The organism is Metabacillus sp. YM-086 (assembly GCF_048059995.1).
Classification (GTDB): Bacteria; Bacillota; Bacilli; order Bacillales; family Bacillaceae; genus Metabacillus; species Metabacillus litoralis_B.
The window spans coordinates 1-115343 of sequence record NZ_JBLUOI010000007.1; the positions used below are offsets into that span (position 1 = coordinate 1).

Here is a 115343-nt window from a genome sequence, read left to right on the forward strand (position 1 = left end):
GCAAAAGCAATCGAAAAGGCTGTTGATAATGTTTTAAATTCAGGTACTCGTACAGCAGATCTTGCAAATGGTGAAAAAGCTGTGTCAACAAAACAAATGGGTGAAGAAATCAAAAATGCTCTTGCAGATGACCATGCCATTTTAAACATAATGGAAGCTTATTCTTAATTAGCCATAATAACTTTTTATTCACTATATAGAGACCGATACAATGGGTATCGGATTGAGGGGTATGACACAATGGTTGATGTCAGCCCCTCATTTTCCATCTATTAAGGGAGGATTACGACCGTGAAGCCAAAAACGATTATTGAGAAGATATATGATGAACATGTGGTTCAACAAGAACAAGGGAAGCCAGATCTTCTATATATCGATTTACACTTAGTACATGAAGTAACATCGCCACAGGCTTTTGAGGGACTTCGAGAGAAAGATCGTAAAGTAAGAAGACCAGACAGAACGTTTGCTACGATGGATCACAATGTTCCAACAGTCAATCGTTTTGTGATCAGTGATGAAGTTGCCAAAAATCAAATCAGTGCACTTGAAAGAAACTGTAAAGAATTTGGTATTCGTTTAGCTGATCTTCAAAGTGAAGACCAAGGTATTGTACACGTAATTGGACCTGAGCTAGGATTAACTCTTCCAGGAAAAACAATTGTATGTGGAGATAGCCATACGTCAACACATGGAGCATTTGGTGCGATTGCATTTGGAATTGGGACGAGTGAAGTAGAACATGTTTTAGCTACACAAACACTATGGAGACAGCGTCCGAAGACGTTAAATATCCATGTATCTGGTAAGCTGCAAAAAGGTGTAACATCTAAAGATGTTATTTTAGCCGTCATCGGTAAATATGGAGTGCGCTTTGGTACTGGCTATATACTTGAATTTACAGGTGAAGTAATCGAAAGCTTATCAATGGATGAGCGTATGACGATTTGTAATATGTCTATTGAAGCAGGAGCTCGAGCAGGCCTTATAGCACCAGATGAAACAACTTTCTCTTATATTAAGGGGAGAAAATACGCACCAAAAGGGGAAGAGTTTGATCGTGCTGTTGAGTACTGGAAAACGTTAAAAACGGATGAAGGAGCAGAGTACGATAAAGTTATCACATTGAATGGTGACGAAATTGCTCCGATGGTAACATGGGGAACAAATCCAGGTATGTCTGTAGGTGTTGATGATAAAACACCTGATTTAAATGATTTTCATAATGAAGAAGCAGTTGATGAAGCTAAGCGTGCGTATAGCTATATGGGTTTACAGCCTAATACTAGAATTGAAGATATTACGATTGAACATGTTTTTATTGGATCTTGTACAAATTCCCGTTTAACAGACTTAAGACAGGCAGCTGAAGTTATAAGAAGCTTAAAAGGCAAGAAGGTTCCATCAGATGTACGTGCTATCGTTGTGCCCGGTTCTCAAAAGGTTAAAAAAGTAGCAGAAGAAGAAGGTCTAGATGTGATCTTTAAAGAAGCTGGATTTGAGTGGAGAGAATCAGGTTGCAGTATGTGTTTAAGTATGAATAGTGACGTTGTACCAGAAGGAGAGCGCTGTGCATCTACTTCAAACCGTAACTTTGAAGGAAGACAAGGTAAAGGTGCTAGAACACACTTGGTAAGTCCAGCTATGGCAGCAGCAGCGGCTTTACATGGACGATTTGTAGATGTTCGTCATATTCAAGAAAACGCAATGTCATTTTAATCTATAATCTATGGGATGGGAACTGTTTAGTTGTGAAAGTGTCGTTACATCCTTAGAAAAAGTATTCATATTAGGAGGGACATCATGCAGCCATTTACTACACATAAAGGAAAAGTTGCTGTATTAAACAGAACAAATGTTGACACAGACCAAATTATTCCAAAGCAATTTTTAAAGAGAATTGAAAAAACAGGATATGGACGATTTGCATTCTTTGATTGGAGATATCTTCCTGATGGATCTGAAAATCCAGATTTTGAATTAAATCAAGAAAAAAGTAAAGGTGCGACAATTTTACTTGCAGGTGAAAACTTTGGCTGTGGATCTTCTCGTGAGCATGCTCCATGGGCGCTTTCAGATTATGGTTTTAAAGCTATTTTAGCACCTTCTTATGCAGATATTTTTCACCAAAACTGTCTGAAAAATGGCTTATTACCAATTACACTTGAGCAAACGGTTTTAGACCTTATCCGTGAAAAGTCAAATGCGGAAGGCTTTGAATTAACCGTTAATCTTGAAAAGCAAGAAATCACAGATCATAATGGTTTAGTGCAAACCTTTGATGTTGATCCATATTGGAAAGATATGCTTTTACACGGAAAAGATGAAATTGATCTAACATTACATTATGATAATCAAATTAAACATTACGAAGAAACTAGAAGAGCATCATTTTTATAATGATTGCTCTTTTTTTTATGTCCCAACCTAGCACTGCTTAAGCCTAGCTAAAATAGTTATTTAATACACTTTGAACTGAAGAATTCTACAAAAATCAGAAGTGCACAAGGCTTCGTACGACATCATTCAACAAAATTCAGGGAGTGCCAGACATCACCCCCCACTTGTTTTCCAAGACTTGGATTGATAAACTGTATGCAAAGTAAGGTTGCTGGAGTTGACCAACATATGAAATCGAAAAAATCAAATGTTGTTCCCTTTCCTAATTTGAAGGAGCGGTACTTAGATAAGGGAATGCTGTTATTAAAAGAAAAGAAGTATCACGAAGCACTTGATATGTTTGCTGAAGCAAAGAAGCTTAAGGAAGATCAAGCTGAAATATATCTCGGTATGGCAATTTGCCTTATGGAGCTTGGTGACTTAACAGAGGCTAAAGATATTTGCAAAAAAATGCTCTTAGAAGATATAGGTCATTATTTTACTGTATTACAGATTTATTTAACGATATTAATTCAACTACGTGAATATCAAGAAGTACAAACAACAATCGAAGCAGTATTAGAGGAAAATCAGCTGCCTGCTGAAAGTGCTGAACACTTTTATAAATTGTTGGAATTTAGTCGGAAAATGAATCAAAACGAAGTTGATATTCTTGATGATGTAGAAGACCAGGAAGAAGAACAACCATTATATTTAGAAGACCTTTTGCAAGATACAAATAAACAAATGGCCTACGTTCAGTCACTGCATGACAGTAACATTAGTAAACATTTTGCATCACTTAAAATTTTGTTAGAGAATGAACAAATTCATCCTACAATCAAATCAATGATTTTGCATTTAATGATTGAGCATGAAGTTGAAAAGGAAATGAAAGTAACGAAGTTCGGCGAAAGTCTTACGGTTGTACCTGCTAATCTGGAAGATCCTGCAGAATTTCCTTTTACTAAAAAAGTGTTAACTATATTAGATGATACGCTTGGTAATGAAAATCCTACATTATATGAAGCTGTTAAAGAATTATGGATAAGGCATCTGTATGTGTTATATCCTTTCTTACCACAGCCAACAGAAGCTAAGCTGTGGGCAGCTGCTTTGCATCTTGTTGGTTATTCGATGCATGGGATTTCAATTGAGCAAGAAGAAATAGAAGAGATCTATGATCAACCATTGCCAGATTTACAAGAAGCATGCAATAAAATCTATCAAATAGAAGAAATTTCTTATTTACAAATATGAGCTATATGTTGAAAGGAATTTATTCTGTGTTATAATAAAATGGTTGCAAAATAGTGATCATCGTATATAGGTCTTTTTTATTTTGGACAAAATGGACCTTATTTTTTATACTATTAGAAATGTTGATGGTATGGGAAAAACTTAAAGCTTTGCCATTTGTCTTGAAGAAAAGCCAAGTTTTTCTAATGCGAAATCCTATGCATGTTTAGTACTAGGTTACTTTTTACCGTACATAAAAACAGGTATATGTTCGTGGGGGATTGCCTAAAATGGGACAAGCGCCACAAATTACCTATCACTTATTCGCACAAATCATTATAGATCTTTGGAGGGACAACACATGTCAGTAAAATGGGAAAAATTAGAAGGGAACGATGGCGTTCTAACGGTTGAGGTTTCAGCAGAAGAGTTCACAACAGCTCTTGACGAAGCATTTAAAAAGGTTGTAAAACAAGTTTCTATTCCTGGATTCCGTAAAGGGAAAATTCCACGTGGAATGTTTGAACAACGTTTTGGTGTAGAATCACTATATCAAGACGCTTTAGACATCATCCTACCAACTGCATATCCTAATGCGGTTGATGAAGCTGGAATCGAACCTGTAGATCGTCCTGAAATCGATGTTGAACAAATCGAAAAAGGAAAAAGCTTAATCTTCACTGCTAAAGTTACAGTAAAGCCTGAAGTAAAATTAGGTGAATATAAAGGTCTAGAAGTTGAAAAATTAGACGATACTGTATCTGATGAAGATGTTGATAACGAATTAAAACAATTACAAGAGCGTCATGCTGAGCTAGTAGTAAAAGAAGAAGGCGCGATTGAAAACGGTGATACTGCAGTTATCGATTTTGATGGATATGTTGATGGAGAAGCATTCGAAGGTGGAGCTGCTGAAAACTATTCATTAGAAATTGGTTCTGGATCTTTCATTCCAGGATTTGAAGAACAATTAGTTGGTTTAGAAGCGGGTGCAGAGAAGGATGTAGAAGTAACATTCCCAGAAGAATACCACGCTGAAAACCTTGCGGGTAAACCAGCAGTATTCAAAGTGAAAATTCACGAAATCAAAACAAAAGAACTTCCAGCTCTTGATGATGAGTTTGCAAAAGATGTTAACGAAGAAGTTGAAACTCTTGATGAGTTAAAAGCTCAAACAAGAACTCGCCTTGAAGAAGCGAAAAAATCTGAAGCAGAAAACCAACTACGTGATTCACTAGTTGATAAAGCTGCTGAAGGTGCAGAAGTTGATATTCCAAATGCATTAATTGAAAATGAAATTTCACGTATGATGCAGGAATTTGAGCAACGTCTACAAATGCAAGGTATGAATCTTGATTTATACTTCCAATTCTCAGGTCAAGATGAAGAAGCGTTAAAAGCTCAAATGAAAGACGATGCTGAAAAACGCGTTAAATATAACTTAACACTTGAAGCAATTGCTAAAGCTGAGAACATTGAAGTTTCTGACGAAGATGTTGAAGCAGAATTAGCGAAAATGGCTGAAATGTACAACATGCCTATTGAAAACATTAAACAAGCACTTGGTGGAAACGCTGAAGGCTTAAAAGAAGATTTAAAAGTTCGCAAAGCGATCGATTTTCTTGTAGAAAATAGCAAAGTTGTTGCATAATATAATAAAAGGAACAAGGCGCGAGCACATCGTGCCTTGTTTTATACAATCATGTTTTATTTATATTCCTTTGGGAATGATATAAGAAAGCTAATACATACATAAACATTAAGTAAGAGAATATTAAGATCATCAACATTTTTGGGAAGAGCCCTCAGGTTGGGAGCTTTTTCAATGCCGAGTGGTTTCATTTCCTGTCAATGCTTCTCTTATGGTAAAATGCAGTACATACCGTTTTTATTTGTTTTAATTAGGGACATCTACCTGCTGACCTGAATAGTTGAAAGAATTAGTAGGGGTAAGGTGGAAATGTTTTGATTTAGATAAAGATACAAGGGGTGAAACAATGTTTAAATTTAACGACGAAAAAGGACAATTAAAATGTTCATTTTGCGGAAAAACACAAGATCAGGTACGTAAGCTAGTAGCTGGACCTGGAGTATATATATGTGATGAATGTATTGAACTTTGTACAGAGATTGTTGAGGAAGAGCTTGGTACAGAAGAAGAAGTTGAATTTAAAGATGTTCCAAAACCTAAAGAAATTCATGAAATATTAGATGAATATGTTATTGGCCAGGATAATGCCAAAAAATCATTAGCTGTTGCCGTTTATAATCATTACAAACGTATTAATTCAAACAGCAAGATTGATGATGTTGAGTTATCAAAAAGTAATATTTCTATGATTGGGCCTACAGGTAGTGGTAAAACGTTATTAGCCCAAACATTAGCAAGAATTTTAAATGTCCCTTTTGCTATTGCTGATGCTACTTCTTTAACAGAAGCTGGATACGTAGGTGAAGACGTTGAGAATATCTTACTAAAGTTAATTCAAGCTGCTGATTATGATGTAGAAAAAGCTGAAAAAGGTATTATTTATATCGATGAAATTGATAAAGTGGCACGTAAATCAGAAAACCCGTCAATCACTCGTGACGTTTCTGGTGAAGGTGTACAGCAAGCATTACTTAAAATTCTTGAAGGAACTGTGGCTAGTGTTCCTCCTCAAGGTGGAAGAAAGCATCCTCATCAAGAATTTATTCAAATTGATACAACAAACATTCTCTTCATTTGTGGAGGAGCATTTGATGGAATCGAACAAATTATTAAACGTCGTCTAGGACGAAAAGTAATTGGATTTGGTTCAGATAATAAAAATGCTGATCTTGATAAAAAAGCTCTTCTTTCACAGGTTTTACCTGAAGATTTATTGAAGTTTGGATTGATTCCAGAGTTTATCGGTCGTTTGCCTGTCATTGCAAGCTTAGAGCCGTTAGATGAAGAAGCATTAGTTGAGATCTTAACAAAACCTAAAAATGCTCTTGTTAAACAATATCAAAAAATGCTTGATTTAGATGGTGTTGAACTTGAGTTTGAAGATGGAGCTCTTCTTGAAATTGCTAAAAAAGCAATTGAAAGAAAAACTGGTGCACGTGGTCTTCGTTCCATAATCGAGGGCATCATGCTTGATATGATGTTCGATTTACCATCTCGTGAGGACATCGTTAAAGCCATTATTACTGCTGAAACAGTTTTAGGGGAAACACCACCTAAACTTGTACTTAGCGATGGTACAGTTATTCAAGAGGATAAAAAAACATCTGCATAACATAATCTTTTAAAAGGAAGTTGGTTTAACCAGCTTCCTTTTTTTGATGCCTTTTCCAATCCACCTCCTGTAAATACTTGTATTGAAATCATGTTTATTCCTGCTAAAGCTAGGAGATACTAGCTATAAATAACCGCTTCTTTAAGGTTTATCCATTTTAATTTTGCCTTTCCTAGGCAAAAACGAAAGTCGCCTTTTGTCCCTTTAGATTAACGAACATTTCATACATAGATGTGGAAATCTTTTTATGGGGCAAAACAAGCTTTTACTAACCTCTCGAAGAGTTACTTTTAACAAAGTATTATGCTTCGTTTACTTTTCACCGTAGCGGTAACAAGACATCTTTGCAGGAGGGACGCCAATGAGTTGGACGAGTATCGCGCTGTTTATTCAGCTGTTTTTTGGGATTATTATTGGAATGTATTTTTGGAATTTATTAAAGAGTCAACGTACTCAAAAGATATCAATTGACAGAGAATCAAAGAAAGAAATGGAACAATTAAGAAAAATGAGAGCTATTCGGTTAACCGAACCTCTTGCAGAAAAGGTACGCCCAAAAAGTTTTAATGATATAGTAGGACAAGAGGATGGTATTCGTTCGTTACGTGCTGCGCTATGCGGTTCAAACCCTCAACATGTCATTGTATATGGACCACCAGGTGTAGGGAAGACAGCGGCTGCTAGACTCGTTTTAGAAGAAGCTAAGAGAAATAAAAGATCACCATTTAAAGAAAATGCTGTATTTGTAGAATTAGATGCTACAACAGCAAGATTTGATGAAAGAGGGATTGCTGATCCTCTCATTGGATCTGTTCATGATCCAATTTATCAAGGTGCTGGAGCAATGGGGCAAGCTGGAATTCCTCAGCCTAAGCAAGGAGCTGTATCTCATGCTCATGGGGGCGTTTTATTTATCGATGAAATCGGTGAACTTCACCCTATTCAGATGAATAAGTTATTAAAAGTACTTGAAGATCGTAAAGTATTTTTAGAAAGCGCTTATTATAATGAAGAAAATACACAAATACCAACACATATCCATGATATTTTTAAAAATGGTCTACCAGCTGATTTTAGGTTAATAGGAGCTACAACAAGAACACCTAATGAAATACCACCAGCCATTCGTTCTAGATGTCTTGAAGTATTTTTTAGAGATTTGGAACAGGAAGAACTGGCAGTTGTGGCGAAAAAAGCAGCAGATAAAGTAGAAATGGAAGTAAGCGACAAGGGAATTGATATCTTAACTTCCTATGTTAGAAATGGCCGTGAAGTTGTAAATCTTATGCAAATTGCTACAGGTATGGCAATGTCAGAAGACAGGAAAGAAATTACTGTTGAAGATATCGAATGGGTTATTAATTCAAGTCAGTTAAGCCCAAGATTTGAAAAGAAAATTGAAGATAACTCAAGAGTCGGTTTAGTAAATGGGCTTGCCGTTCATGGTCCTAATACAGGGGCATTGTTAGAAATTGAAGTCACCGTCATTCCTTCTCAAAAAGATAAGGGCACCATTAATATAACAGGAATTGTGGAAGAGGAAAGTATTGGTGATCGATCTAAATCCATTCGTAGAAAAAGTATGGCAAAAGGCTCGATTGAGAATGTTATTACTGTTCTACGTTCTATGGGCATACAAGCAGATGATTATGATATTCATGTGAATTTTCCAGGTGGTACACCAATTGATGGCCCATCAGCAGGAATTGCAATGGCCACAGGAATTTTCTCAGCTATTCATAAGATTGCCATTAGCAATAAAGTGGCCATGACTGGAGAAATTAGCATTCATGGAAATGTAAAGCCTATAGGCGGAGTTATTCCGAAAATAAAGGCGGCAAAAAAGGCTGGTGCAGATATAGTCATTATTCCAAAAGAAAACATGCAATCCATTCTAAAAGAAATTGATGGGATAACGATTATACCGGTAACAAATCTTCAAGAAGTCTTTGATATAGCACTTGTTGATCCACCAACTGAAAAGCCATTGCAACACGAAGATTCACCTTCATTTCCACATCAAGAATCTGTATAAAAGAGTTAATCTTAAAGAGATCTCCTTTACAATAAAGAAGATCTCTTTCCTTTTTTAAGCTTCGGTCAACTCTAGTCATTTCCAATTTTATCTTAATGAGAATTCCGGAATTTCCTTTTTCAACTTATCGTATTGGGGTATACTACCTATTGACTAAAGTAGTTTAATTAGACACTTGAAAAAGAATAAGATAGAATTGAACAAGAATGAATTATCATGTCATGGAGGTGTAAACGCATGGCGAAATCAAATAATCAAATTGTCCCCCTCCTACCACTAAGAGGCTTGTTAGTATATCCAACAATGGTACTGCACCTTGATGTAGGAAGAGAAAAATCTGTTCAGGCGTTAGAAAAGGCTATGATGGAAGATCATATTATCTTTTTAACGACACAAAAAGAGATTTCGATAGATGAGCCAAACAAAGAAGATATTTATGAAATAGGAACATTGACTAAAATTAAACAAATGTTGAAATTACCAAACGGTACAATCCGCGTACTCGTTGAAGGAATAGAGCGAGGTAAGATTCAACGTTTTGTTGATGAGGATGAATACTATTCTGTTGAAGTTTCTATTTATAAAGACCCTGAAGAGAAAAGTGTAGAAGAAGAAGCTTTAATGCGAACAATGTTAGAATATTTTGAGCAATACATAAAGCTTTCTAAAAAAGTGTCTGCTGAAACATATGCAACCGTTTCTGACATTAATGAGCCAGGACGAATGGCTGATATTATTGCTTCGCATCTTCCTTTAAAATTAAAGGAAAAACAAGAGATATTGGAAACCCTTGATGTGACAGAACGATTGAACAAAGTGATTTCCATTATCCACAATGAAAAAGAAGTACTTCAGCTGGAGAAAAAGATTGGCCAACGAGTTAAAAAGTCCATGGAGCGTACGCAAAAAGAATATTATTTACGCGAACAGATGAAAGCCATCCAAAAAGAGCTTGGTGAAAAAGAAGGCAAGCTTGGAGAGGTTTCAACGATGAAGGAACGAATTGAAGAAGTGGGAATGCCAGAACATATAAAAGCAGTGGCTTTAAAAGAACTGGACCGCTATGAAAAAGTTCCTTCAAGTTCAGCCGAGAGTGGCGTTATTCGAAATTACATTGAGTGGCTCCTGTCTCTACCATGGTCAAAAGCAACTGACGATCGTTTAGATGTGAATGTTGCTGAGGAAATCTTAGACGAAGAACACTATGGCCTTGAAAAGGTTAAAGAGCGTGTAATTGAGTATTTAGCGGTACAACAATTGACCAATTCATTAAAAGGGCCAATTTTATGCCTTGCAGGACCTCCGGGAGTTGGGAAAACATCATTAGCTCGTTCAGTAGCTAAATCGTTAAATCGAAATTTCGTTAGAATATCACTTGGTGGAGTAAGAGACGAATCCGAAATTCGTGGACATCGACGTACATATGTTGGTGCAATGCCTGGAAGAATTATTCAAGGTATGAAGAAGGCCGGAACAATTAATCCTGTGTTCCTTTTAGATGAAATCGATAAAATGTCCAGTGATTTTAGAGGAGATCCTTCTGCAGCTTTACTGGAAGTGTTAGATCCTGAGCAAAATCATAACTTTAGTGATCACTATATTGAAGAAACATATGATTTATCGAAAGTTATGTTTATTGCAACAGCTAATAACCTTGCTACAATTCCAGGACCATTGCGCGATCGTATGGAAATTATTAATATAGCTGGTTACACGGAACTGGAGAAAATTCATATTGCTAAAGATCATCTACTACCAAAGCAATTACAAGAACATGGACTTAAAAAATCACATCTGCAAATCCGTGAAGATGGAATTCAAAGCATCATTCGCTATTATACAAGAGAAGCCGGGGTTCGTGGGCTAGAGCGCCAGTTAGCAGGAGTGTGTCGTAAAGCTGCTAAAATGATTGTAAAAGAAGAGCGGAAGAAGATCATTATTACGGACAAAAATATTGAAGAATTTCTTGGGAAAAAACGCTTTAGATATGGACAAGCGGAACTTGAGGATCAGATTGGTGTTGCAACTGGTTTAGCTTATACAACAGTTGGCGGCGATACCCTATCGATTGAAGTATCAGTAACGCCTGGTAAAGGAAAGCTGATTTTAACCGGGAAGCTTGGCGATGTTATGAAAGAATCTGCTCAGGCGGCATTTAGCTATATTCGCTCGCGTGCTGAAGAGCTGAACATTGAACGTGATTTTCATGAAAAGAATGATATTCATATCCATGTTCCTGAAGGTGCTGTACCTAAAGATGGTCCATCAGCAGGTATAACAATGGCTACAGCGTTAATTTCAGCATTAACAGGTAGAGCCGTAAGAAAAGAAGTTGGAATGACAGGAGAAATCACTTTACGTGGTAGAGTACTTCCAATTGGTGGCTTGAAAGAGAAAACATTGAGTGCTCATCGTGCTGGTTTGACTAAGATTATTGCACCAAAAGACAATGAAAAGGATTTGGATGATATTCCAGATAGTGTTCGAAATGAACTTACCTTTGTCTTAGTTTCACATTTAGATGAAGTGTTAAAACATGCGTTAACAGAGGAGAAATAATGAAAGTAACAAGTTCAGAAATCGTTATAAGCGCAGTTAAGCCTGCTCAATATCCAGAAGGAGATTTACCGGAAGTAGCATTAGCAGGTCGTTCTAATGTTGGTAAATCATCCTTTATTAATAAATTGCTAGGTAGAAAAGGATTAGCCCGAATTTCATCAAAACCAGGGAAAACACAAACATTAAATTTTTATATCATTAATGAAATGCTACACTTTGTTGATGTGCCTGGATATGGATATGCCAAGGTTAGTAAAAAGGAGCGTGAAGCATGGGGGAAAATGATTGAAACCTATATCACTTCTCGTGAACAGTTGCGTGCTGTTATCCTTTTAATTGATCTTAGACATCCTCCAACAAGTGATGATGTGCTGATGTATAACTTCCTAAAGCATTATGACATTCCAACAATCGTTGTGACGACCAAAGCAGATAAAATTCCTAAGGGTAAGTGGCAAAAGCATGCTAAGGTGATAAAAGATGCCCTAGAAATTGATAAAACCGATCCATTAGTTATTTTTTCATCAGAAACCGGCTTAGGTAAAGATGAAGCTTGGAAAACGATCCTTCATTATACGTCATAAAGTTTGGTTTAAAGCAATTTACAAGTAAATCAGCAAAGAAAAATGCTTGGAGGCATATTATGCTCCAAGCATTTTTCATATCACCCATTATCTTCAAGAATTGGCAGCAATTAAGCGGAGAAATTCCTTTTAATGAGGAAATAGCACGCGAAATAGATTAAATAAACGGAAAGTTTCCGTCTAATTAATCAAAAAAGCTGGAAATGGGCCATTTTACTATACTTAACCGGAAAAACTCCGTGTATTTAAATGATCTGTTACTCAATTAATGGTAGTTAAAGATCATTTATAGCACAACAATTGGAATAACAATGAGCTTGCGAATTTTCATGTTCACACAAATTATGTCACCATGTTAAAAGGGTTTGGAAATTCAGGGCGTATTTACCGTTCATTCCATTTCATTAAACTTCATATATATCAACAAAAAAGAAGCAGTCTTATTCAGTTGCGAATAAGACTGCGAATTGGTGCGCTATTTTAGTTATTGTATGCCAAAACCGAACCGGTTATGGAAAAATACCAGAGTCTTTTGGTGTTATCAACATCGACATATTTCAACAAAATGTGGGAAGTGACAGGCACCCTATCTCCTTCTCCGCAGCACTAACAATAAAGCACCAATAACAATAAAAAGTAGTGGCCAGTAAGTTTCAATAAAGTCTACACCGTTTTCGATGATCGTTAGGGATTGAATAATTTTATGGAAAAAGTGTAGAAATAAGCCTATAGCTAATATAATAAGACCTTGCTGATAACCGGTTTTAGTTTTTGTAGCAGTTAAAATCATCCCAAGAGACAAGATGAATAAAAAAGCAGCAGGATAATCAGGCCAAGAAGCAATCTTGCTAGCAAAGTGAAAATGGATACCAAGGCCTGCTAAAATGATTCCTGGTAAAATGGCTGACGCATCTTGTTCAAAATGACCACTAACTAAAAACGTAAGTCCAAGTAATATTAATAAAAAAGGCCAACTGTTTTGTCCTTCAAATAAATGAATATTTAATTTTTGGATAGAATAAAAAATGCCAATTCCTAATAGTAGCATTGTTGGTAATAATGTAATTTTTTTCATTGTCCACCTCTTGCATGAATAGTATATAAGGAAAACCTGTCCGTTGTGGTCGGAGAATTTAATTGATATGTTTCCTTGTCCAAATCAATAGCTTGATTAACTTCGTGATTTTTGTTATTGTACAGAGTGAATAGTATGAGAATGATGTCAGAGAATGTAGAATTTCTTATAGAAAAAACAGTGTTTTTTGTGAACAAATACACACGACCATTAATAAGTTGAAAATGGTGTGAATCAGTGAAATAATAAACATATTTTATCATAACATATAGTTTCAAAGACTGTTCACATTTTTTAGAAGAGAAAAAAATCAATCGTGATATACTAGAAGTAGAGATCCTTGTACATGGGGGTGTATAAGAAAATGCATATACTTGTTGTCGGCTTAAATTATAAAACAGCCCCTGTTGAAATTCGCGAAAAGCTCTCGTTTCAACCTCAAGAGCTAACAGATGCGATGAAACAGTTAAAAGAACAAAAAAGCATACTTGAAAATGTCATTGTATCTACCTGCAACCGTACAGAAATATATGCTGTAGTAGATCAACTTCATACCGGACGTTATTATATTAAAGCATTCTTGGCAGATTGGTTCGGACTAGAGAAAGAAGAGATTTCACCGTATTTAACTATTTTTGAACAAGATGGTGCATTAGAGCATTTATGTAGAGTAGCATGCGGATTGGATTCTATGATTTTGGGTGAAACTCAAATTCTGGGACAGGTTCGTACTAGCTTTTTACATGCTCAGGAAAACAACACAACAGGAACAGTATTCAATCAGCTGTTTAAGCAAGTAATCTCATTGGCTAAACGTTCACATTCAGAAACTGATATTGGAGCAAATGCTGTTTCAGTTAGTTATGCAGCAGTTGAACTTGCTAAGAAAATCTTTGGTGACCTTCGTTCTAAGCACGTACTCATTTTAGGTGCGGGTAAGATGGGGGAATTAGCTGTGCAAAATCTGCATGGCAGTGGTGTAGGTAAAGTTACTGTTATGAATAGAACGTTGCAGAAGGCTGAAGAGCTTGCTAATCGTTTTAATGGAAAGGCAAAAGGAATAAACGAACTTCAGTGTGGATTAGTGGAAGCGGATATTCTTATTAGTTCAACTGGTGCTAAAGATTTTGTTATTACTAAAGAAATGATGACACATGTGGAAAAAATGAGAAAAGGTCGCCCATTATTTATGGTCGATATTGCTGTGCCACGTGATTTAGATCCTAAGCTTGCGGATTTAGATAGTGTATTTCTTTATGATATTGATGATTTACAAGGGATTGTTGAAGCAAACTTACAAGAGCGTAAAGTTGCAGCGGAAAAGATTGAACTGATGATCGAAGCGGAGATTGTTCAATTTAAACAATGGATTAATACGCTTGGGGTTGTACCTGTTATTTCAGCACTTCGTCAAAAAGCTTTAAATATTCAAGCTGAAACGATGGAAAGTATCGAGCGAAAAATGCCTAACTTAACTGAACGTGAAAGAAAAGTTTTAAGTAAGCATACAAAAAGCATTATTAATCAATTGCTTAAAGATCCAATTGTAAAGGTAAAAGAGCTATCTGCAGAGGCTAATGCACAGGAATCATTGGATTTATTTATGAAAATCTTTAATATCGAAGAAGCTGTTGAAGAGCAAATGAAAATGGATAAATCAGATAAACAAACTGTTCATGCAAACGATCCGATTTATCGTGCTTCACTTCAATCGTAAGTGAAAGGACCTTTCATTATGGAGATGAGCTTAAGCAGAATTAATGAATTAACCATAATACTTTATGCTATTTGTGTACTCTTATATTTTATAGATTTTCTTAATAATAACCGGAAGGCGAATCGAGCTGCCTTCTGGTTACTTTCTATTGTTTGGCTATTACAAACAATTTTTTTATTTGTTCGTATGTTTGAAACAGGTAGATTTCCTGTTTTAAATGTGTTTGAAGGGCTTTATTTTTATACATGGGTGTTAGTCACATTGTCACTTGTTTTAAACCGTTTTCTTAAAGCGGAATTTATTATCTTTTTCACAAACGTAATAGGCTTTATCATGATGGCCATACATACTTTTGCCCCAGCTCAATACGAGTCGGCTGCTGTATCAAGTCAGCTTGTCTCGGAACTGCTATTAATTCATATTACGATGGCCATACTTTCTTATGGGGCGTTTTCACTATCGTTTGTGTTTTCGATCCTTTATACCATTCAATATAATTTACTCAAAAAGAAAAAGTGGGGAAAGCGCCTTCTTCGGTTAGAAGATCTTTCAAAACTCGACCATATGTCATATGTATTAAATGTTATCGGCGTACCTATGCTGTTATTAAGTTTAATTTTAGGGGTTATTTGGGCCTATATTAAAGTTGCTCATTTTCAATGGTATGATGCGAAGGTGCTAGGGTCATTTATGGTGTTAGTGACGTATGGGATCTATCTTTATATAAGAATTGTGAAAGAATTACAGGGCAGGTCTGTTGCTCTTTTAAACATAGCATCGTTTTTAGTTTTATTAATTAACTTTTTCTTGTTTGGTAGTCTATCAAGGTTTCATTTTTGGGATTCATGATTGGTTGCTTTTAGACATAGTAGGAGGAGCATATGCGAAAAATAGTTGTTGGATCTAGACGTAGTAAATTAGCATTAACACAAACAAATTGGGTAATTAATCAGTTAAAATCTTTTGGTTTACCGTTTGAATTTGAAATCAAGGAAATTGTGACAAAAGGTGATCAAATTTTAGATGTAACTTTATCAAAAGTTGGAGGAAAAGGCTTGTTCGTAAAGGAAATTGAGCAAGCAATGATGAACGGTGAAATTGATATGGCTGTTCATAGTATGAAGGATATGCCTGGGATTTTACCGGAGGGTTTAACGATAGGATGCATTCCAAACCGTGAGGATCACCGAGATGTTCTTATCTCTAAAGACCATAAAAAGCTTTCAGATTTACCAAGTGGAGCAATTGTCGGAACAAGCAGCTTGAGACGAAGTGCGCAGCTTTTAATTGAAAGACCTGACCTCGAAATTAAATGGATTAGAGGAAACATAGATACTCGCTTAGAGAAGCTGAAAACAGAAGATTATGATGCAATTATTCTAGCTGCAGCAGGCTTGGCACGCATGGGCTGGAGTCAAGACGTTGTTACTGAATTCTTAGAGCCGGAAATTTGCCTACCAGCAGTAGGGCAAGGTGCTTTAGCAATTGAATGTCGCGCGGATGATCTAGAATTGTTAGATCTTTTTGCAAAATTCACTGATTTGTCTACGAAATTAGCCGTTACTGCTGAGAGGACCTTCCTTACTAAAATGGAGGGTGGATGCCAAGTACCTATTGCTGGATTTGCAACAGTAAATGAAAAGGAAGAAATTGAATTTACAGGTCTTATTGCCTCACCTGACGGGAAAGAAGTGTATAAACAAACGGTTATAGGAACCGATCCAGTAGCATTAGGGAGTAAAGTCGCAGAAACATTAACAAATCAAGGAGCTAAAGCCCTAATCGACCGGGTAAAAGAGGAGTTAGATCAATAATGGGGGAGATCCGTCCTTTACAAGGGAAACGGGTTTTAATTACTAGAGCAAAGTCTCAAGTAGAAGAATTTATTCAAAAAATTGAAGAAGAAGGCGGAGTCGGGATATCCGCTCCGCTTCTAGAAATAAGACCTAAAAAATCAAATGAATCTATTATTCAACAAACGCTTACAAGATTACATGAATTTGATTGCATTGTGTTTACGAGTGCAAATGGTGTTATTTACTTTAAAGAGTTCTTAGATCGATTTGGAATTCCTTATGAAGCATTACAGCATATGATTGCCGCTTCTGTTGGAAGAAAAACGAGTAAGCAAATGGAGAAACTAAATCTCAATGTTTCTGTTATACCTGAAGAATTTGTGGCTGAAAAGCTGGCAGAAAGCATAGGGGAAAACCTTTCTAAATCTTCAAAAATCCTTGTGATTAGAGGAAATCTATCAAGACCAGTTTTGATAACAGAATTAAAAAAACAAGGTTTTAACACAGAAGATTTAATTGTCTATGAAACAATACATAATAAAAGAGAAGCTGCTAAGCTTATTTCATATCTCAAAGAAGATCAGCTAGATTACATAACCTTTACAAGCTCATCTACTGTTGACAGCTTTATGAAAGTACTACATAGATCAGGACTCATGGAGCATTTGAGTAAAGTTACCTTCATATGTATCGGCCCAATTACGAATAAAACGTTAAAAGAATATGGATTTATAGGTGTTATGCCTGTTTCCTATACAATTGATGACATGGTGAAGTTAATGGTTGAATTAGAACAAAACCGGGAGGATAATCAATGAATATTCAATTTACAAGACACCGCCGTTTACGTAACAGCAATAACCTAAGAGCAATGGTGAGGGAGACACATCTTCGCCCAGAGGACTTTATTTATCCAATTTTCGTTGTAGAAGGGGATAATAAGAAAAACGAAGTTCCATCAATGCCAGGTGTTTATCACTTGTCTTTAGATCTTTTGAATCAAGAAATTGAAGAGGTTGTTTCGTTAGGGGTTAAGTCTGTTATCTTATTTGGTGTTCCTGATGAAAAGGACGATGTAGGAACTCAAGCTTATCATGATAATGGAATTGTTCAACGTGCAACTAGACAGGTAAAAGAATCCTTCCCTGAATTAGTTGTTGTTGCGGATACATGTCTATGTCAATATACAGATCATGGACATTGTGGAATTGTTGAAAATGGACAAGTATTAAACGACCCTACCCTTGATTTGCTTGCACGTACCGCTATCAGTCAAGCAAAAGCAGGTGCCGATATTATCGCTCCTTCAAACATGATGGATGGCTTTGTAGCTGCAATCAGACATGGGTTAGATGAAGCTGGCTTTGAACATATTCCGGTTATGTCTTATGCAGTTAAATATGCAAGTGCTTTTTACGGGCCGTTCCGTGATGCTGCACACAGCACACCACAATTTGGTGATCGAAAAACATATCAAATGGATCCTGCTAATCGTGATGAAGCATTAAGAGAAGCTCAGTCCGATTTAGAAGAGGGTGCAGACTTTTTAATTGTAAAACCGGCATTATCTTATTTAGATATTATCCGTGATGTGAAAAATCAATTCAACGTTCCTATTGTTGCTTATAATGTTAGCGGTGAGTATTCTATGATTAAAGCAGCTGCACAAAATGGATGGGTTGATGAAAAAGCATTGGTGATGGAAATGTTAGTCGGAATGAAACGTGCAGGTGTTGATTTAATTATTACATACTTTGCAAAAGACGCAGCACGGTGGATAAGGGAAGATCAATAAGGGAAAGCCTTTTACTTTACAAGAGGAAGGAAGAGGAATGAAAATGAATAGCTATCAAAAAAGCGAAAGTGCATTTCAAGAAGCTCAATCATTAATGCCCGGTGGTGTTAATAGTCCTGTAAGAGCATTTAAATCTGTTGGAATGAATCCTATATTCATGGAACGAGGAAAAGGCTCAAAAATCTATGATATCGATGGAAATGAATATATTGACTATGTTCTTTCTTGGGGACCGCTTATTCATGGTCATTCGAACGATACTGTAGTTGAAGCCATTAAAAAAGTTGTTGAGTCAGGTACAAGCTTTGGTGCTCCTACCCTGATTGAAAACGAACTTGCAAAGCTTGTAATAGATCGTGTACCTTCGATTGAAATCGTCCGTATGGTAAGCTCAGGGACAGAAGCAACGATGAGTGCATTACGATTAGCAAGGGGCTATACTGGACGAAATAAAATCATTAAGTTTGAGGGCTGCTACCATGGTCATGGTGATTCTTTATTAATTAAAGCAGGATCAGGAGTTGCAACGTTAGGATTACCAGATAGTCCTGGTGTACCTGAAGGAATTGCGAAAAATACGATTACTGTTCCATACAATGATTTAGAAAGCATTCAATATGCATTTGAACAATTTGGAGAAGACATTGCAGGGATCATTGTAGAACCTGTAGCAGGGAACATGGGAGTTGTTCCACCTCAACCAGGTTTCCTTGAGGGGTTACGAGCAATGACAGAACAATATGGTGCCTTATTAATCTTTGATGAGGTTATGACCGGGTTCCGTGTAGATTATGGCTGTGCTCAAGACTATTACGGTGTTACACCTGATTTAACATGCCTTGGCAAGGTAATTGGTGGAGGTTTACCTGTAGGAGCTTATGGTGGTAAAGCGGAAATTATGAAGCAAATTGCTCCAAGTGGACCAATTTATCAAGCAGGAACTTTATCAGGAAACCCACTCGCGATGACAGCGGGATATGAAACATTAAAACAGTTAACAAGAGATTCTTATGAGGAATTTAAGCGTAAAGCAGATCGTCTTGAGGAAGGTCTGTCAGCTGCTGCTAATGAGTATGAAATTCCGCATACAATCAATCGTGCCGGCTCTATGATTGGCTTCTTCTTCACTAATGAAAATGTAACAAATTACGAAAAAGCGAAAACGTCAAATCTTGATTTCTTTGCAAGCTACTATCGAAGCATGGCAAATCAAGGAGTATTCCTTCCTCCATCACAATTTGAAGGCTTATTCCTATCAACAGCACACACAGACGCGGACATTGATCATACAATAGATGCTGCAAAGAAGGCATTTGCAGATTTGAAAAAATAATTTTGATTAAATTAAATCCATCACAAGTTGTGGTGGATTTTTTATGTTTTTTAAAATATCATCATAATTTCCTTCTTTCGCACATACATCTGTAATGTCATAGTTATTTTGCTAGGCTATTTGAAAGGAGGAAATATTTTTGTCACAACAACAACTACGTTTCTCAGTAGAAGAATCTGTTTGGTTTCAAAAAGGACAGGAAGTATCTGAACTTTTATCTATTTCTTTAGATCCGGATATTGCAATTCATGAACATGATCAGTACATTTCCATTCGTGGTGCCCTGCAGCTTACTGGGGAATATAAAATAGAAACGGAAAGTTCTGAAGAGGAAACGTTCGAATACGCAAATGTACGTTATGTAAATGAGGTCGATACACGTGAAGATGGTGTGAGCGTCTTAAATCATCGTTTTCCTGTTGATATTACGATTCCTAGAAATCGAATTCAACAGCTAGACGAGGTGTATGTTTCGATCGAATCCTTTGATTATGATTTACCTGAACATGCTTGCTTAAAATTAATAGCTGATTTATCTATAAGCGGAATTTCGAATGGAGAGACAGTGGAAGAAGAAGAGAGACCTACAGAAGAACCAGCAGAAGAACCTCAGGAAGAAGTATTTGAAGCTCTTTTCCGTGAAGAACAAAACACTTCTGAACAGAATAATTCTGAGCCTGTATCAAGCTTAGAGCCTACACCTTCACCTTTTTCTTCTTTCTATGAGGAAAGAAAGTTAGATGAAGAAGACGTGGACAAATTATCACCTTCCTTCTCTGTCACGAAAGAACAGGAAGTAGTTGAAGAGCGTGAGGAGGAAGTAGAAGAAGAAGTGGTTGAAGCGTCTCCTGTTGAATATGAAAAAGAAATTGTAGAGCCTGAACCGGCTGTTGATGAAGAAGTTAATGTTGAGCAGCAAGGACAAACTGAAGAAGAGGTTTACGATCCATTTGTTGTGGAAGTAAGAAGAGAAGAACCAACTCCTGAACCTCAAGAAGTACAATACTCCTTTTTCTCTAAAACCGAAGAAGAGCCGACAAATGTAGATGAAGATTTACAAAAGAAAGATGAAGTTGGTCGTGAAGAGGGAGAAACAAAGGATGCCCATTACTTAACAAGTTTATTTGCAAGAGACGAAGAAGAAGATTTCTCCAGAGTGAAAATGTGTATTGTTCAACAAGGAGATACACTTGAACTAATTAGTGAGAAATATGAAATTTCCATTCAACAAATTTTACGTGTAAATGAGTTTCATGCAGATCAAGATGTATATGAAGGACAAATTCTTTATATCCCTGCATACTCAACAAGTAAATAAAATCTATTATTTATTTGAAAGACAAAGAACAGCATGGGGCATCTTTTTCCTCGGCTGTTTTTTTCAATTTTCTTTCTAAGGAGTAGAGGTGATAGGATCTATGTCGATGCAGCTAAGCGAACTAAGGCTTTTGCTACAAAATTACGATTTATACCCTGAATATACAGAGGAAATCACCAAGAAAACAATTAAGGTATATTCAGATACCGGTCCTTATGTATTAAAGAAATTATCAAGTGAATTTAATCCATATTTTGTTGATTCTATTCGAATTTTAAATGAACAAAAATATTCGAATTATGTTCCACTTTTAAGAAATAAACAGCAGCAGCTTATTTCTCAATATAATGGGGAGTACTATTACTTAATGCCATGGCTTGTGAATGAACAAGAAGAAGAACGTGATGCTCGTCATCAACTTCTATTTAAAGAGGTAGCAAACCTTCACAAACGAACAGAAAAGAAAATATCTCTTGATGGTCAAGAGGCAACAAATCATTATGAAAAACTAACGAATAAATTGGATGAAGAAAAAGCACGTATTGAAACCTTTGTTGAAGAATGTGAGAAAAAGATTTATTTATCTCCATTTGAGTTGCAAGCCGTTACTTACTATACTGAGGTGTCAAGAGCTATTGAATTTTCTCGTAAAAAGCTTGATGAGTGGTATGAGATAATGACAGATCAAAAGTCTTCAAGAGTAGTGTTAACGCATGGAAAAGTATCTGCGCGCCACTTCTTATATGATGATGATGGAAATGGTTATTTATCAAACTTTGAGAAATCGTCATATTCAAGTCCTATTGATGATTTTTTATTATTTTTGAATCGAACGGCGAAAACGTATCCAATTCAAAGTGATGATGTTGTGAATTGGTTTTATTCCTATCAAAAAGACTACCCATTTACAGAAGAGGAAATGCTTTTATTTATTGGTTATTTGGCTTATCCAGAGCGACTATGTCGTTTCATTAAAAACTATTCAAAAAAGGGGAAAAAGAGCTCTGAGTTAGAAGTAAATAAACAGCTTGTAAGAGCTTATTGGCAATTTAAAAATATTGAGTACTTTGTCATGAAGGTTTCCGAAATAGAAAACAGAAAGAAAATGGAAGCAGAAGCAGCAGAGGCACAAACTGAATCTTAGAAAATGAAAAGGAATCGGACAATTCCGATTCCTTTTTTACTGTTAAATCCAATCATATCGGAGTGCAATAGCTAAGCCAATTAAAATACCGAGCAAAAGAACATCAAATGTTGTAGGAAAGAAAACAGTTCGAATGCCCTGGAAGATGGTTAAAGGAATGATAATCTGTACGCCGACCGCCCGAATTTGTCTAAGCCATGGCGGGAGTGTGTAAGGGCTATACCGCCTCTTCATATGACAACTCCTCCTCGTTTAAGCTTTTCAATAAAACTACTCACAATTTCAGAAATAGCTCATATTATGTGTTTAAAAATAAAGAATTGTTCGTGCAAAGGACCACTTAATGTAAAATATGCCAAGATTCTGTGATAGGTGCCTGTATGAAAGGGAAGAAATATGGGGAAAATATTGACGAAAAAAAGGATTGTTTAGTAATATAGAATAAGTTGTTAAAGAAAAAGTACATAATGATGAAACGTTGAATGGGAAGAGTACAATCGTCATCACTTTACAGAGAGAGAAATCATTGCTGGAAGATTTCTTAAGTAGAGGCATTGGAAGGTCGCCCAGGAGTTGCTTCTTTGAACAGATCTAGTAGGAGAAGCCGGTTGAAAGCCGTTAAATTGATGAGTGTGTAGACTGTTTAGTAAATATTTTTATACTGTCTATAAAAAAAGGTGGTACCGCGAAATATTCTCCTTTCGTCCTTTTATGGATGGAAGGAGTTTTTTATTTTTTAAACTGGAAAATATGTGAAATGGTACCAAGTAATCTTTCACATGTACATAAAAAATGTAAAAAGAACTTAGGAGGAAATCTAATGGAAAACAATGAACAACAAGTTTCATTACCAACAAAATATGATCCAAATGCAATTGAAAAAAACCGCTATTCTTTTTGGCTTGAAGGAAAGTACTTTGAGGCAACTGGTGACGAAAACAAACAACCTTATACAATTGTAATCCCACCGCCTAACGTAACAGGAAAACTGCACCTAGGTCATGCTTGGGATACAACATTACAAGACATTGTTACACGTATGAAAAGAATGCAAGGCTTTGATGTATTATGGCTTCCAGGTATGGACCATGCTGGGATTGCTACACAAGCAAAGGTAGAAGCAAAGTTAAAAGAAGAAGGAAAGTCCAGATATGATTTAGGAAGAGAAAAGTTCATTGAAGAAACTTGGAAATGGAAAGAAGAATATGCTGGTCATATTCGTGAGCAGTGGGCAAAAGTAGGTCTTGGTCTTGATTACAGTCGTGAGCGATTTACTCTTGATGAAGGACTCTCAAAAGCAGTTCGTGAAGTATTCGTTACTCTATATAATAAAGGCTTAATTTATCGTGGAGAATATATTATTAACTGGGATCCACAAACAAAAACAGCATTATCTGATATTGAAGTTATTTATAAAGATGTTCAAGGTGCCTTCTACCATATGCGTTATCCATTAGCAGACGGTTCAGGCTCTATTGAAATCGCAACAACTCGTCCGGAAACAATGCTAGGAGATACAGCCGTTGCTGTTCATCCGGAAGATGAGAGATATAAACATTTAATCGGCAAAAATGTTGTACTACCAATCGTAGGACGTGAAATTCCAATCGTTGGCGATGATTATGTTGATATGGAATTCGGTTCTGGTGCAGTAAAAATTACACCAGCACATGATCCTAATGATTTTGAAATCGGAAATCGTCATAACCTTGAACGTATTTTAGTTATGAATGAAGATGGCACAATGAATGACAAGGCAGGCGCTTATAAAGGCTTAGACCGTTTTGCATGCAGAAAGAAAATTGTAAAAGATCTACAAGATTCAGGTGTACTTTTCAAAATTGAAGAGCATATGCATTCAGTTGGTCATAGTGAGCGAAGTGGTGCGGTTGTCGAGCCTTACCTTTCTACTCAATGGTTTGTTAAAATGCAGCCACTTGCTGATGAAGCAATTAAGCTTCAAGAAGATGATGAAAAGGTAAACTTTGTTCCAGATCGTTTTGAGAAAACGTACTTACGTTGGATGGAAAATATTCGTGATTGGTGTATCTCTCGTCAGCTTTGGTGGGGACATAGAATACCTGCTTGGTACCATAAAGAAACTGGAGAGGTTTATGTAAACCAGGAGCCACCAGTTGATATTGAAAACTGGGAGCAAGACAATGATGTTCTTGATACATGGTTTAGCTCAGCGCTATGGCCGTTCTCAACAATGGGTTGGCCGGATACCGAGTCAGCTGACTTTAAACGTTACTATCCAACTGATGTACTTGTAACAGGTTATGACATTATCTTCTTCTGGGTATCTCGTATGATTTTCCAAGGCCTTGAATTTACAGGTAAACGTCCATTCAAGGATGTGTTAATCCATGGTCTTGTGCGTGATGAGCAGGGACGTAAAATGAGTAAATCACTTGGTAATGGTGTTGATCCGATGGAAGTTATTGATCAATACGGTGCTGATTCATTACGTTTCTTCTTATCAACAGGAAGTTCACCGGGTCAGGATTTACGTTTTAGCTATGAAAAAGTTGAATCTACTTGGAATTTTGCCAATAAAATTTGGAACGCATCACGATTTGCGTTGATGAATATGGACGGCTTAACATATGAAGAAATTGATCTAACTGGTGAAAAATCTGTTGCTGATAAATGGATTTTAACTCGTTTAAATGAAACGATTGAAAATGTAACAAAGCTTGCTGATAAATATGAATTTGGTGAAGTTGGACGTCTTCTTTACAATTTCATTTGGGATGATTTCTGTGATTGGTATATTGAAATGGCGAAGCTTCCTCTATACGGAGAAGACGAAGCAGCGAAGAAAACAACTCGTTCTATTCTTGCGTATGTACTTGATCACACAATGAGATTGTTGCATCCATTTATGCCATTTATTACAGAAGAAATATGGCAATCACTTCCTCATAAAGGTGAATCCATTACAGTTGCAGCTTGGCCGACTGTTAATGAACAATTAACAGACCGCGCGGCAGCAACAGAAATGAAGTTATTAGTTGAAGTGATACGTGCTGTTCGTAACATTCGTGCAGAAGTTAACACACCAATGAGCAAGCAAATACCAATGAGAATAAAAGCAAAAGATCAAGATGTATTAAAACAACTTGAAAACAACCGTGCTTATATTGAAAGATTCTGTAACACTAGTTCTCTCAATATCTCAACAGAAGTTGATTCCACTGAAAAATCAATGAGTGCTGTTGTAACAGGTGCTGAAATCATATTACCAATTGAAGGGTTAATTAATATTGAGGAGGAAATCAAACGCCTTGAAAAAGAACGTGAAAAGCTTGATAAAGAAGTAGAACGCGTTCAAAAGAAATTAGGCAATGAAGGCTTCTTAAAGAAGGCACCTGAAAAAGTCATTGAAGAGGAAAAAGCAAAAGAAAAAGATTATCGTGAAAAACGTGATATAGTATTAGCCAGAATTCAAGAACTAAAGGGCTAAGAGATAACTCGGGTGGTGCTAATTTTAGTTCCCCCGAGTTTTTAAATGGTTTTAAAGGGAGGATACCAATGTTTAACCGTTATGAGGATGCAGTGGATTGGATACATGGTCGATTAAAATTTGGAGTTAAACCTGGATTAAAAAGGATGGAATGGCTTTTAAAAGAACTAGGACATCCTGAAAAGAACATTCCTACCATTCATGTTGCCGGTACAAATGGGAAGGGATCAACAATCTCTTATATGCTACACATGCTAAAGGAAGCGAATTATAATGTGGGTACTTTTACATCACCTTATATTGAAACTTTTAATGAGCGGATTAGTGTAAATGGAGAGCCAATATCTGATGAAGATATGTTAAATCTCGTGAATGAAATAAAACCATACGTTGAGAAAATTGAACAAACAGAGCTCGGTGGACCAACTGAATTTGAAATTATTACAACGATGATGTTCCTATACTTCGGCAAGGTGAATCAACCTGATATTCTGCTACTGGAAACAGGCTTAGGAGGCCGATTGGACTCGACCAATATTATTAACCCGTTATTATCCATTATAACGAATGTAGGCTATGATCACATGAATATATTGGGTGATACGATTACTGAGATTGCTGCTGAAAAAGCAGGAATTATTAAACAAAATGTGCCAATCTTAACAGCAGTAGAAAAAGATGAAGCACTTCAGGTAATAAAGAATAGAGCAAAGCAATTAAATGCTGAGGTGTTAAGTGTTGGTTCTGAAATTAACATTCTCGAACATTCCGCCTATGAGCGAGGTGAAATGTTTACAGTTGAAACAGAAGGCTATTCATTGGAAAACCTTAAAATTCAGATGAGGGGACAGCATCAAACAAAAAACGCAGCATTAGCTGTTTCAGCCCTACATTATTTACGGGAACGTAACAAACTAACAGTATCAGACGATCAAATTTATAAAGGGCTTTTAAAAGCGATGTGGAAGGGAAGGTTTGAACAGGTTAATAATAATCCCGTTATTATTGTTGATGGGGCTCATAATAATGAAGGAATTGAGAGTCTAATTGAAACGGTAACTAGACATTACCACGATAAACAGGTTCATATTTTATTTAGTGCATTAAAAGATAAAGAGTATAAAGAGATGATTGATCGTCTAAGCAGCATTGCTGCTACCATGCATTTTACGACTTTTGATTTTCCGAGAGCTGAAGCATCGGAGAAACTTTACTCAGTGTGTAAACATCAGAAGAAGAGTTATTCGGAATCTTGGCAGGAAATATTGGAAAAATTGCTCCAATTATACCAAGGGAAAAAGGATGATATCATTATCATAACGGGTTCATTATATTTTATTTCAGAGGTTCGTAACTATTTGGTTAGATAAACTTGTATGTTAAAGGTCTATAATTATTAAAGTAAAGGTAATTTTTTTTGGGAATATTCTATAAATTTAGTATAATATAGGAAGATATACTTATTTTGTAAAGGAGGCGAGAGGATGAATAGGAAGGGACAACTCTTATTATGGGTTATATGGATTATTACTTTTCCTTTTTTATTATGGATTTCCTATCAAATGTCGCCTCCGACCATAACAGGTCTGGAATTCGATCTTATTTCTTTCCTCTTATTAATGTGTCTGGTTGCTTTCTGGCCGATCATTATTAATGATACACCAGTGTTCTATATTCAAGGTGTTTCATTAGCAGTTTTTCTTTATTTTGGATTGTTTGTTGAGATTATTTTTACTCAAGTTGCTTTGATTGCACTTTTAAGTAAGCTGCGAATAAGTAGAAAAGATCTGTACCGAATACCTCTTAACTCCTTACTCTTTATTTCTATATCAATAATAGGTGCGATCGTATTCAATTTAGTTGGCGGAACTCATGGAGGAACTGAATACAGTGCTCATTTTCTATCAGCAATTATTGCTTACGAAGCAGCGATCTTTCTTTCAAACCAATTATTATTAAATGCAATTAAATCACTTCTGTTTAAAGAAAGGTTTGAAATTCTTACAAGAAGTTTTTTATGGGAATTCCTTACTTCCATCATCGTGTTTCCAATTGGAGTAGCTTTATATTTTCTTTATTTAGAAGTCGGAATTGCATCGATTCTTTTTATAGGTATACCACTTTTAACATTATCTATTATTCTGACTCTTTACTATAAAAGCAATCAAATCAATCATTACTTGCAGCAAGCTAGTGAAATTGGTCATCAGCTAACTGAAAGGTTAGAGAAAATGAAAGTACTTGATATCTTCATTGAGAAAATTACGAAAATGATTCCTGTTGAAGCAGCTTATATTATCGATGTGTACGATCAAGATAAGCTGAAAATTGTGAGAGAATTTGAAAATGGCATGATACATCTAAAACCAGGAACCAATAAATCATCAAAAAAAGGAATATCTGGATATGTGTATGGTATTAGAGAAAGTGTTCTTTTTCATTCACGAAAGCAATGGAAGAATATTGAGTATTCACAGCTTCCGGAGTCTGTTGAAAGTGTTATAGGAGTACCTGTAAAGAGAAATCAAGATTTGGTTGGAATCGTTATTTTAGCAAGCAACAAAAAGAGGGCATTTGATCGAACTCAGCTAATGTTAATTGACTTACTTTCAACATATCTCGGTGTTGCTATAGAAAATGCTAGAAATTATGAGATTACAAAAAAACAAAGTGAGCACTGCCCTCTTACTGGGTTATATAATTATCGATTTATAGAAAATGAACTTCAGAAAGAATTCGAATTAATTAGCAGTCAGGAAGATAAGTCCCTTTCTATTATTTTATTAGACCTAGATCATTTTAAATCAGTAAATGATACATATGGACATCATGCGGGTAATGAAGTCTTAATAGAATTGGCAAATAGAATTGTGAAGACTGTTGGGGGAAGAGGAACAGTTGCTAGGTATGGTGGCGAGGAATTTGTTGTTCTGCTTCCGAGTTATAAAAATGAAGACACCTTGCTATTAGCAGAAGAGCTAAGACAAAATATAGCTGATACACCATTTACTATTGAAACCACACTACAAAATGTAAATCAAACATATTCTCTTCTGGTAACAGCAAGCTTTGGAGTAGCTACAGCTCCAAATGATGCAGATGACCCATTATCTTTAATACGTCATGCAGACCGTGCTATGTATATAGGTGCAAAACGAGCTGGACGAAATAGAGTGGCAGGTTATGTTAGCTAGACCTGATTACTCACTAAAAAACGAGGGAATATTTCCTGCGCAATAAAAGTCTAATTTTGTAGTATTATTGTAAAATTTATATGAGACTATTATATTCGACTAACTCTCTGGTATAATTGAACTATATGCCTATTCCAATACTTTAGGATTAGAAAATGTCGTGGGAGGTTTAGTACGCATGTACAAGAATTTTACAGCCATATTTATAGTGCTCCTGTTAGTTATTCAATCATTTGTATCTATTAATCAAGCGTCGGCTGCAGAAGGCCTCTCAATTAACGCGACAGTAGGTGGACAGCAATTACTGGAAATTGAAAATGGTCATTCAGTAACATCGAATGTTATCTTTGATTTATTACCTAGGGGAACAGCATCGTTAAATGAGCGGAATTCCATGGATGTTGTTATTGTTTTTGATAAATCGGGTTCAATGGCTGATCCTGTAAGCAGGAATAATACTAAACTATCACTAGCACAGGATGCTGTTGAAGAAGGTGTTGAAATCTTTTTTGATTCGAAAAAAGACTTTGATGATCGTTATGGCATAGTGGCTTTCGATACATATGTAAATAATGTCTCTACGATTAATGGACTTCATTCAAATCCTAATATAGTAGCTAACAAAGCAAGACAAACATCTGCTGAAGGTGGAACAAACTATACAGATGCATTGAAAGCAGCTAAAGATATGTTAATTCATGCAAAAGATAATGGGAAATACAGTGGTCAAAGGGATCAATATATCATTTTTATGACCGATGGAAAACCAACGAACTCTTCTAAATATGGAAATGTTCATGGGTATTATCATCAATTAATACAGCATAATGATTACGAAAGAATATATGGTTATAGTAAATACAAAGATAAAATGTTAGACGGAAAGTTTGTATTTTATAATGATGACTGGTATGTTATCTCTGACAATAGGAACTTTTTAAGTGGAAACTATAACTTGCTTTATGATTCAAATTCTAAGATAAACAGTATCGTTATTGATTCTCAATACGGACCGTATCTATATTCTCATAATAACCCGAGTGTCCCGGATAAGATTAAAGAACATGGTCGTGAACAAGCTCGGATTCTTGCAGATAATGAGATTACGATGCTATCAATTGGGTTCGGTGATCAGAATCAATTAGATATGAGTTATTTATCTGAGCTCTCAGCTATGTCAAATGGAAAAGCAGTAAGAGCCTCTTCCAATGATATTATTGAAATATTCAAAGATATTTCTGCGAGTATTTCAGCAGAATATCCATCGCTGTCTAATGGATTTATAAGATTTAATTTGCCAGAAGGTGTAACTGTTCAAGAAAATGATTCAGTAAGCGTAACTGATAATGAAGTTATCATGAGTTTAAGAGATATACTCTATAATCCAAATCCTCCTAGTGAGGGAGATTCTTCTCTACATTATGAACTACCGCTTACATTTCGTTCAGCTGGTATTTATAACTTCTCGTTTGATGTTCTTTATAACTCTGGAAAAGTAGCTAAGACCGGTATACCTTATCAAGTGGAAGTTAGGATCCCTCTAAAAAGTATTGAATTTTCTCCTAAGGAGAAAACAATATATATTGGTGAAAGATTTAAAGTGGAAGATTATCTTCGTTTTAATCCATCAGATGCAACTAATAAGTTAATTAAGAATGTTTCAACTAATAATAATGCCCCAATTGTCATTACTAAAGTAGGTAATGAGTGGTATGTGACAGCAAGAGATATTGGGTATGCAACAATTGAAGCAACTGCTGATGAGGATTCTACTATTAAGGATTCTATGAGAGTTATAGTTTCTACAAGGAATACCGATTCTAATAACGGTGGAGATAATGGAGATGACGACCAAGACCAAGATGATGGTTCAGATGATGATACTGACACTGGTGGCGGCGGTAATGATGATTCAGAACTTAAATGGTAATATTAAAAGGGAGATTCTCTATGAATCTCCCTTTTAATATTTAGAATTTAGTTATTTACATTCCCATTCTTCACAATAACTTGGTCATATAATAATTGATATCGATCAACTCTTGGCAATGAATTTAATCGATCTGGGTCCAATAATACAGACCTGTCGTGCTCAACGTAAAATCTGGAGTCATTGTTTCTTTGTGCTATTACAGGCTCAATAACGCTCTTTATATCATCGGTTCTAATTGAAAATGAATTTTGTCTTATAGCATTTACTGTTAACTTCTTATTAGCAAATAAACCACCATTAATCTCAAAAAGTGACGCAACCCCATATAATTCAGCCTCTGTGTCGGTATAAAAGAAAGCGTCCAAAGGCTCAATGTTTTTACTGCTGCTAAATTCATTGATACGATTAATAGATAGTTTACCTTTCGTTAACAAAATGAGTTTTGAACTAGGATTACTATTTAGTCGTTTAATATTTGTATTCGTTATACTTGTTTTTCCCATAACATAGATGGTGGAATTAAAGTAAATGTTGTCATCTTCTTCAGTTTCTGTCTCATTATTAGAAAGGCTATTATCAAATTCATTTCCTTGTATAATTAAATCTCCTGTTACAATGACATTGCCTGGTATTTCAGTGTCTCTTGGAATTTGAAGGTCCCCATTTATAATAAACCAGCTATTTTTAAGAAAAGGATTACAGTTATCCCCTTGTATAATATTTGAGTTATAGATATATGCTTTAGCAGTTTGCGCTCCTATTGGTGAGGTTTCTTCACAGTAATCAATTTCTTCAACAGATGAATCTTGTGAAAGTTCATCTACTACATTTGAGATGGCGGACTTTGAAGTGAAGTCACTGCCTACAAAATTGTTACTACCAGTAATTTCATTAAATATTTGAGCCAGAGTATTTTCGAAATTTACGTTAATAAAATCCGCTGTATCTTTTATAACTGCTGGTTTTGGCTCATCAAAAAAGTTTTCTGCGTCCTCTGAAATGGTTAATGAATTTTCCTGCTCATTTCGGTAGAATACATTACCTCCAATATTATTGGAAGACGGTATAATACGTGGCAGTAGTGTCTCGTTATTTCTTCGTCCATAAAAATCAGTAAACCATGCCTTATCAGCCGTATAGATTGTTCCACCAAATAAATCTCCAACAATTTCAGCAGACCCATTAAGGTAAACTTCACCCTCAGGTCCTGAACCAATCGCATATTTTAAGAAGCTAGGAGTCGGTGCTAGGTAAACAACTCTGGATACGGTTTTAGTAATGTCTGCTCCATCCGTATTTTGGTTCGTGTAAGAAAAGCGAAAAATACGTGTAAGATATTTTGTTTTATCAATCGATCCATAATCTTCTGTCGCGGTAATATCTTCAATAAGAAGATTTGTGGAATATTTGTCCTCAAGCTCAGCTTTTATTGTAGCTAAAAGTATATTGTCTAAATCACCGTTCAGTAAATTTGGTTCAGATAAATCGATGTCGTTATAAACTTTACTACTGAATATGGCAATGGCTTCATTAAGTGTGCGTGTTGCTTCTGTAGTTAACTCTATATCATCTATTCGGACGCCTGTTCTCTGGTTACTATTAATAGAGGCTGCGACGATCGTTAACCCTAACACCGTAAAAATTAAGGAAACAAGAAGGACCGTAATAAGAGCTTGTCCTTTTTCATTATTCAAAGTTTTAACACCTCCTGCGGTTAAAAACCGAATTTACTTTCAAGCTTAATTGGGTCGGCAGAGATGAGGTCATCCTCTGTGAAATTTTTGTCTTGAAGATGAAGATAAATTTCAATAAGTCCTTTTTCACATGTTGTATCATTGTTATCTTCATCAATACAATCAATAATCGCTATTCGTGATCGTTCTTTTTCATCCACTTCATTCCCAAGAAGGAGTTCATATTTTTCATTTAGCAGGTTGGTAGTAGTTTGATTGGATGTCCCAACACGTGCAGTTAAATGCACTTCGTTTTCTTCTAAGGTAATATCAATTTCTTCAGCAGCATCTAGTCTTGTTTCATCAATAACTGAAGGAAATTGTTCGTTTGCTTTTAATTTTTTATCATGACTAATGGTTATACAATTTTCAATACCATCACAAGGTTTGACCGAGTCGATCGGTGTTTCATACAATTCTTTAAGAATAGAAGCAACAATATGATCTGCTTCGTCTCGTAGCTGCATCTCGACTCCTACTTTTTCGTAAGTTTTGATTCCCATAATAAATACGTTATAAACCACAATCAAAATAATCGACGAAATTAAGAGGGTGGCTATAACCTCTAATAGGGACACACCTTTTTCTTCCTTAAAGGCTTTAACGAAGTTTTTCATTTGTGATAAACCCCTCTAAGCTTGATTCGTTCCCTTCATCCCACTCAACTAAAATCTCCATAGGAATTAATGAGGTTTGTAGTGAAGAATCGGAATGTTTTTTTAGTTCTACACTTACATTTAATTGGCGATTATTTAAATTGGGATTGAACGTAATTAAACACCTTTCTCTTCTCTGATTTAGTTCATCGCTATTACCATTAAACCATATAGGGCAAACTTCATCTGTGAGGATAACTGTAGACCCCTCACCGACGTCTGTTAAATCATCAACATAATCTCTTTTTATTTCCTCAAAGCTCTGTTGTTCCATAAAGTTCAACATATTCCTTGCTGCGTATACTCCTAAAGTATCATTTTCACTTTTTTGAGTGTAGGTCATGGCCTGTGAAAAAAGTGCTAGCATACCTAGAGTTAAAATACTAAAAATAACAATAGATAATAGTACTTCAATTAATGTAAACCCTTTGTTATAGGTGAAAAGTTTTACCAATTTGAATTTCATTCCAATCCCTTCTTTCAAATAGGTCGACTTTATTATACAATAAGTTATAGTCGATTTTTGTCTTTTTTTAGTTAAATACATGGATAAATGATAGAAATATAGGAAAAATTACTTAATCACTAAATGGGGTGATATTTTGAAGATATTTTTAATGTTAGTTATTGGTTTTATCCTTTTGGTGCCAATTCTGTTTTTTATTCCGTTCGGGTTACATAAAGCCGGTAAGATGGTATTAGCAGGTGTAGCTTTACTATGTGCTGCGCTTTTTTCCTTCACCATTCAATTAATGCCCATATGGCAAGCAGCCCCAGCTATCTTAGTTCTTCTAATGGCAGTAGGTTATTTATTGAATAAAAGGGATGCTCTTTTTCAATTGGAACAGGGGGAAAACATAGATGAATTTAGTCATGATGATTCATTTGATTCTAGGGAAGAAAAGGTAGATCTTCCAGTAGAAAGTGATGAATCCCCACCTAAGAGCATAACTGAGGAGGAGATAGAAGCTCCACCTTCTGATAGTGAATTAGAACCAAACAATGAGCTTGTAGAATTTGAACCGGAAACATCAGAAAATGAAAGTGAACAAGATTTTCTAGAGGAATTTTTTGATCAATTAGATGCTAGTCAAAACGATGAACAACCTGAATCTAAGACACTAGAAGAGGTTGCTGTTTCTAAAGAAAATGATAAGCAAGAAGAACCTTCTAAAGATAAGGTGAAAACTGATTTAGGGGATGACTTTTTACTTGAGCTTTTTGAGGGTCGAGATGTGGTCGATCTAGAAAATGATGACGATAAAATCAGTGGAATTCAACATGACGACAACAAAGAAACGGAAGATGAGCAGAAGGACACAGAGCCATACTCCGAAATGAACGAGTTGTTTGAAACGTTAATGAATGATGAAGAGAGAGTATCGGCTTCAGAAATGAAAGAAGAAGATGGGCTTTATACTGAGGACCAGGAAATGATTGAAGACACCGAAGGGTTAGAAAAAGAAGATTCTGCTGCGCAGCATGATGTTGAAGAAGAGAATGTGATAGATGACATCTTTGAACAAGATCATCTGCCTGAAGAAGAAGCTGATGATCAGGAACTTCCTTCTGAAGTAGAGAAACCGGAGAACCTCCACCAATTATCAAATAACATTTTAAATATGTTGCTAGAACAGCTTCATTACTATAAGAACAATCTTTCTAATCTTGAATATGAAGCGGTTCTTCAAAAAGCTGTTTCTGAGGCATCAAGTGAAAAAGATTATTTCTTATTTGCCAAAGAGCTTTTACAGCATTATTTCGAAGTAAATAAAGAAACTGAATATCATGTATTACTTGAAGATATGAAGCAAAAATTATACCAATACCCTGTTCTACTTGAACAGTTAACCTGGATAAGTTCTTTAAATAAATAGTAAAAATAGAGAATAGGTGTGTGACACAGATGAAAAAAAGTAGTGAAATTGTAGGTTTACCAATTATTAGTATTACAGCTGGGTTAGAGCTAGGAAATGTAAAATCACTTGTGGTGAATCCTGAAAAAGGGACGGTTGATTTTTTAACAGTTGAACACGATGACTGGCAGGTTAGTGTTAAGGCTATTCCATTTAGAAAAGTGATTGGAATTGGTGAGTTTGCCGTTACAATCGATTCAGATAATGCCATTATTGACTTAAATGAAATCCCAATCGCTAATCAGCTTGTTAATAAACGAATTAAAATTACCGATACTCGTGTGATTACTCGAAAAGGTCAATTACTTGGAGAAGCGAAAGAATATTACCTAAATGAAGAAACAGGTGTTATTATCGGCCTTCACTTGTTTGTAAACAATAAGGATGTATATGTAAAGTCAGAGCATGTACTAACATTTGGAAAAGATATATTAGTTGTAAGTGAAGATGCTGCCGCAGCATTACTGGAGTCTGCAAAACAGCTTGTTGAAGAGGACGTTTCAACAGAAAACCAAAGCAATACGGTAGAAGAATTATTAGAAGATCTATCACCAGTACAAAAGGAAGATCAATTTGAGGATCTTGACAATGAACAGATTGATGTAATTAAGGAAAAACAAATACAGTTATTAGAAGGAAAAAGAGTCATTAAAGATATTTATGGATCTGATCAGCAATTACTTATTGAAAAAGGTACTGTCTTGTCAAATGATGATATAAAAAAGGCCCAAAATGATGGACCAAGTACTTTTGTTGAACTGTCTATGAATACTGAAATGTAAAAAGGAGCAACCAATTTTGAACTTAAACAGAGGGTTGAAAATATATCTAGTATTGCTTATTTCCACTGTTTATTTGGTTAGTTTTTCACAAATGGGTGTGAAGGCTTATGATGCATTTCTGTCAAAAGGAACTTTTGAGCCAGGAACACTAATTGGTTCTGTCAATATAGAAAATATGACAAAAGAGCAGGCTATAAATGAGTTGAATCAAGAAGTAGCAGCATGGTTTAAAGGTCAATATTTGCAGCTGTCAATTAATGAAGACAATACAGTAATCGGACAGGACTTTTTTACCTTTGATTTTTCAGCAACAGTTGACTCGATCACCAGTGGAGCGAGTAATGAGTTGATAGTATCAGTTAATCAAACTGTTTATGAAGAACAACTAAAAACCCTGCTTAATGAGCGGTACGATACGATTGATCATGAGCAACTTCAAGCTGTAATTGAAGATGCTGTGAAAAAGATGGTTCCTGAAAATCAATTTTTCTCAATTGGAGCATATGTAAAAAGCGACTTAAATACAGTAGCAGCAGAAAATTTTGTTTCAACATCATTTGATTATAACTTGGTTCAAAGGGTGGTTGACTCAATTGGCACAATCACCGTACCAGCTCAATCACAAGTTTCTATGCTAGAACTTATAGAGAAATCAGACAATCTTCCACAGGAAGGGTTAAATGTTGTTTCATCAGCCCTTTATAAAACATTTCTAACAACTAATTTTGTCATTGTTGAACGCCATACAGGTCATGAGTTGCCAGAAACAATTGAACTTGGATATGAGGCAAATATTATAAAGGATAAGTCTGATTTAAAATGGTATAACCCGAATCAATCGGAATATACGATTTCTTTAAAGTTAACGAATGCTGGGCTACTTGTAAGAATAAATGGGGCACCTTTTTTATACAGCTATAAGGTAAATTTAGAGGAAAAAACATCTTTTAAACCAAAATCAATTATTCGATATACTAGTTTACTAGAAGAGGGTCAAGAAAAGGTCATTCAGAAAGGTAAGGATGGTTTATCTGTTAAGATCACTCGTGAGGTATTTGATTTAGAGGGAGCCTTTGTTGAGTCCGAGGAAATTGCCGAAGATTTTTATCCTCCTACTCATAAAATAATTGAAACTGATTTCATTAATAGATTGCTAAATAATCAATCTACTAACGACATCAGTGAAGAGACTGAAAGTACGAAGCAGGAAACAATAGAAAACGACGAATCATCTGAAGAAGACAACAAAGATAGCAATACATCTGGGAATGAAGAGAAATCTAACAGTGAAGATATTTGGGAAACTCCTTCAAAAAATGCAATTGAAAAATAACCTTAATTAAAGAAGGGATTATGGATGAACGATACTAGAAAAAGATTGGGAGACTTATTACTAGATTCAGGACTTATAACAGCAGAACAACTACAATCGGCTCTAGCAGAAAAACAAAAGGGGCAGCGATTAGGGGATGCCTTACTTGAAAGAGGGTTTATTACAGAGCAGCAATTAATTGAGGTTCTAGAATTTCAGTTAGGAATTCCACATGTAAGCTTGTATCGTTTTCCGTTTGATCAAAAATTAATTAAGCTTGTTTCAAAAGAAATGGCTAAGCGTAATTTATTAATTCCAATCAAAATTGAGGGAGACAAGCTTTTTGTTGCGATGGCAGACCCGATGGATTTCTATGCCATTGATGATCTCCGTCTAGCAACAGGGTTTCAAATTGAAACAGCCATTGCCTCAAAAGATGATATTTTAAGAGCCATTAATAAGTACTATGAAATTGATGACAGCATGTCAGATATTATGAACCAATTAACGGTTCAAGATGAGGTTCAGGAAGAGAAAATCACAAGTGATGACTCACCTGTTGTTAGACTTGTTAATCAAATACTTCAAAACGCTGTTCAACAAAAAGCCAGTGATATTCATATTGATCCTCAGGAAACAAAAGTGTTAATTCGCTTTCGTGTTGACGGTGTCCTAAAAAATGAACGAACATTTCCAAAGCATATGCAAAGCGTTTTAGTTGCCCGTCTGAAAATCATGGCAAATTTAGATATTACCGAACACCGAGTTCCGCAGGATGGTCGAATTAAAATGCATATCGAATTTCATCCAATTGATCTTCGTGTTTCAACACTTCCGACGATCTACGGTGAGAAGATTGTTATGCGTATTTTGGATCTGGGCAGTACATTAAATGATTTAAACAAGCTTGGTTTTAATAGCTTAAATTTAAAAAGATTCAAAACATTAATAGAAAATCCTACAGGAATTATGTTGATTACAGGTCCAACAGGATCAGGGAAATCTTCCACTTTGTATGCAGCGTTAAACCACTTAAATTCAGAGGAAGTAAATATTATTACGATTGAAGATCCAGTTGAATATCAGCTTGAAGGAATCAATCAAATTCAAGTCAATGCAAATGTTGGAATGACATTTGCAAAAGGGCTGCGATCCATTCTTCGTCAAGATCCTAATATTATTATGGTCGGGGAAATTCGTGACCGTGAAACAGCTGATGTTGCAGTACGTGCATCGTTAACAGGACATTTAGTGTTAAGCACGCTTCATACAAATGATTCATTGGGTACCATTACACGTTTGGTTGATATGGGGGTAGAACCGTTTTTAGTGGCCTCTTCTTTAACTGGTGTTGTGGCTCAACGACTTGTTCGGAAAGTATGCCGTGATTGTGCTTCAGAACAAGCCCCTACACAACGAGAAATAGAGATTTTTGCTAAAAGAGGGTTGTCGATTGATAAAGTTGTAAGAGGCAGAGGCTGTGGAACATGTAATATGACAGGCTATAAAGGAAGATTAGCCATCCATGAGCTTCTCATGTTGAGTGACGAAATGAAACGAGTGATCATGAATAATGAACCATTTTCAAGGCTTCGTGATCTGGCGATAAAAAATAAAACAATCTTTTTAATTGATGATGGTCTACTAAAGGTAAAGCAAGGGTTAACAACAACAGAAGAAATTTTACGTGTGACTGTAGCGGAGTAGGTGAAAACATTGAAAGCAAAAATTGACTCTATATTAAAGCTTGCTTATGAAAAGCAAGCTTCAGACATTCATTTGTCAGTTGGTGTGCCTCCCGTTATGCGAATTAACGGCGAGTTAGTTCGAATTGGCGAAAACATGTTAATGCCTGCTGATACAGAAGAAATGGCAAAGGGAATGATTTCTTCAGCAAAATGGTCATTGTTTGAAGAAAAAGGAGAGCTTGATTTTTCTTACGGAATTCCAGGTGTATCTCGCTTTCGTGTTAATGCATTTCGCCAGCGTTCTTGTATCTCTCTAGCTGTACGAATTGTTCCAAGAAATATTCCATCAATTGACGATTTGCAGTTGCCATCGATTTTAAAATCAATTGTGGAAAAGCCCCATGGACTTATCTTAGTAACTGGACCAACCGGCAGTGGAAAATCAACAACACTTGCGTCGATGATTTCCTTTATGAATCAAACGATGAAGCGCCATGTTATTACACTTGAGGATCCGATTGAATATTTGCATAAACATCAAAAATGTATTGTTGATCAACGTGAAGTTGGTTTTGATACAGGTAGCTTTGCATCAGGTTTAAAAGCAGCACTAAGACAGGATCCAGATGTGATTTTAGTTGGAGAGCTTCGCGATTTAGAAACAATTCACACAGCAATAACTGCAGCAGAAACAGGGCACCTTGTTCTTGGTACACTTCACACGTCATCAGCTGCATCAACAGTTGATCGGATTATCGATGTGTTTCCGGCTAATCAGCAGCCACAAATCCGACTTCAGCTTGCTTCCGTGTTAGTAGGGGTTATATCACAAAGGCTTTTCCCGACAGTTGATAAATCAGGGCGCCGTGCTGTAACTGAAATTTTATTAAATAACTCGGCAGTTGCCAGCTTAATACGAAATGAAAAAACATACCAAATTCCGAGCGTGATTCAAACAAGTCGAGCACAAGGAATGCAAACCTTTGAAAGCTCTCTTTCAGAGTATGTAAGAGCAGGCATTATTTCTTCTGAAGCAGCCTTACCATACAAACAAGGGACGACTGACTAATGGCAAAATTTAAATATGAAGGTCGTGACCGTACAGGTAAAAAGTCAGGGAAAGTAACTGCCAATTCAAGGCGTGAAGCGGTGTTAAAACTAAGTGAACTCGGAATACGAATTACAAATATTGAAGAAATACCAGAAACACTGTTAACAAAGGATATAGCAATTGGTAATCCTGTAAAGCTTCAGGAATTTGTTATTTATCTTAGGCAATTTTCCACGTTGTTACGAGCAGGTGTGACAATAGTAGATGCAACAAATATCTTAGCTAAGCAAACTAGCAGTAAACCGCTACGAAAAGCATTAGAGCAAATGGAGGATGATTTAAAATCCGGACAAGCCCTATCTGTTGCAGCAGCAAAGCATAAACGGATCTTTTCATCGATGTTTGTGAATATGATTAAAGCTGGTGAAGCAAGCGGTAGTATGGAAGAAACACTGGACAGGCTCGCTGTTCAATATGAAAAACAGCATCGGACTAAGCAAAAGATTCAATCTGCGTTGGCTTATCCTATGGCTGTTGCGATTGTCGCTGTTGTTGTTGTTATCTTCTTACTAGTTTCTGTTGTTCCTACCTTCGTTTCCATGTTTGAAGGATTTGGAGCACAATTACCAGCTATTACACTGTTTGTCTTAAACTCTAGTATTTTTATGCAAGAGTATTGGTATATTGTTATCCTGTTTTTTGTTGCTGTTTTTTCTACCTTTTACGGGTTACGGAAAAATAAGCAGACAAAGTATTATTTAGATGTTGTTGCCCTTCGTATGCCGATCTTTGGAAGCATGATTCAAAAAGCTGTATTAGCAAGAATGACAAGAACACTCAGTTCATTGTTTTCAAGCTCTGTGCCGATTCTTCAGTCTTTATTAATTGTTGAGAAAATCGTTGAAAATGAAGTCGTAGCAAAGGTGATAGCCAATTCTCGTGTTTCCTTGGAAAATGGTTTGTCATTAACTGAACCGATGAAAAAGCATTGGGCATTCCCTCCACTTGTTACTCAAATGATCGCCATTGGGGAAGAAACGGGTTCGTTAGATGAAATGCTTGGAAAAGTCGCGGACTTTTATGAAGAAGAAGTAGAAAACAGCACAGACCGACTAAAGTCACTAATTGAGCCATTAATGATCGTTCTATTAGCAGGTATAGTTGGTACGATTGTCATAGCCATTATCGTTCCAATGTTCGATATATTCAACCACGTTCAGATGTGAATTTACAATATTTTTATATTCACTACCTAAACTATTGATGTATAATTAACATAGATTTAGGGAATTAGAACTAAGCTTTTAGGAGGAAAAGAAATGTTGAAAAAACTTATGAAAAATGAGCGCGGATTAACGTTAATCGAGCTTTTAGCGGTTGTTGTAATCCTTGGGATTATTGCTGCGATTGCGATTCCGGCGATTGGGGCTCTAATTCAGAACTCTCGTACTGATGCACATATTGCAAATGCTAAACAGATCGCAAATGCAGCTAGATTAGTTGTTTCTACAAACGATCAAACTATAATTGCCGGTGGAATTACTTTACAAGAATTACAAGATGCTGACTATCTAGAAGATATCAATGACCCTAACGGTGATGGTGAATATCACCCAACAAGTACTGTGGTAACAATCACTGAAACAAATGGAAACTTTTCTTACCAAGTACAATTGGCTGATGAGGATAATAATGCATATATCTTAGCAACACCATTACCTGAAGTTGATGATTTAACAAGAGAGAGTTTTGAGGCACCAACCCCAGCACCTTAAAAAAACTAAAAATGTAACTTAAGATAGATAGTTCTATAAGGAACTATCTATCTTAATATAATCTATAGGAGTAAAGTGAATATATGCAAACAACAACAATATACCTACAAACCTACATCTTCATACTAGGCGCAACACTCGGCTCCTTTTTCAATGTCGTCGGACTCCGTGTCCCACTAAAAAAATCCATTGCATACCCAAGCTCAGCATGCCCAGTATGTGACAAAAAACTATCACCAAGCGAACTAATTCCAATACTGTCATACGTACTCCAAATGGGCAAATGCAAAAACTGCAAAACGTCTATTTCACCATTATATCCATCAATGGAACTACTAACAGCGATTCTTTTTACGATTTCACCGCTTTTGGTGGGATGGTCAAAAGAATTGATTATAGCATGGTCACTTATTTCTCTTTGCATGATTGTTACCGTATCAGATTTGAAATATATGATTATTCCTGATAAGGTGAATTTGTTTTTTCTCGTATTATTTTTTATTGAAAGAATGTTCATTCGTACTGATCCATGGTGGGATCCAATTGCGGGTCTAATTGTGGGGACTCTTGTACCTCTCGTTATTATTTTAGTCAGTCGAGGAGGTATGGGGGGCGGAGATATGAAGCTTTTAGCTGTTTTTGGTGTTGTGCTTGGCTGGAAACTTGTGCTCCTAACCTTTTTTATCGCCACATTAGTTGGTACGATAGTAGGAGTAGCTGGAATGCTGACAGGTAGTGTGAAAAAGGGCAAACCTTTCCCTTTTGGTCCGTTTCTAGTGATCGGTGCTTTGGTGGCATATTTCTTTGGTTCTGAACTTATTTCGCTATACATGACTACATTCTTTTCTTACTTATATTAAGAAGGGGTTTTTATAATGGCTCTTCCTTTATTTAGACAAACTAAACATTCTATTAACTTATATATATCAAATTACTCCATTCAATTGCTTGAGCTTAAAAGCACAGATCCCCTTGTAGTGAACCATTTTGTTGAAACGTATTTACCTGAAGGAATTGTTGTTGATGGGCAGATTAAGGATGCTGATAAGCTTGCGATGATTTTGGATCAGTGTATGAGCGACTGGGGGATCAAGCGTAAACAGGTACGATTTATAACTCCAGATGCATTCGTCAGTGTTCGGAAAGTGAAGGTACCAGCAGATTTAAAAGATGATGAAATAAAAGGCTATCTTTATTTAGAGCTTGGAAACAATATTCATCTTCCTTTTGAAGAGCCTGTATTTGATTTTGTGCCTCTGCAAGAAACAGAGACTGAAAAGGAAATTCTTCTGTTTGCAGCACCAGAGGCTATGATTGAGCAATACACAGAGCTACTTGATGATTTGAAGCTAGAGGCAACTGCTGCAGATTTATCGGCACTTTCTAATTACAGATTGCTTTATAACAAACAGCATGTGAAAAGCCAAGATAACACATTGTTAGTGGAAGTAAAGCTTGACTCAGTCAATTTTAGTATATTTGAAGATTGTAAGCCGATTTTTACACGTCATTTACCGTTAGAAGGAATGTTGAAAAAATGGTCGTACAAACTTGAACCGGAAACACAATTATACTATCAATATGAATGTAAAGAGCCTGAAGAGCTTTCTCTTCAATTTCGGGATGTTGTGAAAGAAATCGAAAAAATCATCAATTTCTATCGATTTAGTCTTCATCAAGGAGATCATCAAATAACACATATTGAATTATTAGGTGATAATCCGTATATACATGAATTACAGAAAGACTTAAAAGAGCTGGGAACATCCATTACTATTTCTCTTTTCAAAGATCGTGTATACACACATAAAAACATAGCTGTTCCCGCTAAGTTTCATACTGTGCTTGGATTAGCATTAAAAGAGGTGTAAATCATCATGTTAGCGGAAATTAATTTACTCCCACAAAAACAGCAAAGAAATTACACCAATATTCTCGTTATCTTAATTGCGGCCGTCATGCTACTCTGTGCAACGCTGACTATTTTTTCATTACTGAACAAGAAAAATGGACAAATAGCTCAATTAGAACAAGAATATAATACAGCTCAGCAGCAGACGACCGTTCTGCAGCAGCAAGCGAGTCAAAGTACTGATTCCGATGCTGTATCAAATTTGGAAAAGGCTATTCAATGGTCTGAAGAATATCCAGTAGATTTTGTTCCTTTATTAAATGAACTAACAAAACAGCTGCCTGAAAAAGGGTATTTCTATCAAATGGATTACTTGGATAGCTCTTCACTGGAATTGATTGTACAGTTTGAGTCATCTAGTGAAACAGCCTATTATTTAAAAAGACTCAAAGAATCTAACTTATTAGAAGAAGTGAAATTACTAACAGTAGAAACGGTACCAATTGATGTAGCAAAAGAAGATTCTGTTCCGCGATATCTTGCTGGATATAAACTGCTTATTGACAGAGCTGCCCTTAAGGCTTTTGGAGAGGAGGACAGTGAAGAATGATTGAATGGAGAAAAAAACATACAATAATCATCGTCCTTACACTTGTTCTATCTTCTCTTGTTGTTTATTTTTCTTATTTACTTTTCATTAAGCCAAAAGCTCAACAAATAGACAGCTTGCAAAGTCAAATTGAAACGGAAAATACACTTATTCAAACTTTGCAAAAGTCTAGTGCTGGATCAACTAGTAATGAAGCGATGCTTTCTGCAGTAGAATTACAAAAAATTCTGCCAGTTAGTCCTTTTGAAGAACAATTTCTTCTAGACTTAGAAAAAGCGGAGACAATATCTAATAGTATGATTACGTCATTAACTTTTCAAGAAAGTGAAGAGGTCACTGCTGAAGAAGAGGGTGACGAGCTTGTCGAAGCATACGAAGAGAAATTAGATCCTGATGCAGAAAAAGACAATGCTGCAGAAACATCCCAAGAAGTAAAAACAGAGCCAATGCCGGAAGGGTTGGAAAAATTAACGGTTGAATTAACCGTAACATCTCCGAGCTATTATGAATTAGAAGATTTTATCCGAATTTTGGAAAACTCTAAAAGAATAACACAAATTGAATCTGTTTCAGTAGAAGGAAATCCTGAATTCGTTCATCTCCTTGAAGATAGTGAGGAAACAGATTATGAATACAATGTTGTTGTTTCGACATTTTATTTACCTAGCTTGGAAGAGTTACGAGAACAGCTACCACCAATTTTTACGCCTGAGCCAAGTGATAAACAAAATCCATTTACAAATGCGATTGAAGAAGAGGACGAAGACCAATCATAGCATGTTAAAAAAAATGACGAAAAAAATTAAGGATGAGACGACAAATGTCTTGTTCTTTTTTTTTATCCTTCTGTTAGCATTAGATCATTATGAATGGTCGTGTTTTCAAAGAAGGGTGGTAGGCATATGGACAAGCAGACCTCAGACACAGTAAAAATTAAAATAAATGGTAAAGATCGTCCTGTGTCAGATAAAGAACCAAAAACAGAGGAATATCAAATATCGTCATGGGAGGAGAAGCTACAGGCTGAAAAAGAAATAGCTTCTGCTAAAAAAGAAGAAGAAGATTTTCCTTGGCTTTTGCCTGAGGATGATGACACTATTTTTGAAGATGATCCTAAGGTAGTGACTCCTAAGAAGAAGAAAATTTTATCAAATTCAACAGTCACACCTTTTGTTTATTCGAAAAAAACAAAAAGCAAAAGTAATTTTGTCACATTTCCTTTAAAACAAATGTTCACAGTGATTCTTATGGCCATTTTTCTAGGAGTTGGATTTGGTTATATTGCATTAAACTTTTTATCTAATAAAGATATGCCAGATGCGTCTGTTCCTACGGTTGTCACAAATGACACACCTGATACAGCTTCAACCGAGGGTGGCGATACAGAGGAGCCAGCAGCAGCTTCAACCTCTACAGAAACTCTTCAGCTTTACGCTGTACAAGGTGGGATCTTTTCAACGAAAGAAGGAGCAGATACAGTTTCGTCTAATATAAAAAATAAAGGATTCGCTTCTACAGTGATTGAGGCGGATGGATCTTTCACAGTTTTAGCTGGTATTGGGAAAGAGAAAGCCGAAACAGAAGCCTTAAACAATCTGTATAAACAAAACTCGTTTAATGATTTTTGGGGAGGAAAACAATTATCCCTTTCCATCGCAACTACTAAGAGCGCCGATCAGTGGGTAAGCTCAATTGTTACTTTATCTTCACTAGCTTCTCAAGCAACAAATGGGCAAAGTGTGAATCAAGAAGACGTAGTGGCTGTTGAGTCACAAATAAAAGAAATTGAAACTGCGAACGAGACAGAAAAGTCTTTACTTAGCAAGCTCTCAGAAGCTGCTGCAAATGTTAAAGGTAATAAAGGGTGGGAAGCTCAGCAAGCTATTTTAGAAGTTGTTGCAAGCTTACAATCTTAGAATAAGAGACTGATAAAAGATATTTTTACTCTTTTATCAGTCTTTTTTTATACAAATTGGCATTTGAGCAATCACTAAAATTCGACACTTTAAAATTTAATATTACAAAATTGTCCTAAAAAAAATCCTTTGGTAAGATATAGAAGTATCTTCTAATCTGAAACGAAGAAAGGATGTTTTCACATGAAAAAAAACCTCATTTTAGCTTCAGCTTCTCCCCGTAGAAAAGAACTTCTAGAGCTTCTCCAACTTCCTTTTGAAGTGATCGCCAGTGAGGTGGAGGAGGTTGTTGACGAGACGCTCAGTCCTGCCGAGATTGTTCAATCATTGGCTGAGCAAAAAGCCACAAGTGTAGCCGAAAACGTTTCAAATGCTTTTGTTATTGGATCAGACACGCTTGTTGTTTATGAAGGGAAAATGCTAGGTAAGCCTAAGGACTTCTCTGAAGCCGTCCAAATGCTTAAAATGCTATCAGGAAAAACACATGAGGTGTATACAGGAGTATGTCTTATAAACAACGATGATGTGCGTTCCTTTTATGAAAAAACGAGCGTAACGTTTTATTCTTTAACAGATAAGGAAATTGATGAATATGTTCAAACAGGTGAGCCGATGGACAAAGCAGGTGCATACGGAATTCAAGGGTATGGATCATTGCTTGTAAAGGAAATTCATGGTGATTATTATTCAGTAGTTGGTCTGCCGATTGCTAGAACAAAAAGAGAACTTGTTACAGCAGGGTTTACATGGTAAGAGGAAAAATGTAAATCATTTTGTGGCATAAAAAGGTAACAAAGGAAACATTCTATTACACATAGAGAAAAGAATGAACAGAGCAGAAAGGGAAATGAAGGAGGATAAATGGAAACATCAACTTTTAAAATCCGGGATTTCCCTCAAGATGAACGACCGAGAGAACGCTTGTTAAACGAAGGTTCTGATAAGCTTTCTAATCAGGAACTATTAGCCATTTTGTTACGAACAGGCACAAAGAAAGAATCTGTACTAGATTTGTCACAAAAACTGTTAAAGCATTTTGAAGGCCTAAGAATGTTAAAAGACGCATCTGTTGAGGAGATTACGACAATTTCAGGGATTGGAACCGCTAAGGCAGTCCAAATATTAGCTGCTCTTGAGCTTGGGCGCAGAATCAACCGTTTAACGTATGAAGATCGGTATGTTATTCGTTCTCCGCAGGATGGTGCGAATTATGTTATGGAAGAAATGCGTTTTTTAAGTCAGGAACACTTTGTTTGTCTCTACTTGAATACAAAAAATCAAGTACTTCATAAACAAACCGTGTTTATTGGCAGTCTTAACGCATCTATAGTACATCCAAGGGAGGTTTTTAAGGAAGCGTTAAAAAGATCTGCGGCTTCTTTAATCTGTGTCCATAATCATCCCTCGGGCGACCCGTCACCGAGTAGAGAAGACATTGAGGTAACAAAACGGTTATCAGAATGTGGAAAGGTGTTAGGTATAGAACTTTTGGACCATCTTATCATTGGTGAACAAAAATTTGTTAGTCTGAAAGAAAAAGGCTACATGTAATACTTTTTTTTTTGAGTAATTACGATATAATAAGTCTTATGGGTTTTTTAGGGTCACCAGAAAAACTCATGTTTTTATGGAAGATGAAGAAAAGTTGCGAAAAAGAACTCACTTGTTAGTAACGGGCAAGCTAACCTCCAAAAGAAGAAAGTTGCATTCTGTCAATTTTCATAAAAATAAGCAAAAGTATATTTCGTTTCAGAAAGGAAGATACACCCTATGTTCGGTATTGGTACAAGAGACCTTGGAATAGATTTGGGGACTGCAAACACACTTGTGTTTGTTAAAGGAAGAGGAATTGTTGTTCGGGAGCCATCTGTAGTTGCTCTGCAAACAGACACAAAGCAAATTGTTGCCGTTGGTAATGATGCAAAAAACATGATCGGACGTACGCCTGGAAATGTCGTTGCCCTTCGACCAATGAAGGATGGTGTTATTGCAGATTATGAAACAACAGCAACAATGATGAAGTATTATATTAAGCAAGCAACGAAAACAAAAGGTGTTTTCTCAAGAAAGCCTTATGTTATGGTTTGTGTTCCTTCAGGTATAACAGCGGTAGAGGAAAGAGCTGTCATTGATGCAACAAGACAAGCAGGTGCCCGTGATGCTTACACAATAGAAGAGCCATTCGCTGCTGCTATCGGTGCAAATCTACCTGTATGGGAACCAACAGGAAGTATGGTTGTTGATATTGGTGGTGGAACGACGGAAGTAGCCATTATATCACTAGGTGGAATTGTAACTAGTCAATCAATTCGTGTTGCCGGTGATGAAATGGATGAGGCTATTACTACATACATTCGCAAAACATATAACTTAATGATCGGTGATCGTACTGCTGAAGCGATCAAAGTAGAAATTGGTTCAGCAGGTTCTCCTGATGGCGTGGAAAACATGGATATTCGTGGACGTGACTTATTAACAGGATTGCCGAAAACAATTGAGATTACCGCTGAGGAAATTGCTGAAGCCCTGAAAGACACGGTTTATATGATTGTTGATTCAGTGAAAAATACATTGGAAAAAACTCCGCCAGAGCTTGCCGCGGATATTATGGACCGTGGAATTGTGTTAACAGGAGGGGGAGCCCTTCTTCGCAACCTTGATAAGGTGATTGGTGAAGAAACGAATATGCCGGTATTAATCGCAGAAGATCCGTTAGATTGTGTAGCAATCGGAACAGGTAAAGCTTTAGAGCATATTCATTTGTTTAAAAATAGAGCTAGAGATAGTCGTTAACTTTAGTAAAGAGCATTTGTTTTATAAATCAGGCTGGTACTGACTCGCAGTGCTGGCTCTGTTTTATGTTAGTAAGAAGAATAAGATTTTTTGAAATGATAGGATAAGAAAGACAACGGTTTTCGTCATTCTACTTGGCGCTAAGCCGAGTGTTTCTACTAAATTAGAAATAAGAGGGTGTTCATCATGCCACAGTTTTTTCTAAATAAACGCCTTATCTTGTTACTAGTAAGTGTGATCGTTTTAGTGGCATTGATTGGTTTTTCTTTAAAAGATAATCGAGAGCTATCTTGGCCGGAACAATTTTTGCAAGACACCGTAAGTGTTTTTCAATCAATTTTTCATAAGCCTGCAACATATGTATCAAACTTTTTTGAAAATGTGAACGATTTAAAAAATACGTATGAAGAAAATGAGCTACTAAAAAGTAGACTTGATGAATATATGCAGCTTGAAGCTGATCTACAAGAGTACAAAATTGAAAATGAAAAACTAAAGGCTGAGCTTGGAAAGGTTGCCGATTTAAGGGATTATGATCCAATATTTTCAGCTGTTATAGGTCGAAATCCAGATAAATGGTATGACTATGTTTCCATTGATAAAGGAGAACAAGACGGTGTTGAGCCGAACATGGCTGTTGTCACAGCACAAGGACTGGTTGGAAAAGTAAAATCAGCCTCTCAATTCACATCGACTGTACAACTTTTAAGTGCAACAGATTTGAAAAATCGAATATCAGCTGAAGTACAACCACTGCCAGTAGCCGATGGTGATGAAAAGGAAAACGACACAACTAAAAATAATGAGAAAATTACAGGGTTAATTGAAGGTTATGACGAAGAAAGAGGAGCCCTTCTGCTTCGTCGTATTAAATCAAATGTTAAGCTTATAGAAGGTCAAAAAGTCATAACAGCAGGCATAGGAGGAGTTTTCCCTGGAGGAATTCTTATTGGGGAGATTACCGAAGTAGAGCCTGATTCATATGGGTTGGAACAAATGGCCTATGTAAAGCCTGCAGCTAATTTTTACGATATTGACCGGGTATGGGTAGCGAAACGAAACGCAGCATCAGAAGATCCGGTGGAAGCATTGGCTGAAGAGGAGGAGGAGGAATCTTGAGACGTTTCATTCTTCCTTTTCTTGTCTTTTTTTCGTTTATAAGTGAAAGTACCTTTGCACATTTAGTTTCACTTTCATTTATATCCGAAGATTATATATTTGTTCCGAGGTTTATTTTAATTTTTGTCATTTTCATTACTGTATACTTAAATCGTACCCAAGGTATGTTATTTGGCTTTATATTTGGACTTTTACACGATATTATTTATATTGAAGTCATGGGAATTTATCTTTTTGCTTACGGATTTTTGGCCTATCTCATATCTAAGGCAATGAAGGTACTACATGGACACGTATTAATCGTCTTATTTCTTACGCTTATAGCTATATCTGTGCTTGAGTACTATGTTTATGGAATTAATTATTTAATTGATGCAACAAACATGTCTCTCTATGATTTTACAACGTTAAGGTTACTTCCAACCTTAGCATTAAATATTGTTGTTGCTAGTTTATGTATTTATCCATTAAAAACATTTTTAACGAAATTAAAGTTGGCAGAGTCAGAGGATTAAGATTAACGGGCAAATGAGATTCCTATAACATTCAATATAGAATGAATGATATGATTACAATAGAAAAACTCGGCTTATTTTCAAGTTCTATGGCAAAAGTCTTAGTTTTTCATATACTATCTTTCCTAAAATCTTATATTATTTGATAGTATAAAAAAGGATTTAGAGCATTTCTGTCGAATAGTAAAATCGTTGAGGTGAACGTCATGAAGGTCCAAAAACAGCAATATGTTACGATAAAAGGCACTAAAGATGGCTTAACGTTACATCTCGATGATTCATGTTCTTTTGACCAATTGCTCCAGGAGCTTGAGGAAATGCTGTCTTTAAAGCAATATGTTCAACAAGGCGGTCCGGTTATTGGAGTTAATGTAAAGGTTGGAAATCGTTTCATAGATAAGAATCAGCGAGAAAAACTAGAATCGGTTATTAAGCAGAAGCGGAATCTTCTGGTAGAGTCAATTGATAGTAATGTTATGACGAAGGATGAGGCACTAAGATTAAAAAGAGAGACGGAAATCGTTTCTATTACGAAAATTGTGCGCTCTGGTCAAGTTCTTAAGGTGAATGGAGATCTACTGCTAATAGGTGATGTGAATCCAGGTGGAACAGTAAGTGCCGCTGGGAATATTTTTGTTCTAGGAGCGTTAAGAGGTATTGCGCATGCTGGTGTAAATGGAAATCAACAAGCTGTAATTGCTGCTTCAATAATGAAGCCAACACAGCTGCGCATCGGTGAGGTTATTAATCGGGCTCCAGATCATATACCAAACGAGGGTAATGAGATGGAATGTGCTTATATTAATGAAGACGAAGAAATGGTAATTGAGAGATTACAGCAACTTACTCATCTACGACCGAATTTAACGAGGTTTGAAGGGGGAATCTAACAATGGGTGAAGCAATTGTCATTACCTCAGGTAAAGGTGGCGTTGGTAAAACAACGACATCGGCAAATATTGGGACAGCTTTAGCTATATTAGGCAAACGAGTTTGTCTAGTAGATACAGACATCGGTCTTCGAAACCTGGATGTTGTAATGGGGCTTGAGAACCGAATTATTTATGATTTAGTAGATGTGGTTGAAGGTCGTTGTAAAATGCATCAGGCGCTTGTAAAGGACAAGCGTTTTGAAGATTTACTATATTTATTACCTGCTGCGCAAACAAGTGATAAAACGGCTGTTAAACCGGAACAAATGAAAAAGCTAATTAATGAATTAAAACAAGATTATGATTATATTGTTATAGATTGTCCTGCTGGCATCGAACAAGGATATAAAAATGCGGTGGCCGGTGCGGATAAAGCAATTGTTGTTACAACACCTGAAATTTCAGCTGTTCGTGATGCAGACCGAATTATTGGGTTACTAGAGCAAGAAGAGATTGAACCACCTAAACTTATTGTTAATCGTATTCGCAACCATTTAGTGAAAAATGGAGATATGCTTGATGTAGATGAAATTGTGACACATTTATCGATTGATTTAATCGGCATTGTCGCTGATGATGATGATGTTATTAAGGCATCTAACAATGGAGAGCCGATTGCGATGAATCCGGATAACCGTGCAGCAATTGCCTACAGAAATATTGCTCGTCGAATTCTTGGAGAATCTGTCCCATTACAATCTTTAGAAGATCAAAATAAAGGGATGTTTGTTAAACTAAAAAAATTCTTCGGTGTGCGAGTTTAAATACTAGATTTATAGATTAAATGACTGGTGTCTAATTCTAACCATTTTACAATGGTGATTTTAGATACCGGTCATTTTTTGTTCATATCCTGGCAGGACAAGGCATACACTTGTACAAACTTGCTAAAAGGATGGATGGGGATGAGTCATCGAGCGGATGAAGTAAGAAAAAGAATTGCAAAGCGGAAACGTGAAAAAGGTTTATCAAATGGAAATAGTCATGAACCAAGTCGTACCTCATTATTTATAAGTGATGAAGAGCGATATGGCGGTATTTATTCTCCTCCTACATATGAGGGGGGACCTGGTAAGTCAAACGGAGGACACCCACTCTTTCGAACAGAAGTATTCATGTTTAAGATTTTGTTTTCAGCCATATTGGTTCTGGTCACTGCTATTGTCTTTAAAAATGGAGCACCGATGTTTGATCAAGCTAAATCGGTAATCAATTATTCACTTGAAGAAGAGTTTCAATTTGCAGCTGTATCTAAATGGTATCAAGATCAATTTGGAGAACCACTAGCTTTATTTCAACCAAAGGACGAAAATAAAACAGAGACAGAGAACGATACTCAAATGGTACAACTTGCTGTACCGGCCTCAGGTAAGGTGTTAGAGTCTTTTAAAGACAATGGACAAGGGATAATGGTAGAAACGAATCGACCGTCTGTTGAAGCGATGAATGAAGGGATTATCATCGAAGCTGGCGAAAAGGGTCAAACAGGGCTAACGATTGTTCTTCAGCATGCTGATGGCACAAAGTCATGGTATGGAAACTTAGATAAAGTTGATGTTGCGCTATATGATTATGTTGAAAAAGGTAAGGAGTTAGGTAAAATAAAACTTTCTGAAAATCAAAAAGGAACGTATTATTTTGCGATAAAAAAGGGCGATGCATTTATAGACCCAATTCAGGTGATCCAATTTGAGTAAATATCTTTCACTTCTACAAAAAATTCATATACATCCTTTGTTATGGGTCATGATTGCCATTAGTATCGTCACTGCAAATTTCAAACCTCTCTTCTTTTTAATGATTATTATTTTTGTACATGAAATGGGCCATGCAATAAGTGCTCATTTTTTTTCTTGGAGGATAAAAAATATTATGCTTCTCCCATTTGGAGGGGTTGCCGAGGTTGATGAACATGGTAATCGCTCATTAAAAGAAGAGTTTATTGTGGTCCTTGCAGGTCCTATCCAGCATCTTTGGCTTCAAGGTGCAGCTTTTCTTTTGTTTTTTTTCGGGTTTGTAAACCCGGATGATTATCAACTGTTTTCGTTTTATAATATGACCATTCTCCTTTTTAATTTGTTACCAATCTGGCCCCTTGATGGCGGAAAGCTGTTATTTATTTTATTCTCAAATTTTTGGTCATATCAAAAAGCCCACTTTCATATGATGATTTCTTCTCTTATTTTTTTAGGATTATACGTGAGTAGTACGATTTTGTTTTCACCTACACATCTTAATATGTGGATCATTACTACTTTCCTTATTTATAGTTTGTATCATGAACATAAAAACAGGATGTATAGCTGTCTACGATTTTTAATGGAAAGATATTATGGAAAACAGGCATCAATCAATCATATTAAGCCAATTGTTGTAGAAGAAAATGAGTTCATTTATGATGTGCTTCTTCAATTTCAAAGAGGCTGTAAGCACTTAATAATCGTTGAAAGAGATGGCGTGAAGATTTCTCAAATGGACGAAAATGAGTTACTGCATGCTTATTTTGCTGATAAATTAACAGATTCAAAAATTGGTGATCTTGTGTATGCCTATTAATTCTCTTGTCCATGTTATGGTATAGTAAAATCAACATTCGAATTTAGTTAGAGAAAGAGAGTTCATAACTGTGAGAAGGATAATCATAAATGAAAAAACAAAAGAAACAAGATGTGCTGTTCTTGAGGAAGAGCAACTTGTTGAAATTCATCAATCATATTCCTCAGAAGATGAAATTATAGGAAATATTTTTGCAGGTCGAGTTAAAAAGGTTTTGCCAGGTATGCAGGCTGCGTTTGTTGATATCGGATTACCTCATAATGGCTATTTGCATCGTAATGATTTGGTGAGCTTTCAACTTGCGGAAGCTTCTACAAACTCATCCATCTCACATTATGTTAGAGAAGGTGAGCTACTGCTTGTACAAGTCGTTAAAAGCGGAACAGATCAAAAAGGACCTAAACTAACAACAAATATTGAATTTGGTGGCAGCCATTTAGTGTATATGCCCTATGGCAATTATAAAGCTGTGTCTAAAAAAATCGCAGATGAAGCAGAGAGAAATCGCCTTTTGGCTCTTACAGAGGAATTTTGTAAGAATCAAGAGGGGATTCTTTTGCGTACGGCAAGTAAAGGGAAATCCAAGAAAGATCTAGAGGAAGAGTATAATAGTCTGAAGAAAAAGTTTGAACAAGTGAAAAAGACAGCTATTTCGAAGCCACAATGTGTATATGAAGCAAGGAGTTTTGTTGATCGTCTTTTGAATGAAATGTCTATTAAAAAGGAAGACACGTTAATCAGTGATCAACTTGAACGTGTGCAAAGCCTTAAAACAGAATATCCCGAGTCATCAATCCTTTATCATGATAAAAAGGAAGGAATATTCTCATTTTATAAAATTGAGCAGGAAATAGAGAAATTATTGAAACAAATTGTTTGGTTAAAGAACGGTGCATACATCATTATTGAACAAACAGAGGCCATGACGATAATTGACGTAAATACCGGAAAATTTTCCGGGAAATTATCGATGCGTGACACCGTTTTGAAAACAAACGAATTGGCCGCAATTGAGGCGGCAAAACAAATTCGCCTTCGTAATCATAGTGGGATTATTTTAATTGACTTTATTGATATGAAGCAAAAGGAAGATCGACAGTATATTGAAGAAACATTAAAGAAACAAATGAAACAAGACCGTGTGCAGCATAAGGTTTTAGGATTTACCGAGTTAAATATTTTACAAATCACAAGGAAAAAGGTTCGACAACCTGTCGATATTTCGATAACCGAACCATGTAGGCTTTGCAAAGGTACAGGGCGAGTACCATCAGCAGAAGCTATAGCTTTTAAGCTTGAAAGGGAACTATGGGAATATCAATTTATGGATGAGGAAGCTGTGTGGATTGAAGCAACTAATGATGTTATACACTTGTTAGCCGGTGAGAATAATGAACATCTTATTAAACTTGAGGGAATATTAAAATTTAACATTATATGTTCTGAGTATCATACCTCGAACCCAAGCTACCGGATAAAACAGTTTGGAGATTATCATTCAATAATGGAAAGGGTTCGTTCATATTCAAAGGAAAATAAAGTTTAAAGAAAAATCTATTGCATAATCTTTAGGTTTTTGATAATATGTTTAATGTTATGACTTGTAGCGCACCGTGCTACAACCGCTCAAAATAAGGTTGTAAGTAATGCTATGCATTCACCTGATTTTGGCGAGTCTTAGTCTATAGGAGGTGCAGAGAATGTACGCAATTATCGAAACTGGTGGTAAACAAATCAAGGTTGAAGAAGGTCAAGCTATCTACGTTGAAAAACTAGCTGCTGACCAAGGTGAGACTGTTACGTTTGACAAAGTTTTATTTGTAGGTGGAGACAACGTTCAAGTTGGTAGCCCAACTGTAAGTGGTGCTTCTGTAACGGCTAAAGTTGAAAAACAAGGTCGTCAAAAGAAAATCACTGTTTTCAAATACAAAGCTAAGAAAAACTACCGTAAAAAGCAAGGTCACCGTCAGCCTTACACAAAAGTTGTTATTGAAAAAATCAACGCGTAAGGCGATTTGAAATGATAAATGCCAAAATTTATCGTTCAAATGAGGGACTAATTACAGCGTTCATCTTATCTGGACATGCTGAATTCGATGAATACGGCAAGGACATTGTTTGCGCTGGAGCATCTGCTGTTACCTTCGGAGCTGTTAATGCAGTTCTCTCTTTAACAAATATTGAACCACAAATTGATCAAGGAGGAGAAGGTGGATATCTCAAAGTAGAAATCCCTGAAAATCTCGATGCATCAACAAGTGATAAAGTTCAATTGTTATTAGAAGGTATGGTTGTTTCATTACAAACAATTGAAAGAGAGTATGGACAATATATTTCGGTAACTCATCATTAAGCAGGAGGTGAAACTTCATGTTAAGATTAGATCTTCAGTTCTTCGCATCTAAGAAAGGGGTAGGTTCGACTAAAAACGGTCGTGACTCTATCTCAAAACGTCTTGGTGCTAAGCGTGCAGATGGTCAATTCGTTTCTGGTGGTTCAATTCTTTACCGTCAACGCGGTACAAAAATTTACCCAGGTGAAAACGTTGGCCGTGGCGGTGATGATACACTATTCGCAAAAGTTGATGGTGTTGTTAAGTTCGAACGTTTCGGACGTGACCGTAAAAAAGTTAGCGTATATCCAGTAGCTCAAGAAGCTTAATTTTACGAAAAACTCTAACCGGCTAGGTTAGAGTTTTTTAATTAAATGGTTATGTTCATGTTGAATATACCCTTGAATCTACAGTGATTTAGAACAACAATTAGAACTGTACATAAGCTCTCTATTTTTATACACTCTACTAACACGTCACAAATTTTCACCTTCATTTTATACAATTCTTCTTAAATTAGAAATTACTCCTTAAGTTCTAATACAATGTTTGTTATAATTTTTAATACAGCCTAAAAATAAGTATAACTCCTTTATGAAAATGATTTTAATTAAATAGTAGGAGAAATTGTATGAAAAACAATCAAAATGATATGAATATTATTGATCTTTTAAGTCATTCCAGACATGATTGGATGAATAAATTGCAGTTAATTAAGGGGAATATGTCACTACAAAAATATGATCGTGTTCAGGATATTATTGAAGAGATTGTCATTGAAGCACAGCAAGAATCAAAGTTGTGTAATCTAAATATGCCTCTATTTGCAAGTTACCTCATGACGTTTAATTGGTTTAGTCATCATTTTACATTAGAATATGAAGTTTTAGGTGATATAAAAAGCATTTCACACTATGATGAACCAATTGCAAAATGGAGTAAGGAATTTTTGGATATACTAGATAACAGCGTTGATTATTCTGGTGAAAATCATGTAAGTATTACTTTGAATACAGGTCATTCAAATGAAGAAGGAATTCGTTTCTTTTTTGATTTTGAAGGCATACTAAAAGATAAAGAGCAAATAATGAATTGGTTTGAAAGATCAGGGAATCATTCTATTCAGGTAGATGAACTGGAAATTAGTACATACCAGATAACGGTAGCGTTATCACTCAGGTGATTCAAATTACTCATTTTCTTAAATAGTAAGCTGAATATAGCTTACTTTATGTATAGGTATGTAGAACGGAGGAAGACAAATGTTTGTCGATCAGGTCAAGGTTTATGTAAAAGGTGGCGACGGTGGAAACGGAATGGTTGCCTTTCGTCGCGAGAAGTATGTACCAAAGGGAGGTCCTGCTGGTGGTGATGGCGGCAACGGAGCTGACGTTGTTTTTGAAGTAGAAGAAGGTCTACGTACGTTAATGGACTTTAGATACAAACGTCACTTTAAGGCACCTCGTGGAGAACATGGCATGTCAAAAAATCAACATGGGAAAAATTCTTCACCAATGATTGTAAAAGTTCCACCAGGGACTGTTGTGACAGATGAAGAAACAGGACAAGTTATTGCTGATTTAACTGAACATGGACAACAAGCGGTTATTGCAAAAGGTGGCCGTGGCGGTAGAGGGAATAGTCGATTTGCAACTCCTGCAAACCCCGCTCCAGAGCTTTCAGAAAATGGTGAACCAGGTATTGAGCGAAATGTTATTTTAGAATTAAAGGTATTAGCTGATGTTGGATTAGTAGGCTTTCCAAGTGTAGGTAAATCTACATTATTATCCGTTGTATCATCTGCAAAACCTAAAATTGCTGAATATCACTTTACAACACTCGTTCCAAATTTAGGAATGGTCGAAACTGAAGATGGAAGAAGCTTCGTTATGGCCGATCTTCCCGGATTAATTGAAGGAGCTCATGAGGGTGTTGGTTTAGGTCATCAGTTCCTTAGACATATTGAAAGAACGCGTGTGATTGTTCATGTGATTGATATGTCCGGGTTAGAGGGAAGAGATCCTTATGAAGACTATTTAACAATTAATGCGGAGTTAAAGGAATATAACTTACGTTTAACAGAAAGACCGCAAATTATTGTAGCCAATAAAATGGACATGCCTGATTCTGAGGAAAATCTTCAATCATTTAAAGAAAAATTAGAAGAAGATCTACAAATTTTCCCTATTTCGGCAATCACTAGAGAAGGTGTCCGAGAATTATTATATGCAGTTGCAGATGCGATTGAACAAGCTCCAGAATTTCCACTTTACGAAGAAGAAGAGACAGAAAATCGTGTTGTGTATGAGTTTAAGAAAGAAGAGCCGAATTTTGCCATTTCTCGTGACAGTGAAGGGGCATATGTTCTAACAGGAGAGAAAATTGAAAAACTCTTCAAAATGACAGATTTCTCTCGAGAAGAGTCTGTGAGACGATTTGCACGACAGCTTCGTGGCTTGGGCGTTGATGAAGCATTACGTGAACGTGGAGCAGAAGATGGAGACATTGTGAAATTACTGGATTATGAATTTGAATTCGTTGAATAGCGGATTAAACTAAGCTAGTAGGGAGCTGAACGTTAGCTCTCTTTTTTTATGTCTTAATTAAGATCTATACATATATTTGGTCAATTTATAAGGAAATTTCGTTTTTCTTCTGAAAAAGGAAGAAATTTAGCCAATATTGTGATAAATTATCTACATTGAGAAAAAAGTGGGAGGGAAATCATGAAGGACGATACCTTTTATTTGGTGCGTGAGGATATATTACCTGAAGCGATGAAAAAAACACTTGAGGTAAAGAAGTTAATAGAAAGAGGGAAGGTAGACTCTGTAGCCGAAGCTGTGCAGCGTGTTGATATGAGCCGTAGCGCTTTTTATAAATATCGAGATGCCGTGTTTCCATTTCACACAATGGTTAAAGAAAAACTGATTACCCTTTTTTTTCACTTAGAAGATCGCAGTGGTACACTTTCTCATTTGCTATCTGTTGTCGCAAATGCTGGTTGTAATGTGTTAACGATACATCAAACGATTCCAATTCAAGGTCGTGCTAATGTGACGCTATCACTTAATACAAATGGGATGACAGAAGAGATTAATCAGCTTATGTCCAAGCTAAGAAGATTAGAGTTTGTTGAAAAGGTTGAAATTTTAGGGCAAGGAGCATAAGGAGTTGAATGGAAGTTGGCAATAAAGGTAGGTTTTTTAGGTCCGAAAGCAACATTTACCCACTTAGCTGTTCAATCATATTTTGGAGATGACATTGAGCAAGTAGCTTACTCCACAATACCGCAATGTATTGATGCAGTGGCTGGTGGGGAGATTGATTTTGCCGTCGTACCTACCGAAAATGCACTTGAAGGATCAGTAAATTTAACGATAGACTATTTAATCCATGAGCAACCATTATATATAGTAGGGGAAATTGTTTCACCAATTGAGCAACACTTTATGGTTCATCCTGCTAATAAAGAGAAATGGGAGCAAGTAACTCGTGTTTATTCACATTCCCATGCTATAGCTCAATGTCATAAATTTTTGCATAACACGTTTAAAGGCATTACATATGACTATGCTACCTCAACAGGAGCTGCAGCTTACTATGTGAGTCAGCATCCCGAAGAACTTGTTGCAGCAATTGCAAACAGGCTAGCAGCTGAGGAATATGGTTTAGAAATTGTTAAGCCTAATATTCATGATTATCACTATAATCATACTCGTTTTGCCATTGTTCATCCGTCACTTGATGGGAAGTATCCAAGTTCGAAATTGGTGTCGGAAAAGGAAAAAACAACTTTGATGGTTACCTTACCATCTGATCAGTCTGGTGCATTGCATCAAGTGTTATCCGCGTTTACTTGGCGCAAGCTAAATCTTTCGAAAATTGAATCGAGACCAATGAAAACTGGTTTAGGAAACTACTTTTTTATCATTGATATTGATATGAAAGTAGATGAAGTCTTAATACCAGGAGCTATCTCAGAATTAGAAGCTCTTGGCTGCGGCGTAAAGCTGTTAGGTACTTATGATGCTTATATGATTAAGCAGGGTGCAGAGAAAGAGGCAAAATAAGAAAGGTTTTGTGTAACGGGTTCGGTTTAATTGAATAACCGATGGTTCAAATAAACGGAGTTTTTCCGGTTAGATTGAAGAATGGAACGTGGTTTGGGGGATATAAGCGGAGTTTATCCGATTAAGCAAAGTAAAATGGTCCATTTTCATCTTTTTCGATTAAATAGGCGGAATCTTTCCGTCTATTTAATCTATTTTTCATGCTAGTTCCTCAATAAGAGAAATTTCTCCGCTTATTTAGTAGCTTACTTCCTGTTGATTCTTGAAGATTTTAGAAATCACTTAATCTGGCTTATCTTGGTATAAAAAATGCTTGGAGCATATATGTCTCCAAGCATTTTGCTTTACTGATTTACTTGCCAAATTGTTTTTAAGGCTAGCACGAATTACTATACGAAATGCAATGTTAATTCGTATATTGTACTTCAAAACAGAACCCGTGACCTTTTGGGTCATCTTTTTATGATTCTTTTATTAAAAATCCAGCCTTATTTAACTCTTCACAAGCTAAATCTAGTTTTTCGCTTGTATCGGCCTGCAATGTATGAAGGTGTAGACCTTCTGTTAATTGTGATAAATAAGCTGCATTATGCTGATTGATTTTTTTCATAAACTCTTTTACATCATTTCGGTTTCCAACCATAATAGATGCTGTTAAGTCACCGTAAACAGGATGTTCAACAATAACATCTTTGATGAAAACACCGTGGTCCACAAGTATGGTTAGTTCCTCTTCTGTTCGTTCAGGATTATGACTACATGCAATAATACGTTCATGCAGCTTTTGTTCACTAGTTTCTTTATTTAAATAAACATAGCCTTGACTTGTTGCAATAATTGGATGGTTTTTGGCTTTTAATAGCGAAATATCCTGTACAATAACTTGTCTGCTTACATTCGCTAAGGTTGCTAGCTCTCCACCTGTGAGGGGCTCCTCGGCATTTATTAGTCTATCTAATAATAGGTTTCTTCGCTCTTCTCCTAAAATTTTATCTTTCATTTTCATTCCTCCAGAGTACACTCTATACACTAGTAAACCATTGCTCTTTATATTCGATCAAGTTTTTTAGAAATTTTCTACAATTCTTATTAAAACATCAGTAAAACGTCTAATATGTTCTTCAGTTGTATCCTTTCCGAAAGATGCCCTAATAAATTGCTTTGCTTCTTGGTCGCTATATCCTAATGCAACAACAGATTTCGGGGGAGCCTGCATTCCGACTTGACATGCACTTCCTGTTGATACAGCAAAGCCAAACCGATTACATTCGAGCATGACGTATTGTCCCTCGATTCCCTTCACCATAATAGGCAGTATGTTTGGCAGAGAGTGAAACTTGTCGTCCCAGTTTAATACAGTTATTTTTTCGTTATAAGGTTGAAGTAAGTCAAAAAACAAATTTTTCAACCTTTGATAGTGATTGTAGAAGTCTTTTCTGTTAGTCATTATATCATTAGTAGCTGTTGCAAATGCTGCAACGGCCGGGACATCGACTGTTCCAGGACGAAACCCGGATTCATGTGTTGTACCTTCTATGACTGGGTGCCAATGAATAGATGGATTTATATATGCTGCCCCAATTCCTTTAGGTCCATAAATTTTATGACCTGAAATCGATATTGCATCAATATTGGTGACATTCAGAGGTATTTTTCCAAATGTTTGAACACAATCACTATGAAAAATAATTCCCATTTCTTTTAAAAATAGTCCAATTTCTTCAATAGGCTGTATGCTTCCAATCTCTGAATTACCGTGTTGAATGGAGACAAGTCCTGTATCACTCTTTATTGCCTTTTTTACTGAAGATAATGAAATGTTCCCATATTGATCAGGAGATAAGAAAGTTACTTCAAACCCTTCAGATTCTAATCTTTTGAAAAAAGTAAAAAGAGAAGAATGCTCCATTACAGTGGTAATCAAATGTTTTTTGTTAGAATCTAAGCCATTTAATAAAGATTGAATTGCAATTATATTTGCTTCACTACCTCCGCTTGTAAAATAAACGCCTTTTTCACTTCCCCCAATAGAATCTCCAATGATTTTTCTAGAGGCATGTAGTGTTTTTGCTGAAATTTCCCCAATATCATGTAAGCTGCTGCTGTTTCCAAAAGCATTTTTTGCGGCTTTAGTATATATGTGAAGAGCATTGTCACTCATTGGTGTTGTTGCTGCATAGTCAAGGTAAATCACGGTATCCCTCCTATTACTCTAATAATCTTACAAAGATCGAAATAAAAACTCTTGTCATTATTTTAAATTTATGTAAATATAGGTGTCAAGACAGGTGTAAATTACAGGAGGGGTGTTATGCCTCAAACAGATGTTATTATTATCGGTAGTGGACTTGCGGCACTTTCTGCTGCGTATCATCTTCGTTACCTGAATGTCACAATCATTACAAAGTCTTCATGGTCAGCAAGTAATTCAATGCTTGCACAAGGTGGAGTCGCTGCTGCTGTAGATTCAAAAGATACTTGGAAGCTTCATTATGAAGATACTTTGGCTGCTGGCTGTGATCATAATCATGTGCAGAATGTTGAGTACCTTGTACAAGATGGTCCTTCTGAAATCCAGGAATTAATTCAAAATGGAATGAATTTTGATACTAATTCATACGGACAATTATTGCTTGGTAAAGAAGGGGCTCATAGTAGGAATCGAATTATTCATGCTGGTGGAGATGCAACTGGAAAAGAGTTGACTACTTTCTTGTATCAGAAGACGAAGAAATATGTTTCTATGATTGAAAATGAAATGGCGATCGAGCTAGTGATTGACAATGGAAAATGTGTTGGTGTTTATACAAAGAACGACAAAGGGGAATGTCAGCAATACCTAGCAAGTAAAACAATTATTGCAAGTGGTGGCTGTGGAGCTGTTTATGGCCATACCTCAAATGCTGATGTAATCACAGGTGATGGAATTGCAATGGCATATAGAGCAGGAGCAAACATCGCTGATATGGAATTTATTCAATTTCACCCTACGATGCTTCATATAAATGGAAAGTGTGTTGGTCTTATTTCTGAGGCTGTTCGAGGAGAAGGAGCCATTTTAATTAATCAAAATGACGAAGCATTTATGAGGAAATTGCATCCTCAAGCTGACTTGGCCTCAAGAGATATTGTTTCAAGAGCCATTTTCTATGAAATGAGAAAAGGAAATCGTGTTTTTCTAGATATCTCTATGATCGAGAACTTTTCTTTAAGATTTCCCACGATTTCTGCACTTTGCAGACAATATGGAGTAAAACTTGAATCTGGAAAAATCCCCGTAGCGCCTGGCATGCATTTTTTGATGGGTGGTATCGTTACAAATGATAAAGGGGAGACAAGTATTAAGAATTTATATGCTATTGGAGAAGCGGCATGTACAGGTGTACACGGTGCCAACCGGTTAGCGAGCAACTCCTTATTAGAAGGGCTTGTATTCGGTCAAAGATTGGCAACTTATCTTTTATCACAGCCTTTTGAACATCAAAGTACAACGAATTTCAGTCTTCACTCAAATGAAATAAGTCATTATGACAACAAAAAACTTCCGACTAAACACGAAATACAAGAAATCATGACAAAATATGTTGGAATTCAAAGAACAGAGGAAGAGCTTCTTATCGCTAAGCAATGGTTTGAATCTTATCAGGATCAGGTCTCTTTTTGGGATATTAATGTGAAGGATTTCACAATAGATGAAATAGAAAGAACAAATATGCTGACAGTTGGTTGGTTGATTACTACTTCTTCTCTTAGCAGGACTGAGAGTAGAGGCGGTCATTATCGTTTAGATTATCCAAATCAAGTAGAAAAATGGCATCGAAAACAAGTTTTTCAATCAAAGAATGAAATGGTTGTGGGGGTATAAAAATGAATGTCATAAAACTAAAGAAAAAGTTGGAAGAGTTTTTCTTAGAAGACCTAGGTGAATTAGATATATCAAGTCAGACCATCTTCGGTGAGAAGTCTAGAGGAGAGGCCGTTATTCTTGCAAAGGAAGAAGGAGTATTTGCAGGTGCTAACGTGATTGAAATTGGCTATTCTTTATTTCAATCAGATATAAAAGTAAATCTTAAAAAACAAGATGGTGATCTTCTTCAAAAAGGAGACATTATTGCAGAAATTGAAGGACCGGTTGCCGTTATTTTAAGCGGAGAACGTGTCATCTTAAATCTGCTTCAACGCATGAGTGGAATTGCAACATTAACAAATAAAGCTGTTCACTTACTTGGATCAAATACGACAAGAATTTGTGATACGAGAAAAACATCGCCTGGTTTAAGAATGTTTGAAAAATACGCTGTTCGTTGTGGTGGCGGATTTAATCATCGTTTTGGATTGTATGATGGAGTGATGATTAAAGATAATCATATCGCCTTTTCTGGCTCCATTACAAATGCTGTAAATAAAGTAAGAGAAAGTACGGGTCATATGGTAAAGGTTGAAGTGGAAATTGAAACAGAGGAGCAGTTACTAGAAGCAATTGATTCAGGTGCGGATGTTATTATGTTTGATAACCGTTCACCAGAAGAGGTGGCAAGGTTTGCAGAAATAACACCAAAGCATATTATCACCGAAGCTTCTGGTGGAATTGGCTTACACAATTTAGCGGATTATCGTCATACGAATGTTGACTATATTTCCTTAGGAATGCTCACACACTCATACAAATCATTAGATATAAGCTTAAATGTAAAATAGGGGGGAACATCAATGGAACTGTTAGATATCCTTGAACATGAAAAGAAAGAAATGATGCCGGAATCCTACAAAAATTTAACAACGGCAGAAATGGAAAGAAGAGTAAAGGAAATTAAAGAGAAATTCGGTTCAAAGCTCTATATACCTGGACATCATTATCAGAAAGATGAAGTTGTTCAATTCTCTGATGTTACTGGTGATTCTCTGCAATTAGCGCAAGCAGCAGCATTAAATAAAGAGGCTGAGTATATTGTCTTTTGCGGTGTTCATTTTATGGCTGAAACAGCAGATATGTTAACATCAGAAAATCAAAAAGTGATCCTACCGGATATGAGAGCCGGGTGTTCAATGGCTGATATGGCAGATATCGATCAAACGGATCGTGCGTGGGAAAAGCTACAAATTGTTTTTGGAGATACAATTCTTCCACTAACTTATGTTAACTCGACTGCTGCTATTAAAGCATTTGTTGGTAAAAATGGTGGAGCAACGGTAACATCATCCAATGCAAAAAAAATGCTAGAATGGGCATTTACTCAAAAACAACGGATATTATTTTTACCGGATCAGCATTTAGGAAGAAATACAGCTTATGACTTAGGGGTGCCTTTAGACAAAATGGCAATCTGGAATCCGATTACGAATGAGCTGGAGTATGAAGGTAATAATGTAGAAGAAATTGTTGTCATTCTTTGGAAGGGGCATTGTTCCGTTCATGAGAATTTTACAGTAAAGAATATTGAACATATCCGAAAAACGGAACCTGATATGAATATCATTGTTCACCCTGAATGCAGTCGTGAGGTTGTCGGCTTATCTGATTACGCCGGTTCTACTAAATATATTATTGATATGATCGAGGCAGCTGAACCAGGAACAAAGTGGGCAATTGGAACAGAAATGAACCTTGTAAATCGACTCATCCAAAATCATTCTGATAAAAAGATTGTTTCATTAAATCCGTTTATGTGCCCGTGTTTAACAATGAACCGAATTGACTTGCCTCATCTTCTCTGGTCCTTAGAAGGACTTGAAAAAGAAGAAATCTCTAACCAAATTGTTGTACCAGAACACATTACAAAAGATGCTGTATTAGCATTAGACCGTATGCTTGCAAATGTATAAAATATACCTAAAAGGAATCGACTTGGTCGGTTCTTTTTTTATTTTAATGGGATAACTTAATACTCTTTAAAAAAATTCTAATAATTTTCAAAACCGAATCATAGTATTGTAACAAGGTCTGTTTCCATAGGTTTATCCACTTTTATTATCATTTTATTCATATTCGCCATTTCTTACTCATAAATTGTTATGAAGATTAATGGCATTATCTGAATTCTTTATAACTTGCTCAAGCAACATAATGATTTCTTTATTTTATCGAACATCATTATGTTCATTCATTCATCGAAGAAGTTGACTTAGAGTTACTTTTAGGCTTAGGAGGGAAAGCATTGAAAATTCATATTGTACAAAAAGGCGACACTCTTTGGAAAATTGCAAAAAAATACGGAGTTGATTTTGAAGAGTTAAAAGGAATGAATACACAATTAAGTAATCCAGATCTTATCATGCCTGGGATGAAGATCAAAGTACCTTCTGGTAATGTGGCTGTAAAAAAGGAAGCACCAATTAAGAAGGAAGCACCTATACAGCAAACAGCGCCAATAAAAAAAGAGGCTCCTATACAGCAAACTGCACCAATTCAAGAGGAGTCACCTATCCAGAAGCAAATGCCTAAGGCTGAGCACCCATTTGCAAAAGAAAAGCCTAAGGCAGTTGTAGATGTTGAAGACACTATGCCAAAAGAGCCTTTATCAGAAAAACCATCAAAACCTTATATACCGCCTGTACCAAATGCACAACATCCGGTATATACTGGCATGGATGTGAATAATTATTATACGGTGAATATGGCAATGATGCCAAACATGGCAAATCCACAACTTCCACCAAAACCGGCAAATGTCTTACCTGATATGACAAAAGTAGACGCAGAAGAAAAACTAGAGCCATTTTACTTACCAGAAGAAACAGAAGATAAGGAGGATTTAAAAGATATGGCCAATATGCCGAATGTTCCAAACATGCCGAATTTAGCTAATATGGCAAATGTCCCGAATGTCCCTAATATGCCACAAATGCAGATGCCTGCTTATAACCAGCCGGCAATGTATCAGCCGCAATATGTTTCACCACAGTATATGGTACCAGTTTCACCAGTCTTACCAGGATCAGGGCTTTGTCCACCTGCTCCATACTATCCAATGCAAATGCCATATGGATATGGACCGGGAATGATGCCAAACCAACCTTATCCAACAGCAGTAAGTCCTGAGGAATATGATGAAGATGATGATTATGATTATGAAAATCAAGGACATATGCCAAATATGCCATACCCGCAAGCAGCACCTGCACAATATGCACCTAACTTTCCGGTGAATCCATATGCAGGGGTACCAGTTTCACCGGTTATGCCTGGACCTGGCTTTACAGGATATCCTAATCAGGTTATGGGTGCTTATGATGAAATGCCAGATGATTATGATTATGAAAACCAACCACAAATGCCAAATATGCCATATCCACAGGCAGTAGCACCAGCATATGACCAAAATGATTGTGGTTGCGGTGGTCCGACGCCATACGCGAATCCATATCAATATGGCGGGTACCCTATGGCCCAACCATATGGCGGTTTTCCAGCTCAGCAGCCGTATCAACAGCCATATCAACAGCCATATCAACAGCCATATCAACAGCCATTTATGGCCCAACCAGGTTATGCCCCATATGGTGCAGGTCCTTATGGATACAATCCAGCGCAACCAGCTCCAGGTGGTCAAATGTTTGGAATGCCTAATTATGATGAACGTGATGAAGAGGAAGAAGATTAATTTGCTTAAAAGCAAGGGTGAAAGCACCCTTGCTTTTTTCTTTCAATAAGTACAAGTTATTTTCTAAAGTCAGCACCATATTTTTAATTTGTTACCTTTAACTAACAGACTTATTTTCCCTTGCTTGTACAAGATAATACATGAGCGATCATCATGCTCAGATAGTATCTTGGGGAGGTTATTGATTTGACAAAAGGTAAAAAAGCTACTGCTTTAACAGCAATTGCACTGTTAACAACGGGTTTAACAGCTTGTAATGGAGATCAAGGTGCCTTAGAAAACAATAACAATAATCAAGCTCAGCCTATGGGATACTATACAAATGAAGGTAACGGTGCAGATAACGAAGGTCCTGTTACTGAAATGATGGATGGAATGAATGGCGAAAATAATCGTAATTATTTTCAACGAGTTAACAATCGGTATGATAACCGTAATATGAGCAATCCAACTGTCCCGCTAGGTAATAATGATAACGGTCTTGTTCGTGACAACCGCTATAGTCATGGAGATGCGAATTATCACCGCCATTTAAATGAAGTGGGATATTATAACCGTGGTGATGGTGAAATTGCTCAAAAAGTGAAAAACTCCGTTGAAAAAATGGACAACGTTGAGGATGCGCGAGTCATTGTTACAGATGACAATGTGCTTGTTGCGATTGATACGAATGATCGAAATGACAAAGATATGAAGCAAAAGGTAACAAAAGAGCTTCAAAAAATGTCAGAGGGACGCAATATTCAAGTTTACACAGATGACGGAACGTTTACACGCATTCGAAATATTGATAACGATATTCAAAATGCTGTAGACAGAGATGTCATTGATACAGATGTTAATGAATTATTGAATGACCTAGGAGATGCGGTTCAACGCCCTTTTAATAATAACCGTTAAACAAGGAGCTTTGCTCCTTGTTTTTTAAATTTTTTCGGGGGTGAAAATTTTTTGGTTAAAACTTCTATAAATGGTCACAATATAAAATGATTTAATAATCATTAGCGAGGTGAGATAGGTGAGAATGTTTCATCGAAGCCGCATCCTTACCATTTGTAGTTTTGTAGGAGTTATGTTGTTTATCAGTCTTTTAAATGTAAATCAACAGCCTATTCACGCTGAAGAACATAGTGTACAGGAGCCTTTAACAGTAAAGGTTATATTGAAAAGAAAATACTTAGATGGAGAAATCAGTGAGGAAGTTACAAAGGAAACCATCTTATCAATGAAAGATTTTTGGGCCGAGTATAAGGATTGGCAATTGCTAAATCAAGAAGAGGATAGAGTTGTCTTTCAAAAAAATATTGATGATATCTCTCCGTTATTAAAGACAAATGGCTATTTTGGTATTGCTGGTGATGGCACATTAACGATCTTTAATGGAAAGCCAAAAACAAATGAAGTCATTCAATCATTTTTTCAGTTAGATGTTGAGAAATTAGAGAGTCGAAAACATGATGAACTTAAAGAGGGAATTCGTATTCAATCTAAAGATCAATATCTAGAAGTCTTACAAAACCTTCAGTATTATTCAAAAACCGAAAAACAATGAAAATTAGAGCTAATCTAAAGAGTTTCTCTTAGGTTAGCTCTTTTTCTAATAAGGAAAAAAGTAAAACTTTTCTTAAAATAAGAAATACGTACAAACATCTTATAATAAATGATAAGATAGAATGATGAGAACAATTGTACCCCTTTTGAGAGATTGAGTGAAAATGACTTCTGAATAGAAACGTTTTTTGATACAATGAGGTACAGTCATAATGAGGTGAAGAAATGATTGAGTTTATTAAAGGGTTTGTTGATGATATAACCCCTGAGCACATTGTTATTGATCATCATGGATTAGGATATCAAATTCATGCCCCGAATCCTTACAGCTATACGAAAAGCCGTAAAGAGGAAGTTGTTGTTTATACATATCAACATGTGAGAGAAGATATATTAGCTTTATACGGATTTCCATCAAGGGAAGAAAAGGCGTTATTTATGAAGCTCTTAAATGTGACGGGAATTGGGCCAAAAGGTGCTTTAGCGATACTTGCATCAGGTAATCCTTCACAGGTAATAGAAGCGATTGAAAATGAAAATGATACATTTTTAGTGAAATTCCCAGGTGTTGGGAAGAAAACTGCACGTCAAATAATCTTGGATTTAAAAGGTAAATTAGGAGATGTAGCAGCTCTGTATGCACCAGATCTGTTCAACCATGAAGAGGTAGAGCAAACTGAAACAGCAAATCATGCCTTAAATGAAGCTATTGAGGCATTAAAAGTCTTAGGGTATGCAGAACGGGAAATTAAAAAGATTACCCCTTCTCTACAAGAAGAAAATCTATCAACTGATCAGTATGTAAAAAAAGCTTTGCAAAAGCTATTAAAGTAAGGTGATAACATGGACGAACGTCTTGTTTCAAGTGAAGCAGACTTACAAGAATCATCTCTTGAACAGAGTTTAAGACCTCAAACACTGAGTCAATATATCGGACAGGATAAGGTAAAAGAAAACCTAAAAGTATTTATAGAAGCTGCTAAAATGCGAAGCGAAACTCTTGATCATGTTTTGTTATATGGACCTCCTGGATTAGGAAAAACCACATTGGCAACAATTATTGCCAATGAAATGGGTGTTAATATTCGTACCACATCAGGTCCAGCGATAGAAAGACCTGGAGATTTAGCAGCTATTTTAACGGCTTTGGAACCTGGAGATGTTCTATTTATCGATGAAATTCATCGTTTACATCGATCAATCGAAGAAGTGTTGTATCCTGCAATGGAGGACTTTTGCCTAGATATTGTGATTGGAAAAGGATCGACTGCTCGATCAGTACGATTAGATCTTCCTCCGTTTACTCTCATTGGAGCAACAACAAGGGTTGGTTTATTAACAGCACCTCTTCGCGACCGATTTGGTGTATTAAGTCGACTAGAATATTATAATGAAAAACAGCTTGCCCACATCATTGAGAGAACAGCGGAAATACTAGAAATAGGGTTAGATTACGATGCTGCAGTTGAAATGGCAAGAAGATCAAGAGGAACGCCGAGGATTGCAAATCGTTTGTTAAGAAGGGTTCGAGACTTTGCTCAAGTAACAGGAGTAGAAACGATTACGAATGAATTGGCTACAGACGCTCTTGAGAGATTGCAAGTTGATAAATTAGGTCTTGATCATATTGATCACAAGCTTTTGCTTGGTATTATTGAAAAATTTCGTGGTGGTCCGGTTGGTATTGATACAATTTCGGCAACAATAGGAGAAGAATCACATACAATCGAGGATGTTTATGAACCATACTTATTACAAATAGGGTTTCTTCAACGAACACCAAGAGGAAGAATTGTAACCGACCTTGTTTACCAACATTTTAAAATGGAGGCTCCTCATCATGATTGATTTTCCTAAAGTTATAATGATCATAGGTGGAATCCTTCTTATAGTCGGATTTTTTATGCAGTTTATAGGAAAACTACCAGGAGATATTGTGTTTAAAAAAGGAAATACAACCGTATTTTTCCCGATTGTAACCTGTATTGTTATCAGTATTGTCCTTTCCTTAGTTTTTTCGTTTCTTGGACGATTTAAGTAATAAGTAGATTTAAAATATGTAAGAAGATCGATTAGAAATTAGGTGAATGTATTGAAAGTAGAGTTATTTGATTTTTATCTTCCTGAAGAATTAATTGCACAAGTACCATTAAAAGAAAGAGATGCGTCAAGATTAATGGTTCTTCAAAAAGAGACCGGAGACATTCAACATGAAACATTTAAGTCTATTGTTGATTATATTAATCCAGGTGATTGTCTTGTTCTTAACAACACAAGAGTCATGCCAGCCCGACTTTTTGGAGTTAAGGAGGATACAGGAGCAAGTATCGAAATTCTGTTGTTAAAGCAACAAGAAGATGATGTATGGGAAACGCTAGTAAAGCCTGCAAAAAGAGTGAAAGAAGGAACAGTTATCACATTTGGAGCAGGAAATTTAAAAGCAACCTGTGTTGGATCAAGTGAACATGGTGGTCGTTTGCTACGATTTGACTATGAAGGAATTTTTTACGAAGTTCTAGATGCGCTTGGCGAAATGCCATTACCACCATATATTAAAGAGCAACTCGATGACCGTGAAAGATATCAAACTGTTTTTTCACGAGAAATCGGCTCTGCAGCTGCTCCAACAGCAGGCTTGCATTTTACTGAGGAGATTCTTGATGAGCTCAAAAATAAAGGTGTGCATATTGCGTTTATCACTTTGCATGTAGGGTTAGGAACTTTCCGTCCCGTTAGTGCTGAAACAGTAGAAGAGCATGAAATGCATGCTGAATTTTATCAAGTAACAGATGGAACGGCTGCTCTTTTAAATGAAGTTCGCTCAAATGGCGGAAGAATTATCTCTGTTGGTACGACTTCAACTAGAACACTTGAGACCATCGCTTCTAAACACAATGGCAAGTTTGCTAGTGAAAATGGTTGGACAAATATATTTATTTATCCTGGCTACGAGTTTAAAGGGATTGATGGCATGATTACAAATTTCCACCTGCCGAAATCTTCATTAATTATGCTTGTTAGTGCGTTAGCAACACGAGACCATGTTATGCATGCATATGAGACTGCTGTAAAGGAAAAATATCGATTTTTCAGCTTTGGAGATGCTATGCTGATTATCTAATATTGTCCCTTTACTCAAAGGACAAACAGAGCGTTACATTTAAGGAGGAAATAGGGTGTCAACTTCACCAATTCGTTACGAACTTATTAAAACATGTAAACAAACAGGAGCAAGATTAGGAAAGGTACACACCCCGCACGGCAGCTTTGAAACACCGGTGTTTATGCCAGTAGGAACACTTGCGACTGTCAAAACAATGTCTCCTGAAGAATTAAAGGAAATGGGAGCAGGAATTATCTTAAGTAATACATATCATTTGTGGCTCCGTCCAGGAAACGAGATTGTAAAAGAAGCTGGAGGGCTTCATAAATTTATGAATTGGGATCGCGCCATCTTAACAGATTCAGGTGGATTCCAAGTATTCAGTTTAAGTGAATTCCGTAAAATTGAAGAAGAGGGTGTACACTTCAGAAATCATTTGAACGGTGACAAGCTGTTTTTATCTCCTGAAAAAGCGATGCACATTCAAAATGATTTAGGTTCTGATATAATGATGGCATTTGATGAATGTCCACCGTATCCAGCTGAATATGATTATATGAAAAAGTCAGTTGAACGAACAACTCGTTGGGCTGAACGCTGCCTTAAAGCTCACAATAGACCAAATGATCAAGGATTGTTTGGAATCATTCAAGGTGGGGAATATGAGGAATTACGAAAGCTAAGTGCAAAAGATTTAGTTTCTATGGATTTTCCGGGCTATGCGGTTGGTGGATTATCTGTTGGAGAGCCTAAAGATGTGATGAATCGGGTACTAGAATTTACAACGCCATTAATGCCTTCAAACAAGCCTCGTTATTTAATGGGTGTAGGATCTCCTGACTCATTAATTGATGGAGCGATCCGCGGTATTGATATGTTTGACTGTGTTTTACCAACTCGAATTGCGCGAAACGGTACATTGATGACGAGTGAAGGTCGATTAGTCGTGAAAAATGCAAAATTTGCAAAAGACTTTGGTCCACTGGATGAAAACTGTGACTGTTACACATGTCGTAATTTTTCTCGTGCATACATTCGACATCTTATTAAAAGTGATGAAACGTTCGGCTTAAGATTAACATCTTATCATAATCTTTATTTTCTGGTAAACTTAATGGAGAAAGTTAGACAAGCAATCCGTGAAGATCGTTTAGGCGATTTCCGCGATGAATTCTTTGAAACATATGGTTTTAATAAACCAAATGCTAAAAACTTTTAATACAGGCTTGAAAGGGGTGAAATAAATGGAAATGTTAGGAACAGTTTTACCGTTAGTATTGATGTTCGCGATTTTTTACTTCTTGCTAATTCGTCCGCAGCAAAAGCAACAAAAAGCTGTACGTGAAATGCAAAACAGTCTACAAAAGGGTGACAAAATTGTGACGATCGGAGGATTACATGGTATCCTTGATTCAGTTGACGAAAACAAAATCGTCCTAAAAGTAGGAGATGGCACTCGTTTAACATTCGATCGTAAATCAGTACGTGAAGTTATCAAAGACTAAATAGTACATAATAAAAAAAACAGGGTATAAATATAACCCTGTTTTTTATTTTGCTGCTCTTGATGAAGACACGTTAACCCCAAAGATTCCACCAAGCATCGCTACTAATAAAAATCCCCCATGATACATAAGTTCTTCCATTGTAAAAATTTCCCCATAGCCCAGAAATTTAAACAATAAAATAATGAGTGAGAAAAGCAGGGCGGTAATCCCTCCGATTAGCCAGCCTTTTTCCTTGCCATTTCCTCCGGCAACAAAGCCACCAATAAATAAGGCTAAAATCGACAAACCTAAAAGCACCCATGTAATTGATGATTCTGTTAAATCGGTAAACTTTAATAATAAAGAAAATACTAGGCTTGTGGCTAACGCCATAACAAAGATGGTGATAAGACCATAAAGGATTGCTTTACCCCATTGTTTTGTTTCCACAAAGCATCCCCCTTTCCCTCTAGACAAGTCCCGAGCTTGTTGTGAGCTCGTCTTATTAAAGAATATTCATAGAATAAAAAAATAGACTATAAATATTTTAGTGGACTTGCATCATATGATGGTAAAGAGGACTTGCATATAGATTTAAAAAATCCTTTTACTTATTATTGAGTACTATTCATTCGATAGATAACACCATATTATCCGGCTGCTTTTGAGTGGTGTTTACTATCAAGGAGGATAAATAATGCTTACCACTTTAACAGTTATCATCTTTCTCATTACTTATTTTGTTATTATGACGGAAAAAATTGATCGTGCTTTAGCGGCTGGTTTGGGTGGAGTCGCTATGCTTATTGTTGGAATTTACGATATAAACAAGGCATTTCTTACGTACATAGATTGGAATACAATTTCGCTGTTATTCGCGATGATGCTGATTGTCATTATTACAAGTCAAACAGGTGTATTTGAGTTTGTAGCTATTATCATGGCTAAATTTGTAAAAGGGAGGCCTATTCCACTTCTTATTGTTATCTCTACGTTAACAGCTGTTGGATCAGCTTTTCTTGCTAATGTGACGATGGTGCTTCTACTTGTTCCAATCATCCTTACAATCGTGCGTATGTTAGATATACCAGCCATTCCTTATTTAATTACAATCATTATTGCTTCAAATATTGGTGGAACAGCCACACTAATTGGAGATCCTCCGAATATCATGATTGGTCAAGCAGTTGAGCATTTAACGTTCAATGCTTTTATTACTCATTTAAGTCCCATCGTGCTGATTATTTATGCAGTGGTTCTAATTTACTTAATCGCAATTTATTGGCCAAAGCTTCAGGTTGATACGATTGATCAAAAAAAGCTAGCGTCGATTAAGGCGAGTAACTATTTAAAACTAACACCAGCGTTACCAAAGTCCATTTTTGTTTTACTTTTAACTATTGCTGGCTTTGTCTTAAATCCCATTTTACACATTGATCTGACGAGTATTGCGTTAGCAGGGGCATTATTGTTATTGTTGCTTACCCACGATGAATACAAGCCTGATGAGGTTTTTAAACAAGTGGAATGGGGAACATTGTTTTTCTTCGTCGGATTATTTATGTTAATTGGCGGGCTCGAAGAAGTAGGGGTTATTGATGAGCTTGCACGGGGAATGGTGTTTTACACAGAAGGTGATTTACCTAAAACATCAATGCTTATTTTATGGATGACAGGTATTTTATCCGGTTTTGTTGATAATATTCCTTTTGTCGCGGCAATGATTCCGATGATTATCGAGTTTAAAGATTACGGAATGACCAATTTAGATCCTTTATGGTGGTCATTGGCTTTAGGAGCTTGTTTAGGAGGAAACGGGACATTATTAGGTGCAAGCTCTAATTTAGTTGTTGCAGGACTTGCAGCAAAGGAAAAAGAGCATATCAATTTTATCGAATTTCTTAAAGTTGGTTTTCCAATCGTTATTATCTCACTTGGTATCTCCTCTGTTTACGTTTATTTTCGATATCTTCTAAACTTTACGATGTAGATGAAATGTTTACATAAAAGTTACGTTATCGTTCAAAATAAGTGTTAAGCAATTAGATAAAAGGAGGCCATGAAAAGTGGAATATTACATCACGATCTTGGCTCGTACTTTATTTCTATACTTTCTCATTGTTCTTATTTTTAGATTAATGGGCAAGAGAGAAATTGGTGAGTTGAGCATATTGGACTTAGTGGTCTTTATCATGATTGCAGAAATGGCAGTTACAGCAATTGAGGACCCGAGTGATCCACTGATACATACAGCTATTCCTATGCTTATTTTGATGACGCTGCAGATTTCATTGGCATATCTATCACTTAAAAATCAAAAGATTAGGCATATTTTAGATGGAAAGCCAACCATTATTATTAATCGTGGAAAAGTAGATGAACACGCCATGAGAACACAAAGATATAACTTTGATGATTTAATGACACAGCTTCGTGACAAAAATATAAACAATGTTGCTGACGTCGAGTTTGCGATTTTGGAACCTACCGGGAAACTCTCTGTCATTGAAAAACAGAAAAAAAATAAAAAGCAACCAGAGCTTCAGCTTCCTCTAATTGTTGATGGAACCATTCAAGATGAGAATCTACACACGATTAATAAAAATACCTTATGGTTAAGGCAGCAGCTTCGTAAACTAGGTTATAAAGATACAAAGCAAATTTCGTTATGCACATATGGAAAAGGGATTTTTTTCATTGATTTGAAGGATGAAGATAAAAATTAATGTAGGTGGGGGTCGCATCGACTTTCATCTTTTTTTATGTGAAAGAAAAAAGCAATTGAGCATCACTCAATTGCATGGAATAGAAAAAAATTATTTTGCTGGTATTAGTCGAGCCAGAAAATGACCTACAAATGGAATGCGTTGTATTTCGTCTTTTTCTACAAGTTTTAACACTAAAAGTAAGAAGCAATAGATTAGTGATGTAACGGTTAAAGATGTAATTAACCTTAATATGATTGTGAATTCCGAAACGACATTTTCATAAAATAAATATCCTGTCACACCGGCAATGACCATGGTCATTCCACTCTTAATATAGTCCTTAACATGAATTGTAAATGGAACAACCTTTAAGACTGTTGCAAAATGTAAAAGAGTAACAAGCATTATACCTATAACAATGGCCAAAGCAGCACCCATAATACCGAGAGATGGTCTTGTTGCTAATACGAAGATAAGAGCTGTTTTGACAGCTGAACCTATTAAACTATTAATCATAGCAGCTTTTGCTAAGTCTAAAGCTTGTAGCACAGCCTGTAAAGGTCCTTGGAAATAATGAAAAATAAAAAATGGTGCCATCACTTGAACGAAGATGGCAGATTTACTGCTGCCATACATGATGCTCATTAAAGGTTCTGAAAAAACATATAACACAACACATGCCAGTCCACCACTTACAAGTGACAGTCTTAAAGCTTGCTGCAAGCGATGTTCAACGAGCTTTAGCTGATTGTTAGCCATTGCTTCACTTATTGCAGGAACAAGGGAGGTAGACAAAGAATATGTAATGAATGAAGGCAGCATCAGCAAAGGTATTGCATATCCTGTAAGACCTCCATATTGTTTTGTAGCAACAGCTGTGGCAACTCCTGCTATAGCAAGGCTGTTTGCAACAACAATTGGTTCAAAGAACCATGAAAGTGATCCTATAAAGCGACTTCCTGTTGTTGGGAGTGCGATCCCCATTAATTGATTAAATGTTTCTTTTCCGTTTTTGACGGATTTAAAGAACTTTCTTCGAATTCTTATTTTCTTTTTCACTTTAAACATGGCTGCCAAGTAGATAAGTGAAACCAATTCTCCAACAACAGCTGAAATCATTGCGCCAGCTGCGGCATATTCAATTCCGTATGGTAAAAAGGCACTTGTACATATCGCAACTAAGGAAATACGAACAACTTGCTCTAATACTTGGGAAATGGCAGCAGGTCGCATATTTTGCCGTCCTTGGAAATAGCCACGGATAACAGAAGAAATTGCCACGATTGGAACTACGGGGGCAATTGCTAGCAATGGCCAATATGTTCGTTGATCAGTAAATACATGCTCAGATAAAAATGGTGCGAGAAGCATCATAGCCGGTGTGAAAATGATACTTAACGTTCCGGTTATTGATAACGAAACAACAAGTATTTTCTTTACTTTACGAGCATCACCTTTTGCTTCCGCTTCTGCAACAAGCTTTGAAATGGCAACAGGTAATCCAAGTTGTGTAATGGTAATAGCTAAAACAAGGGTTGGGACAGCCATGTTATATAAACCAACCCCCTCTTCTCCGATAAAACGGGCAACAACTATTCGGTTAATAAATCCTAATACACGGGTTATAAATCCTGCCAAGATTAATATGAGCGTTCCTTTTAGAAACGTTTGCTTTGACATTTCTCTCCCTGCCTTCTCAAATAACGTGGAATCATATACAATTACTATATGCGTCGGAATAGGCCAAGCATGACAAGTTATATCGGATTGTGTGGTACTTCCTTTACATAGCCCTTAAAATGTCTCGTAAAAGGAGTGTATAAATGATGAATAAGCAGCCAATTGATGAATTCCGTCATCATGTGAAACCAGCGATTAAGAGCAAATTAGAAGAATTTATGATTCTAGGTTATGAGGATGTTTCTGAAGAAAAGCTTTGGTCATTTCTGAAAACAAAAAAATGGAAAAAAACACCTGAACTTTATGTACATGAGGTTGTGCGTGATATTCTGGCACTAAAAATTGGAGATTTTATGAACTATGCCACTGTTGAATCATTTAAAGGAGGAAATTGGTTCGACAGTGACGAAGGTAAAGATTTGTTAAAAGGTTTGATTTAACATTGATTCTACATCTTTTAAAAGCGTATAATTTGATGGGGAATGTTAACCTTGTAAAATAAACAAAGCCTGCATTTTTAGTAATTTATTATCGGCTTTATATCATTCGTTTTGTGGAAATTAAGGAGGATACATAATGGTTAAGCGCGGACGCATAATTGCGTTTTTTCTACTTGTCCTAGTAGTAGGTAGTATTATTGGCCTGAATACAAATAGGGCAACAAGCAACATTATTTTGGGACTAGATTTGCAGGGAGGCTTCGAAATTTTATATGAAGTTGAACCAGCAAACAAAGGGGACAAAATTACAAGGGATGTGCTTGTAAGTACAGTTAATGCTCTACAAAAGCGTGCAAATGTCCTTGGAGTAAGTGAACCGAATATTCAGATTGAAGGTGAAGATCGAATTCGTGTTCAACTTGCAGGTGTAAGTGATCAGAATAAAGCACGGGAAATTTTATCTACACAAGCTGAATTAACTTTCCGTGATTATGAAGACAAAGAGATGCTTAATGGCTCTGACTTAGTAGAAGGTGGAGCGAAGCAATCATTTGATGAGCAAGGAAAACCTAATGTTGCGATTAAGTTGAAAGATGCAACGAAGTTTAAAGAAGTAACAGAAGAAATTGTAGGAAATGCTCCTTATAATCAACTTGTTATTTGGCTTGATTATGAAGAAGGAGATTCATTCCAAGAAGAAGCGACTAAGCAAGATCCAAAATATCTTTCTGCACCAAATGTTGACCAAGTTTTTAATCAAACAGATGTTACCATAACAGGAAACTTTACAATCCAAGAAGCACAAGATTTGGCGAATTTATTAAACGCAGGCTCTCTTCCAGTAAAGTTAACAGAAATGTATTCAACATCTGTTGGAGCTCAGTTTGGTGAGCAGGCATTAGATCAAACAGTTCTGGCTGGAATTGTAGGAATAGCTATCATTTTCCTATTCATGTTATTCTTCTATCGTTTACCAGGTTTTATTGCTGTTATTACTCTTTCAACGTATATTTACTTAATTCTTCAAGTGTTCGATTGGATGAATGGTGTTTTAACATTACCAGGTATTGCTGCACTTATTCTTGGTGTCGGAATGGCGGTTGATGCAAACATTATCACATATGAACGTATTAAAGAAGAACTAAAACTCGGTCGTACCGTTCGCTCGGCCTTTAAGGCAGGAACAAGACGTTCATTTACAACGATCTTTGATGCGAATATTACCACCATTCTAGCAGGAGCTGTTCTCTTTTTCTTTGGGACAAGTTCTGTTAAAGGCTTTGCCACAATGTTAATCATTAGTATTATTGTAAGTTTCTTAACAGCTGTATTTTTATCAAGAATATTACTTGCGCTATTAGTAGAGAGCCGCTGGCTTGATAAGAAAAAAGGTTATTTTGGTGTGAAGAAGGAGCATATAATCAGTATCGAAGAAACAGATGATGATACGATTGCACCTACTCGTTTTGACAATGTAGATTTCTTAAAACATCGCAAGAAATTTTTTATGTTATCAACAATTCTTGTAATCGTAGGAATTGTCATATTAGTAGTATTCCGTTTGAATCTTGGAATTGATTTTGCTAGTGGTACACGTGTTGAGGTTCAAGCAGACAAAAGCCTAACAACACAAGAAGTAAATGATGAAATGGAAAAACTAGGTCTAGAAGCTGATGATGTTGTCTTGGCTGGTAATAACAATGAAATTGGTGTGGCTAGATTTATCGGTGTTTTAGATCAGCAAAAAATTGCTGAAGTAAAAAGCCATTTTAAAGAATTATATGGCATGGATCCAAATGTAAGTACAGTTTCTCCAACTGTTGGGAAAGAGCTTGCAAGAAATGCAATGTATGGGATATTGATCGCTTCTATAGGCATCATCATTTATGTAGCGATTCGATTTGAGTTTTATATGGCGCTTGCGTCAATTGTCGCCTTGCTTCATGACGCATTCTTTATCATTGCTTTCTTCAGTATCACCCGTTTAGAGGTTGACATTACCTTTATTGCAGCGGTTTTAACAATTGTCGGTTATTCTATAAATGATACGATTGTAACGTTTGACCGGATTAGGGAGTTATATAAGAAGAAGAAGGTTAAAACTGTTGAAGATTTAAAGTTAATTGTAAATCGCAGTTTACAGCAAACCTTTACTAGATCTGTTAATACGGTACTGACTGTTGTCATTGCTGTTGTAGCGCTAATGATCTTTGGTAGTACTTCAATTACGAATTTCTCGATTGCATTATTAGTTGGATTGGTTTCGGGTACCTATTCTTCTTTATTTATTGCTGCTCAGCTATGGCTGATTTGGAAAGGAAAGCAATTAACGAAAAAGAAGGATGTTCCTTCCCAAGTAAGTGACGAACCACAAGTATAAAAATTAAGGGTTATCTCTCTCTAATGTCATTATTTAAAGTAACCACATGGTTTACGAAATAATACAATGAGATGGGATAACCCTCATTTATTGTAAACAATTGGTTAAACTATAGGTACGAGCAAAAGAGGTGAAGATATGGGGAAAAATGATCGATTTAAGCAAGCTGAATTTGCTGCCATGATTGGAGTAGTTGGAAATATTGTACTTGCAATTATTAAAGGGGTAGTTGGTGTTATTGCTGAAAGTCGTGCGTTAGTGGCAGACGCTGTTCACTCGGCATCAGATGTTGCAGGGTCATTAGCCGTTTACATAGGTGTACGCGCTGCAAAACAGCCCCCTGATGAAGATCATCCTTATGGACATGGAAAAGCAGAGTCAATTGCTGCCATAATTGTAGCTGTTCTTTTGTTTTTAGTAGGACTTGAAATTGGTAAATCTTCCTTTGAGTCTTTTTTTGAGGAAATTCAAGCACCTAAGCCACTTGCGATATATGCAGTGATTTTGTCGATTGTCGTTAAAGAATGGATGTTTCAATATAAGTTTAGATTGGGTAAAAGAATAAAAAGTGATGCTATCATTGTAAATGCTTATGAGCATCGCTCAGATGTTTATTCTTCCATAGCTGCTTTGGCTGGTATTGGTGCAGCGATAATTGGTCAAAAGATGGGAATAGACTGGCTTGTTTATGCGGATCCTGTTGCAGGACTATTTGTAGCTGTATTGGTTATCAAGATGGCCTGGAAGCTTGGTGCTGAATCAATTCATACAACACTTGACCATGTTTTACATGATGAAGATGTTGTTGATCTTAAGGATACAGTGAGTAAAATAAGTGAGGTTAAAAAAATCGATGAGTTGCATGCCAGAGAACATGGACATTATGTTATCGTAGATATAAAAGTTTCCGTTGACCCTCACATAACAGTTGAAGAAGGGCATAACATAGGAAAGCTTGTAAAAGAAAAGCTAATGAGTGAGCATGAACACGTACAAAATGTAATGGTACATATTAACCCTTACTCACCTTAGGAGAAAGGAGGAATACAAATGAAGCGTCAATGGAGTTTAATTCTAGCCATTATTTTTGCCATCATTATTGCCATCTTTGCTGTGATAAATGTTGAGCCAGTTGAGGTTGATTATTTATTTGGAAAAGCAGAATGGCCCCTTGTACTAATTATTTTAGGTTCAGTTTTTATGGGAGGATTTATCATTGCATCAGCAGGAGTTGTTAGAATCTTAACAATCCACCGAAGATTGAAAGTTGCTGAAAAAGAAAATGCGAAATTACAAACTGAGCTAGAAACGTTAAAGGACGAAAAAGAAAAGAAGGTAACAGATCTCGATAACAAAAAGGAAGAAATGGATCATGAACCAACATCTGGTGTTTAGTAATCAAGCCTATTTACTTCTGGAATAATCCTTAAATTGAAACCCCTTGACCACTCTTGTATAATGGGATGGTTGAGGGGTGAAACTATGTTAAAGGCAAAAACAAGATGGATGGTTCAATCATCTGATGAAACCTTAATTGAAACACTTATTGATAACTTATCCATTACACCGTTAGTCGCATCTTTACTTGTAAATAGAGGCATACATTCAGTAGAAGAAGCACGCGAATTCTTGGAAACTGAAAAACAATCTTTTCATGATCCGTTTCTTCTAAAAGATATGGACAAGGCTGTCCACCGAATAAAAACGGCGATAGAACAAAATGAGCATATATTAGTTTATGGAGATTATGATGCTGATGGAGTAAGCAGTACAACTGTATTATTAACAGCTTTACGTACTCTGGGTGCAAACGTAGATTTCTATATTCCAAATCGATTTACCGAGGGTTATGGACCAAATGAAGCAGCTTTTAGACATGCACATGAAAAGGGCTTTTCTTTAATCATTACAGTTGATACAGGAATTGCAGCTGTTCATGAAGCACAAGTGGCAAAAGAATTAGGGATGGATTTGATTATTACAGACCACCATGAGCCAGGTCCGATTCTTCCAGAAGCACTTGCGATTATCCATCCAAAACAACCAGGATGTACCTATCCTTTTAAGGAGCTTGCTGGAGTTGGCGTTGCCTTTAAATTAAGTCATGCTCTGCTTGGTGATGTTCCAACTGATTTATTAGAAGTAGCAGCAATAGGAACAATCGCAGATTTAGTAGCACTTCATGATGAAAATAGATTAATAGCTAAAAAAGGTATAAACCAGTTAAAAACAACAAAACGTATTGGACTAAAAGCGTTATTAAAAATTGCCAATGTCAAGATGGATGAAATAAATGAGGATACGATAGGTTTTGCACTGGGGCCACGAATTAATGCAGTTGGTCGTTTACAATCAGCTGACCCCGCCGTGGACCTTCTCCTTTCTGAAGATGAAGAGGAAGCTTCAGTTATTGCTGAGGAAATTGATTTGCTTAACAAAGAACGTCAGAAACTTGTTAGCACAATGACAGAAGAAGCAATCGAGGAGGTAGAAACCCGTTTTCCAATCGAGGATCATCCAGTTCTTGTTATTGCTAGAGAAGGCTGGAATCCAGGTGTGGTGGGAATAGTTGCATCAAGGCTTGTAGACCGCTTTTATCGTCCAACAATTGTTTTAAGCATTGATAGAGAAAAAGGAATTGCAAAAGGGTCAGCCCGAAGTATCGTTGGCTTTGATTTGTTTGAAAATCTATCAACATGTCGCGATATTCTTCCGCATTTTGGAGGGCACCCCATGGCTGCAGGTATGACATTAAATCTGGAAGATGTTGATTCACTACGAGAAAGACTTGTTGAAAAGGCAAAAAACATATTAACAGAAAATGATTTTATACCGGTAACAAAAGTGGATGTAAGCTGTAATCTAGAAGATATTTCAGTTAATTCAATTGAAGAAATGCAACTTCTTTCACCCTTTGGTATGAATAACCCTAAACCTGTCATTCAAATAGAGAATGTTACATTGGCAAATGTTCGAAAAATTGGTTCTGAACAAAATCATTTAAAGCTGGTTTTTTCGCAAGAAGATTGTCAGCTTGATTGCGTTGGGTTTGGTATGGGGTATATCCATGATGAACTGTCACCCTCTGTTACTTTATCGGCAATTGGGGAATTATCTATTAATGAGTGGAATAATCTTCGCAAACCCCAAATCATGTTACAAGATATCAAGGTTGATGAGTGGCAGTTGTTCGATTTTAGAGGAACAAGAAATGTCGACAAGCTAGTGAGTTCAGTGACAACTTTAGAAGAGAGCATCATTGTTACTTTTGAGGAAACAACGCATGATTACGTGAAGAATTTAGGCTTCGAACAAAAAGCAATGTTAGTAAAAACAAAACAAGATGCCCTAAATCTATCTGTTAAAAATAAACATGTTATTTTAATGGATATTCCATCATCACTTGATCATTTTGATGCGCTTTTTTCTGAAGGAAAGCCAGCAAGAATTTACACAGTGTTTCAACAGGATTCAGATCACTTCTTTTCAACGATTCCAACAAGAGAACACTTTAAATGGTATTATGGATTTCTGTTAAAGAAAGGCTCTTTCAAGCTCCATGAGCGAGGTAAACAACTTGCGGCTCACAAGGGATGGACAAAAGAAACAATTGAGTTCATGTCACAGGTGTTTTTTGAACTAGAATTTGTTACAATAGAAAATGGTGTTATTTCGACAAATTCTTCAACTCGAAAACGAGATTTAACAGAATCGAAAACATATGCCCAAAAACAAATGAGATTAGAATTAGAAAAAACGTTATTATATACATCTTACATGCAGCTTAAGCAGTGGTTTGAAGAAAGATTTCCATTAGATGCGCCTGTAGGTGTATAAGGAGGACAAAGGAAAAATGGATTTAAAGCAATTCGTAACAGTCGTACCTGATTATCCGAAACCAGGAATTCAATTCAAGGATATTACAACATTAATGGATAATGGGGATGCGTATAGATATGCGACAGACCAAATTGTTGAATATGCTCGTGAAAAACAGATTGATCTTGTCGTTGGTCCTGAAGCACGCGGCTTTATTATTGGCTGCCCTGTTGCTTACTCACTTGGAGTAGGTTTTGCCCCTGTTCGTAAAGAAGGAAAATTACCTCGTGAAGTAGTTCGTGTTGAATATGGTCTTGAATATGGCAAGGATGTATTAACGATCCATAAAGATGCGATCAAGCCTGGACAACGTGTTTTAATTACAGATGATTTATTAGCAACAGGAGGAACAATTGAAGCAACCATTAAACTTGTTGAAGAGCTTGGCGGTATTGTTGCAGGGATTGCTTTCCTAATTGAGCTATCTTATTTAGATGGACGTAAATTATTAGATGGCTATGATGTATTAACATTAATGAAATTTTAATCATGAACTAAAATAAATGATAGGGGATAAGAGTTAATAAGGTAGCTCTGTCCCCTTTGTTCTTAAGAGCACTCTGAAGGGTGCTTTTTTTGCAAACTTTCTGTAAGATGGTCCTTATAATTCCTTAAGTAGGAACATATCCAGTATTTGGAGTAGCTAAAAAATAGTATGTACCTCTTTACATCTCTACTTTTTTTATTGATAATAGTTACAATATAGTAAATTTTCTAATCGTAATGATGAAATGTTTTCGTCACCTCGATTTTTACATGAATAAATCAGATTTTTCGCGCAGTTCCTTATTTAATAGAGGTTTATCAAAGTTTCAATACAAAAAGGTGATTCCATGTCTAATGAACAAGTATTATCTTCTGAGCAAGTAATTCAAAAAGCACAAAGATATTTATCGGCTGAAGATACAGCTTTTATCCAACGTGCTTATGATTTTGCTGAAGAAGCACATAGAGAACAATTCCGTAAATCGGGAGAGCCATATATTATCCATCCTATTCAAGTCGCGGGAATATTGGTAGATTTAGAGATGGATCCGTCAACAATTGCTGGTGGCTTCTTACACGATGTTGTGGAGGATACAGAGGTCACTCTTGAGGATTTGCGCAATGAGTTTAATGATGAAGTGGCAATGCTCGTCGATGGTGTTACAAAACTAGGGAAAATTAAATATAAATCAAAAGAAGAACAGCAAGCAGAAAACCATCGAAAAATGTTTGTTGCAATGGCTCAGGACATCCGGGTTATCCTCATCAAACTTGCAGACCGTCTTCATAACATGAGAACGTTAAAGCATTTGCCACAAGAAAAACAAAGACGTATATCAAACGAAACACTCGAGATTTTTGCTCCTTTAGCACATCGATTGGGGATTTCAAAAATCAAATGGGAGCTTGAAGATACATCACTAAGATACTTAAATCCACAGCAATATTACCGAATCGTAAATCTAATGAAAAAGAAACGTCAGGAACGGTTAGAGTATCTTGATCAAGTAATTGATGAAGTACGTGAGCGTGTTAACGAAGTAAATATTGAAGCTGAATTTTCTGGAAGGCCGAAACATATTTACAGTATTTATCGTAAAATGGTTCTTCAGAATAAACAATTTAATGAAATTTATGATCTTTTAGCAGTCCGAATTGTTGTAAATAGCATTAAAGATTGCTATGCTGTCCTCGGCATTATTCATACTTGCTGGAAACCAATGCCTGGACGCTTTAAGGATTATATTGCAATGCCAAAGCCTAATATGTACCAATCTCTTCACACAACGGTTATTGGACCTAAAGGAGATCCTCTTGAAGTTCAAATTAGAACATTTGAAATGCATCAGATTGCTGAATATGGAATCGCTGCACATTGGGCTTACAAAGAAGGAAAAGATATTGATGAGAAAACAACATTAGAGAAAAAACTATCATGGTTTAGAGAAATACTAGAATTTCAAAATGATGTGACAAATGCAGAAGAGTTTATGGAGTCATTAAAAATTGATCTCTTCTCAGATATGGTCTTTATTTTCACTCCTAAAGGGGATGTAATTGAATTACCATCTGGTTCCGTCCCAATTGATTTTGCCTATCGAATTCATTCCGAAATTGGGAATAAAACAATAGGTGCCAAAATAAATGGCAAGATGGTTACCCTGGATTATAAATTAAAAACTGGTGATATCATTGAAATATTAACGTCTAAGCATTCATATGGTCCAAGCCAAGATTGGTTAAAGCTTGCTCAAACATCACAAGCAAAAAATAAAATCCGCCAATTCTTTAAAAAGCAACGTCGAGAAGAAAATGTTGATAAAGGAAAAGAAATGGTTGAGAAAGAAATCAAAAATCTTGATTTCGATGTAAAAGAAGTCATGACATCTGATAATTTGCAGCGGGTAGCCGAAAAGTTTAACTTTTCAAATGAAGAAGATATGTATGCAGCTGTTGGGTATAATGGTGTAACAGCGTTGCAGGTTGCAAATCGCTTAACAGAAAAATGGCGTAAAAAACGTGATCAAGAGGAACAGGAAAAGAATATTCAGGAAGTAATGAATGAAGTAAAACAAGTTCCTTCTACATCTTCCCGTAAGCGTGATGCAGGCGTACAAGTTAAGGGTATTGATAACCTATTAATTCGCCTTTCGAAATGTTGTAATCCAGTTCCTGGGGATGACATTGTTGGTTTTATTACAAAGGGTAGAGGAGTATCTGTTCACCGATCTGACTGCACCAATGTTCATACTGAAGATGCTAAAGAGCGATTAATTGATGTTGAATGGGAAAATCAGCCATTATCAAGCCGAAAAGAATACAATGTTGAAATTGAAATTCTTGGTTATGATCGTCGTGGTTTATTAAATGAAGTTCTTCAAGCTGTTAATGAGACAAAAACGAATATATCGTCTGTTGCAGGTAAATCTGATCGTAATAAAGTTGCCACCATTAATATGGCTATTTCCATCTCAAATATTAATCACTTGCAAAAAGTAGTTGAAAGAATTAAACAAATACCGGATATTTATTCGGTTCGAAGAATGATGAATTAAGGAAGGTTTTATTGTGAAGGTAGTTGTTCAACGAGCAAAGGATGCTCAAGTAACAGTCGAAGGAGACGTTGTCGGAAAAATAAAAGCAGGTGTAATGGTGCTTGTAGGAATGACACATGACGACACTGAGGCAGATGCTGAGTATTTAGCAGAAAAAATCGCTCATTTAAGAATTTTTGAAGATGAATCAGGAAAAATGAATTCGTCCTTGCTAGATATAGAAGGTGAGGTACTTTCTGTTTCACAATTCACTCTATATGGTGATTGCCGAAAAGGAAGACGTCCTAATTATATGAATGCTGCAAAGCCTGATTACGCAAATAAGTTATATGAAATGTTTAATCAAAAATTAAAAGAAAAGGGACTACATGTTGAAACTGGGACATTTGGGGCTATGATGGATGTTCAGTTTACAAATGATGGTCCTGTTACGTTAATTATCGAGAGTAAATAAGAAGGTTAGTTTCTCCAACAAGGTGTTGGGAAGCTAACCTTTTTTGTTTTTCGAGTGTGCTTTATTTGAAGTAGTACGCAATCCCATTAAAGATCCCTTGTGAAGCATGTTCTTGATAACTTGTGCTGTTTATCGTTAATTCTTCAGTTCGATTACTTAAAAAACCTAGTTCTAAAAGGACAGCAGGTGAGTGGTTTTCTCTAAGAACATGGAAATTTCCAAATTTGACGCCACGATCAATAAGTCTTGTTTGCTGAGTTAGCTCTTTGTTAAGACTGAATGCTAATGGTGCATCCTTAAGTGAATGATAGAAGTAGGCTGAAGTACCTGAAGCATTTGGGTCAACAGCACTGTCATAGTGAAGACTGATAAACGCTTCTGCATTTCGATAATGAGATGTACTGACTCTTGAATTTAAGCTAATGTATGTGTCTGTTGATCTTGTTATAAAAACATTAGCTCCAGCAGATTTCAGCTTATCATATACTAACTTTGCTGTTGTAAGGGTGAGATTTTTCTCTAACGTCCCTCCATTGCCAACCGCTCCACCATCTTGTCCCCCATGACCAGGGTCTATAATAATTGTTTTACCTTTAACATATTGCGCGGCACCTGGTCTTCTTATTGGATCAGTTACACCACTCGTTTCAACAACCCATCCGGCAACATATCCACTTTTTTTGTCATCAAGGGCAATCTTATACCAATCACCATCTGTTTGAAGAATTTGATAGGTTTCTCCTAAATTGGCTCTTTTCACAATCTTGTTATGCGTAGAAGTCCCTGAACGGATATTGGTCCCATCGAACATAATTTTTACGGTTTGATCAGACTTGCTTAAATTTGTATCAGATTGGGTATCTGCTGTTTTTTTGATATACCATCCTGCAACCCAGCCAGTTTTATTTTTAAAAGAAATTTTATACCAGTTGTTTTTTTCTTGAAGAATCATTACCTCTGTGTTCCTTGGTACCGATGATAGAACCTTACCAGAGAAAGCTCCTTTATCCCTAATACTCAATATAGGAGCTGTAACAATTCCCCTTGCAATTCTAGTTGACGTTTTATTCGTTTTTTCTATGTAACTGTTGGACACCCAACCTGTTTTTCCCGAATAGAGTATTTGTGTCCATTCACCGCTTTTGTCAAGATATATTGCTGTTTTTCCATATTCAAAGCTACCAATCATATCAAAAGATAATCCAGGACCTGAACGAATTCTAAGTCCTGATGCGAGTGATATAACTTCATAATTAGTCGTTTTTTTATTTGAAAGTTTGGATTCAGAATTTTCTTTTGTAGTGAACCAGCTTGGGATCCATCCTGAAGAAGTTGGTGAAAGTTTAATTTTAACCCAGTTTCTTTTCTTTTCTAACACATTAAATGTTTGTCCCTTTTTAACTTTGGCAATAACTGAATATGTAAGACCAGCTCCACTTCTAACATATTCTTGTTCTACATTTATGATCACCTGATTGTTTTCTGCCTTTATAACAGAAGCATTCAGTAAAAAAGCTATAAATAAAAGTGTAAAACAAATCATGTTGGTTCGATTTTTGCGAATCAAAGAGAAAGTCCTCCTTTTAAAAGGTCTACCAAATTATTCATTCTCTACTGATCTTCATGATCCTTTAAAATCTGAAATAAATTCTTCCAAAAAGGGAATTATAAATTTGATCCTTACTGAAAAGAGGTGTATTAAAAATGAGAAATAGTGATAAAGGTGAATTAATGCATTCACGACGTGATGTTTTTGGAGTCAATTTTCATGATTTTATGACAAAAGAACAAAATGAAAGCTCCTTTGAACTTGCCTCAGAGTTTGGAATTTCATTACGCGAGGTAAAGAATTTAAAAAAACATTTAAATCGTTCTTGACAATGTACAGCAAAGATACGTATGATAAGATAAAATTCGATAGAATCTTATCAATGAACCATACATATATTTTTTTGAACCATTGAGGGAGAACAGTAAATAAGAATACACATGACAAGAGAGGAAATGCCCTGGGCTGAAAGCATTTCTACATGATGACTTATTGAAGAACACTCCTTAGGTTTCTCTCTGAAAAACATTCGTTTAGTAGGAGCAGGACGTATACAGGCGTTAACTGATTGAGTGGAAGCGGTCATTAGGCAGCTTCAACTAGGGTGGAACCACGGGTATAACTCTCGTCCCTACATGATGTAGGACGGGAGTTTTTTTGTTGTTGTAAAAATTTGTGGGAATGTTTTGATATCATTTTTATGTATGGTCTTTGTAAAAATTTTAGTGTCTAGCTACAGGCGCCATCGGTTCGAGGTCATAAGCCAAGTAGGAATTGAAGGTGAAGAGCAACCTTCTATTCCTACTCGTCTTATGCTTGTCACCGATAAGCGGGCGCCTTCCGCATTTCGTATTAGGAGGAGAAAGTAATGTCATTCCAGATTCCTAGAGGGACTCAGGATATTTTACCTGGAGAAGTTGAGAAATGGCAGTTTGTTGAAAATACTGCTAGAGATTTATGTAACAGATATCAGTATAAGGAAATTCGCACGCCTATATTTGAACATACGGAGCTATTTGCAAGAGGTGTTGGAGAAAGTACCGATATTGTCCAAAAGGAAATGTATACCTTTTTGGATCGTAAAGGAAGAAGTATTACACTTCGACCTGAGGGAACAGCTTCAACTGTAAGATCCTTTGTTGAAAAAAAGCTTTATGCTAATCCATCACAGCCAACTAAGCTTTATTATATCGGACCTATGTTCAGGTATGAACGACCACAAACTGGACGATTTCGTCAATTTGTCCAATTTGGTGTAGAAGCATTAGGAAGTAATGATCCTGCAATTGATGCAGAAGTGATTTCTTTAGCAATGAATTTATACCAAACACTTGGATTAAAGAGCTTAAAGCTAGTGATTAATAGCTTAGGTGATGCAGAAAGTCGTAAAGCTCATCGTGAAGCCCTAATAGCTCACTTTGAACCTAGAATTGAAGAGTTTTGTTCTGATTGCCAGACGCGTCTGAAGCAAAATCCATTGCGAATCTTAGATTGTAAAAAAGATCGTGACCATGAATTAATGGAAACAGCTCCATCCATTTTAGAATTTTTAAACGAAGATTCTAAGAAGTATTTCCAAAAAGTTCAGGATTATTTAGGTGCAAATGGAATCTCATTTGAAGTAGATCCTGGCCTAGTAAGAGGGTTAGATTATTATAACCATACCGCTTTCGAGATTATGAGTAACGCTGAAGGCTTTGGAGCTATCACAACTCTATGTGGTGGTGGGCGCTATAATGGATTGGCTCAAGACATAGGAGGCCCTGAAACACCTGGAATAGGTTTTGCTTTGAGCATTGAGCGTTTATTAGCAGCTCTTGAAGCAGAAAAAATTGAGCTTCCAATTACCTCATCTATTGACTGTTATTTGGTTACAATGGGAGATCAAGCTAAAGATCGTGCTGTTTCCTTACTTTATGAAATGAGAAATGCAGGTCTTATAGCAGAAAAAGATTATGAAGATAAAAAAATGAAGGCTCAATTTAAATCTGCTGATCGTCATCAAGCAAAATATGTGGCGGTACTAGGTGATGATGAGCTTGAAAGAAATATGATTGCCGTTAAAAATATGGAAACAGGCACTCAAGAAGAAGTCTCAATAGAAGAAGTTATATCATATTTAACATCTAAGTTATAAAGGAGAGGGATTACATGTTTGGCCGAACATATTATTGTGGTGAAGTTCCAGAGTCAGCAATTGGAGAAGAAGTTGTATTAAAAGGGTGGGTTGCTAAAAGACGCGATCTAGGAGGAGTTATTTTTATTGACCTTCGTGACCGTACTGGCGTTGTACAGGTGGTTTTTAACCCGGAGGTGTCAGAGGAAGCATTAGCGATTGCAGAGCGAGTTCGCAGTGAGTACGTACTAGATATAACAGGTAAGGTTGTAAGCCGTGATGAGGAAACAATTAATCCAAATGTATCAACTGGTACAATTGAGGTTATTGTGGAAAAAGTAACAATTATCAATGCGGCTAAAAACCCGCCATTTTTAATTGAAGATAAGTCAGAAGAGGTTTCAGAGGATGTTCGTTTAAAATATCGTTATTTAGATTTAAGAAGACCAGCATTGTTGAATACCATTCAAATGCGTCATAATGTGACAAAATCAATGAGAAGCTTTTTAGATGATAATGGCTTTTTAGATATTGAAACACCGATTTTAACAAAAAGTACTCCTGAAGGAGCACGCGATTATTTAGTACCTAGCCGTGTGCATGAAGGTGAGTTTTATGCATTACCACAATCACCTCAAATTTTCAAACAATTATTAATGGTTTCAGGTTTTGATAAATACTATCAAATTGCTCGCTGCTTCCGTGATGAAGATTTACGTGCTGACCGTCAGCCTGAGTTTACGCAAATAGATATTGAAGCTTCATTTATGAGTCAAGACGATATTATGTCGATGACAGAGCAAATGATGGCTAGAATCATGAAAGAAACGAAAAATGTTGACATTGAGTTGCCACTTCCAAGAATGACGTATGATGAAGCGATGGGACGTTACGGATCAGATAAGCCGGATACACGATTTGGTTTAGAGCTTGTCGATGTTAGTGAAATCGTTAAAGATAGTGGATTAAAGGTGTTTAACACGGTTGTGGCTAACGGTGGTCAAGTTAAGTCAATTAATGTAAAAGGTGCTGCTGAGAAATACTCTAGAAAAGATATGGATGCATTAGCAGAGTTCGTTGCACCTTATGGAGCAAAAGGATTAGCTTGGTTAAAAGTTGAAGAAGACGGCTTAAAAGGACCTATTATAAAATTCTTTACAGAGGAAGAACAGCAAGGTTTACTGCAAACACTCGATGCAACTATTGGAGATCTCCTTGTATTTGTTGCAGATAAAAAGTCAGTAGTGGCAGATTCATTAGGTGCTCTTCGCTCAAAGCTAGGAAGAGACTTACAATTGATCGATGAAAGCAAGTTTAATTTCCTTTGGGTTGTAGATTGGCCGTTATTAGAATATGACGAAGCAACAAAACGTTATTATGCGGCTCACCATCCATTCACAATGCCTGCTCGTGAAGACTTAGATCTTTTTGATACAGATCCAGGCAATATGAAAGCACAAGCATATGATATTGTTCTGAACGGCTACGAATTAGGTGGCGGATCTATCCGTATTTTCGAAAAAGATGTTCAGGAGAAAATGTTTAAGCTTTTAGGATTCTCAGAAGAAGAAGCAAAAGAGCAGTTTGGTTTCTTATTAGAAGCTTTTGAATATGGAACACCTCCACATGGTGGAATTGCACTTGGATTAGACAGATTAGTTATGCTTTTAGCAGGTCGAACAAATCTTCGTGATACGATTGCTTTCCCTAAAACAGCTAGTGCAAGTGATTTATTAACAAATGCACCAAGCACTGTTAGCGAAGCACAGCTCGAAGAATTAAATCTTGAAATACGTGACTAATTGTCAAGATCTTGAAATGAAAATTTGCTTATGATATTATCTCTATAACACAAAGTCCTGATGTGTTCGTTGTACACCTAGTTTTGACCTAACATTGTTTATACGGGAGCTTGAGTTTTCAGACAGAGTACATGCCTCTAACCTCGGATTGAGGACTTACAAACCTCTGGAATAAAGCACCCACCTGCTGAGTGCGGGATCAAAACGAGGGAAATGGCGACGGCACAATTGGGACTATTACATATGAACGAAGAAATTAGGGTCATTTCTCACAGTTATTTTAATAGTGAGGATGGCCCTTTTATAATTATTAATGGGTGTAATTAATACTTACTGTTTAATGCTATATTAAAATGATAGTGTAATGGAGCGGACTTCCTCTCCGCGGAAAGCAAGTGTCTGGAGCGCAATGGAACGAACCAATTTCTACGGTTAATTCTATTTAAGCAAAACTTAGTATGAAAAGGTGTCCTTTATAAAAATAAAAAAACGCTTGCTTTTCTATCGATGTATGTTATATTCGTTTTCAGGTAAAAATACTGTCATTATGCAAGATAACGAAATAGGTTAATAATTGGAGTGAGTTAGTTGCTACATCAATTTTCACGTAATGAACTGGCGATTGGTAAGGAAGGACTAAATATTTTAAAAAATAGCACGGTAGCTGTATTAGGAATTGGTGGTGTAGGTTCTTTTTCAGCTGAGGCTCTTGCAAGGTCGGGTGTGGGTCGACTTGTATTAGTTGATAAAGATGATGTTGATATTACAAATGTGAATCGGCAAATTCACGCATTAGTATCAACTGTTGGACAACCTAAAGTAGATTTAATGGCTGCACGTATTAAGGATATTAATCCTGAATGTGAAGTTATTTCTCTTAAAATGTTTTATACAGAAGAAACGTATGAGCAATTTTTTGATCAAAACTTGGATTATGTGATTGATGCTTCAGATACCATTTCTTACAAAATTCATTTAATGAAAGAATGTTTGAAGCGTAATATTCCCATGATTTCAAGTATGGGTGCCGCAAATAAAATGGATCCAACTCGATTTCAAATTGCTGATATTTCTAAAACACATACAGATCCAATTGCAAAAGTTATTCGAACTCGTTTACGTAAAGAAGGTATTAAAAAAGGTATTAAAGTGGTCTTTTCAGACGAAAGCCCGATCGTAATTCGTGAGGAAGTTCGTAAAGAAGTTGGTAATGATGCTGCACCGATAAGAAAGGCTAAAATGCCTCCATCTTCAAATGCATTCGTCCCGTCTGTGGCAGGGCTAATCATGGGTGGTCATGTTATTACAGAACTTTTGAAGGATATTAAAATGACAAGAGTGAAAGATGAAAAATAACAGCTAAGAGGTTGCGTTCATGCAGCCTCTTAGCTGTTAATGATAGTATTCCATTTTTAGATCTTCTTCCGATGTATTTTGTGCATGTTGAATTAAAACCATCAGCACTTTATATTCTCCTTCTAATTTATGTTTCCGCTCTATTAGTTTTTCATATCTGTCCACTAGCTCTTGATTTTTTTTATATAACGCTTGTTTTTCTTTTTGTAAATGGTTATTTTCTTCTTTCAGTGAAGAATAGCTTTCAGATATGTTATTTAATTGATTTAGATAGATAATACAGTCATTAATATTAATAAACTCACTTTGAGTTTGTACCCTTTTTGCTCTCACCAATAAGTTAGGGTCTTCATTGGGCTTATTGCTTGAAGTTTTATTGTTATGTTGATTTAATTTGCGTTTATTTTCCTTATATTTCTTTTTTGCTAATTCAATGTCATGCGCATATTCTTTTCGAACCTCTGCATTCCAACGATAGCTGCATGCCGCAGGTGTCCGGTTTATTTTATCCGAGATCTCATTAAACGCGGCAGTTTGAGTACTACCATCCTTTATATGTTTTACTACCGTTTTTGCTAGAAGCATATCTTCTTCGTGGGTCCACGCATCATGTCTATTTTTCACGATAACCTCCTTCGAGTTACTCGTTTTAACATGTTCGTTCCTTATCTTATTATTTCCTAGAAACTCATACTTATTCGAGTTCATAGATTCATATTTCATTCTTAGGAATGCTTATAACGCTGAGCTCCTTTTATTTCTTTACATCAGAATTCCATATATAATTAAATTAGAATTGTACTGGGGGTTTTAAAGTGAATGGAGAGCCACTTGCTTTTCGAATGAGACCGAAATCAATTGATGAGGTTGTAGGACAAAAAGATATCATTGGTGAAAAAACAAGTTTATATAAAATGATCAAAAACGGATATGTTCCATCCATGTTATTGTATGGAGAGCCAGGGGTTGGAAAAACGTCAATAGCTTTTGCCATTGCAGGTACGACTAGCATACCTTTTATAGCATTAAACGCGACAACAGCAGGAAAGAAAGATGTAGAAGCTGTTGTAGAAGAGACCCGTTTAACAGGAAAGGTTATCTTGTTTTTAGATGAAATTCATCGTTTTAATAAAGCTCAACAAGATTATTTACTTCCTCATGTAGAACGAGGTGACATTATTTTAATTGGTGCAACAACTGAAAACCCATTTCATGATGTAAATCCAGCGATACGAAGCCGATGCGGACAAATCAAGCAATTAACAAGATTAACTGTTGATGATATTGAATTGCTTCTTCAACGGGCGTTAAAAGATGAAAAAAATGGGTTAGGGATGATGAGTATCCAAATATCCGAGGAGCAAGTAAAAAAAATTGCTTATGGTGCTAATGGGGATGCAAGAAAATCTTTAACCTTATTAGAATCAATTGTTTACTCGTCCGCTAAAGAAGGGGATACCTATATAGTAGAGGATTCTATTATTAATGATCTGACAGGTAACACAGGTGTTTATGGTGATAAAAAGGGAACTCACTTTTATAATCTTCTTTCAAGCCTACAAAAAAGCATTCGTGGTAGCGATGTAGATGCGGCTTTATACTATTTGGCTCATTTACTTGAGACAGGGGATCTAATAGCCGTAAATAGAAGGCTAGTGGTGATTGCCTATGAAGATATAGGGTTGGCAAATACAGCTGTCGGAAACAATGTTTTGTCTGCTGTCATTGCAAGTGAGCGGTTAGGTCTTCCCGAGGCACGTATACCTTTATCTGTTGCGGTTGTTGAGATGTGTTTATCTTCTAAATCGAATTCTGCGTATAAAGCTTTGGATATGGCCATCGCAGATGTTCGAACAGGTAAAGTAGGGGAAATCCCGATGCATTTAAGAGATGGCCATTATGCTGGCTCAAAAGTGTTAGGACATGTTGGATATAAATACCCACATGATTACCCAATTGGAACGTTCGGCGGATGGGTGCAGCAAGAATACCTTCCAAGTAACTTAAAAGGAACTAAATATTACCAACCAATGGAAGCTGGTGAGGAAAAGAGATTATCAGCCATCTACTACAAGCTTGAGCAGTTTAAGAAGAATAATCAATAATATTTTTGATAGTAGATTAAATCATGTCCTAGCGATATAGTCGGTTTTAGTGTCTAATATCACCATCTATGCTATAATGGCTAATGGTAAAAGTTAATGAATTGAACACTTGCTTATACAGTAAAGGGTTTATTACTTATACAGGGGGACCCTTCGTTGAAATCTTATAAAAGAAATACTCTCGAACTTCTGTTAAAATGGTCGATCTTCTTTATAGGATTGTTTATTATGTCGTTTGGAATTGTTTTAACAATTAAAGCTGATTTAGGTGTTTCAGCTTGGGATGTTTTACACATCGGACTTTATAAACAGTTTGGGTTATCAATAGGTTCATGGACAATTATGATTGGTGGTCTCGTTTTATTTTCTGCTTCATTATTAACGCGAAAGCTTCCGCAGGTAGGGGCTTTTATCAATATGTTTACAATTGGAATATTTATTGACTTGTTTTTATACATCCCTGTTCTAAAAACTCCTGAATTCTTTTTAGGCAAAATGATGATGTTGTTAATGGGAATTATCATACTATGCTATGGAATGGGTTTATATATATCTGCTAAATGTGGTGCAGGTCCAAGAGATAGCTTAATGATAGCTCTGGTAAAAAAAACGGGAAAATCTATTACATTTATTAGAGCATGGATTGAGGTAATTGTTCTTTTTATTGGATGGCTCTTAGGAGGTCCTGTTTTCATTGGAACTGTGATTGCGACAATCTCACTGGGGTATGTAGCAGGAGTTATGATTCCTTTTTGTCAGAATACAACTAATTTATTATTTGTGAAATTACTTAATAAGAACCAATTTCAAACAAGTTTACTAGACCGTGGTATGTAGGGGGATTATTATGAAAATATCAACAAAAGGACGATATGGATTAACAATTATGATTGAGCTTGCTAGAAAGCATGGTGAAGGCCCAACTTCATTAAAAAGCATTGCACAGGCTCATGATTTATCAGAGCACTATTTGGAACAATTAATTGCACCTTTAAGAAATGCACGTCTTGTAAAAAGTATTAGGGGGGCTTATGGTGGTTATATTTTAGGTGATGAGCCTTCAAATATTACATCTGGGGATATTATTCGGGTTCTTGAAGGGCCTTTAAGTCCTGTTGAAGTATTAGAGGATGAAGAACCTGCAAAAAGACAGCTTTGGATTCGAATCCGTGACGCTGTAAAAGAAGTGTTAGATAATACAACGCTTGAAGATTTGGCTAGCTATACAGACGGAGATCAAGAGCCGTATATGTTTTATATTTAGAAACTTGTTAACCGACTAGATATTTAATAGGAAGGAGGTAGGGAAATGAAAAAAGTTTATTTAGATCATGCTGCAACTTCTCCTATTCACCCTGATGTTGCAGATCAAATGATGAAGGTGATGACTGATACGTTCGGTAATCCGTCTAGTATTCATTCTTTTGGAAGAGAAGCAAGGAGAATTCTTGATGAGTCAAGAAGAATGCTTGCAAATAGTATTGGTGCAAGTCCAGGAGAATTGATTTTTACAAGTGGTGGGACAGAAGCTGATAATTTAGCTATTATCGGAACAGCACTTGCCAATCAAGAAATCGGTAAACATATTATAACAACTGAAATAGAGCATCATGCAGTTCTACACACTTGTAAATACCTCGAGAAAATGGGTTACGATATTACTTACCTTCCTGTTAATGAAAGTGGATTAATTTCTGTAGATGACCTCAAGCAACACATAACAGACCAAACAGTGCTTGTTTCAATTATGTTTGGTAATAATGAAGTGGGTTCAATTCAGCCAGTACGTGAAATAGGAAAACTTCTAAAAGAATATCCTGCGTATTTTCACACAGATGCTGTTCAAGCTTATGGTATTGAAGAAATCAACGTCCAAGAGTTGGGGGTAGATTTGTTAACTGCATCTGCACATAAGATCAATGGACCTAAAGGTATTGGGTTCTTATATGCAAAGGCCGGAATTAAACTTCAGCCTTCATTATATGGTGGCGAGCAGGAGCTGAAACGACGGGCTGGTACTGAGAATGTTGCAGGAATTAGCGGATTCAGTCGTGCAGCAGAAATTGCTACATCCAATCGCGAAGGTAAGCGAGAAGAATTTATGAAATATAAGCAAGAAATGATCTCCATTTTTAAAGAACATGATATACAATTTGAAGTGAATGGTGAATTGAGTGGTTTACCTCACGTTCTAAATATTTACTTTCCAAAAACTCAAATTGAGTCTCTGTTAGTAAATCTGGATTTGGCAGGTATTGCTGCTTCAAGTGGCTCTGCTTGCACAGCTGGTTCTGTTGATCCATCTCATGTATTAGTATCTATGTTTGGAAAGGATTCGGATCGTATTATATCTTCTGTTCGCTTTAGTTTTGGTTTGGGCGTATCCTTAGAAGATATTAGATATGCTGCTTATGAAATATCAAAGATTGTAAAAAGAGTGACAGCTTAGAGTAACATGGAGGTGAATAATGGATGACAAAAGATCCTAAAGATATAAGAGTAGTCGTGGGAATGTCGGGAGGAGTTGACTCATCTGTTGCTGCTCTACGTTTAAAAGAGCAAGGTTATGATGTTATCGGAATTTTTATGAAAAACTGGGATGACACAGATGAAAATGGTGTATGTACTGCAACAGAGGATTATAATGATGTGATTGAGGTTTGTAATCAAATTGGTATTCCGTATTATGCAGTGAATTTTGAAAAGCAGTATTGGGACAAGGTATTCACATATTTTCTGGATGAATATAAAGCAGGTAGAACGCCAAACCCTGATGTGATGTGTAATAAAGAAATTAAATTCAAGGCATTTTTAGAACATGCCATGTCACTTGGTGCCGATTATTTAGCAACAGGTCATTATGCAAGAGTGGAATATCGAGATGGCGAATATAAAATGCTGCGAGGCGTTGATGAAAATAAGGATCAAACCTATTTTTTAAACCAATTAGGGCAAGAGCAATTGTCTAAAGTCATGTTTCCATTAGGAGATATTGAAAAACCTCTTGTGCGTGAAATGGCAAAGAAAGCTAATCTTGCTACTGCAACGAAGAAAGATAGTACGGGAATTTGCTTTATCGGTGAAAGAAACTTTAAAGAGTTTTTAAGTGGATATCTTCCTGCACAGCCTGGTATGATGAAGACCCTTGACGGAGAAGTGAAGGGAAAACACGATGGACTAATGTATTATACAATTGGTCAAAGACATGGACTAGGAATTGGTGGAAGTGGTGAACCATGGTTTGCTGTAGGTAAAGATCTAAAGAAAAATGTGTTATATGTAGATCAAGGCTTCCACAATGACTTACTATATTCTGATAGCATAACGGCAACAAATATGAGCTGGGTTTCAGATAAACAAGTAGCTGATTTAACATGTACAGCTAAATTCCGTTACCGTCAACAAGATAATGAAGTTACAGTCAAAATGATTGATGAAAAAACGGCTAAGGTAACATTTAAAGAACCGATTCGTGCTGTAACACCTGGACAAGCAGTTGTGTTTTATGATGGTGATACATGCTTAGGTGGCGGAACAATCGATGAAGTTTTCAAAAACGGTGAAAAATTATGGTATGTTGGGTAAGGGAGAAAAATTTGGTTTACTAAATGTTTCTGATACTAGAAGGGGTTGACACACAATGAGTCAGCCCTTTTTATCTGTATCCTATATATTTACTACATACTAGATAAAGGAAGGATTAAGATGGATATTAATCAACGTGGTATTGAAGCAATGCAAAAAGGAGAGTTCGAGGAAGCAGCAACTCTTTTCTCGGAGGCAATTGAGCAAAAACCGAATAACCCAATTAGTTATATTAACTTTGGTAATCTTCTTTCTGCAGTAAATGAACCAGAAAAGGCATTGAAATTTTATGAAAAAGCAATTGAAATAAATGAAGATTCTGCAACAGCTTATTATGGAGCAGGAAATGTCTACTTCAATCAAGAAAACTATGATGAAGCAAAAAATATGTATGAACAAGCATTAAAGAAAGGCCTAGATCAAGGTGATTTACACTTTATGTTAGGAATGTGTTTATTTAACCTTGGTCAAAACCGTTTAGCTCTTCCTTATTTTCAACGAGCAGTAGAGTTAAATGAAAATGATAGTGATGCAAAATTCCAGTATGGTTTATGCTTGGCGCAGCTTGAATTAATTGATGAGGCACTAGTGCAATTTGAAGAAGTAATCGAACTGGACGACCAACATGCCGATGCTTTTTATAATATAGGAGTAGCATATGCCTTTAAAGAAAATAGTGAAAAAGCAATTGAAATGCTGAATAAAGCATTAGAAATCCAGCCAGACCATATGTTGGCAGGACATGCATTAAAAATTATGAATGGAAATATGGAGAAATAAATTCTCTGAAGGGAGAGGCAAAAAAATGCAGGAGAGTGCAGATTTATTTGGAGAAAAAGAGCGCTATGTCAAAGGACTAGTTAAGGTTGTTATCTTTCATAATGAACAAAATCTTTATTCAGTGCTAAAAGTAAGAGTACATGAAACGAGTGAAGATATAGAAGATAAAGAAATAACTGTTACTGGTTACTTTCCCTTCCTGCATGAAGATGATACCTATACTTTTTTTGGGTCGTTTACAAATCATCCTAAGTTTGGACTTCAATTTCAAACCGAACATTTTCGAAAGGAAATTCCTCAAACAAAAGAAGGGATCATACAATATCTTTCAAGTGATCTTTTTAAAGGTATCGGAAAAAAAACAGCGGAAGCAATCGTTGAAAAATTGGGTGAATCCGCTATTTCGAAAATTTTACAAAACCCCTCCATTTTGGATGATATTCCTAAGGTGAATAAAGATAAAGCAAAACAATTGGTTGATGCGCTAATTTCTCATCAAGGTCTTGAGCAAATCATGATTGCGCTAAATCAGTTTGGATTTGGTCCACAGCTTGCGATGAAGATCTATCAAACTTACCAAGATGAAACATTAACCATCATTCAGGAGAATCCTTATCAATTGGTACAGGATGTAGAAGGAATTGGTTTTGTTCGCGCTGATGAGCTTGGAGAACACCTTGGTATTTCGGGAAAAAGTGCTGAACGTATTAAAGCAGCTTGTCATTACAATGTCGAGCACCTTTGCCTACAGGAAGGTCATGTTTATGTGACAACTGAGCAGCTAATTGTTAAAACAAAGGAGCTCCTTGATCACTCTAAGAAAGAAACCATTCACGAGTCTGATATTGCAAATGAGATCATTGCACTAGGTAAAGAGGGGAAAATGATTGTTGAAGAAAACCGTGCTTACCTTCCATCACTCTATTTTGCTGAACAGGGATTGGTGAAAAATATTAATAAGATCCTTGATCAAACAGAATATGAGGATTTATTTCCTGAATCTGAATTTTTATTATCTCTGGGGAACCTCGAGGAAAGAATGAATGTGCAGTATGCACCAACACAAAAAGATGCGATTCAGAAGGCGCTAATGTCACCAATGTTACTACTAACTGGGGGACCTGGTACAGGAAAAACAACCGTTATTAAAGGGATTGTAGAATTGTATTCAGATTTACATGGATGTTCTCTTGATCCTAAAGATTATAAAAAGGAAGAAACTTTTCCAATTGTACTTGTAGCTCCAACAGGGAGAGCAGCAAAACGTATGAGTGAAGCCACAGGAATGCCGGCGGTCACGATTCACCGTCTTTTAAAATGGAATGGTGCGGATGGTTTTGAACACGATGAAGAAAACCCGATTGCAGGCAAACTTCTGATCATTGATGAGGTCTCAATGGTTGATATATGGATTGCCAACCAATTATTTAAAGCTTTGCCTAAAGAAATTCAGGTTATCATGGTAGGCGATGAGGATCAGCTTCCTTCAGTTGGTCCTGGTCAAGTGCTTCGTGATTTATTGGCCTCTCAAGTGATACCAACGGTCCGTCTGACAGATATTTACCGTCAGGCAGAGGGATCTTCTATTATTGAACTTGCCCACGATATAAAGGAAGGTAGACTTCCACAAAATATTGCGGCACCAACTTCGGACCGTTCGTTTATTAGATGCTCACAAGTTCAGATGAAAGAAGTTATAGGTAAAATCATACAAAGTGCACTGAAAAAAGGATATACAGCGAGAGATATACAAATCCTGGCACCAATGTATAGAGGACCTGCTGGTATTGATCAGCTAAATAAATTACTTCAAGAGCTTTTTAATCCAAAAGCATCTGGTAAAAGAGAATTGAAGTTCGGGGATGTTGTGTACCGAAATGGTGATAAAGTGCTGCAGCTCGTGAATCAGCCTGATAGCAATGTATTTAATGGAGATATTGGAGAGATTGTATCCATTTTTTATGCGAAAGAAAATACCGAAAAAGAAGATATGATCGTAGTTTCATTCGATGGTAATGAAGTAACGTATACGAAACAAGATTTTAATCAATTTACGCATGCCTTTTGTTGCTCCATTCATAAATCACAAGGAAGTGAGTTTCCAATTGTGATTATGCCTATTGTTAAAGGATACTATCGAATGCTAAGACGAAACTTAATTTATACAGCAGTAACAAGAAGTAAAAAATCTCTTGTTTTATGTGGGGAGTTAGATGCTTTAGAGTGGGGCATTAAAAATAATGAAAGTTCCGAAAGACAAACAAGCTTAATGTTAAAGCTTGGAGCGGATCAAATAAAAGATCTAGAACTTGATGAATTACAAAAACAATTGCCATTCCCTCTTGAGGATGCAAATATTGGCATGGAAAACCTTACACCGTATGACTTTATGGAAGCTAGCGAAATATAAAAATGTTCGGAAAGGTGGAGATGACTTTGCGGACATTTTCTAAGCTAAAGGGACTTCCAGTATATTGTAGCAGTAGTGCGGACCTTCTTGGTCATGTAACGAATGTTTGCTTATCTTCTAAGGGATTTATATTCGGACTTATGATGGACGGCAAGGGCCTTTTTCAGCGTAATCGCGTTGTTCCTCTTGATTCAATTTATGCTGTAGGAGACAACGGCGTTATGGTTGAAGAAAGAGACAAGCTTCTATCATTACATGAAATGAAAAAACAATATACGTATAACACTTATGATGATCTTTGTAATAAAGCAGTTCTCACCAAAGAAGGGGAAAAGCTTGGATTATTAGAAGACGTATATTTTTCAGAAAAAATGGACACAATTGAGGCATACGAACTGACGGACGGATTTTTTGCTGACATCGCTGAAGGTAAAAAGGTGGTTAAGGCTTCCGGTGAACCACTATCGATTGGCAAAGATGCGATCGTCATTGAACTTTATTAAAAGAGGTGTGCTTAGATTGTTTTCATGTCCGAATTGTAGAAGTAAAGACCTTGGAAAGATCGGTGTAAACCAATATTATTGCTGGAGTTGCTTTATTGAACTATCTGTTTCAAAAGGAAAAATATTAACACATCAAGTTGAGGAAGATGGGACACTTAGCTCACTTGATGATTTATTTTCTGAGGATGAACGATCAATAAGCATGTAAAGGGGAGATTGGTCTTGAATCGAACTTTAACCTCATTAATAACTATGGGTGTAGGGGCAGCAGCATATCATTTATCACGTAATACAAACATGATGAATAATCGTTCTATGAAGAAAATGAGAAAACGTGTTATGAAAATGTTTTAATTGTAAGGAGCTGGCGAATTCGTCAGCTCCTCTTTTCTTAAAGATTACATGAACCTTGTACATAAAAAACGTAATCACCCTCCACAATAAATAAGAAAAAGGGGGAGTGACTATGAGAGACAATCAAATAAAATGGTTGTTGCGGATTACCATTTTATTATTAGGCTTGTTAACAGTATTTGTGTTTTTTAAGCTATATTCTATTTGGGCTCCGTTTTTTCTAATGTTTAAAGCTATTTTTATCCCTTTTCTTATTAGTGCATTTATAACATATTTACTGCATCCGGTCATAGAAAAGCTACATCGAACTGGAATGCCGAGACCCATTTCAATATTAATCATTTATTTATTATTTTTTGGTTTGCTAGGATACGGTTTTTATAAAGGTGTACCTGTATTGGTTAATCAATTACGAGATTTATCTGAAAACTTCCCACAGTTCCAAGCAACTTACAACAGATGGATTGATTCTATTCATGATCAAACAGACCGTTGGCCAGATGGAATACATGATCGAATTGAACGGATGTTTGAGCAGACAGAAGAGTGGTTAGCATTAACAATCGAAAAAGTGATCAATAGCTTAAGGAGCTTATTTGATTATGTGCTTCTTCTTGCGATTATCCCGTTTCTAGTTTTTTATATGTTGAAAGATTATGATCAAATTAAAAAAGCTGGTTGGTATCTTACCCCGCGAAGATGGAGAAATGAAGCGATTCAATTTCTAAAAGATATAGATCATTCATTAGGAAGCTATATTCGTGGCCAGCTGTTTGTTTGTTTGATCATTGGAACAGTTGCATTTTTATCTCTTTGGTTTTTTCATGTGAAATATCCATTAATACTTGGCTTATTAATTGGTGTAACAAATATCATCCCTTATTTTGGACCAGTGATTGGAGCGGTACCAGCCTTAATTATTGCTGCTACAATGTCAACAAAAACAGTCATTATAGTAGTGATCATCATTTTTGGGCTGCAATTTATAGAAGGAAATATTCTAGGGCCCTTAATAGTTGGGAAAAGCCTCCATATGCATCCAATCGTCATTATGTTAGCCTTATTGGCTGGTGGAGAAATAGCGGGTGTTGTAGGATTAATGCTCGCTGTTCCTATTGTAGTCATTTTAAGGGTTGTTATTGTTCACCTGGCACAATTTAGACGACAACATTGACATTTGAATAAGGCTTGTCTATAATTCTCGATAGTACAATAATGAAAAAACAATGAAGGAAAAAAGTACGTTGTGACCGCTTTAAAGAGAGGAATTTCCCTGGCTGAAAGAAATTCTAGAGTAAGGACAGCTGAAAGCTATTCCTAAGTGCAGAAAAACCTGCCGTCAAAACCACGTTACGGTTTTTAAAGTGATGGACTTTTGGTCCATAATCAGGGTGGTACCGCGAGCTAACTCTCGTCCCTGTGCAAAGAGGTAATTCTTTACACAGAGACGAGAGTTTTTTGTGTTAAGAAAATTCTAAAATAACACCTAATTTTAAGGAGGATACATATGAAACACTTACAATCTGCAGAAGTACGTCAAATGTTTTTAGACTTCTTTAAGGAGAAAGGTCATACTGTTGAACCTAGTGCATCTCTAGTTCCGCATGAAGATCCAACATTACTTTGGATTAACAGTGGGGTTGCCACATTAAAAAAATATTTCGATGGTCGTGTGATTCCAGCAAATCCGAGAATTTGTAATGCACAAAAATCAATTCGAACGAATGATATTGAAAACGTAGGAAAAACTGCTAGACATCATACATTTTTTGAGATGCTTGGTAATTTCTCAATTGGCGATTACTTTAAGGTAGAATCAATCGAATGGGCATGGGAATTCTTAACAGACGAAAACTGGATTGGGTTTGATCCTGAAAAATTATCAGTAACGATTCATCCTGAGGACAACGAAGCATTCGATATTTGGAAAGATAAAATTGGTATTCCTGAAGAGAGAATTATTCGTTTAGAGGGGAACTTCTGGGATATTGGTGAAGGACCTAGTGGACCAAATACCGAGATCTTCTATGATCGTGGTGAAGAATATGGAAATGACCCTGAAGATCCTGAGTTATATCCTGGTGGAGAAAATGAACGTTATCTTGAGGTATGGAACTTGGTATTCTCACAATTTAACCACAATCCTGATGGTACATACACACCACTTCCTAAGAAAAACATTGATACAGGAATGGGACTTGAGCGTATGGTCTCTGTCATTCAAAATGTACAAACAAATTTTGATACAGATTTATTCATTCCAATTATTAAAGCAACTGAGCAAATTTCAGGTGAAGAATACCGTAAAGATAAAGAAAAAGATGTGTCATTTAAAGTTATTGCCGACCATGTTCGAACAGTAAGCTTTGCGATAAGTGATGGGGCTCTCCCTTCTAATGAAGGTCGTGGATATGTATTGCGACGCCTGTTAAGAAGAGCGGTACGCTATGCAAAGCAAATTAATATAAACCGTCCATTCATGTATGAGCTTGTTCCAGTTGTTGCTGAAATTATGGTCGATTTTTATCCAGAAGTCAAAACAAAAACTGAATTCATTCAAAAAGTGATTAAAAATGAAGAAGAGCGTTTCCATGAAACATTAAATGAAGGGCTAGCCATCCTTAGTGAAGTAATCAAAAAGCAAAAAGAAAAAGGAAATAATGAAATTCCAGGAGAAGATGTATTCCGTCTATATGATACGTATGGATTCCCTGTTGAGTTAACTGAGGAATATGCTGAAGAAGAAGGCATGAAAGTTGATCATGCTGGCTTTGAAGAAGAAATGGGTAGACAACGTGAACGAGCTCGTGCAGCTATGCAAAAGGTTGATTCTATGCAGGTTCAAGGTGGCATGCTTGGAGAAATTAAAACGGAAAGTGAATTTGTTGGATACAATCAGCTAACTGTAAACAATTCAGAAGCTGTTGTGATTGTGAAAAACGGTGAAGTTGTTCAAGAAGCACACGAAGGTGAAGAAGTCCAAGTAATCCTTAATAAAACACCATTTTATGCTGAGAGTGGCGGACAAATTGCTGATGAAGGAACGCTTACTAGTGATAAAGCAATGATCAAAGTGAAAGATGTTCAAAAAGCTCCTAACGGCCAGAACCTTCATAATGTTATTGTAGAAAGTGGTACTCTTCAAACTGGAGATACTTTTACAGCCTCAGTTGCTGAAGAAAATCGTACTGGTATTGTAAAAAATCACACAGCAACACATTTATTACATCAAGCACTTAAAGATGTGCTTGGTACTCATGTAAATCAGGCAGGTTCGTTAGTAACAGTTGATCGTCTTCGATTTGACTTCTCACATTTTGGGCAAGTGAGCCAAGAAGAGCTGTCACGAATTGAACAGATTGTAAATGAGCAAATCTGGAAAAGTATTGATGTAAATATTGACTTTAAATCTTTAAATGAAGCCAAAGAAATGGGAGCAATGGCACTATTTGGTGAGAAGTACGGGGATATTGTTCGAGTTGTTCAAGTTGGAGACTACAGCTTAGAGCTATGTGGAGGATGTCATGTCGATAATACATCTTCAATTGGTCTATTCAAAATTGTAACAGAAACAGGTATCGGCGCTGGAACTAGACGTATTGAAGCTGTTACAGGAAAAGCAGCATATCAATATATGAATGAGCAATATGAAAAATTAAAAGAGGCTGCTGAGTTATTAAAAGCAAATCCAAAAGAAATTGTTTCAAGAATCAGCGGTTTATTACAAGATTACCGTGCACTTCAACGCGAAAATGAATCATTAACAACTAAGCTCGGAAATTTAGAAGCTGGTAGCATCGTTGATCAAGCTAAAACGATAAATGGAGTAACGGTACTAGCTGCAAAAGTTAATGCAAAAGACATGAACAGCCTGCGTGGCATGATGGATGACTTGAAAAATAAGCTCCAATCAGCTATTGTAGTTCTCGGAGCGGCTGAAGATGGAAAAGTAAACCTGATTGCTGGTGTTACAAAGGATTTAGTTGATAAAGGATATCATGCTGGTAAATTAATTAAAGAAGTAGCGGAACGTTGTGGTGGAAAAGGCGGCGGACGCCCTGACATGGCACAAGCAGGTGCAAAACAACCAGAAAAATTGGAAGAAGCGCTAAAACTTGTCGATGAGTGGGTTGATTCCGTTTTATAATTACGAAAAGTAGTGTAAAATGTAGGTAAGATTGGACAAGCAGATTCCGATTATGAATCTGAGAAAGAGGTGCGAACGGTGAGTTCATTTGATAAAACAATGAAATTTAATTTTTCTGATGAAACGGTCGAAACCAATGTAAATGAAGTTCTTTATACTGTATACGATGCGTTACAAGAAAAAGGCTATAATCCAATTAATCAAATTGTTGGATATTTACTTTCGGGTGATCCTGCCTATATTCCCCGTCATCGCGACGCACGGAATTTAATTCGCAAACTTGAGCGAGATGAATTAATTGAGGAGCTAGTAAAATCTTACTTACAAAAAAACCGAGAGGCATAATATGCGAATTTTAGGATTAGATTTAGGCTCAAAAACACTTGGAGTTGCTGTGAGTGATGAGCTAGGGTGGACAGCCCAGGGAATTGAGACGATTAAAATAAATGAGGAAAGTCGAGACTATAAATTAGGACGACTTGCTGAAATCATTGAGCAGCATAATGTAGAAAAGATTGTTCTAGGAATGCCCAAAAATATGAATGGGACAATAGGACCAAGAGCTGAAGCAAGTCAGCGATTTGCTGATATTTTGACAAAGAAATTTGGTCTGCCTGTCGTACTCTGGGATGAACGCTTAACAACAATGGCTGCTGAAAGAATGCTCATTTCTGCTGACGTTAGTCGTAAGAAAAGGAAACAAGTCATTGATAAAATGGCTGCTGTTATGATTTTACAAGGCTATTTAGATAGTCTAAATTAACAAAATATACTATGAGGTGAAAAAATGGATCACGGTGAAAAACAAATTACAGTAATTGATGAAAATGGAAATGAACAGCTTTGCGAGGTATTATTTACGTTTGAATCAGAAGAATTCAAAAAGTCTTATGTACTTTATTATCCAGTAGGCGCTGATGAAGATGACAGCGAAGAGATTGAAATTCATGCATCAAGCTTTAATCCCCATGCTGATGGAGAAGATGGTGATCTAGAACCAATCGAAACTGACGAAGAGTGGGACTTAATTGAAGAAATGTTAAATACGTTTCTGGATGAAGAAGAGGAAGAATAAAATGTTAGGGACAAAAGAAATCATTCTTTTGTCCCTTTTTCTTTGTTTTTTTTCGGATCATTGTGCTAATACTATGAATTTTCTCCTTGTCTTAAAAAAATTGCCGAAACATCATGAACATTGTAGTATAATAATTGGGATGAGAGGGGGATACAACATGTCTGATGATTCGAAAAAAGATACATTCCGCGAAAAGTTACTGGAAAAACAAAGTGAAGCGAAGGTTGTAAGAAAGATTGTTTTAACAGTATTCATCGTTCTTCTAATTGTTTTTTCAGGGGTAATCGGTGGCGGATATCTATATATTAAGTCTTCATTACAGCCGATAGATCCTAACGATCAAACAGCAATTGATGTCACTATACCGATTGGATCATCTGTTTCTAGTATTTCAAAAATATTAGAAGAGAGCGGCATTATTAAAGATGATCGAGTCTTTAAATATTATATAAAATTCAAAAATGAATCAGGTTTTCAGGCTGGTGACTATCAGCTATCAAAATCAATGACAATTACAGATATTATTTCAACACTAAAAAAAGGGAAAGTCATGGATGAGGCTGTTTTTCAAATTACCATACCCGAAGGAAGACAACTTACAGAGATTGCCTCTATTATTGCAAACAATACACCTTATACAGAAAAAGAGGTTTTATCCACTCTAACGGACAAGACTTTTATTGATTCAATGAAGGCAAAATATCCAGACTTATTAACAGATGATATTTATCAAGAGAATATTAAGTATGCTTTGGAAGGATATTTATTTCCTGCAACTTACCCATACTATACAGAAAAACCAACATTAGAAGAAGTTCTGGAACCAATGGTACAAAAAATGAGTGAAGTTGTAGCAAAGTATATTCCGCAATTACAGGAAAAAAATATGACTGTGCACAGATTAGTTACAATGGCTTCATTAATTGAAGAAGAGGCAACAGAAAAAGCTGATCGTGAAAAAATATCAAGTGTATTTTATAATCGAATGGAAATAAAAATGCCATTGCAAACAGATCCGACGGTGTTATATGCATTAGGAGAACATAAAGATCGTGTATTATATGCCGACTTAGAGGTGGATTCACCTTATAACACCTACCAAAATCGTGGATTACCTCCGGGACCGATTGCAAATGCCGGAGAAGTTTCATTTATCGCTGCGCTTAACCCGGAAGAAACAGACTTCTTATACTTTCTTGCTACAAAGCAAGGAGACGTCATTTTTACTAAGAGTCTAGATGAGCATAACAAAGAAAAAAATAAGCACATTACAAATCAATAGAGGAAAAGACAGGGATCGTGAATTAACTATTCGCTTTCCCTTTCTTATTGTGGTAAAATATATCGAGTTGTTAATTGAAACCAAAATTTTAATAAATGCTAAAACAAGAGTTCTCATGTATGGGGCTCTTCTTTTCGTGATTTGATATCATCTTAGTTTACATTAGCGCTATATGACTCTTGCAGGTATAAGTCGATCTTCCTCAAGTTTTCAGTTGGCGCTTTAAATCTGCAGGAGGGCAACATGTTACCTAATGACGTGATCATGTATGTGGAGAACTTAATTCCTGAAAGTCCACAATTTGTTAAAGAAATAGAACAATATGCACAAGAGCATGAAGTACCGATAATGGAGAAGATAGGGATAGAAGTACTTTTATTGCTTTTATCTATGCAAAAGCCAACGAAAATTTTTGAAATTGGAACGGCTATCGGATATTCAGCTATTCGTATGGCACTACAATTGCCACAAACACAGATTATTAGTGTTGAAATGGATGAAGAACGCTTTGAAGTAGCTCAACAAAATATTAAACATCTTGGACTAGAGAATAGGATTATCACCTATCTTGGAGATGCCTTAACACTAGCTGATGAGATAGAGAAACATGGTCCATTTGATGCTATGTTTATAGATGCTACAAAAGCTAAATATAAGAAGTTTTATGATTTATATGAACCAATGCTGTCTAAAACAGGGATGATTTATACGGATAATGTGTTATTTAAAGGAACCGTTGCAAGAGATCGTTCAGAACTGAGCACAAGAAGACAACGTACACTTGTTAGGAAATTAGATGAATATAACAAAATGTTGTCTACGTTAGAAGGCTATGAAACAACATTCATTCCAGTTGGAGACGGAATTGCCGTAACTAGAAGAAAATGAAAGGTAACGAGGTGGTTGGAAAATGACTAAACCAGAATTATTAGTAACACCAAAACAAGTAGACGATATTCTCCCTTTAATTCATGCTGGTGCAGATGCATTTGTTATTGGTGAACAAAAGTTTGGTCTTCGACTTGCAGGTGAATTCTCACAAGACCAAGTGAGAGAAACAATTAATATTGCTCATAAACATAATAAAAAAGTGTACGTTGCAATGAATGCGGTTTTTCATAATGAATCAATAGAAGAGGTTGAAAAATATTTATCCTTTTTAAATGAGATTAAGCCAGACGCTGTTATTTTCGGTGATCCAGCTGTGCTAATGGCTGCTAAAGAGGTAGCTCCAGAGTTAAAACTCCATTGGAATACTGAAACAACAGCAACTAACTGGTATACATGTAATTATTGGGGAAGAAAGGGTGCAAAACGCGCTGTACTTGCAAGAGAATTAAGTATGGATGCTATTGTGGAAATAAAAGAGAATGCAGAAGTTGAGATTGAAGTACAAGTTCATGGCATGACTTGTATGTTCCAATCTAAACGAAATCTTTTAGGAAACTATTTTGAATACCAAGGTAAAGCATTGAAGGTAGAAAAACGTGATCAGAACGAATCAATGTTTCTATTTGATCCAGAACGAGATAATAAGTATCCGATTTTTGAAGAAGTGAATGGCACACATATTATGAGTCCAAATGATATGTGTATTATTGATGAGCTCGGAGAAATGATTGATGCAGGTGTTGATTCATTTAAGATTGATGGAGTTCTTCAAACTCCTGAATATATTATTGAAGTAACAAAAAAATACCGAAAAGCAATTGATCTTTGTGTTGAGAATAATGCTGAATATGAAGAGGTAAAAGATACGTTATTGGAAGAAATAGAAGAATTACAGGCGAAAAACCGTCCTTTAGATACAGGATTTTTCTTTAAAGAAACAGTGTACTAATTCTTTTATAAAATGAACAAAGGAGTGAAAAAAGTGACTGCAGTTATTGATAAAATTTCAGAAATCGTTGATGGAAAACGAGTCATTACGAAAAAACCAGAATTATTAGCACCCGCTGGTAATTTAGAAAAATTAAAGATCGCTGTTCATTATGGTGCGGATGCGGTTTTTATTGGTGGACAAGAGTATGGTTTACGTTCAAATGCAGGTAATTTCTCCTTAGAGGAAATGGCAGAGGGTGTACAGTTTGCCAATAAATATGGTGCTAAAATTTATGTAACAACAAACATATTTGCACATAATGAAAACATTGACGGTCTCGATGAATATTTAATGGGGCTTCAAGGTGCAGGTGTAACAGGAATCATTGTAGCTGATCCATTGATTATCGAAACATGTCGTCGTGTTGCACCAAAGCTTGAGGTACATTTAAGTACTCAGCAATCTCTTTCAAACTGGAAAGCAGTTCAGTTTTGGAAAGAAGAAGGACTCGAGCGTGTTGTGTTAGCTCGTGAGACTAGTGCAGTAGAAATTAAGGAAATGAAAGAAAAGGTTGATATTGAAATCGAAGCGTTTATCCATGGTGCAATGTGTATTGCCTACTCCGGTCGTTGTACTTTAAGTAATCATATGACTGCACGTGACTCAAATCGTGGTGGTTGTTGTCAATCTTGTCGATGGGATTATGATCTCTTTAAGTTGAAAGATAATGAGGAAGTAGCTTTATTTGAAGAAAAAGATGCACATTTTGCTATGAGTCCAAAAGATTTAAACTTAATTGAATCAATTCCTAAGATGATAGAGCTAGGAATTGATAGTCTGAAAATTGAAGGTCGAATGAAGTCTATTCATTATGTAGCTACAGTAGTTAGCGTTTATCGCAAAGTGATTGATGCATACTGTGCAGATCCTGATAACTTTAAAATTGACCCAGAATGGCTAAAAGAGCTGGACAAATGTGCAAATCGCGAAACTGCTTCTGCTTTCTTTGAAGGCGTTCCTGGTTTTCAACAACAAATGTTTGGTAACCACAGCAAAAAAACGGAATATGATTTTGCTGGACTTGTATTGGATTATGACAACGAAACGCAAATGATTACACTGCAGCAGCGTAATCATTTTAAGCCTGGTGAAACAGTCGAATTCTTCGGTCCAGAAATCGATAACTTTACACAAAAGATTGAGAAGATTTGGGATGAAGATGGAATAGAGCTTGATGCGGCCCGTCATCCATTGCAAATTGTGAAATTCAAAGTGGATAAACCAGTCTTCAGAAACAACATGATGCGAAAGGGGTTCTAATACAAATGGCAAAAAAACCGGTTGTCATTGGGGTTGCTGGAGGCTCAGGTTCTGGTAAGACGAGCGTAACTAAAGCAATCTACGAACATTTTAAAGGACACTCAATTTTAATGCTTGAACAAGATTTCTATTATAAAGATCAAAGTCATTTACCCTTTGAACAAAGGTTAAATACAAACTATGATCATCCCTTTGCTTTTGATAATGATTTATTGATTGAGCATTTAAATATGTTACTACATCATGAAGCCATTGAAAAACCGGTTTATGACTATAAATTGCATACAAGATCTGAAGATGTTATTGTAGTAGAGCCAAAGGATGTTATCATCTTAGAAGGAATCCTTATCCTTGAGGATGAACGTTTAC

107 protein-coding genes, 1 other RNA gene and 4 other annotated features (1 of these 112 running past the window's edge) are annotated in these 115343 nt (G+C 36.3%); of the genes, 97 read left to right on the forward strand and 11 right to left on the reverse strand.

Annotated features, from left to right (window positions below):
- Positions 1 to 9 precede the first annotated feature (9 nt).
- The 9 genes from ACEWK1_RS04665 (at position 10) to yihA (ending at position 12059) form a co-directional block, all read left to right on the forward strand.
- On the forward strand, positions 10 to 168 hold the full coding sequence (locus ACEWK1_RS04665) for a hypothetical protein (protein ID WP_416635755.1): 159 nt from the start codon (positions 10 to 12) through the stop codon (positions 166 to 168).
- Between the two features lie 123 nt (positions 169 to 291).
- The gene (leuC, locus tag ACEWK1_RS04670; protein WP_212136863.1) at positions 292 to 1719 is read left to right on the forward strand and encodes a 3-isopropylmalate dehydratase large subunit; all 1428 of its coding nucleotides are present in this window, start codon (positions 292 to 294) and stop codon (positions 1717 to 1719) included.
- A gap of 84 nt (positions 1720 to 1803) precedes the next feature.
- A complete protein-coding gene (gene leuD, locus ACEWK1_RS04675; RefSeq protein WP_212136861.1) occupies positions 1804 to 2400 on the forward strand; it encodes a 3-isopropylmalate dehydratase small subunit in 597 nt (198 codons plus the stop codon).
- 228 nt (positions 2401 to 2628) lie between these two features.
- Positions 2629 to 3639 carry a tetratricopeptide repeat protein gene (locus tag ACEWK1_RS04680; protein WP_212136858.1) on the forward strand — a complete coding sequence of 337 codons (1011 nt, stop codon included), beginning with the start codon at positions 2629 to 2631 and terminating at the stop codon, positions 3637 to 3639.
- Positions 3640 to 3979: 340 nt separating this feature from the next.
- Positions 3980 to 5269, forward strand: a complete 1290-nt coding sequence (gene tig, locus ACEWK1_RS04685; RefSeq protein ID WP_212136856.1) for a trigger factor — start codon at positions 3980 to 3982, stop codon at positions 5267 to 5269.
- A 346-nt stretch (positions 5270 to 5615) separates the two neighbouring features.
- Complete coding sequence (gene clpX, locus ACEWK1_RS04690) at positions 5616 to 6881, forward strand: ATP-dependent protease ATP-binding subunit ClpX (protein WP_121663001.1); 1266 nt, start codon at positions 5616 to 5618, stop codon at positions 6879 to 6881.
- Positions 6882 to 7242: 361 nt separating this feature from the next.
- Positions 7243 to 8916: an ATP-dependent protease LonB gene (gene lonB, locus ACEWK1_RS04695; RefSeq protein ID WP_212136854.1), complete on the forward strand. Its 1674-nt coding sequence runs from the start codon at positions 7243 to 7245 to the stop codon at positions 8914 to 8916.
- A 237-nt stretch (positions 8917 to 9153) separates the two neighbouring features.
- Positions 9154 to 11475, forward strand: coding sequence for an endopeptidase La (lon, locus tag ACEWK1_RS04700; RefSeq protein WP_098795902.1), 2322 nt, complete (start codon positions 9154 to 9156; stop codon positions 11473 to 11475).
- Positions 11475 to 12059 (forward strand): ribosome biogenesis GTP-binding protein YihA/YsxC, encoded by a 585-nt coding sequence (yihA, locus tag ACEWK1_RS04705; protein ID WP_098795903.1) that lies wholly within the window; start codon positions 11475 to 11477, stop codon positions 12057 to 12059. Before lon ends, yihA begins: the two co-directional genes overlap by 1 nt.
- Positions 12060 to 12645: 586 nt before the next feature.
- Here the strand turns inward: yihA and ACEWK1_RS04710 are convergent.
- The gene (locus ACEWK1_RS04710; RefSeq protein WP_121662997.1) at positions 12646 to 13134 is read right to left on the reverse strand and encodes a LiaF transmembrane domain-containing protein; all 489 of its coding nucleotides are present in this window, start codon (positions 13132 to 13134) and stop codon (positions 12646 to 12648) included.
- A 364-nt stretch (positions 13135 to 13498) separates the two neighbouring features.
- Here ACEWK1_RS04710 and hemA point away from each other — a divergent pair, with 364 nt between their 5' ends.
- From hemA to ysxE, 8 genes are all read left to right on the forward strand, one after another.
- Entirely contained in the window at positions 13499 to 14851 is a 1353-nt protein-coding gene (gene hemA, locus ACEWK1_RS04715) for a glutamyl-tRNA reductase (protein ID WP_121662996.1), read from the forward strand.
- An 18-nt stretch (positions 14852 to 14869) separates the two neighbouring features.
- Entirely contained in the window at positions 14870 to 15700 is an 831-nt protein-coding gene (locus ACEWK1_RS04720) for a cytochrome C assembly family protein (protein ID WP_373995074.1), read from the forward strand.
- Between the two features lie 32 nt (positions 15701 to 15732).
- Positions 15733 to 16665, forward strand: coding sequence for a hydroxymethylbilane synthase (hemC, locus tag ACEWK1_RS04725; RefSeq protein ID WP_212136852.1), 933 nt, complete (start codon positions 15733 to 15735; stop codon positions 16663 to 16665).
- Positions 16665 to 17465: a uroporphyrinogen-III synthase gene (locus ACEWK1_RS04730; RefSeq protein WP_212136850.1), complete on the forward strand. Its 801-nt coding sequence runs from the start codon at positions 16665 to 16667 to the stop codon at positions 17463 to 17465. Before hemC ends, ACEWK1_RS04730 begins: the two co-directional genes overlap by 1 nt.
- Complete coding sequence (gene hemB / locus ACEWK1_RS04735; protein ID WP_098795908.1) at positions 17462 to 18442, forward strand: porphobilinogen synthase; 981 nt, start codon at positions 17462 to 17464, stop codon at positions 18440 to 18442. Before ACEWK1_RS04730 ends, hemB begins: the two co-directional genes overlap by 4 nt.
- Positions 18443 to 18485: 43 nt before the next feature.
- Positions 18486 to 19775: a glutamate-1-semialdehyde 2,1-aminomutase gene (gene hemL / locus ACEWK1_RS04740; protein WP_098795909.1), complete on the forward strand. Its 1290-nt coding sequence runs from the start codon at positions 18486 to 18488 to the stop codon at positions 19773 to 19775.
- 139 nt (positions 19776 to 19914) lie between these two features.
- A complete protein-coding gene (spoVID, locus tag ACEWK1_RS04745) occupies positions 19915 to 21093 on the forward strand; it encodes a stage VI sporulation protein D (RefSeq protein ID WP_212136848.1) in 1179 nt (392 codons plus the stop codon).
- A gap of 100 nt (positions 21094 to 21193) precedes the next feature.
- Complete coding sequence (ysxE, locus tag ACEWK1_RS04750; protein WP_212136846.1) at positions 21194 to 22237, forward strand: spore coat protein YsxE; 1044 nt, start codon at positions 21194 to 21196, stop codon at positions 22235 to 22237.
- A 42-nt stretch (positions 22238 to 22279) separates the two neighbouring features.
- On the opposite strand, the gene ACEWK1_RS04755 is transcribed toward ysxE, so the two are convergent.
- A complete protein-coding gene (locus ACEWK1_RS04755; protein ID WP_098795912.1) occupies positions 22280 to 22471 on the reverse strand; it encodes a hypothetical protein in 192 nt (63 codons plus the stop codon).
- A gap of 235 nt (positions 22472 to 22706) precedes the next feature.
- Positions 22707 to 22949: a binding site (T-box leader), on the forward strand.
- Positions 22950 to 23057: 108 nt separating this feature from the next.
- Here ACEWK1_RS04755 and ACEWK1_RS04760 point away from each other — a divergent pair.
- From ACEWK1_RS04760 to ACEWK1_RS04775, 4 genes are all read left to right on the forward strand, one after another.
- Positions 23058 to 25706 carry a valine--tRNA ligase gene (locus ACEWK1_RS04760; RefSeq protein ID WP_212136844.1) on the forward strand — a complete coding sequence of 883 codons (2649 nt, stop codon included), beginning with the start codon at positions 23058 to 23060 and terminating at the stop codon, positions 25704 to 25706.
- 68 nt (positions 25707 to 25774) lie between these two features.
- Complete coding sequence (locus ACEWK1_RS04765) at positions 25775 to 27076, forward strand: bifunctional folylpolyglutamate synthase/dihydrofolate synthase (RefSeq protein ID WP_121662992.1); 1302 nt, start codon at positions 25775 to 25777, stop codon at positions 27074 to 27076.
- Positions 27077 to 27190: 114 nt separating this feature from the next.
- On the forward strand, positions 27191 to 28900 hold the full coding sequence (locus ACEWK1_RS04770) for a sensor domain-containing diguanylate cyclase (RefSeq protein ID WP_121662991.1): 1710 nt from the start codon (positions 27191 to 27193) through the stop codon (positions 28898 to 28900).
- Between the two features lie 178 nt (positions 28901 to 29078).
- Positions 29079 to 30830 carry a VWA domain-containing protein gene (locus tag ACEWK1_RS04775; RefSeq protein WP_212136842.1) on the forward strand — a complete coding sequence of 584 codons (1752 nt, stop codon included), beginning with the start codon at positions 29079 to 29081 and terminating at the stop codon, positions 30828 to 30830.
- Between the two features lie 47 nt (positions 30831 to 30877).
- Here the strand turns inward: ACEWK1_RS04775 and ACEWK1_RS04780 are convergent, their stop codons facing one another.
- Genes ACEWK1_RS04780 through ACEWK1_RS04790 form a run of 3 tightly spaced genes read right to left on the reverse strand, consistent with a single transcriptional unit; the run spans position 30878 to position 33688 of the window.
- On the reverse strand, positions 30878 to 32527 hold the full coding sequence (locus tag ACEWK1_RS04780; protein ID WP_212136840.1) for a hypothetical protein: 1650 nt from the start codon (positions 32525 to 32527) through the stop codon (positions 30878 to 30880).
- Positions 32528 to 32547: 20 nt separating this feature from the next.
- Entirely contained in the window at positions 32548 to 33183 is a 636-nt protein-coding gene (locus ACEWK1_RS04785) for a PulJ/GspJ family protein (RefSeq protein ID WP_212136838.1), read from the reverse strand.
- On the reverse strand, positions 33167 to 33688 hold the full coding sequence (locus ACEWK1_RS04790) for a prepilin-type N-terminal cleavage/methylation domain-containing protein (protein ID WP_212136836.1): 522 nt from the start codon (positions 33686 to 33688) through the stop codon (positions 33167 to 33169). The genes ACEWK1_RS04785 and ACEWK1_RS04790 overlap by 17 nt, the downstream gene beginning before the upstream one ends.
- Positions 33689 to 33824: 136 nt before the next feature.
- On the opposite strand from ACEWK1_RS04790, the gene ACEWK1_RS04795 reads away from it, so the two are divergent.
- From ACEWK1_RS04795 to pheA, 29 genes are all read left to right on the forward strand, one after another.
- Positions 33825 to 35099: a hypothetical protein gene (locus ACEWK1_RS04795; protein WP_212136835.1), complete on the forward strand. Its 1275-nt coding sequence runs from the start codon at positions 33825 to 33827 to the stop codon at positions 35097 to 35099.
- Between the two features lie 29 nt (positions 35100 to 35128).
- Positions 35129 to 35920, forward strand: coding sequence for a PRC-barrel domain-containing protein (locus ACEWK1_RS04800; protein WP_212136833.1), 792 nt, complete (start codon positions 35129 to 35131; stop codon positions 35918 to 35920).
- A gap of 16 nt (positions 35921 to 35936) precedes the next feature.
- On the forward strand, positions 35937 to 37253 hold the full coding sequence (locus ACEWK1_RS04805) for a VanW family protein (protein ID WP_212136831.1): 1317 nt from the start codon (positions 35937 to 35939) through the stop codon (positions 37251 to 37253).
- 24 nt (positions 37254 to 37277) lie between these two features.
- Complete coding sequence (locus tag ACEWK1_RS04810) at positions 37278 to 38939, forward strand: GspE/PulE family protein (RefSeq protein WP_121662983.1); 1662 nt, start codon at positions 37278 to 37280, stop codon at positions 38937 to 38939.
- A 9-nt stretch (positions 38940 to 38948) separates the two neighbouring features.
- Positions 38949 to 39989: a type IV pilus twitching motility protein PilT gene (locus ACEWK1_RS04815; protein ID WP_212136829.1), complete on the forward strand. Its 1041-nt coding sequence runs from the start codon at positions 38949 to 38951 to the stop codon at positions 39987 to 39989.
- The gene (locus tag ACEWK1_RS04820) at positions 39989 to 41197 is read left to right on the forward strand and encodes a type II secretion system F family protein (RefSeq protein ID WP_121662981.1); all 1209 of its coding nucleotides are present in this window, start codon (positions 39989 to 39991) and stop codon (positions 41195 to 41197) included. The genes ACEWK1_RS04815 and ACEWK1_RS04820 overlap by 1 nt, the downstream gene beginning before the upstream one ends.
- A 93-nt stretch (positions 41198 to 41290) precedes the next feature.
- Positions 41291 to 41746 (forward strand): prepilin-type N-terminal cleavage/methylation domain-containing protein, encoded by a 456-nt coding sequence (locus ACEWK1_RS04825; RefSeq protein ID WP_212136827.1) that lies wholly within the window; start codon positions 41291 to 41293, stop codon positions 41744 to 41746.
- An 83-nt stretch (positions 41747 to 41829) separates the two neighbouring features.
- Complete coding sequence (locus ACEWK1_RS04830; protein WP_212136825.1) at positions 41830 to 42606, forward strand: prepilin peptidase; 777 nt, start codon at positions 41830 to 41832, stop codon at positions 42604 to 42606.
- 15 nt (positions 42607 to 42621) lie between these two features.
- The gene (gene pilM / locus ACEWK1_RS04835) at positions 42622 to 43617 is read left to right on the forward strand and encodes a type IV pilus biogenesis protein PilM (RefSeq protein ID WP_212136823.1); all 996 of its coding nucleotides are present in this window, start codon (positions 42622 to 42624) and stop codon (positions 43615 to 43617) included.
- 6 nt (positions 43618 to 43623) lie between these two features.
- Positions 43624 to 44208, forward strand: a complete 585-nt coding sequence (locus ACEWK1_RS04840) for a PilN domain-containing protein (RefSeq protein ID WP_212136821.1) — start codon at positions 43624 to 43626, stop codon at positions 44206 to 44208.
- Positions 44205 to 44984: a hypothetical protein gene (locus ACEWK1_RS04845; RefSeq protein ID WP_212136819.1), complete on the forward strand. Its 780-nt coding sequence runs from the start codon at positions 44205 to 44207 to the stop codon at positions 44982 to 44984. The genes ACEWK1_RS04840 and ACEWK1_RS04845 overlap by 4 nt, the downstream gene beginning before the upstream one ends.
- Positions 44985 to 45110: 126 nt before the next feature.
- Positions 45111 to 46124, forward strand: coding sequence for an SPOR domain-containing protein (locus ACEWK1_RS04850; RefSeq protein WP_212136817.1), 1014 nt, complete (start codon positions 45111 to 45113; stop codon positions 46122 to 46124).
- Positions 46125 to 46307: 183 nt separating this feature from the next.
- Positions 46308 to 46877, forward strand: a complete 570-nt coding sequence (locus ACEWK1_RS04855; RefSeq protein WP_212136815.1) for a Maf family protein — start codon at positions 46308 to 46310, stop codon at positions 46875 to 46877.
- Between the two features lie 108 nt (positions 46878 to 46985).
- Entirely contained in the window at positions 46986 to 47675 is a 690-nt protein-coding gene (radC, locus tag ACEWK1_RS04860; RefSeq protein ID WP_121662973.1) for a RadC family protein, read from the forward strand.
- A gap of 219 nt (positions 47676 to 47894) precedes the next feature.
- Complete coding sequence (locus tag ACEWK1_RS04865; RefSeq protein WP_212136813.1) at positions 47895 to 48917, forward strand: rod shape-determining protein; 1023 nt, start codon at positions 47895 to 47897, stop codon at positions 48915 to 48917.
- Positions 48918 to 49103: 186 nt separating this feature from the next.
- Positions 49104 to 50036 (forward strand): rod shape-determining protein MreC, encoded by a 933-nt coding sequence (gene mreC, locus ACEWK1_RS04870; protein ID WP_121662972.1) that lies wholly within the window; start codon positions 49104 to 49106, stop codon positions 50034 to 50036.
- A complete protein-coding gene (gene mreD / locus ACEWK1_RS04875; protein ID WP_162987428.1) occupies positions 50033 to 50551 on the forward strand; it encodes a rod shape-determining protein MreD in 519 nt (172 codons plus the stop codon). Before mreC ends, mreD begins: the two co-directional genes overlap by 4 nt.
- A gap of 206 nt (positions 50552 to 50757) precedes the next feature.
- Positions 50758 to 51441, forward strand: a complete 684-nt coding sequence (minC, locus tag ACEWK1_RS04880; protein ID WP_121662970.1) for a septum site-determining protein MinC — start codon at positions 50758 to 50760, stop codon at positions 51439 to 51441.
- A 2-nt stretch (positions 51442 to 51443) separates the two neighbouring features.
- Positions 51444 to 52247 (forward strand): septum site-determining protein MinD, encoded by an 804-nt coding sequence (gene minD / locus ACEWK1_RS04885; protein ID WP_098798742.1) that lies wholly within the window; start codon positions 51444 to 51446, stop codon positions 52245 to 52247.
- A gap of 141 nt (positions 52248 to 52388) precedes the next feature.
- A complete protein-coding gene (locus ACEWK1_RS04890) occupies positions 52389 to 53180 on the forward strand; it encodes a M23 family metallopeptidase (protein ID WP_212136811.1) in 792 nt (263 codons plus the stop codon).
- Entirely contained in the window at positions 53173 to 54039 is an 867-nt protein-coding gene (locus ACEWK1_RS04895; RefSeq protein WP_121662968.1) for a M50 family metallopeptidase, read from the forward strand. The genes ACEWK1_RS04890 and ACEWK1_RS04895 overlap by 8 nt, the downstream gene beginning before the upstream one ends.
- Positions 54040 to 54109: 70 nt before the next feature.
- Complete coding sequence (locus ACEWK1_RS04900) at positions 54110 to 55585, forward strand: Rne/Rng family ribonuclease (RefSeq protein ID WP_212136809.1); 1476 nt, start codon at positions 54110 to 54112, stop codon at positions 55583 to 55585.
- A gap of 64 nt (positions 55586 to 55649) precedes the next feature.
- Positions 55650 to 55727, forward strand: a sequence feature (ribosomal protein L21 leader region).
- 12 nt (positions 55728 to 55739) lie between these two features.
- Positions 55740 to 56048, forward strand: coding sequence for a 50S ribosomal protein L21 (gene rplU / locus ACEWK1_RS04905; RefSeq protein ID WP_121662966.1), 309 nt, complete (start codon positions 55740 to 55742; stop codon positions 56046 to 56048).
- Between the two features lie 11 nt (positions 56049 to 56059).
- Positions 56060 to 56392 (forward strand): ribosomal-processing cysteine protease Prp, encoded by a 333-nt coding sequence (locus tag ACEWK1_RS04910; protein WP_098798750.1) that lies wholly within the window; start codon positions 56060 to 56062, stop codon positions 56390 to 56392.
- A gap of 17 nt (positions 56393 to 56409) precedes the next feature.
- Positions 56410 to 56700 (forward strand): 50S ribosomal protein L27, encoded by a 291-nt coding sequence (gene rpmA, locus ACEWK1_RS04915; RefSeq protein WP_026558613.1) that lies wholly within the window; start codon positions 56410 to 56412, stop codon positions 56698 to 56700.
- Between the two features lie 302 nt (positions 56701 to 57002).
- Complete coding sequence (locus tag ACEWK1_RS04920) at positions 57003 to 57554, forward strand: sporulation initiation phosphotransferase B (protein WP_212136807.1); 552 nt, start codon at positions 57003 to 57005, stop codon at positions 57552 to 57554.
- Positions 57555 to 57633: 79 nt separating this feature from the next.
- A complete protein-coding gene (gene obgE / locus ACEWK1_RS04925; RefSeq protein WP_121662964.1) occupies positions 57634 to 58917 on the forward strand; it encodes a GTPase ObgE in 1284 nt (427 codons plus the stop codon).
- Between the two features lie 180 nt (positions 58918 to 59097).
- On the forward strand, positions 59098 to 59541 hold the full coding sequence (locus ACEWK1_RS04930) for an ACT domain-containing protein (RefSeq protein WP_098798757.1): 444 nt from the start codon (positions 59098 to 59100) through the stop codon (positions 59539 to 59541).
- A gap of 21 nt (positions 59542 to 59562) precedes the next feature.
- Positions 59563 to 60444 carry a prephenate dehydratase gene (gene pheA / locus ACEWK1_RS04935; protein WP_121665066.1) on the forward strand — a complete coding sequence of 294 codons (882 nt, stop codon included), beginning with the start codon at positions 59563 to 59565 and terminating at the stop codon, positions 60442 to 60444.
- Between the two features lie 460 nt (positions 60445 to 60904).
- On the opposite strand, the gene ACEWK1_RS04940 is transcribed toward pheA, so the two are convergent.
- Both ACEWK1_RS04940 and ACEWK1_RS04945 read right to left on the reverse strand, forming a co-directional pair.
- Complete coding sequence (locus ACEWK1_RS04940; protein ID WP_212136805.1) at positions 60905 to 61450, reverse strand: transcription repressor NadR; 546 nt, start codon at positions 61448 to 61450, stop codon at positions 60905 to 60907.
- Between the two features lie 60 nt (positions 61451 to 61510).
- Positions 61511 to 62638, reverse strand: a complete 1128-nt coding sequence (locus ACEWK1_RS04945; RefSeq protein WP_212136803.1) for an IscS subfamily cysteine desulfurase — start codon at positions 62636 to 62638, stop codon at positions 61511 to 61513.
- 117 nt (positions 62639 to 62755) lie between these two features.
- Between ACEWK1_RS04945 and nadB the strand changes: the two genes are divergently transcribed.
- From nadB to yajC, 12 genes are all read left to right on the forward strand, one after another.
- On the forward strand, positions 62756 to 64309 hold the full coding sequence (gene nadB / locus ACEWK1_RS04950; RefSeq protein ID WP_212136802.1) for an L-aspartate oxidase: 1554 nt from the start codon (positions 62756 to 62758) through the stop codon (positions 64307 to 64309).
- A gap of 2 nt (positions 64310 to 64311) precedes the next feature.
- Complete coding sequence (gene nadC, locus ACEWK1_RS04955) at positions 64312 to 65142, forward strand: carboxylating nicotinate-nucleotide diphosphorylase (RefSeq protein ID WP_212136800.1); 831 nt, start codon at positions 64312 to 64314, stop codon at positions 65140 to 65142.
- A 12-nt stretch (positions 65143 to 65154) separates the two neighbouring features.
- A complete protein-coding gene (nadA, locus tag ACEWK1_RS04960) occupies positions 65155 to 66267 on the forward strand; it encodes a quinolinate synthase NadA (protein ID WP_212136798.1) in 1113 nt (370 codons plus the stop codon).
- Between the two features lie 332 nt (positions 66268 to 66599).
- Positions 66600 to 68045, forward strand: coding sequence for a SafA/ExsA family spore coat assembly protein (gene safA / locus ACEWK1_RS04965; RefSeq protein ID WP_212136796.1), 1446 nt, complete (start codon positions 66600 to 66602; stop codon positions 68043 to 68045).
- 186 nt (positions 68046 to 68231) lie between these two features.
- Complete coding sequence (locus ACEWK1_RS04970; RefSeq protein WP_162987426.1) at positions 68232 to 68945, forward strand: YhcN/YlaJ family sporulation lipoprotein; 714 nt, start codon at positions 68232 to 68234, stop codon at positions 68943 to 68945.
- A 172-nt stretch (positions 68946 to 69117) separates the two neighbouring features.
- Entirely contained in the window at positions 69118 to 69597 is a 480-nt protein-coding gene (locus ACEWK1_RS04975) for an intercompartmental signaling factor BofC (protein ID WP_251406902.1), read from the forward strand.
- 224 nt (positions 69598 to 69821) lie between these two features.
- A complete protein-coding gene (gene ruvA / locus ACEWK1_RS04980) occupies positions 69822 to 70430 on the forward strand; it encodes a Holliday junction branch migration protein RuvA (RefSeq protein WP_121662956.1) in 609 nt (202 codons plus the stop codon).
- A gap of 9 nt (positions 70431 to 70439) precedes the next feature.
- Positions 70440 to 71444, forward strand: coding sequence for a Holliday junction branch migration DNA helicase RuvB (gene ruvB / locus ACEWK1_RS04985; protein ID WP_121662955.1), 1005 nt, complete (start codon positions 70440 to 70442; stop codon positions 71442 to 71444).
- A complete protein-coding gene (locus ACEWK1_RS04990) occupies positions 71437 to 71637 on the forward strand; it encodes a DUF2905 domain-containing protein (protein WP_121662954.1) in 201 nt (66 codons plus the stop codon). The genes ruvB and ACEWK1_RS04990 overlap by 8 nt, the downstream gene beginning before the upstream one ends.
- A 51-nt stretch (positions 71638 to 71688) precedes the next feature.
- The gene (gene queA, locus ACEWK1_RS04995) at positions 71689 to 72717 is read left to right on the forward strand and encodes a tRNA preQ1(34) S-adenosylmethionine ribosyltransferase-isomerase QueA (RefSeq protein ID WP_212136794.1); all 1029 of its coding nucleotides are present in this window, start codon (positions 71689 to 71691) and stop codon (positions 72715 to 72717) included.
- 55 nt (positions 72718 to 72772) lie between these two features.
- Positions 72773 to 73918, forward strand: a complete 1146-nt coding sequence (tgt, locus tag ACEWK1_RS05000) for a tRNA guanosine(34) transglycosylase Tgt (protein ID WP_121662952.1) — start codon at positions 72773 to 72775, stop codon at positions 73916 to 73918.
- Positions 73919 to 73943: 25 nt separating this feature from the next.
- Positions 73944 to 74204 (forward strand): preprotein translocase subunit YajC, encoded by a 261-nt coding sequence (gene yajC / locus ACEWK1_RS05005; protein ID WP_098798774.1) that lies wholly within the window; start codon positions 73944 to 73946, stop codon positions 74202 to 74204.
- 45 nt (positions 74205 to 74249) lie between these two features.
- On the opposite strand, the gene ACEWK1_RS05010 is transcribed toward yajC, so the two are convergent.
- The gene (locus ACEWK1_RS05010) at positions 74250 to 74636 is read right to left on the reverse strand and encodes a TIGR04086 family membrane protein (protein ID WP_257535876.1); all 387 of its coding nucleotides are present in this window, start codon (positions 74634 to 74636) and stop codon (positions 74250 to 74252) included.
- A gap of 247 nt (positions 74637 to 74883) precedes the next feature.
- Here ACEWK1_RS05010 and ACEWK1_RS05015 point away from each other — a divergent pair, with 247 nt between their 5' ends.
- Complete coding sequence (locus ACEWK1_RS05015) at positions 74884 to 76176, forward strand: ArsB/NhaD family transporter (protein ID WP_212136792.1); 1293 nt, start codon at positions 74884 to 74886, stop codon at positions 76174 to 76176.
- Positions 76177 to 76252: 76 nt separating this feature from the next.
- Complete coding sequence (locus ACEWK1_RS05020) at positions 76253 to 76912, forward strand: DUF421 domain-containing protein (protein WP_232273855.1); 660 nt, start codon at positions 76253 to 76255, stop codon at positions 76910 to 76912.
- 90 nt (positions 76913 to 77002) lie between these two features.
- Here the strand turns inward: ACEWK1_RS05020 and spoVB are convergent, their stop codons facing one another.
- The gene (gene spoVB, locus ACEWK1_RS05025; RefSeq protein WP_212136790.1) at positions 77003 to 78574 is read right to left on the reverse strand and encodes a stage V sporulation protein B; all 1572 of its coding nucleotides are present in this window, start codon (positions 78572 to 78574) and stop codon (positions 77003 to 77005) included.
- Positions 78575 to 78720: 146 nt separating this feature from the next.
- Here spoVB and ACEWK1_RS05030 point away from each other — a divergent pair, with 146 nt between their 5' ends.
- From ACEWK1_RS05030 to dtd, 8 genes are all read left to right on the forward strand, one after another.
- On the forward strand, positions 78721 to 79014 hold the full coding sequence (locus tag ACEWK1_RS05030) for a post-transcriptional regulator (protein ID WP_121665063.1): 294 nt from the start codon (positions 78721 to 78723) through the stop codon (positions 79012 to 79014).
- A 136-nt stretch (positions 79015 to 79150) separates the two neighbouring features.
- Positions 79151 to 81394: a protein translocase subunit SecDF gene (gene secDF, locus ACEWK1_RS05035; protein WP_212136788.1), complete on the forward strand. Its 2244-nt coding sequence runs from the start codon at positions 79151 to 79153 to the stop codon at positions 81392 to 81394.
- A 138-nt stretch (positions 81395 to 81532) separates the two neighbouring features.
- Complete coding sequence (locus tag ACEWK1_RS05040; RefSeq protein WP_121662948.1) at positions 81533 to 82426, forward strand: cation diffusion facilitator family transporter; 894 nt, start codon at positions 81533 to 81535, stop codon at positions 82424 to 82426.
- A gap of 18 nt (positions 82427 to 82444) precedes the next feature.
- Entirely contained in the window at positions 82445 to 82789 is a 345-nt protein-coding gene (locus ACEWK1_RS05045; protein WP_121662947.1) for a LapA family protein, read from the forward strand.
- A gap of 87 nt (positions 82790 to 82876) precedes the next feature.
- Positions 82877 to 85231 (forward strand): single-stranded-DNA-specific exonuclease RecJ, encoded by a 2355-nt coding sequence (recJ, locus tag ACEWK1_RS05050; RefSeq protein WP_212136786.1) that lies wholly within the window; start codon positions 82877 to 82879, stop codon positions 85229 to 85231.
- A gap of 16 nt (positions 85232 to 85247) precedes the next feature.
- The gene (locus ACEWK1_RS05055; protein WP_121662945.1) at positions 85248 to 85760 is read left to right on the forward strand and encodes an adenine phosphoribosyltransferase; all 513 of its coding nucleotides are present in this window, start codon (positions 85248 to 85250) and stop codon (positions 85758 to 85760) included.
- A 346-nt stretch (positions 85761 to 86106) separates the two neighbouring features.
- The gene (locus ACEWK1_RS05060) at positions 86107 to 88314 is read left to right on the forward strand and encodes a RelA/SpoT family protein (protein ID WP_121662944.1); all 2208 of its coding nucleotides are present in this window, start codon (positions 86107 to 86109) and stop codon (positions 88312 to 88314) included.
- 13 nt (positions 88315 to 88327) lie between these two features.
- Positions 88328 to 88768, forward strand: coding sequence for a D-aminoacyl-tRNA deacylase (gene dtd / locus ACEWK1_RS05065; RefSeq protein WP_212136784.1), 441 nt, complete (start codon positions 88328 to 88330; stop codon positions 88766 to 88768).
- Between the two features lie 61 nt (positions 88769 to 88829).
- Here dtd and ACEWK1_RS05070 read toward each other — a convergent pair whose 3' ends face one another.
- The gene (locus tag ACEWK1_RS05070; protein ID WP_212136782.1) at positions 88830 to 90335 is read right to left on the reverse strand and encodes an N-acetylmuramoyl-L-alanine amidase; all 1506 of its coding nucleotides are present in this window, start codon (positions 90333 to 90335) and stop codon (positions 88830 to 88832) included.
- 137 nt (positions 90336 to 90472) lie between these two features.
- Between ACEWK1_RS05070 and ACEWK1_RS05075 the strand changes: the two genes are divergently transcribed.
- The 5 genes from ACEWK1_RS05075 to ACEWK1_RS05095 all read left to right on the forward strand — a co-directional run bounded on the left by ACEWK1_RS05075 (position 90473) and on the right by ACEWK1_RS05095 (position 95591).
- Positions 90473 to 90646, forward strand: a complete 174-nt coding sequence (locus ACEWK1_RS05075; protein WP_162987425.1) for a hypothetical protein — start codon at positions 90473 to 90475, stop codon at positions 90644 to 90646.
- 73 nt (positions 90647 to 90719) lie between these two features.
- Positions 90720 to 90953: a binding site (T-box leader), on the forward strand.
- Positions 90954 to 91185: 232 nt separating this feature from the next.
- On the forward strand, positions 91186 to 92454 hold the full coding sequence (hisS, locus tag ACEWK1_RS05080) for a histidine--tRNA ligase (RefSeq protein ID WP_121662941.1): 1269 nt from the start codon (positions 91186 to 91188) through the stop codon (positions 92452 to 92454).
- Between the two features lie 14 nt (positions 92455 to 92468).
- Positions 92469 to 94235 carry an aspartate--tRNA ligase gene (gene aspS / locus ACEWK1_RS05085; RefSeq protein WP_121662940.1) on the forward strand — a complete coding sequence of 589 codons (1767 nt, stop codon included), beginning with the start codon at positions 92469 to 92471 and terminating at the stop codon, positions 94233 to 94235.
- Between the two features lie 51 nt (positions 94236 to 94286).
- Positions 94287 to 94474: non-coding RNA, 6S RNA (gene ssrS / locus ACEWK1_RS05090), on the forward strand.
- Between the two features lie 349 nt (positions 94475 to 94823).
- Positions 94824 to 95591, forward strand: a complete 768-nt coding sequence (locus ACEWK1_RS05095; RefSeq protein WP_121662939.1) for a ThiF family adenylyltransferase — start codon at positions 94824 to 94826, stop codon at positions 95589 to 95591.
- Between the two features lie 36 nt (positions 95592 to 95627).
- Here the strand turns inward: ACEWK1_RS05095 and ACEWK1_RS05100 are convergent, their stop codons facing one another.
- A complete protein-coding gene (locus ACEWK1_RS05100; RefSeq protein ID WP_212136780.1) occupies positions 95628 to 96215 on the reverse strand; it encodes a Myb-like DNA-binding domain-containing protein in 588 nt (195 codons plus the stop codon).
- A 191-nt stretch (positions 96216 to 96406) separates the two neighbouring features.
- On the opposite strand from ACEWK1_RS05100, the gene ACEWK1_RS05105 reads away from it, so the two are divergent.
- The 20 genes from ACEWK1_RS05105 to udk form a co-directional block, all read left to right on the forward strand.
- A complete protein-coding gene (locus ACEWK1_RS05105; RefSeq protein ID WP_212136778.1) occupies positions 96407 to 97696 on the forward strand; it encodes a replication-associated recombination protein A in 1290 nt (429 codons plus the stop codon).
- Positions 97697 to 97852: 156 nt separating this feature from the next.
- Positions 97853 to 98533, forward strand: a complete 681-nt coding sequence (locus ACEWK1_RS05110) for a YczE/YyaS/YitT family protein (protein ID WP_212136776.1) — start codon at positions 97853 to 97855, stop codon at positions 98531 to 98533.
- 10 nt (positions 98534 to 98543) lie between these two features.
- The gene (gene cymR / locus ACEWK1_RS05115) at positions 98544 to 98960 is read left to right on the forward strand and encodes a cysteine metabolism transcriptional regulator CymR (RefSeq protein WP_121662937.1); all 417 of its coding nucleotides are present in this window, start codon (positions 98544 to 98546) and stop codon (positions 98958 to 98960) included.
- Positions 98961 to 99005: 45 nt separating this feature from the next.
- Entirely contained in the window at positions 99006 to 100145 is a 1140-nt protein-coding gene (locus ACEWK1_RS05120; protein ID WP_121662936.1) for a cysteine desulfurase family protein, read from the forward strand.
- A gap of 23 nt (positions 100146 to 100168) precedes the next feature.
- Entirely contained in the window at positions 100169 to 101281 is a 1113-nt protein-coding gene (gene mnmA / locus ACEWK1_RS05125) for a tRNA 2-thiouridine(34) synthase MnmA (protein ID WP_212136774.1), read from the forward strand.
- Between the two features lie 120 nt (positions 101282 to 101401).
- The gene (locus ACEWK1_RS05130) at positions 101402 to 102061 is read left to right on the forward strand and encodes a tetratricopeptide repeat protein (protein WP_212136772.1); all 660 of its coding nucleotides are present in this window, start codon (positions 101402 to 101404) and stop codon (positions 102059 to 102061) included.
- Between the two features lie 25 nt (positions 102062 to 102086).
- Positions 102087 to 104471, forward strand: a complete 2385-nt coding sequence (locus tag ACEWK1_RS05135) for an ATP-dependent RecD-like DNA helicase (RefSeq protein WP_212136770.1) — start codon at positions 102087 to 102089, stop codon at positions 104469 to 104471.
- Positions 104472 to 104497: 26 nt separating this feature from the next.
- A complete protein-coding gene (locus ACEWK1_RS05140; RefSeq protein WP_212136768.1) occupies positions 104498 to 104974 on the forward strand; it encodes a PRC-barrel domain-containing protein in 477 nt (158 codons plus the stop codon).
- Positions 104975 to 104990: 16 nt separating this feature from the next.
- Complete coding sequence (locus ACEWK1_RS05145; RefSeq protein ID WP_121665060.1) at positions 104991 to 105182, forward strand: hypothetical protein; 192 nt, start codon at positions 104991 to 104993, stop codon at positions 105180 to 105182.
- Positions 105183 to 105196: 14 nt separating this feature from the next.
- On the forward strand, positions 105197 to 105328 hold the full coding sequence (locus ACEWK1_RS05150; RefSeq protein WP_121662931.1) for a YrzQ family protein: 132 nt from the start codon (positions 105197 to 105199) through the stop codon (positions 105326 to 105328).
- 112 nt (positions 105329 to 105440) lie between these two features.
- Positions 105441 to 106502 carry an AI-2E family transporter gene (locus ACEWK1_RS05155; protein WP_212136766.1) on the forward strand — a complete coding sequence of 354 codons (1062 nt, stop codon included), beginning with the start codon at positions 105441 to 105443 and terminating at the stop codon, positions 106500 to 106502.
- Between the two features lie 43 nt (positions 106503 to 106545).
- Positions 106546 to 106750 (forward strand) — a binding site (T-box leader).
- Between the two features lie 85 nt (positions 106751 to 106835).
- Positions 106836 to 109475 carry an alanine--tRNA ligase gene (alaS, locus tag ACEWK1_RS05160; protein ID WP_212136764.1) on the forward strand — a complete coding sequence of 880 codons (2640 nt, stop codon included), beginning with the start codon at positions 106836 to 106838 and terminating at the stop codon, positions 109473 to 109475.
- 78 nt (positions 109476 to 109553) lie between these two features.
- Complete coding sequence (locus ACEWK1_RS05165) at positions 109554 to 109820, forward strand: IreB family regulatory phosphoprotein (protein WP_026558655.1); 267 nt, start codon at positions 109554 to 109556, stop codon at positions 109818 to 109820.
- Position 109821: 1 nt separating this feature from the next.
- Positions 109822 to 110238: a Holliday junction resolvase RuvX gene (ruvX, locus tag ACEWK1_RS05170; protein WP_121662928.1), complete on the forward strand. Its 417-nt coding sequence runs from the start codon at positions 109822 to 109824 to the stop codon at positions 110236 to 110238.
- A 24-nt stretch (positions 110239 to 110262) separates the two neighbouring features.
- Positions 110263 to 110550 (forward strand): DUF1292 domain-containing protein, encoded by a 288-nt coding sequence (locus ACEWK1_RS05175; RefSeq protein ID WP_121662927.1) that lies wholly within the window; start codon positions 110263 to 110265, stop codon positions 110548 to 110550.
- A gap of 157 nt (positions 110551 to 110707) precedes the next feature.
- The gene (mltG, locus tag ACEWK1_RS05180) at positions 110708 to 111832 is read left to right on the forward strand and encodes an endolytic transglycosylase MltG (RefSeq protein WP_121662926.1); all 1125 of its coding nucleotides are present in this window, start codon (positions 110708 to 110710) and stop codon (positions 111830 to 111832) included.
- Positions 111833 to 112075: 243 nt separating this feature from the next.
- Positions 112076 to 112720, forward strand: coding sequence for an O-methyltransferase (locus tag ACEWK1_RS05185; protein WP_212136762.1), 645 nt, complete (start codon positions 112076 to 112078; stop codon positions 112718 to 112720).
- A gap of 22 nt (positions 112721 to 112742) precedes the next feature.
- Entirely contained in the window at positions 112743 to 113672 is a 930-nt protein-coding gene (locus ACEWK1_RS05190; RefSeq protein WP_212136760.1) for a peptidase U32 family protein, read from the forward strand.
- Between the two features lie 33 nt (positions 113673 to 113705).
- Positions 113706 to 114974, forward strand: a complete 1269-nt coding sequence (locus tag ACEWK1_RS05195; protein ID WP_232273858.1) for a peptidase U32 family protein — start codon at positions 113706 to 113708, stop codon at positions 114972 to 114974.
- 5 nt (positions 114975 to 114979) lie between these two features.
- Positions 114980 to 115343, forward strand: the 5' portion of a protein-coding gene (gene udk / locus ACEWK1_RS05200) for a uridine kinase (RefSeq protein ID WP_098797911.1). 272 nt of this gene lie beyond the right edge of the window; 364 of the gene's 636 nt are visible here — the first part of the coding sequence; its start codon is at positions 114980 to 114982; its stop codon lies beyond the right edge, outside the window.

Excerpts from the sequence above, each read along its gene's own strand:
- leuD (WP_212136861.1), top strand. The coding sequence starts at position 1,804 with ATGCAGCCATTTACTACACATAAAGGAAAAGTTGCTGTATTAAACAGA.
- ACEWK1_RS04680 (WP_212136858.1), top strand. The coding sequence starts at position 2,629 with ATGAAATCGAAAAAATCAAATGTTGTTCCCTTTCCTAATTTGAAGGAG.
- tig (WP_212136856.1), top strand. The coding sequence starts at position 3,980 with ATGTCAGTAAAATGGGAAAAATTAGAAGGGAACGATGGCGTTCTAACG.
- clpX (WP_121663001.1), top strand. The coding sequence starts at position 5,616 with ATGTTTAAATTTAACGACGAAAAAGGACAATTAAAATGTTCATTTTGC.
- lonB (WP_212136854.1), top strand. The coding sequence starts at position 7,243 with ATGAGTTGGACGAGTATCGCGCTGTTTATTCAGCTGTTTTTTGGGATT.
- lon (WP_098795902.1), top strand. The coding sequence starts at position 9,154 with ATGGCGAAATCAAATAATCAAATTGTCCCCCTCCTACCACTAAGAGGC.
- yihA (WP_098795903.1), top strand. The coding sequence starts at position 11,475 with ATGAAAGTAACAAGTTCAGAAATCGTTATAAGCGCAGTTAAGCCTGCT.
- ACEWK1_RS04710 (WP_121662997.1), bottom strand. The coding sequence starts at position 13,134 with ATGAAAAAAATTACATTATTACCAACAATGCTACTATTAGGAATTGGC.
- hemA (WP_121662996.1), top strand. The coding sequence starts at position 13,499 with ATGCATATACTTGTTGTCGGCTTAAATTATAAAACAGCCCCTGTTGAA.
- ACEWK1_RS04720 (WP_373995074.1), top strand. The coding sequence starts at position 14,870 with ATGGAGATGAGCTTAAGCAGAATTAATGAATTAACCATAATACTTTAT.
- hemC (WP_212136852.1), top strand. The coding sequence starts at position 15,733 with ATGCGAAAAATAGTTGTTGGATCTAGACGTAGTAAATTAGCATTAACA.
- ACEWK1_RS04730 (WP_212136850.1), top strand. The coding sequence starts at position 16,665 with ATGGGGGAGATCCGTCCTTTACAAGGGAAACGGGTTTTAATTACTAGA.
- hemB (WP_098795908.1), top strand. The coding sequence starts at position 17,462 with ATGAATATTCAATTTACAAGACACCGCCGTTTACGTAACAGCAATAAC.
- hemL (WP_098795909.1), top strand. The coding sequence starts at position 18,486 with ATGAATAGCTATCAAAAAAGCGAAAGTGCATTTCAAGAAGCTCAATCA.
- ysxE (WP_212136846.1), top strand. The coding sequence starts at position 21,194 with ATGTCGATGCAGCTAAGCGAACTAAGGCTTTTGCTACAAAATTACGAT.
- ACEWK1_RS04755 (WP_098795912.1), bottom strand. The coding sequence starts at position 22,471 with ATGAAGAGGCGGTATAGCCCTTACACACTCCCGCCATGGCTTAGACAA.
- ACEWK1_RS04760 (WP_212136844.1), top strand. The coding sequence starts at position 23,058 with ATGGAAAACAATGAACAACAAGTTTCATTACCAACAAAATATGATCCA.
- ACEWK1_RS04765 (WP_121662992.1), top strand. The coding sequence starts at position 25,775 with ATGTTTAACCGTTATGAGGATGCAGTGGATTGGATACATGGTCGATTA.
- ACEWK1_RS04770 (WP_121662991.1), top strand. The coding sequence starts at position 27,191 with ATGAATAGGAAGGGACAACTCTTATTATGGGTTATATGGATTATTACT.
- ACEWK1_RS04775 (WP_212136842.1), top strand. The coding sequence starts at position 29,079 with ATGTACAAGAATTTTACAGCCATATTTATAGTGCTCCTGTTAGTTATT.
- ACEWK1_RS04785 (WP_212136838.1), bottom strand. The coding sequence starts at position 33,183 with ATGAAAAACTTCGTTAAAGCCTTTAAGGAAGAAAAAGGTGTGTCCCTA.
- ACEWK1_RS04790 (WP_212136836.1), bottom strand. The coding sequence starts at position 33,688 with ATGAAATTCAAATTGGTAAAACTTTTCACCTATAACAAAGGGTTTACA.
- ACEWK1_RS04800 (WP_212136833.1), top strand. The coding sequence starts at position 35,129 with ATGAAAAAAAGTAGTGAAATTGTAGGTTTACCAATTATTAGTATTACA.
- ACEWK1_RS04810 (WP_121662983.1), top strand. The coding sequence starts at position 37,278 with ATGAACGATACTAGAAAAAGATTGGGAGACTTATTACTAGATTCAGGA.
- ACEWK1_RS04820 (WP_121662981.1), top strand. The coding sequence starts at position 39,989 with ATGGCAAAATTTAAATATGAAGGTCGTGACCGTACAGGTAAAAAGTCA.
- ACEWK1_RS04825 (WP_212136827.1), top strand. The coding sequence starts at position 41,291 with ATGTTGAAAAAACTTATGAAAAATGAGCGCGGATTAACGTTAATCGAG.
- ACEWK1_RS04830 (WP_212136825.1), top strand. The coding sequence starts at position 41,830 with ATGCAAACAACAACAATATACCTACAAACCTACATCTTCATACTAGGC.
- pilM (WP_212136823.1), top strand. The coding sequence starts at position 42,622 with ATGGCTCTTCCTTTATTTAGACAAACTAAACATTCTATTAACTTATAT.
- ACEWK1_RS04840 (WP_212136821.1), top strand. The coding sequence starts at position 43,624 with ATGTTAGCGGAAATTAATTTACTCCCACAAAAACAGCAAAGAAATTAC.
- ACEWK1_RS04845 (WP_212136819.1), top strand. The coding sequence starts at position 44,205 with ATGATTGAATGGAGAAAAAAACATACAATAATCATCGTCCTTACACTT.
- ACEWK1_RS04850 (WP_212136817.1), top strand. The coding sequence starts at position 45,111 with ATGGACAAGCAGACCTCAGACACAGTAAAAATTAAAATAAATGGTAAA.
- ACEWK1_RS04855 (WP_212136815.1), top strand. The coding sequence starts at position 46,308 with ATGAAAAAAAACCTCATTTTAGCTTCAGCTTCTCCCCGTAGAAAAGAA.
- radC (WP_121662973.1), top strand. The coding sequence starts at position 46,986 with ATGGAAACATCAACTTTTAAAATCCGGGATTTCCCTCAAGATGAACGA.
- ACEWK1_RS04865 (WP_212136813.1), top strand. The coding sequence starts at position 47,895 with ATGTTCGGTATTGGTACAAGAGACCTTGGAATAGATTTGGGGACTGCA.
- mreC (WP_121662972.1), top strand. The coding sequence starts at position 49,104 with ATGCCACAGTTTTTTCTAAATAAACGCCTTATCTTGTTACTAGTAAGT.
- minC (WP_121662970.1), top strand. The coding sequence starts at position 50,758 with ATGAAGGTCCAAAAACAGCAATATGTTACGATAAAAGGCACTAAAGAT.
- minD (WP_098798742.1), top strand. The coding sequence starts at position 51,444 with ATGGGTGAAGCAATTGTCATTACCTCAGGTAAAGGTGGCGTTGGTAAA.
- ACEWK1_RS04890 (WP_212136811.1), top strand. The coding sequence starts at position 52,389 with ATGAGTCATCGAGCGGATGAAGTAAGAAAAAGAATTGCAAAGCGGAAA.
- rplU (WP_121662966.1), top strand. The coding sequence starts at position 55,740 with ATGTACGCAATTATCGAAACTGGTGGTAAACAAATCAAGGTTGAAGAA.
- ACEWK1_RS04910 (WP_098798750.1), top strand. The coding sequence starts at position 56,060 with ATGATAAATGCCAAAATTTATCGTTCAAATGAGGGACTAATTACAGCG.
- rpmA (WP_026558613.1), top strand. The coding sequence starts at position 56,410 with ATGTTAAGATTAGATCTTCAGTTCTTCGCATCTAAGAAAGGGGTAGGT.
- ACEWK1_RS04920 (WP_212136807.1), top strand. The coding sequence starts at position 57,003 with ATGAAAAACAATCAAAATGATATGAATATTATTGATCTTTTAAGTCAT.
- obgE (WP_121662964.1), top strand. The coding sequence starts at position 57,634 with ATGTTTGTCGATCAGGTCAAGGTTTATGTAAAAGGTGGCGACGGTGGA.
- ACEWK1_RS04930 (WP_098798757.1), top strand. The coding sequence starts at position 59,098 with ATGAAGGACGATACCTTTTATTTGGTGCGTGAGGATATATTACCTGAA.
- ACEWK1_RS04940 (WP_212136805.1), bottom strand. The coding sequence starts at position 61,450 with ATGAAAATGAAAGATAAAATTTTAGGAGAAGAGCGAAGAAACCTATTA.
- nadB (WP_212136802.1), top strand. The coding sequence starts at position 62,756 with ATGCCTCAAACAGATGTTATTATTATCGGTAGTGGACTTGCGGCACTT.
- nadC (WP_212136800.1), top strand. The coding sequence starts at position 64,312 with ATGAATGTCATAAAACTAAAGAAAAAGTTGGAAGAGTTTTTCTTAGAA.
- nadA (WP_212136798.1), top strand. The coding sequence starts at position 65,155 with ATGGAACTGTTAGATATCCTTGAACATGAAAAGAAAGAAATGATGCCG.
- ACEWK1_RS04975 (WP_251406902.1), top strand. The coding sequence starts at position 69,118 with ATGTTGTTTATCAGTCTTTTAAATGTAAATCAACAGCCTATTCACGCT.
- ruvA (WP_121662956.1), top strand. The coding sequence starts at position 69,822 with ATGATTGAGTTTATTAAAGGGTTTGTTGATGATATAACCCCTGAGCAC.
- ruvB (WP_121662955.1), top strand. The coding sequence starts at position 70,440 with ATGGACGAACGTCTTGTTTCAAGTGAAGCAGACTTACAAGAATCATCT.
- ACEWK1_RS04990 (WP_121662954.1), top strand. The coding sequence starts at position 71,437 with ATGATTGATTTTCCTAAAGTTATAATGATCATAGGTGGAATCCTTCTT.
- yajC (WP_098798774.1), top strand. The coding sequence starts at position 73,944 with ATGGAAATGTTAGGAACAGTTTTACCGTTAGTATTGATGTTCGCGATT.
- ACEWK1_RS05015 (WP_212136792.1), top strand. The coding sequence starts at position 74,884 with ATGCTTACCACTTTAACAGTTATCATCTTTCTCATTACTTATTTTGTT.
- spoVB (WP_212136790.1), bottom strand. The coding sequence starts at position 78,574 with ATGTCAAAGCAAACGTTTCTAAAAGGAACGCTCATATTAATCTTGGCA.
- ACEWK1_RS05030 (WP_121665063.1), top strand. The coding sequence starts at position 78,721 with ATGAATAAGCAGCCAATTGATGAATTCCGTCATCATGTGAAACCAGCG.
- secDF (WP_212136788.1), top strand. The coding sequence starts at position 79,151 with ATGGTTAAGCGCGGACGCATAATTGCGTTTTTTCTACTTGTCCTAGTA.
- ACEWK1_RS05040 (WP_121662948.1), top strand. The coding sequence starts at position 81,533 with ATGGGGAAAAATGATCGATTTAAGCAAGCTGAATTTGCTGCCATGATT.
- ACEWK1_RS05045 (WP_121662947.1), top strand. The coding sequence starts at position 82,445 with ATGAAGCGTCAATGGAGTTTAATTCTAGCCATTATTTTTGCCATCATT.
- recJ (WP_212136786.1), top strand. The coding sequence starts at position 82,877 with ATGTTAAAGGCAAAAACAAGATGGATGGTTCAATCATCTGATGAAACC.
- ACEWK1_RS05055 (WP_121662945.1), top strand. The coding sequence starts at position 85,248 with ATGGATTTAAAGCAATTCGTAACAGTCGTACCTGATTATCCGAAACCA.
- ACEWK1_RS05060 (WP_121662944.1), top strand. The coding sequence starts at position 86,107 with ATGTCTAATGAACAAGTATTATCTTCTGAGCAAGTAATTCAAAAAGCA.
- ACEWK1_RS05075 (WP_162987425.1), top strand. The coding sequence starts at position 90,473 with ATGAGAAATAGTGATAAAGGTGAATTAATGCATTCACGACGTGATGTT.
- hisS (WP_121662941.1), top strand. The coding sequence starts at position 91,186 with ATGTCATTCCAGATTCCTAGAGGGACTCAGGATATTTTACCTGGAGAA.
- aspS (WP_121662940.1), top strand. The coding sequence starts at position 92,469 with ATGTTTGGCCGAACATATTATTGTGGTGAAGTTCCAGAGTCAGCAATT.
- cymR (WP_121662937.1), top strand. The coding sequence starts at position 98,544 with ATGAAAATATCAACAAAAGGACGATATGGATTAACAATTATGATTGAG.
- ACEWK1_RS05120 (WP_121662936.1), top strand. The coding sequence starts at position 99,006 with ATGAAAAAAGTTTATTTAGATCATGCTGCAACTTCTCCTATTCACCCT.
- mnmA (WP_212136774.1), top strand. The coding sequence starts at position 100,169 with ATGACAAAAGATCCTAAAGATATAAGAGTAGTCGTGGGAATGTCGGGA.
- ACEWK1_RS05130 (WP_212136772.1), top strand. The coding sequence starts at position 101,402 with ATGGATATTAATCAACGTGGTATTGAAGCAATGCAAAAAGGAGAGTTC.
- ACEWK1_RS05135 (WP_212136770.1), top strand. The coding sequence starts at position 102,087 with ATGCAGGAGAGTGCAGATTTATTTGGAGAAAAAGAGCGCTATGTCAAA.
- ACEWK1_RS05155 (WP_212136766.1), top strand. The coding sequence starts at position 105,441 with ATGAGAGACAATCAAATAAAATGGTTGTTGCGGATTACCATTTTATTA.
- alaS (WP_212136764.1), top strand. The coding sequence starts at position 106,836 with ATGAAACACTTACAATCTGCAGAAGTACGTCAAATGTTTTTAGACTTC.
- ruvX (WP_121662928.1), top strand. The coding sequence starts at position 109,822 with ATGCGAATTTTAGGATTAGATTTAGGCTCAAAAACACTTGGAGTTGCT.
- ACEWK1_RS05175 (WP_121662927.1), top strand. The coding sequence starts at position 110,263 with ATGGATCACGGTGAAAAACAAATTACAGTAATTGATGAAAATGGAAAT.
- mltG (WP_121662926.1), top strand. The coding sequence starts at position 110,708 with ATGTCTGATGATTCGAAAAAAGATACATTCCGCGAAAAGTTACTGGAA.
- ACEWK1_RS05185 (WP_212136762.1), top strand. The coding sequence starts at position 112,076 with ATGTTACCTAATGACGTGATCATGTATGTGGAGAACTTAATTCCTGAA.
- ACEWK1_RS05190 (WP_212136760.1), top strand. The coding sequence starts at position 112,743 with ATGACTAAACCAGAATTATTAGTAACACCAAAACAAGTAGACGATATT.